Source organism: Micromonospora sp. Utrum1, from assembly GCF_057197805.1.
Genome location: NZ_CM170071.1, coordinates 3,202,713 through 3,317,546, shown reverse-complemented (window position 1 = coordinate 3,317,546; position 114,834 = coordinate 3,202,713). Strand labels below are relative to the sequence as shown.

The window sequence follows — 114,834 nt, the reverse complement described above, 5'->3', positions numbered from 1 at the left end:
GCGCCGGAGCCGATCGGCTCGCTGCTCCGGGACGCGGCGCGGTTCTCGCTGGCCATCCACGGCGCGGCCTTGCTGTACAACCTGCTCGTCGCCGAACGGTACGAGAAGGCCGGCCTGACCGAACGCGAGGCGCCGGTCGCCTGGTACCAGAGCGCGCTGCAGGAGTGGAACGAGCGGGTGACGGCGGAGCACGACCTAAAGGGCTGGGACCGGTCGAGCATGTGGCTCCGGCTCGAGCTTCAGAATCCGCGGATCGTCGGGAACGCCGCCGCACGCCGGTTCATCGACCGGTGGCTCGACGCGGTCACCAGCGGCGCCGCCGGCGACGCCGCCACCGACCAGAGTCTGCGCAACCTGGTGGGCGAACGGGAACGGTCGGTGAAGAAGGGCCAGTCGCGGCTGGTCAACGACAAGCTGCTGCGCACCTGGAGCGGCTCGTCGGGCAGCCGGCAACTGGTGTACCGGTGGCCGCAGGTGCGCCGGATCCTCGCCGACATCCACGACGGCTGCGCCGCCGACCTACCGGAGGCCGCCGATGCTCTCGCCTGATTCCCGCGCTCTTCTGCTCGACGCGCTGCGCCCGCCGGCGGGCGCGCGGCTGTCCCGCGCCGTGGCATTGACCTTCACCCTGGACCTGGAGAGTCTGCTGGTCACCCCGCTGGCATTCGCCGCGCACGGCCTGCGGGAGTCGTCCGATCCGATCGCGGTGATGAAGGGGGTGCGGCACAGCGCGGACCGCATCGACGTGTTCTGTCAGGCAGGGCAGATCACGGTGCCACCGACGAGCTCCGCGCTCCTGGCGTTCGTCGAGCCGATGGTGCATCAGGTGCGCCGGCCCAAGCCGGGTCACCTGTTCCACCCGAAACTGTGGGCGTTGCGCTTCCACGACGAGACGACCGGGGAGGCGTCACTGCGGCTGCTCGTGCTCAGCCGCAACCTGACCAAGGACCGCAGCTGGGACGTGTGCCTGCGCTTGGACGGTGCGATCGGCACCCGGATAGCCAGCAGCAACCGGCCCCTGTTCGAGCTGCTGCGCCAGGCGATGCGGCTGGCGGTCGCGCCGCTGCCGCCGCTTCGGCAGGCGGCGCTCGAGGCGCTGGGCGAGGACCTGCGCCGCGCCGAGTGGGAGTACCCCGAGGGCGCGCAGGAGATGTACTTCCATGCCCTTGGCGTGCCCGGCGCTCGGCCACCGGACTTCGACGGGACACGTCACCTGGTCATCTCGCCGTTCTGCACGCCCGGTGGTCTGGCGCGGTGCGCGTCGAGCGGCCGGCGGGCGGTGGTGAGCCGGCAAGAGACGCTCGACTGCCTGCCCGACGACAGTCTGGCCGGTTCCGAGGCGCTGGTGATCAATGCCCTGGCCGGTCTGCCCGTGGAGGGGGCGCCGTCCGGACAGTATGTCCTCACCGGGCTGCACGCGAAGGTGTACGTGGTGGAGAAGGGCCAGCGGGCGCGCTTCCTGCTCGGCTCAGCCAACGCCACCGACGCGGCGTTCGGCGGCAATGTGGAACTGCTGGTGGAACTGGTCGGTGGGCGCACCCTGTGGGGCATCGACGCTCTCCTCGGACCCAAAGCGGGATTCCGGGAGATCCTCGAACCCTACGAACGCCACGACGCCGCCGAACCGGAGCCGGAAGCGGTCGCCCTTCGCGATCTGATCCGCGACATCGCTGCCATCCCGCTGTCGGCCATCGTCACGCCGGAGGCCGACGGATACGGAATCCGGCTGGCGTCCGAGGATGCCCTACCCGACGCGCCGGGCGTGCGGACTACCGCGCAGCTGCACACCCGCCGCGGGGAGGCGGTGGTGCTTACGCCGGGACAGCCGATGGACGCGACGTTCAGCGGGCTTGCGCTGGTCGACATCACCCCGTTCGTCGTGGTCAGCGTGGAGGACAGCACCGGTCGGGAACAGACAGTGGTCCTCGCTGCTCTGGTCGGCGATCCCGCGCACCGGCTCGACCATGTCATCGCCGCGCAGATCGACTCGCCGGAGAAGTTCCTGAAGTTCCTGCTGCTCATGCTCGGCCTCGGCACCGAGGCTGTCGCCACCATCGGCGGCGAGGCCGGTGGACACGGCGCCTGGCGTTCTGGCGCAACCGGAATTCTCGAGCTGCTGCTCAACGCTCTCGTCGACCGGCCGGAGCAGCTCGACGACCTGGCCCGACTGGTTACCCGCATCGAAGCCGGCGGTAACGGCGAGCGTCTGCTGCCGCCCGGCTTTGTCCAGCTGTGGCGGGTCATCACGCAGGCGCGGGACACGATGACAGAGGCGGTGCCCTCGTGAAGCGGTACGACGCCGGCCCGGTCATGGCCGGATTGAAGGACTTCCAGCGCGCCAGCGTCGCCCATGTCATCGACCGGTACTTCGGCGCCGACCCGACCCGCCGGTTCCTGGTCGCCGACGAAACCGGGCTCGGCAAGAGCGTCGTCGCGCGAGGCGTCATCGCGCAGACCCTGCAGCGGCTGCAGGACGACGACAGCGTCGAGCGGGTCGACGTCATCTACGTCTGCTCCAACCAGGACGTCGCGCGGCAGAACATCGACCGGCTACGGGTCACCCCCGACGAGACGGTCACCCTCTCCAGCCGGCTTACCCTGCTCGCCAAGTACGCAGACCAGCTCAACGCCGCGACCGCCACCGTCGGCAAGCCGATCAACCTGGTCGCGTTCACCCCCGGCACCTCCTTCGACCAGGGCTGGCGGACCGGCACGGCGGAAGAACGGGCGCTGCTGTTTCTAATCTTGGAGCAGGCGAGCTCTTGGGACGGGTGGCGAGGACGGGCGGCGCTGCGAGCACTGCAGGCGGGCGTAGCGAATCCCGAACGGTTCAAGGAGCGGTGCGACCGGCTACGCGAACACCTGGGCGGGAAGCTCGACCGGACCATCACCAGGGAGTTTTTGCGTCAGGCCCGCCGCCGGGGCCTGCTCCACCAGTTCGAGGCGCTGCTCGACGGCATCGGCCGGCGCGCTGTCCTACCCGATGCGCTGCGGGAGACCGCCCGCAAGCTCACCGGCGACCTGCGTACGGCGCTGGCCACCGCCGGCGTCGAGGTTCTCGAACCCGACCTGATCATTCTCGACGAGTTCCAGCGGTTCCGCGAACTGCTCGACCCAGCCGGCGGCGAGGGCGCCGAACTCGCCCGACATTTGTTCAACTACCGGGCCGCCCGGGTGCTGCTGCTGTCGGCCACCCCGTACAAGCCGTTCACCTTCGCCGAGGAGGCCGCCGCCGGCGAGGACCACTACGCCGACTTCCGGCAGGTGCTGCGATTCCTCAGCGACGACGAGCCGTGGCACGCCGACGTGACCAAGGCGTTCGAGTCGTACCGGGAGGCGCTGGTGCGCGGCGAGCCCTGCGGCGACCTGCGTGACTGGCTGCGCAGCCTGCTGCTGCGGGTCATGTGCCGCACCGAACGGCCCATGCTGGGCCAGGACGGGATGCTGCGCGAACAGCTGAGCCTTGCCGACGATCTCGACGTCCCGGACGTGCGCAGCTACGTCGCGATGCGCAAGATCGCCCAGGCGGTAGGCGCCCCAATGACTGTCGAGTACTGGAAGTCCGCCCCATACTTCCTGAACTTTCTCGACGGCTACCAGCTGGGCGACAAGGTCCGCGCGGCGCTGGACGACCGTCCGCACCCGGAGGTGTCCGCGCTGCTGGCCTCCGCGCAGCTGCTGGACGCCGACGCGATCAGCCGCCGAGCACCGGTCGATCTCGGCAACAGTCGGCTGCGGCAGCTCGCCGCGGACACCGTCGACCGCGGCTGGTGGCAGCTGCTGTGGCTACCGCCGTCGCTGCCGTATCACGCGCTCGGTGAGCCGTTCGCGGCGGCGGCGCGGGAGGGCATCACCAAGCGGCTGCTGTTCTCCTCCTGGAACGCCACCCCCACCGCCGTGGCAGGACTGCTCAGCTACGAAGCCGAGCGTCGGCTGGGCCGCGCCGGCGAAGGGCACCGCCACCTCGACTACCGGATGGAGCACGGTCGTCCGGCGGCGATGAGCGCGCTCGCCCTGTTCTGGCCGCATCCCGCCCTGGCTGCCCTGTGCGACCCGCTCGACGTAGCCCGGCAACGGCCGGACGAGACCCCGACGCTCGCCGTCATCGAGCGGGAGGTCCGGGAGCGGCTACGCGCTCGCGTTGCCGCCCGGCCGGCAACGACCGAGGCTGGTCCGGCGGAGCCGTGGGAGCTGGTCTTCCGGTGGCCGGGCGGTGATGCCGGCGTCGAGGACGCCGCCGCGGCCTTGGGGGGAGCGTCCTCCGACGAGGAGGGGCCGGCCACGGGTCTGGACCGGCACGTGGCCCGCGCCCGCGAGCTGGCCGGCCAGGCCGGCTACCCGGCGGTGGGCCAGCCGGACGGGCTGCTCGACACTGTCGCGGCGATCGGCCTGCACGGCCCCGGCAACATCGCCTGGCGGGCGCTGTCGCGGCTGATCCACCCCGGCAGCGCCGTCACACCCGGCGGACATTGGCGCGCCGCCGCGCTGCTGGCCAATGGGCTGCGCTCTCTGTTCAACCGGCCCGAATCCGCGCAACTACTCGAGAGCCTCTCGATGGGCCAGGTCTATTGGCAGGCGGTGTTGCGGTACTGCGCTGCCGGCGGTCTGCAGGCCGTCCTCGACGAGCACCTGCACACGCTGCGCAGCACGGCGTCCGACACTCCGCTCAACGACGAAGAGCTGTGGAAACTCGCCGACGAGGCGCGCCAGGCGATCGCCAGCCGCCCGTCAACGTACGTCGCCTTCGACCCGCACCGCCCCCGGCAGCCGATCAGGCTGCCCGGCCGGTTCGCGCTGCGCTACGGCGGCCGCGGCGAGGAACAATCCCAAGTCGACCGCAAGGTCGCCGTACGCCGGGCCTTCAACAGCCCGTTCTGGCCATTCGTTGTCGCCACCACCAGCGCCGGCCAAGAGGGCATCGACTTCCACCAGTGGTGCTCGGCGGTCGTGCACTGGAACACCCCCGCCAACCCCGTGGACTTCGAGCAGCGTGAGGGCCGGGTGCACCGATTCGGCGGCCACGCCGTACGCCGCAACGTCGCCGCAGCGCACCGCGCGGACGCCCTGCGCTCCCCCGACCCGGACGTGTGGAAGGCCCTCTACGACGCGGCACGAGCGGTCTCCGGCGAGCTGGGAGACTTCGCGCCGTACTGGGTGTTCCCAGGGCCGGCGAAGATCGAACGACACGTCCTGCCGTACCCGCTCAGCCGCGACCAGGCGAAGCTCGACCGGCTCAAGGCCGACCTGGCGCGCTACCGGCTGGCGTTCGGCCAGCCGCGACAGGAGGACCTGCTGAACCTGCTGCGGCGAGGGGAGAGCGAGGCGGTGGGGGTTCCCGACGTTCTGGATCTGCGACCCGCGCCGGAACGAAGCCAGCCGTGACGAAAAGTGGCTCGGCTCATCATCCTCGCTACGCCAGCGGCGAGCGCCTGGCATAACGTTGGTAGGCGTGGTGGCCGCACGGCTGGTCAGCGGCGGAGGCGGCGGGAGCAGGGACCGTCGTGGTCAGCCCGGAGCAGGCAGCGCCGCCGGCTGGGCAGGAGCGCATCGCAGAAGACCCAGTGGCGCACGTTCTGGTCGTCCTCCGTCGAGACGGTGGTCCCGCCCGGCTCGGCCTGCGGCAGGACGAGCACCCAGCGGCCGAGCACCCGAGCCAGGCGCTGCGCGGCGGGCAGGTCGCTGGCGACAATCGGCAGGTGGATGACGTACCGCTGGGTCATCGGTCGTGTCCCCGGACGTCGCGGTCGCGGGCCTGGTCGGACTGCCACCGGCGCAGCGCGTCCTTGATGACGGCGGTCTCCCGGGCGCTGGCGGCCAGGGCGGCGTAGACGGCGGCCATGTCGCCGGCGACCGGTCGAGGAAGGTGTACACGTCGTCGGGGTCGAGGCCGCGACGTCCGAGCCCGACCGGCTTGAACCGGCGCTCGCGCACCTGCCAGGGCAGCAGACTGGTGTACCCGCCAGAGCGGCGCGGTCGCGGGCTCCTTCGTCCTACTAGACTTCCCCGCTACTAAAGGCGGTAGAGCAGCGCCTGAACCATCCGTCGTGTACAGCGAGTCGCTCACCGGGGCGCTCTACCTCGACAAGCCGGACGAGCTTCGGGCTTACGAGGATGTGTGGAAGGGTCTGGATGCGCTCGCCCTCGATCAGGCAGAATCGAGGGACATGATCAAGAGAATCATCGGGGAGATGCGCCATGGCTGACCTGACCGGCGCCGTCTGGCGCAAGAGCACCCGCAGCGGCGACAACGGTGGCAACTGCGTCGAGGTCGCCGACAACGTCGTGGGTTTGGTTGGCGTGCGCGACAGCAAGGACCCTACGGGTCCGACGTTGGCCTTCCCACCGCCGGCTTGGGCCGCCTTTGTCTCAGCCGTCAAGATCAGAGTTGTCACGCCCTGATCGACGAATTTCCTACGGGTAGCTCGTGCGTGTCAGGCGTCGCCCGCTACCGAGAAGCCTGCCGGTGCAACGTCCAACCCCGCTCGGTGAGGGCCCATCGGCCGCGTCCCGCCTTCTGCATCGGCAGCAGTAACCCCTCCCGAACCATCTCGCCGCGCTCGAATGACGTGCGGTTTTCCCAGTTGGCCTCGAAAGGTCGCTTGGGCGGCGAGCGCCAGTCGTCGTCAGTGAACTGGTCCTGGAACGCCTTCGCCATCGCTCGCAAAGCCGATCGCCGCTCCGCCGCTCCGCCCAGATCTCCTAGCGTCTGGATGAGCCAGAGGCGAAGCTGCGATTGTGGCGTCAGTGCCATGGAAACCTCCGCAATGAGGGGATACGCCGGCTCGGGCCGACGCGAGACGACAAGAGGAAACACTGGAAGCTTGCCCAAGCTACGGCCCTTCCCAGTCCGGAGGCAGCGTCGAGGCCCAGGGATGGCTTGGCGGCAAACCGACCCGAGGCTCTCCCGCACGCTCCCGGACCCAATGGGGAAGTAGCACCGGAACGGAGCTGGTTGAGTGTTCCAGCAGATCCCAACGGCCCTCGTAGCCCTTCCAGACCTCCGCGTTGATCCGGGCCTGCGCAAGCTTCGTGTTTCGGGTCCCGGGCTGCGCGTCTGGGTGGGTAAGCCAGTTGCGGTGAACAATCCACGTTGCTGCTGCCACGTGGAGCCGCGGAACGATGTAGCAGGTGGGGGCGTGCGTCAGGTCGCGCGTGAGAGCGATGAAGACGTACCACTCGTGGTCGAATGCTGGCGTGAAGTCCTTCGCTCCAGGCATCCACGAAACCTTGCCGGCTGGCGCGGCAGCCTTCACTTGAAGTTCGACCATACGGCGGGAGACGGTACTCACGGCGAGTATGTCCGTGCGCTCAAGTCCTTCCCGGGTGAGGGTTGCGACCCAGCCCTGACGAGCCAAGGCATAGCAGACGTAGTGCTCACCACTCGCCCCGGTCAACCTGCGGTCAACCACTCCGGTCCTCCCCGCGCTACCGGAACTGCCGCTGCTGGGCGATTCGGATCCGCTCGCGCCACTCGGCCGATAGATCGACGACCATTACGTCAACGTGGTGAGCCTTTAGCGCAGCCGCGTACCAGGTCCGCGCCTCGGGCCGGAAGGACCGTGCCGCCTGCTCATCACTGAAGCAGAGAATCAATCGGTGATGGCCGCCCAACTCCCTACCGACGTGAATGAGCTTGAGTGCGTCCGCCAAGACCTTCTGCTTCTGCCCGCCCTTAGGCGGCCCCTGGTGCGCCCAGGCTTCCACAAGAGTCGGCGGGGCATGGCTGACGCCATCTACGTCCACGTATTCGCCACCAGCAAGGTGAAGTCGCTTCGGGATGACCTCGTAGCCCAACAGATCAGCAAGCCCGTCCAGGATCGCCGTCTCTGCCTGCCGCTGCACTTTGCTGCTTCCGGCGGGAACCTCCGGGAGCGGCTCTTCGTCGCCACGAGTGGTATCACTGGTTCCCGCAGCGAGCGGGGCCACCGACGTCCCAATCCGCTGAGCCATCTCGACAAGGCGGTAGCGCCCGCCGCCGTCGCGAGTCAGGTCAGGGTAGCGGACAGCGTGATGGGCTGGAGCATCCACGCACATACGGGAGACGACGTGAGTCCGTATCGTGCTTTCCGCGAAGGTGCTTCCTCGCCCGATCAGCAGGCGTACGACTTCCTCCGCCGTGAAGCTGCCGTCGGCACTTCGGGCAGCCAGCTCATGGGCAGCCTCGAGCACCTCATCACGACAGGTTCGGGCCAGCATGCCGCCGACCGTATCTCCCGGTGCACCAACGGGTACACAGCCCGTAGCACGATCCTTCATGACCGCTACGCCTGATCTTCTACGTACGTACGGGTCTGCTTGAGCACCAGCTCGACGGCCTCAGGACGGGCGTCCGGTGGGTAGCCGTACCGGGCCAGCAGTCGCTTGACCTTGCTGCGCACCAAGGCTTGAGCCTGCTCCCGGATCCACCAGTCGATCGGAAGGTCCTGAAGTTCGCGGACCAGATCCTTTGCGATCTGTCCAAGCACGACGTCCCCGAGCAGTTCCGCTGCTGACCCGTTCTGCGCGACCGCGGTGTAGAAGGCATACTCGTCCTCGGTAAGGCCCATCTCGGCGGCCTTGCCGCGGTCTGCGGAGACCTCCTTGGCCAGCGCGACCAGCTCAGCGATGATCTCGGCAGCGGTCAGACCGCCGGAGGTGTAGCGCTGCATCGTCTTCAGCAGTTTGGCGGTGAACCCTTCCTGCGCAACAACGTTGTGGGGGTGGGCCGAACGGACCTCACGCTCGATCGCCCGACGCAGCGCCTCGATGGCCAGGTTGGGACGCTGGCTCTCGCGCAATCGGCGCATGAAGTCTTCGTCCAGGTGTGACAAATCCGGGCGCTGGATGCCGGCGGCCTCGTAGATGTCGACAACCTCGTCCACCGCGATCGCGCTCGCCGTCAGCTGCCGGATCGCCAGCTCGACGTCCGCCGCAGTCGCGAGCCCCCGCTCCGCCCGCTCCTCGGCCTTCAACTTGGCCAGATACAGGCGTACGGCTTCGAAGAACTCCAGGTCCGCACGTAACGGTCGAAGCTTGTCCTCACGCGGACAGTTGCTGTAGGCCCGAGCGATCTTCCGGGCGGTGTCGGCGTAGCGGTCGGCGAGGGTGGGCTTGCCCTCCTCCAGGTCTGGTTCCGGGCTGCGGAGGTAGTCCACGACGTCGAGCGCGGCGTGGTAGAAGGCACGCGGCCTGCCGGAGTCGCGCTTGGCCCTCCAGTTGATGCCATGAAGCTGACTGCCGATCACACCGTGCAGCTCAACCACCATGTCGACGGCCGCGCTGATGTCCTTTCCGATCGGCTTCTCGTCGATGTCGGTCCGGGTGTACTCGGCGAGCGCCTTGGTGAGGTCGTCGGCGATGCCGAGGAAGTCCACCACCAGACCGCTGGGCTTCTCGCCCCACCGACGATTGACTCGGGCGAGGGCCTGCATCAGGGCGGCGCCGCGCATTGGCTTGTCCAGGTACATGGTGTGCAGCGGCGGCGAGTCGAACCCGGTCAGCCATAGCGACTGGACGATCACCAGCTCCAGCGGGTCGTCGGCATCCGTGGCCCGACGCTGGATCTTCTTGATTGCGCCGGTCGAACGGACGTGGGTAGCGATCGGCTCCTGGTCCTTGGCGCTGCCGGTGTATACGGCCTTGATCAGGCCTTCGTCGTCGTCTTCTTGGTGCCACTCCGGGCGGATCGCGGTGATCTCCTTGTAAAGGTCAGCTGCGACCTTTCGGGAGTAACAGACGATCATGCCCTTGCCGGGTTTGCCGGTCAGCTTGACCATCTCGGTCCGACGGCGTTCCCAGTGCTCAACGATGTCTTGGGCGAGCGTCCGTACCCGATCGGCGTGGCCCACGACATCCTCATACTGCGCGAACGCCCGCCGGACGCGCTTGATCTCCTCCTCGTCGAGGTCAACCGTCAGGTCCTCGGCCTCCTCGTCCAACGCCACCGGGTTCACGCCCTCGGGGAGGTGCACCGGAATGTGTCGGTTCTCGTAGTAGACCCTCACCGTGGCGCCGTCACGGACGGCGCGGGTCAGGTCGTACACGTCGATGTAGTCGCCGAAGACCGCCCGGGTGTTCGCCTCGGCTCTGGAGATCGGCGTGCCGGTGAAGGCGATGAACGCCGCGTTGGGAAGCGCGTCGTGCAGGTTCTTGGCGTAGCCGTCGAGGAAGTCGTAGTGGCTGCGGTGCGCCTCGTCCACAACCACGAGCACGTTGCGCCGCTTGGACAGCAGGGGGAAGTCGATGTTCGCTTCCTTGTCCGCCTTGGAGCGGTTGAACTTCTGCAGCGTCGTAAAAATGATCCCGCCGGATGGCCGATCCAGCAGGCGCATCAACTGCTCCTTCGTGTCCGCCTGCACGGGTGTCTCAGGCAGCAGGTCACTGGCGGCGAAGGTGAGGAAGAGCTGGCTGTCCAAGTCGATCCGGTCAGTGAGCACCACGATCGTCGGGTTACGCAGCGCCGGCTCTTTCATCACCTTCGCGGTGTAGTACGCCATCTCCATGCTCTTGCCGGAGCCCTGGGTGTGCCACACGACGCCGATCTTGCCGTCGCCGCCCACCGCTGTGATCGTCTTGTCGACCGCCGTGTTGACCGCGAACATCTGGTGGGCCTTCGCCAGCCGTACCGTGTCGATCGCGCCACCCCGCTCTCGCGAGAAGGCGGTGAAGTTGACCAACAGGTCCAGGAAGAGCTTGGGGTCGAACGCTCCACCGATCAGAGTCTCCAGCGCTCGCCCGTCGCTGACGTCAACGGGCTCGCCACGCTCGTCAATGTCCCACGGCGCCATGTGCTCCCACGGCGTGAACAGTGTGCCGAACCGTGCGGTGATGCCGTCGCTGGCAACAGTGAAGACCGGCACAGCGAGGGCGGTCGCACCAAACTCACGCCTATAGGTCATGAGCTGGTCGTACGCCTCGCGGGTGCCGTCGGTCGCGCCAGCCTTCTTCAACTCGAACACCGCCAGCGGCAGACCGTTCACATACGCCACCACATCAAGCCGGCGTTTGCGGCGCGAATCCCTAATCGTCACCTGGTTGGCCGCCACCAGATCGTTGCCGTACGGATCGAGAAAGTCGATCACCCAGGCAGTGTCGGTGCGGTTCTCCCCTGATGCCGGATCGACGTACCCGACCTTCACCCCGCGCGTCAGCAGCGCGTGAAGGCGGTACCGCTCTGTAAAAGCGTCCGCCGAAGTCCGCATTTCGAACTCCGCCACTACCTCGTCCACAGCGTCCTGCGGCAACTGCGGATTGATCCGCGAGACCGCGTTGCGTAGCCGGCCGTAGAGAATCAGGTCGCCCCAAGACTTCCGCGCGCCATCGCCCTTGCGCGACGGCGCCAGTTCGGCGCCGGTCATGGGCTGCCACCACTCGCCAAGCTGATCCTTGACGTGATACTCCCACTCGGCCTCGGATTCGTCGTGCGGGAAGGCCGGGTCTCGCGATGACATCATCGCTACTCCATCGTTGCGGCTGTTCTGCGGGGTGAGATTCGTTGTAGTGCTATGCGCACGGAGAGTCAGGCAACTTCGGACACCAACTGCTCGGCGTCCTTGATTCGGAGTTCGCCAGAAATCAACCTTGGCAGGAGCGTGTCTCGGACCTGCGCTAGGACTCGAGATTCTCGGGCTGCCAGAAGTGCACGCCGCACCATCGGGCCAATTGTCGTATCAAACCGATCAAGACGGTCATCTGATGGGACGATCATCGGCAATCCTTTAGCGGCGGTAGAGTTAAGCCCTGGAACGGCGACGCCAGTACCTCGCATCCGCATCTCGTCAAGAATTGGATCGGAAGAAAGCCAGAAGTACCCATACTCCTGTGTGAGAGGACGCCGAAACCGGAGGCGGTAGACATGCTCGTTGATGCACATCTGCGAGAAGGGAAAACCTTCGCCAAATAGCGAGACGTGTGGCTCAAACTTTCCAGGACGACCGCCATCCTTGTAGAGCAGGACGTCCCGATCTTCGAGAACCCCACGCTTCATTGCTGAGAAGAAGTCGAGCGGGACGAACTTGACTTTGTCGAAGTCAAACGACGCGAGCCGGACAATGCTTTCGGCGCCTATGCTCGGCACGCCATCCAAATACGCTGCAACGCCGCCCCGCGGTCGGCTTCCTGACTCGAAGACTGAGGTCATCTCGCCCAACGTTGAAATCTTCCACGTATCCGGAAGGCCATGTCCAAATGTCAAATGCGCCAGGGCCTCAGCAAAGCAAGCCTTGAAGAGTGCCTTCCCGAGTTCGTCAACCTTTTGCATAATCCGCTCGTTGACCGCGATCTTGTCGTCGAGCGCACCAAGCAGCGATGCGATCGCTTTCTGTTCAGACAGCGGGGGCACAGAAATAGACGCACTTGCAATTATGCCCGTGCTTAGATTCTGCTGTGCAGCACCATTGGCAAGCGAGATCAGAGTATCGCGGCCGGCTAGGAGACTGTAGTAGAGGAAGCGATGATCTACCTTATCCGGATCAACGATGAGCGCGCAACATGCCTGATTGCACGCCATTGGCGCGCCAAGAATCGCGAGCTTCCCCGCTGTGGGGGAACCGTACATTGCCACGAGCACCGTGTTGGCCGGAAGGAGCTTTGCCGAGGACCGAGCCAATCCGGCTTCAGTAATATGTTCCTCAGCATCCCAAACAATCTCGTCGCGAATTTCCTGAGTCTTGAGCCACGGAATGCCGGAGGTCGAATAATAGGAGGATTCCTTGCGGCTAGGCGTTCCGCCGCTGGTGACCTTCACACAAAGGTTCCGAATCGGGACAGCGGGCCACTCAGCCAGACCCTTGATGAGGTGCATCAGAGCCTCTCAAGCTGTTGACGGACGATTGCCTCGAGACGGGCAGATTCGTCGAAATGCGCCAAGAGATCCTTCGTCAGACGCGCGATCCGTTGCTCGGTCGGCTCGTCGCCCCTGGTGTCGGCTTCCGCGGCGCCGACGTAACGGCTGGGCGTGAGGATGAAGTCATGCTCGCGGATCTCGTCCAAGGTGGCTGACTTGCAGAAGCCCGAAGCATCTGCGTACTCAATGGTTTTGTCAGTGCCGCGCCAGGAATGATAAGCGTCCGCGATGCGACGAAGGTCGTCGACGGTAAGGTCGCGTTCGGTACGGTTCACCATGACGCCCATGTTGCGGGCGTCGATGAAGAGCACCTGGTTGGTGCGGTTGGCGAGCCGCTTCGATCCCTGAGGGCTCTTGTCTCGGGATAGGAACCAGAGGCAGGCCGGGATCTGGGTGGAGCGGAAGAGCTGTCCGGGGAGCGCGACCATGCAGGCGACGAGGTCGCCTTCGACCATGGCGCGGCGGATATCTCCCTCGCCCGACTGCTTGCTGGACATGGAGCCGTTGGCGAGGACGATGCCGGCGCGGCCCTTCGGGGCGAGCTTGTGCGCCATGTGCTGGAGCCAGGCGTAGTTGGCGTTGCCGACCGGCGGGATGCCGTACTCCCAGCGGGGGTCCATGACAAGCCGGTCGCCGCCCCAGTCCGAGACGTTGAAGGGCGGATTGGCCATGACGACGTCGGCCCGCAGGTCGGGGTGCTGATCCTCATGGAAGCTGTCGGCCCACCTCGTACTGAGGTTGGCTTCAATGCCGTGGATGGCCAGGTTCATCTTCGCCAGCCGCCAGGTGTTCTGGTTGAGCTCCTGGCCGAAGACTGAAATGTCGAATGCTTTGCCGCCGTGCGTCTCGATGAACTTCTCGGCCTGCACGAACATGCCACCCGAGCCGCAGGCCGGGTCGTAGACCCGCTCGCCGGGCTGTGGTTCGAGGATCTCGACGATGAGCTTGACGATGCTCTTCGGGGTGAAGTATTCGCCGCCTCGTCGACCCTCGGCGAGCGCGAACTTCTCCAGGCAGTATTCGTACACCTCGCCGAGTACGTCGCGTGCGCTGCGGCGGTTGCCGTCGGCGTCGAACTGGTCGCGGAAGCGGAGCTTGTGGATGAGGTCGACTAGTTCGCCGAGGCGGCGCTCGTCGACGCCGCGCCCGTTGTAGAGGCCTTGCGGCAGGGCGCCCTTGAGATCGGGATTGGCGTCGCCGACAGCCTTCATCGCGCCATCGAGAAGCTGGCCGATGCTGGTCTGGCCGGCAGCCGTCTTGGCGCGATGTGCGAGAGACTCCCAGCGGGCGGCCTGCGGCACCCAGAAGACGCCGCGGCCCGCGTACTCGTCCTGGTCCTCCAGCAGTGCGGCGCGGTTCGCCTCGGGGATGCCCTCTGCTTCCAGCTCGGCTTCGATCTGCGCCCGCCGGTCGTCGAACGCGTCCGAGGTGTATTTGAGGAAGATGAGGCCGAGCACAAAGTGCTTGTACTCGGCGGCGTCCATGCTGCCGCGCAGCTTGTCGGCCGACTTCCAGAGAGTGTCTTTCAGGTCGGCCGACTGCGGCTCTGTCGGCTTGCGGGCGCGTGGGGGCACTGTCTTGTCTCCTCAGATGTTCGTGTTCGACGTGTTGGGCTTGAAGCGCAGGCTCATCGCCCCGTCGGCGACGCCGGCGGCGATCCGCTGACGGACCAGATCCAACGCCGCGGCCTGGTTTCGGGCTTGCTCTACCAGGTCGTTGAGCATCATGGACGCCTGATCGAGGTGGCCGTAGTCGACCGCGGTCAGCACGGGGATCTCCAACTGGTGCAGGGTGACGCTGCGCACGCGTGGACTGGTGCGTGCCGCGTTGCGCGCCGCGCCGAGCAGGGCCGCTAGCGCGTACGGCCCGATCCATGCCTGCTGAGGCTCGTCTCGGTACAGGGACGAGTGTTTGACGTAGCCGGGGATGCGCAAGCCCTGCACGGGGGTAAGCAGGACACTGCCGCCGATAGCGTCGACCATGACGCGAAGCTGGTCGCCGGCCATGACGACAACGTCGCCCGGTTCGGTGATCGCGGCTGCGGCGTACTGCCCGAGTGCCAGAACGTCGATGCGACGCTCGCCGACGCGCATCTCTCCGAGCAGCTCTTCGCGACCCAGAACCCGTTGTCCGCTGCGACCCAGGTCAGCATCGGGCATGCGATGGCCCGGCAGACGGATGAGCTGCCGGCCGCGTAGCAGCTCGCCGATCGTGCGGTACGTCATGCCCTGCGCGCGGGAGGTCACCCCGATCCGCTCCAGCGTGGTGATCGCGTCATCCGCGCCCATTTTGAAGGTTGCCGCCGCGGACTCACGTGCCCGCACCGCCGCCACCACGTGGTCCTCAGGTGCCGCCTTGGGTGCCAACAGATGTGACGGCAGGAGTGACCGCCTGCCCGCTAGGTCGGACAGGGGAATCGCCGTGCATGGCTCAGCTTCGCGCGACTCCCGCGACCCGCACACGAGCCGCGTTGTCTGTTCGATCCATGACCCGCCGTACTGGGACCGGACCTGGTCGGCGTCGCAGACAACGACGTCTCGCGTCGTGTCGCCCTCGTCGGGCGCCAGCACCAGCAGCACAAGGTCCGTGCCGCCGATGAAGCGGTGAATGTGACGGGGCAGTTGGATGATCGCGCGGACGCAACCTCGACGCACGAGTTGCTCGCGTACCCACGTCACCGGAAGCCGGCGTGATGTACCTGTGCGCGTCAGCGTCCATTCCGGCACGACGGCGAACCCAACGGCCTCGTCGCTGAGGCACTCCACCACCCGGGAGGCCCAGGACAGCGGGTGTTCCTCATGGTGGTCCTGCTCGCCGGGCTGGAACGGCGGGTCGACAAAGACAAGGTCCGAACCCGAGAGACTGCCCGTGTCCTGTCCGTCGGTGAGGACCGTGATCATCTGGTGGCCGTGGCAGAAGGACCTCAGACGCAGCCACCTTGCCGCCACCGGGTCTGCCTCGGCGCACCGGATCTCGCGTGGGCGACCGGCGCCCATCATGGTGGTGAGCATCTTCCCTGGGCCGGCCGCGAGATCAGCTACGGCAAGCTCGGTGAGATCTCCCAGCATCTCTTTCGCCAAGCGCAGGATCAGGTCGCAGATCTCGGCGGGGGTCTCAACCGGGCCACCGGACCAGCCACGACGACCAGCTGCGGAGAGCACCTCCTCGGCAGCGCCCGCCGCACCAAGCTCTGACACCAGACGCTCGACATCATCAAGCATCGACAACGCCGTTTGGCCGCGAGCGCCGACATGGCTGAGCAGGCCGACGAGATCGGGGTGCTCAACCTCGGCGCTGACGCACAGCTCCGCGAGGGTGGCGAGGTCGGCGGGCAGTGGGCGTTGGTGGGCCACTCGCAGCGCGATCAACTCGAGCGCGACATCGGCAAATGTGTCGGGATCGAGCTGGGCCTCATCAAGGTTGGCACCACGGTCCATGCTTGCCCGGAACCTGTCTCCGTAGGTGCTGGCCGTTGAGCCACCCTCCCGCGAAGCCGGCACCGGGCGACGGTCCAGCCACCGGGCCACTTCAGCCGAATCAAAGAGCGGCTGCCCAGGCGAACCGCCTACCGGGTCAGGAAAGTCAGGATGCCGGCGCCTCCAGTTGCTGACGCTTGGGCGGCGCACCTGGGCAAACCTGGCGATCTGCCCCAGCGTGACGGTCGACGACATTTGTCCCCACCTCCTCCCACCCGTCCGGTTGTCCGCGCCGCGACAGTACCGAGGGATGAGGATCTAGAGCAACCCGCACTCGGTGATAAGAGGGGTTATCTGACTCCGCCACTACGGACTTGATACCAGGGGTTCTCACGACGCGTTGTCGCCTGTCTGCCGGCTTGCCGCTCTTATGAGATGCGGCACCGGGCGGCCACCAGCGCCAGTCCTGGCCGACGCCATCAGACCCGTCAAGGAGACCAGAATGCGCAAGACCACCACCCTCGCCCTGCTCGCCACCGGCCTCGTCGCGTTGGGTTGCGGCTCCGGCACCACCGACAACGCCGGCAACTCCGGCAGCGGTGAAGGCGCCAAGGGCGACGACAAGCCCGCCAAGACCGCGAAGGTAGGCCAGCCCGCCCGGGACGGGAAGTTCGAGTTCACGGTCAAGTCGTCCAAGTGCGGCGTGGCCAAGGTTGGCAGCTCGATGCTCGGCGACAAGGCCCAGGGCCAGTTCTGCCTGATCACGGTCAACGTGAAGAACATCGGCAAGGAGTCGCAGCTGCTCGACGGCAGCAGCCAGAAGGCTTACACCGCCGACGGCACCCAGTACTCCACCGACACCGAGGCGGGCCTCTACGCCAACCAGGAGCAGAGCACCTTCTTCAACGAGATCAACCCCGGCAACCAGGTGACCGGCGTCCTGGTCTTCGACATCCCGAAGAACGTCAAGCTCACCAAGCTCGAGCTCCACGACTCCGCCTTCTCCGGCGGCGTCGACGTCGCCCTCAGCTGACCTCTCCCGCCAGGGGCGGGTCCCGCGAAGCCCCGCCCCCGGCGCACCCCTCCCCCGCACAACCGCCATCCCGATTCTCGCCGCGAGGAGATCGACATGCGCCGTGCGAACCAACCGACCACGCCCAGACCGGCCAGACGCCGTGCCGCTCGCAAGGACGCCACCCGGCCGCCGAACGACCCACCGACCCTCTTCGACCTGGACCTGCCCGAGCCACCGTCCGGCACCTACCCGACCTCGCTCTACCAGTTGGAGCGGATGCCGCCGACGGTCGAGGGGCTGCACGACGCGCTGGACCACCGCTACCTGCGCAAGCACGACTTCACGGTCGAGGAGCGCCTGGTCGCCGGCGCGCCGGCCCTGCTGGTGCACGGCACGGTGCCGCGCGAGCGCGCCGACTGGTGTGACGTGTTGGCTTCGCTGACCGGGGAGACGATCGACGTCGGATTTAGCAGCGGCGGCGCCGCGCTGCTCGTCGCGGTCGACGACCACATCTACGCGCTCGCCTACGGCACCGTCGGCCGGCACATGATCGACCTCGACCTTGCCAACGCTGGCTTCGGGATCGGCTTCGCGGTGCGTTCGCTCGCCCCGGACGAGATCAAGCGGGTACGCCGGCGGGTGTTCGGCACGACCGGCCGGGTCGACCGCAACATGGTGCCGGGCGGTCAGCACATCCGGATGTACGGGATCGACAAGTGGGGCGAGATCGTCGGGCAGGTCTGCGGTCGAGCGTTCAACCCGAACCTGACGGTCTGCCGGTCCACCCGCAAGGCCACCCCGGTCGAAGGCAGCGAGGCCCTGCGCATCCACCTCGGCGTCGAGCCGGAGAATCTGCTCGCCGACCTGCGGGAGATCAACCGCGTCTGCAAGCAGGAAGCTCCCTTCGAGGACCTGGAGTTCATCACCCAGATCCGTCCCGTGCCCGCCCGAGACCCGCGGCTGTCGGAGTTGGAACAGCAGCTGGACCGACTGCTCGCCTCACCCGAGCCAGACGAGATCGGTTTGGCCGTGCCGGGCCGGGTTCTCAACGAAGTCGAGCGGATCCAGTCGTACAAGATGCGGGTGCCCAAGTCCGGCCTCGGCGCGGCGCGCCTGTCGGAGCTCACGCTGGCCGACATCCTCACGCAGACCAATGGAGTGCCCGACGGCGAACGGTGGGCTTCCCTCTGCAACGGGCAGATCACCCTCTACGCCGACACGGCTGGAGCGGAGGAGATCGGTTCGACGGCCGCGTCGCGATGGATCACCGCCCAACTCCCGCACGGCGCGAGTCAGCTTCTGCTGCACGAGGGCGGCTGGTACGAGATCGGCGACAAGCACCGAGAGTTCCTCCGCGACGAGATCGAGCAGATCCTGGCCGGGCCGGCGAGCATCGCGCTGCCAGCGTGGACCGCCGACCTGCCGGAAGAAGCGGACTACAACGACCACGCCGCCACGGTATGCGGTCTGACACTGCTCGACCGGCGCCTGCTGCGGACAGGCCAGCACCACCGCGGCATCGAGGCCTGCGACCTGCTCGGGCCGGACGACGAGTTGATCCACGTCAAGCGAGCCAAGGGCAGCTCGCCGCTGAGCCATCTCTTTGCTCAGGGCGAGGTGTCGGTTGACGCGCTGCGGTACGAGGCTGACGCCCGAGCCGCGCTCGTCAAGATGGTCCGCCAGCAGCGACCGGCTCGCGCCATCGACCTGGACTTCCGTCCCCGCAAGGTCATCTACGCGATCGCACTCGGCTCCGGCAAGACGCTCACCGTCGACTCGCTCTTTACCTTCGCCCAGGTCGCGCTCTACCGGGCGGTGAAGTCCCTCCGCTACGAGGGCGTCGAGGTCGAGGTCGTCGGCATCCCGTCCACCTGATCCGTCCACGACATCAGCACCACCGTGTCATCCCCGCCGATCCGCAACCTCCATGCAGACAGAGGAGACCGTTATGTCCGACCCGACCCAGCCCACGCCGCCCCATCAGCCTGACAACCAGGCCGGCATGCCGCCACAGTCGGCGCCGACCTCGCCCGGTGCCCCCGCTCCCCCGTTCGCCGCCCAGCCGCAGAACGCCACGCTCGCCGGCCCGCCCAGCCCGACCATTCCCGCCAAGCGCCCCAACGCCCGGGCCTGGATCGTCGGCGGCATCGCCCTCGTCATCGCCCTTTGCTGCGGCGGGGTCGGGATCGCCGCGCTGAGCAACGGCGATGCCGAGCCGGCCGCCGATGCTGCGTCCTCGGCCGCGCCGAGCATCACGACGGCCGATCCGACCAGCGCGGCGCCCACGGCGTCGGCACCGACCACCGCGCCCGCGACGACGGCCCCCGCCCTTCCTCTTTACGACACGCCCACCAAGAACGGCTTCAAGCTCAAGGTCAAGATCCTGCGCAAGCAGTGCTTCGGCAGCGCCGGCTGCAACGTCACCTACCGGATCGACGTGACGTACACCGGCAGCGGGCTCGACCCGTCCAAGACGTACGAGGTGACCTATCAGGTGAAGGGTGCCGAGGATCCGATCATCAACACCTTCGAGGTAACCGGCGACTCCGCCTCTGTGCAGGAGGAGGAGATGGCGAGCACGAAGCGCTCCGGGGACAAGCTGACCGCCGCCGTCACTGACGTCGCCGAGTTCTGAAGGAGAAATCGTGCGTCCCGATGAGTTTCTCCGCGCCATGGACCTGCTCACCGCTCCCCTGCACGCCCGCGCGATGCCGCTGCGCCGCTACGTCCACCGCACCACCTGCTCGGACTGCCAGCGGATCGGCGACGCGGTCACGCTCGCGCTCACCGCGGCGAACTACGACGAGCTCGACTCGGCCGGCGGACTCCTGGACACCGCCGAGCGGCTCGCCGCCGCGCACGGCACGGCCTGCCGGCCGCAGCCGGACCAGCAGCGTGGTCGCGGCCGCGTCGGGCGCTGGGCGGCGGCGTCCGCGCCGGTCGTCGCCGCGACCGACGCCAGCTGGAAGGGCCGCGCCGGCGGCATCGCGTACGTGGTCAGCGACGGCCACTACGGCCTGCGCGGCCGGGGCACCGGCCGGCTCGACCCCACCGGCGCGTCCCGGGTCCTGATCAACGAGCTGCGCGCGGTCGACTTCCTGCTCTCGGCGTACGAGGAGGCGCCGGCGGGGATTACGGTGCTGCTGGACAGCACGGTCGCCTTGCGCTGGCTGCGCCGTTGGCAGGCCGGTGAGGTGTCGTCGATGCCGGCCGGCTACAGCCTGCGCCAGCGCCGGTGGGCCGACCGGCCGACACTGGTCCGGCTCGCCGAGATGGTGAGTCACCGGCCGGATCTGTCCTTCCAGCACGTGAAGGGGCACAGCGGGCACGCCCTCAACGAGGCCGCCGACGGCCTGTCGCACATGGCCCGTCGCCGGCTCGAGGAAACCTTCGACGTACGCCCACGGGCCCATGCCCTGGTCGACGCCTTCCTGCACGACTGGCACGCGGCCCTCCCCCACTGACCCGGCCCGCCGGTCGATCCGCCGGGCCTGCCGGCTGCTCCATTGCCGACACAGCACCACAGCGCACCAGCTTCCCTACCACCCACCGGGCGGGTCGACGAGTCGTCGGCCCGCGGACACCACGCGCCTGGAGGAGAAGACGATGACCTCTGTACGAGCCATCTGGGCCGGTCCGGGACTCCACCCGCACCAGCCGGTCGGGCTGCCGGCCGCCACGCCGACCCTCGGCTTGGCGGGTCGTCGCGGTAGTCGAAATGCCGTCGCCGGCCTGCTCAAGCAACCGGCCGCCCCCGACTTTCCTGTTGCGCTGCCGGCCTGAACGCCGATCACTTCAAAGACGGCAACTGCGGACCGTCGTCGCACCACCACCGCCAGCGAACCGGCCCGAGCCGGAACCATCCACCTTCCCTGCCCTCCCCGGAGGTCGCCTGATGAACCACACCGAACCCCTGGTCGAGCTGATCTTCGACCGGCTCGCCGCGGATCGCGTACCCGATGACACCGCCGAGGTGGCCCTCGCCGCACTCAGCGGCGAGGCCGACCTGGACGCAGCGCTCGCCGGCACGCCGACCGCGCTGGAGCCGCAGCGCACCGCGGCGGACGAGCCGCGGGAGCGGATCTGGCTCTCCTCGGTCACCGTCGCCGGTTTCCGCGGCGTCGGCCCCGAACGCACCCTCGCCATCGAGCCCGGCCCGGGGCTGACCGTGGTGGTGGGTCGCAATGGCTCCGGCAAGTCCAGCTTCGCCGAGGCGGTGGAACTTGCGCTGACCGGGGACAGCGCGCGCTGGGCGGACCGCAACAGCGTGTGGCGTACCGGGTGGCGCAACCTGCACGCCGGCGACCCGTGCCGGATCGCCGTCGAGCTGCGGGTCGACGGGGTGGCCACGCCCACCCGGGTGGTCCGCTCCTGGCCGTCCGAGGCGGAGCTGGGCGACGCCGAGGTGGCGGTCACCAGCGCACACGGCGCCCACCGGGACCTCACCGAGCTGGGGTTGGCCCGGCCGCTGGAGCTGTACCGGCCGTTCCTCACCGCCGCGGAGCTGGGCCGGCTCACCGCCGGCACGCAGAGCCAGCTCTTCGACGCCATCTCCGCGATCCTCGGCCTGGAGGCGATCACCGACGCCGACCGCCGCCTGATGACCGCCGCGCGCCCCGTCGACGCGGCCATCAAGGAGGTACGCGGACAGCGCGCCACCCTGACCGACACCCTCGCCGGGATCGACGACGACCGGGCCCGGCGCGCCGCCGCGCTGCTGCGCACCCGGGGCGCCCTCGACCTGACGGCACTGACCGCGATCCTCGACGAGCCGGAGGACCCGACCGCCGACGAAGCCGTGCTGCTCTGCCGGCAGCTGGTGGCGATGCAGGTGCCAGACGCCGACGAGGTGACCCGCCTGGCCGGGCAGCTGCGGGAGGCCGCCGCGACGGCGCGCCGGCACGACGGCGGCCGGTCGCGGGCGTCGCTGCGCAGCGCCGAGCTGCTCCGGCTGGCCGTCGAGCACCACGACGACCAGGGTGATGGGCCGTGCCCGGTCTGCGCGACCGGCCGCCTCGACGACAACTGGCGGATCAACGCGGCCGAGTCCCTGGCGGAGCTGCGCGACCGGACCCTCGCCGCCCAGGCCGCCGCGTCCCGGCTGACCGCGCTGCTGCAGCGGGCGCACTACCTGATCGACGACCTGGACGTGCCGACCGGTGACGCCGACGGGGTGCCGGTTGGCGACCTGCACGCGGCGGTGACGGCGCTGCGGTTGGCACCGGGTGGGCCGGAGGAGCTGGCCGACCATCTGACCGCGCGGTACCCGGCGGTGCTCGTGGTGGCGCAGGCCGCCCAGGCGTACGCGGAGGGCCTGCTCCGCGAGCGCGACACCGGCTGGCAGGCGGCGGCCGTCGAGCTGCGGGCCTGGGTCGCGTCGGCCGGGACGCTGCCGGAGCGGGAACGAGCCCTCGCACGGTTGAAGGCCGCGCGGGCGTGGCTGAAGGAGACCGGCGCGGAGCTGCGCAACCAGCGGGTGGCGCCCTTCGCCGAGCACTCGCAGCGGATCTGGGCGCAGCTGCGGCAGGAGAGCAACGTCGAGCTGGGCGCGATGACCCTGGCGGGCATGAACACCCGGCGGCGGGTGGTGATCCCGGTCAGCGTGGACGGCGCGGACAACGGCACCGCTCTCGGGGTGATGAGCCAGGGCGAGATGCACGCCCTCGGGTTGGCGACGTTCCTGCCGCGCGGCTGCGCGCCGGAGAGCCCGTTCCGGTTCATCGTGGTCGACGACCCGGTGCAGAGCATGGACCCGGCCAAGGTCGACGGGCTGGCCCGGGTACTCGCCGAGCTGGCCGAGCAGCGGCAGGTGGTCGTCTTCACCCACGACACCCGGCTGCCCGACGCCCTCGCCCGGCTCGACCTCGGTCGGTCCCGCATCGTGGAGGTGACCCGCGCGGAGCGGTCGGTGGTCACCCTGCGGCCCGGCTCCGACCCGGTGACCCGCTACCTGGACGACGCGTACGCGCTGGCCCGCACCGAGGAGATCGCCTCCGAGGTGCGCGGGCCGGTGGTGGCCGAGCTGTGCCGCTCGGCGATCGAGGCGGCCTGCCACCGGATCGTGTGGCGCCGGCGGGTTGCCCGGGGCGTGCCGCACGACGACATCGAGACGGCCGTCGTGGCCGCGTCGCGCAGGCTGACCACCACCGTCGCGCTGGCGCTGTTCGACGACGCCGACCGGGGCGGTGACGTGCTCGGCTATCTGAGTCGCCGGCACGGGTCGCGGGCGGTGGGCGCGTACAAGGCGTGCCGGGAGGGCGTGCACGGGGCGTACCTGTTCGACCTGCCCGTCCTGGTCGCGGACGCCCGCTACCTCGCGGCGGCGCTGCGGGTTCCCGACGCTGCCGTGCCCGGACCCCGCAACGGCGCTGAGGTCCGGTCGTGACCGCGCCGACGCCCCGGCACTGCCTGGCGGCGGCCGACCAGATGCTGCGCGGCACCGGCCCGCTCGGCGCGGCCGCGGTGACCGCCGGCTGGTGGCCGCGGGCGTGCGCCTGCCTGATCCGGCTCGCCCTCGAAGGCGGCATCGACGCCTACTGGCGGCGGACCCGCCCGGTGGTGGCGGCGTGCCGGCAGGGCCGGGCGAAGCAGCTGATGCTGCGCGGCCGCTTCGGGCCCGGCCCCGCCGTCGCCCGACGGGTCGCCTTCACGTGGGCGGCCCTGTCGGCCGCCGCCCACCACCACTGCTACGAGCTGGCGCCGACGGCCGCCGAGCTGCGTCGCCTGCACACCGAGGTGAGCGCCCTGCTCACCCACCTCGACGGAAGAACGGAACCGCACCGATGACCTACCCGCAGCCCGGCCTCGACCCCACCCGCCCGCAGCCGCCGCTGCCCGCCGGCCACGGTCCGTACCCGCCGGCGCCTGCCGTCCCCGCGCCCTACCCGCCGGTGTCCGCAGCTCCCATCGCCTACCCGCCGGTGTCGGTCATGCCCTATCAGGGCAGCGGCTACCCGCAGGGCCCGCAGCGGCCGATGGGGCAGCCCATCCTGACGTCGGGCATGGCCACGGCGTCGCTGGTGCTGGGGATTCTCGGTGTGCTCGGCGGCTGGTGCCTGTTCGGACTGCCCTGCGTCCTGGCCGTCATCCTCGGCCACCTGGCCCTGCGGGAGACCCGGGACGGCACCCGGTCGGGCCACGGCATGGCCGTCGCCGGCCTCGTCCTGGGCTACGTCTTTGTCGGTCCGATGATCCTCTTCACCCTCATGGTGTTCTTCGGCAGCTTCCTGACCGCGGCCACTCCCACGCCCTGAACCCCGGCCCTCAGCCCGACCGACATGGTGCCCACGAGGCGCCGGAGAGGCAGGAATGCATGTCCCAGGAGAATCGCCTCCACGCCGTACCGGACCGGTCCGACGAGCTGTCCCGCCGGGACGACGGCTACATCGTCACGGCCCGCTGGCGTACCGGTGCCGGGTCGGGCGAGATCAACGGACCCGACGAAGTTGTCATCCACGTCGCCGACGACGCGACGCCCGAGGTCCGGGCACGCGGCATCACCTCAGCGGTTCTGCACCGGGTAGGCCGCCAGGTCGACAACATGGTGGCCGAGTATCACGAGCTGCCGAGCGTCGGGGCGTACCAGGTGATGGTCCGCCGCTACATCGAGGACCGGCTCGCCGAGCTGGCCCAGGTACGGGGCGCGACCGCGCACGGCTACGAGTACGACCTCCTCGCGGTCCTGCAGGACCTGGCCGGTCGCGGGCACAGCGATCCACTCGGGGCACTCGCCACGGCAACCGGCAGGTCGCGGAAGGCCCTCGACCACCTGCTCGCCGTGGCCCGTCAGCGGCACGATCACGACGGGCGCCCGGCATGAGCGCGGGCCACACCGGTACGGGTACGCACGTGACCTTGTCCCGGCCGCGCCGCGCCTGGTCGGAGGTCTTCCGCCGCAGCCGCATCTCGCCCCACGTGTTCGTCGTCGCCGGGACTGCGGCAAAGGAGGTCGACCAGGTGGTGGCCCACCTCGGCCTGCCCCAGGCCTCCTCGAACAGCCTGTTCGACAACGCCCACTGGGCAACCCCGCTGCTCGACGGCGCCGTGGCGCGGCTACTCACCTATGGCCTGCCGCGCCTGCCCAGCGGCACCCGGGTGTACGGGCACCGGCCGCTGCGACTGCTCTGCCACCTCATGGACCTCCGGCCACCCGCCCGCGCGCTGACCGGCGAACGGCACGTGCCGGACATCGACCAGTTGCTGGCCGACCTCGACTGGCAGCGGCAGGCCGAACGCCAGGCGCTGCTCGTCCAGGCGCGTACGGCCATGGCCAACGACGCGCAGGAAGTGCTGACCGCGGTCAGGGTGTTCTTCGGAGACGAGGCGGCTGACGTGAGCGCCGTCGACATATCCGGATAGCTGCGTGTATCCCCGTCATTGGCTGGCAAGAACGCCGGCAGGAGCGTCGGCAAGGCGCTGGATGCTCCGGGTTGCCTTGGTCGGCCGCCTGCGCAGCGCCCATTCGACGACGGCCAGGTTGATCACCCAGCCGGCGAGCATCAGCAGCGCCCGGCCGATCCCGGTCGGCTGGCCGGCCAACAGCATCCAGGGCAGGTGGGTCAGGACCTGGGTGCCCGCGCCCAAACCAATGGCGTAGCCGCGTGCCATCCAGGCGCGGTGGCGGGGAATGTCCCGACGCCGGATGGCGGCGAAGCCGAGGACGATGCAGCAGAGCATGGCCGTGCCGAAGACGAGCCGCATCGGAGTCACCAGCACGTGGTCGACCGGCGGGCGGGGATAGAACAGCGCCATCCACAGGCCCGACAGAGCGGCCGCCAGACCGCAGGGGATCAGCAACCGTCCGACGAGACGGTGCCAGCCGGGCCGGCGGCGGCGGAAGCCGGGGGCGAACTGGAACGAGCCCAGGAGGCAGTACAAGCTGGCGCCGATGATGTGCGCCAGCACGGGTGCGGGCGATGCGAAGAACCGGGCGTTGTCCGGGGTGACCGTCGCACCGCCGGTGAGTTCGGCGGCCCGGGCGGCGCCCGCGATCACGGGAACGGCGCTGAGCATGATCAGGCCGGCGGGTACCAGCCACTCTCGTTTGGCCGAGGGGGTCATGGCACATCCCTTCATCTGCTGGTCATCCGTCCAGCCGGCCACATCGCCCCTGCCCGGAGGTGTACGGCGTACACCTAGTGGTGAGAGCAGGGTGTACGGCGTACACCGTCAAGAGGCGCTACCGTGTGGCGACCGCTTCAAGGGGAAGGCGACGGATGGTTCAGCAACTGGACGGCGCACGCCGGGCCCCCCTCAACCGGGACCGGGTGCTGCACGCCGCCGTCGCGCTCGCCGACCACAGCGGCGTCGACTCCGTGAGCATGCGCAACCTCGCCCAGGAGTTGGGCGTCGTACCGATGGCGCTCTACAAGCACGTGGCCAACAAGGAGGAACTCCTCGACGGCATGGTCGACGTCATCGTCGGCGAGATCGACCCGCCGGCCGACGGTACCGACTGGAAGTCGGCGATCCGGCAGCGCATCCTTTCGGCGCGACGTGCCCTCCTGCGCCACCCTTGGTCGTGGCGCGTCATCGAGTCCCGCCCGAAGCCCACTCTGGTCGTGCTGGACTACCTGAACTCGATCGTTGGCATGTTCCGGGCCGGGGGCTTCTCCGTCGACCTCACCCACCACGTGATGCACGCTCTCGGCAGCCGGGTGTGGGGGTTCACCCAGGAACTGTTTCCCGCCTCACCGCTGCCCGAGGACCCGGAGACGCAGGCGGCCGCGTTCCGCGAACTGGCCAGCAGGTATCCCCACATCGCCGAGATAGCAATGGCCGCCGCTCACGACCAGGGGTCCGTCGTCGGCCAGGGCTGTGACGACGAGTTCGAATTCGAGTTCGCGCTCGACCTGCTGCTCGACGGATTCGACAACCTCCACCGGCAGGAATGGACGTCCCGCGGCACCCGGTCCTGACCCGGCGACAGACACTCGCGCCCGCACGGGCTCAAGCGACCGCCGACCTGGGCGACGGCGTCAATGCCGTGGCCAGCGCGTGACCTCCGCGGCTGGCAGTGCCGGCGTCAGTGAAGCTGGAAAATTCGTCGATCGGCGCCTCGCCGGATCAGCTGCCCCCCGGGCCTCTCACCTCACCGGCAGCCTCGCCGCATGTCGACGGAGATCGTTTTTGAAACTCACTCCTGGAGCGAGGACAACGACCGTGGCATCGCCACCGGGTGGCTGCCCGGTCGGTTGTCCCCGCGAGGACGAGTGCTGGCAGCGGAGCTTGGTCAGCGCAGGCGAGACGACGGCATCGCCGCAGTGTTCGTCTCGGATCTGCGCCGGGCGGCGGAAACGGCGGACATCGCCTTCTCGGGAACTCAGATCCCGATCCTGCATGACTGGCGGCTGCGCGAATGTGACTACGGCGACCGCAACGGCATGCCCGCCGCCGAGCTGCACGAGCATCGGGATCGGTATCTCGATGAGCCCTACCCTGGTGGCGAAAGCTGGCGGCAGGCCGTACACCGGGTTGGTCGATTCCTCGATGACCGGTATCTGCGGTGGGCTGGCGAGCGTGTCCTGGTGATCGGACATGTCGCCACCCGATGGGCCCTCGACCACCAGATCGACGGGGTTCCGCTAGAGGATCTGATCAACGCCGACTTCGCCTGGCGTGAAGGCTGGGAGTACCGGATAGCCGACCCGCACGATCGGCAGGACAGGACGTAGTGCGGTGTCCACTGACGTTCACCGGGTTTGTTGTGGATCCTCGCCTTGGGGACTCCCCCGGTTGGCGGGGCGGGCCTCCGCGGGCCAACTGATCCTCGCGCCGCCCTTAGAGTTCCTAACAAAATGATCTCTGGGTTGCCGTCCCTTGTAGAGGGTGATCTACGATGTCGGGCCGTGAGGCGTGGTGAGCAGCCGCCGTGGATCGTGCCGGACGGGCTGCGGCAGCGCATCGAGCCGTTGCTGCCCAAACCTGTGCGCAACCCGCGGCACCCGGGGCGTAAGCGGATCCCGGACCGGCAGGTGCTGTGCGGGATCTTGTTCGTGCTGCACACGGGCATCCAGTGGGAGTTCCTGCCCCAGGAGCTGGGGTTCGGCTCCGGGATGACCTGCTGGCGGCGGCTGGAGGAGTGGAACCGGGCCGGGGTGTGGCAGCGTCTGCACGAGCTGCTGCTTGCTGAACTGCAGGCAGCCGGCAAGCTCGACTGGTCCCGCGCCGTGATCGACTCCTCGCATGTGCGGGCCGCCCGACGTGGCCCAAAAGCGGCCCGAGCCCGGTCGACCGCGCCCGCCCGGGCTCGAAGCACCACGTCCTGACCGAGGGCGCCGGCATCCCCCTGGCCGTGTCCCTGACCGGAGGCAACCGCCACGACGTCACCGAACTACTCCCGCTGATCGACAAGATCCCGCCCGTACGAGGCCGCCGCGGCCGGCCCCGCCAGCGCCCTGACCAGCTGTTCGCCGACCGCGCCTACGACCACGACAAGTACCGCAGAGCGGTACGCGCCAACGGCATCCGCCCGCGCATCGCCCGCCGCGGCCAGCCCCACGGCTCCGGTCTGGGAACGGTCCGGTGGGTCATCGAGCGCACGATCGCCTGGTACCACGGCATGAAACGGCTACGCATCCGCTGGGAACGCCGCGACGACATCCACGACGCCTTCCTCGCCCTCGCCACCTGCATCATCACGTACCGACACACCGTACGACTTTGTTAGGACCTCTTAGTGGGCCACGTCGGGACCGGCCGGCGCCGGGCAGGTGCCCGCCGGCTCGACGGTGCGTGACCATCTCCGGCAACACCACCGCTGCCGGGATGGTGGAACCGCTGCCCGGAACACGGTCGGCGATGATGGCGGCCGCGACGAGGTCGCGGTGTGCCAGGGGAAGGTCCGGGTCACTGCCCTCGCTGGGGACATCAAGACAGCGATCGCGGCGGCCGCCGGGAGGAGTCGCCGCCTCCATTGGCGTAGGCGCTTTGAAACTCACCTGTGAAGATCGGCTCGGATCTGCACAAACCGAACGGGCTCATCGTCGCCACCCCCGGCGGCTTGCCGACTGTGCTTGATCCACTGAGCTGATCTCAGCGACGCGAGAGTGCTGATTGATCCGACACGGGTGAAAGCGATGAAGCCAGACAGCGCTGGACGTGGGTGTGGGTCCATGGTTCGCGGCCACCGGCATCCCGACCGTCCTTTGTTCGGCACCGCTCCATCACATCGGTACGACGGCGAAACAGCCGAGGTGTTCGCCGGTCGGTTGCACACCGACGGTGGACCGGCGGGTTCGCCGCCCGAGGCCGAGGCCGCGGTACATGCGGTCGATCCGGCGCACGGTTCGGCGTGCACCGAATTCGATTGACGGCATGGTCAAGCGGGTTTTACGGTCGCGCCGATGCGCCCTGGAGAGATCGTCGTCGCCGTCGAGCAGGTACGCGCCCTGATCGACGAGCAGTTCCCCGAATGGTCGGACCTGCCGATCGTTGCGCAGCCGTTGAACGGCACCGACAACGCGCTGTTCCGGTTGGGCGATTCCCTGACGGCACGGCTGCCGCGGGCGCAGTGGGCGGTCGACCAGGTGGCGACCGACGCGACCTGGCTGCCGCGGCTGGCGCCGCATCTTCCGGTGCCGGTGCCGGTGCCGGTCGCGGTTGGCCGGCCGGGCGGGGACTATCCGTGGCCGTGGACGGTCGTCCCGTGGCTGGACGGGCGCAACCCGGAAGCCGGGCAGGACCTCGTCGGCCTCGCCGTCGACCTCGCCGGCTTCGTGCGCGCGATGATCGCGATCGACCCGATGGGCGGGCCGGTCAAGGAGGGGATTCAGCGCGGCGTACCTCTGGTGCAGCGGGACGAGCTGACCCGCCGGTCGATCGCGGCGCTGGGCGACCGGATCGACGGGCGGGCGGTGACCGCGGCGTGGGACGAGGCGATGGCGGCGGAGGAGTGGCCCGGACCGCCGGTATGGCTGCACGGTGATCTCCTGGAAGGCAACCTGCTGGTCGACCGGGGCAGGCTCACCGGGGTGATCGACTTCGGCGGTCTCGGCCGCGGCGACCCGGCGGTCGAGGTGCGGCCGGGCTGGAGCCTGTTCGATGCCCGCGCGCGGGCCGCCTACCGGGAGGCGCTCGGGTTCGACGAGGCGACCTGGGTGCGCGGGTGGGCCTGGATGCTGTCGGGCTCGCTCTACTGGCTGGCGGACCTGTGGGACTCGATCAGCGAGGACGACCGCGAGGACACGATCCGCTACATCGACTACATCGTGCGTCACCGCCACGACTGACCGGCGTTCTGTCGAGTCAACGGAACGCGCTTATTTTCCGGGTTCGCTGGTGCCTCGCGGCCCAGGCGGGCCCGGGCTCGGGCCATACGAATGGCGGCGGTCAAGGCCGTGATGTCGTAGGCGCCGTAGTGGCGGCGGCCGTTGATGAAGAACGTCGGGGTACCGGACACTCCGCTGCTGTCGGCCGAGTCGATGTCGCTTTCGATGCGGCCGGCGTGGGCGTGGCTTATCAGATCGTCGTGGAAGCGTTTCTGATTCAGACCGAGGTCGCCGGCGTATTTGACTAGATCGGTGATGTTCAGCTTGTCCTGGTGTTCGAGCAGCAGGTCGTGCATCTGCCAGAACTTGCCCTGAGCGGCGGCTGCTTCGGTGGCCTCGGCTGCCAGCCGGGCTTGCGGGTGCACGTCTGACAGAGGCAGGTGACGCCACACGTAACGCAGGTCGGCGTGGCCCAGCAACTCCCGGACGACTGGCTCGGCCTTCCCGCAGTACGGGCACTGGAAGTCGCCGTACTGCACCAGCGTTACCGACGCATCGGCTGGGCCGCGGACGTGGTCCCGCGTCTCGTCGACGTCTGGGATGAGGTCGACCAGCTCCGTCATCTCGCCGAAGAGCGCCCGGGTGCGCTTGTCACTGGGCAACATGTTGGTGACGCGGAACGCGATCCAGGTCAGCGCTGAGGATACGATCGCGGCGCTGAGCACCCCGACTTTGGCCTCGGCCAGTTGGTCGCCGGTGAAGGCCAGGCTGGCGATCAGCAGCGACACCGTGAAGCTGACACCGGCGATCGTGCCGCTGCCGAGCACGCCCGCCCAGCCCACGGCCGGACGGATACGGCCGCGTGAGATCCAGGTGAGCCCCGCCGAGGTGCCGATCACGGCGAGCGGCTTGCCGACGACATACGCGAGCAGCACTCCCCAGGTGACAGGTGACGCGAACGCCCGGGCCAGGAACGGACCGTCGATGCTGATGCCGGCGTTGGCCAAGCCGAACAGCGGCACGATGACGTAGCTGGACCAAGGGAGGTAGATGCGCTGAAGGCGGTCGTTGGGCGATAGCGTATTCGCGAGGCCGATCGAAGCCGAACGCGCGAGCTTGGGCGTCGGCTGCTCACGGAACGACCGGAACAGTCCGCTGACCTGCTCGAGCTCAGCTCGGCCGGGAGAGTAGGCGAACGCGGTCAACCCGATGGCCAGTCCGGCCACCACCGGGTCGACTCCGCTGACCAGCAGCGCGCCCCACATCACGATGGCGACCGGCACGTACGCTGAGCCCCGTCGGACGCCGGCTGCGCGGATGGCCAGCATGACCGCGAACGCCGCTACGGCCACCACGATGGGCATCATCTTGATGTCGTCGCTGTAGACCAGGGCGATGACGATGAGTGCGATCAAGTCGTCGACCACGAACACGGTGAGCAGGAAGATCCGGACCCGGTCGGGCACGCCCCGACCGAGCAGCGCCAGCAGACCCAACGCGAGGGCGGTGTCGGTCGACATGGCCACACCCCAGCCATGCGCGCCCGGCCCACCGTGGTTGATCGCCAGGAAGATCAGCACCGGGATCAGCATTCCGATCACGCCGGCCACGCTGGGCAGCACGAAACGTCGCCGGTCGCGTAGGTCGCCGAGGTCGAACTCGCGCCGCGTCTCAAGGCCGACGACCAGGAAGAACAGAGTCATCAAGCCGCTGTTGATCCAGGTGTGCAGGTCGCGGGAGAGCTCGAGGTGCCCGAGGCGCAGGGACAGTTGGGTGCGCCAGACGGCTTCGTAGGAGTCGAGGTCGATGTTGGCCCAGAGCAGTGCGGCGACGATGGCGGCCACGAGCACGCCGGCGCTGCCGGACTCAGTCCGCAGAAAGGCTTGCAGCGGTGGCGCTAGATTCCGCTTCCAGATCGTTCGGCCGCTCATCTTGGTTTCGGTCACACGTCACCTTCCGACGCGCTGGCCGGGCCAGCATGGATAGCTGGATCACGTGCCGCAACGCGGGCACGCGACCGCTCGGTTCAGTACTGATCGCGCTTGCCCCAGCTGTTGCGGAGGAAGCGACGAGGCCCGCCGATGTCCTGCAGGATGCGGGCGACTATCAGGTGAGTTCATGGTCGGGACGACCGCGCACATGATCGACGCGATGGTGAACCCGGCGATACCCACGAAAGGATTCGCGTGCGGCCGTAGCGGTCGCCGAGCGTGCAGGCCGGCAGGATCAGCGCGCGCCGGTCCTGCCCGAACTGAAAGGCAGCACCGAGCAGATCGGCGAGCTGATCGGCATTCTGGCCGACGCAGGGGCAGGCAACATTCTCCCGACGCCGCCGTACCTGATGCGCGGCGTCAAAGACCTGTTCTTCGCCTGGCTGCGCCGCCAGCATCCCGAACTGCTTCGCACGTACGCCGAGCTCTACGCGCACGGCTCGCGCACGCCACGTCATTACCGCGACCTCGTCAGGGCACGAGTGAACCAGGCATTGCAGCGCCACGGGCTGCCGATCTCCGGCGACACGACCTCCGATAAGTTCGCCCTGCTCGGCAGACGCTCCAGCATCACCGAGCCGACCGCACCGACTCTGCTCTGAGCTACCGGCACAAGTCACCGGCCGTCCACCAGGACCAGGACCTGCGCCGCATGCAATGCGCCGCATCGCGTTCAAGCTGTCGCGGTCGACGGACACGCTGCCGCCGCCTGGGGCGCAACGACAGCCGCCTGCTGCTCGGCCGTGATAGCCGAGCAGCAAGCGGCCTGAGTTCAGCGCGGCCCGACGAACTCGGTCTTCACGCTCCATGCGAACTGAATCAGCAGGGTCACCGGGGACCTCTCGGCAATCTCATGCATCACCTTCAGATCGTCGGGGTCAGGTTCTTCGCTCAGCGTGATCGTGCGCTGCAGGTAGCGCTGTGCGCCTTCCTGCTCGGGTTCGTGGTAGTCGATCTCGACGGTGATGTCACCGGCGGTGTCGTACTTGTAGTCGACATACTGCCGCAGCGTCTGAGCAGTGCACGACGCGAGCGCCATCAACAGGTACTCCGTCGGCGTCGGGCCTTCGCCGACTGCGCCGTTGTGCGGTTCATCGGCGACGAACGTGAAGCCGCGGGTGATCATGTCCGTGCGCCGGCGCTCATTGGCCGGAAGGACAGCTCGGGCGGATGCGACGATACGATCCCGATCGGTTTCCATCAGCCGCGCCTTCCTGTAGATCCTGGTAGTGACGGGTCCAGGTACGCGGATCCAGCAGCAGCCGAGCCGCAGTCTGAGCGAGGGCTGTGGCCGGGCGTAGTCACCCCGTGACCGAGTACCTCCGCAGGCTAGCCTCTGCGGACTGGATAGTCCAAATGATCGCTCGTCGCCAGAGCCGCTCGGCCCTTCGCGAACCATCACCCAGGGCATGTTAAGCTGCGGTCAGGACCAAGATCCCCCAGCTGAACTCGCTCAATCGCCAAATCCGAAGATGGACTCATCAGTCCGTTAAGGCTAGGATATGCCGCTGTTCACGCATCAGGGCGGCTACGCCCTCCCGCGACTGGGGGGACTCAAATCCGGACAACGTGAGGAACATCGGTGCTCAGTGATCCGCGGTCGCGGTACGAGGCGATCCAACGACGCGAGGAACGACTCGATGGCATCTTTCTCACCGCGGTGAAGACGGCCGGCACCTACTGCCGGCCATCATGTCGCGCCAGGACCTCGGCACGGAAACGTTCGACTTTCACCCGAGGGCGGCCAGCGCCCAGCTCGCTGGATACCGAGCCTGCACGCGTTGCTCCCCCGACGCAGCGCCCCCGGCCCGTCCGGCGCCTGGCCAGTCGGCGCTCGTCGGGCGTGCTGGAGCGCTCATCGAAGACGGCGCAGCGGGATCGCGGCGGGGTGAGACAGCACCGCGAGGCTCCCGGTCGGGGCATCGGATCGTGGTTCGACTGCTGTCGCACCTGCAGCCTCGCCCTCCGGGCTGCTCACACCGCCGTGACCGGCCTGATCACGATGAAAAGGGCTCAGTTAACGGGTCGGCTCGCCGGACGGCTGCGAGAGGAACGATTTGATGTGTTCCAGCGCCATGTCCAGCGCAACTTCCATGGGTGCGACGTTGTGCGCGGCGTTCGCCAGCAAGTAGCCGCCCTGCAGAGCCGCCATCAACCCCGTGGCCAACTTCTCCGGGTCGGCGTCCTGGCGCAGTGCACCGCTGTCCCGCATCCGGTGCAGGCCATCACTGATCAGCTTCTCCCATGCCGCAAACGTCTCCAACAGCATCGATCGAGCCTGCTCATCTTGATCGGACAGCTCGACCGCCATCGACCCGAGGCCGCACCCGTATTTGCCGTTGTTCAGCGAGTTGGCCTGGACCAGCGCGTTACGCCACCGGACCAGCCCTGAGAACGATCTCAGTCGTTCGAGGCCTCCGCGCTCGCGCTGAAGCACAAGCGCGCCTCGATATTTGACCAACGCACGCACGAGCTCCTGCTTGTCGGCGAAGTGGTGGTAAAGCTGAGACTTGCTGGTCTGGCTTGCCTCGCGGACGTCGTCAAGGGTCGTCGCGTTCACTCCGCGCACGAACATCAGCCGGTTCGCCGCCTCGAGGATCCGCTCTCGGGTCGCAATGCCCCGTTGACTGATCCTCCGCCGATTCGTCGGCGCAGCCACCTGCTCGTCGCTCATCGCTCAAGTGTATCCAGCGCGCCAGATAATCCCTGCTGAATGGGACTCTGGAGTCCATTGGGCGTCATGTCGCATTCGAGTGATAGTGAACGACGAGCGCATGGGCTGCCAGTTGGCTGACCGGCTGCTATGTCCGCGAGATCATCGGTGGGACGAGCCATTCTCGGACTATTTAGTCCTCGTTATGTCAAAACTACCGCTCAGGGGTTGCTCGGCGATGCGTCGTGAGCGGCGCGCCGGAGGTCAGCGTGTGGCAACGCTCGTTGACATGCGCTTGCACGTCACACGCATCACTCGCAGCTGATCCCGGCCTGTCCCCGAGGCCACCGAGAAGCAGCTGGGTGTCCTTCCGAGCATGCCTCGCGCCCTGTCCGCCAGCGCGGCCGTACTGAACGGTTGGGATGATCTTCAGGGCTCCCTTAGCCGCACTCTCGACGCCACGACCCGGCACGGTATCGCTCATGTTGTCACCGACACCTCGGCCCGGGCCGGCGCGCGGACCCGGAGTCCGCGCGCCGGAGGTGTCAGGCCGTCGCCCGCTTCGGGAGCTTCCACCCGGGGCGGGGGAAGTGGCAGGTGTAACCGTTGGGGTAGGTCTGCAGGTAGTTCTGGTGCTCGGGCTCGGCCTCCCAGAAGTCGCCTGCCGGGGTGACCTCGGTGACGACCTTGCCGGGCCACAGGCCCGAGGCGTCGACGTCGGCGATCGTGTCCTCGGCGACCCGCTTCTGCTCGTCGCTGGTGTAGAAGATCGCCGAGCGGTAGCTGGTGCCGATGTCGTTGCCCTGGCGGTTCTTCGTCGAGGGGTCGTGGATCTGGAAGAAGAACTCGAGCAGCGCGCGGAAGTCGGTCTTCTCGGTGTCGTAGACGACCTCGATGGACTCCGCATGGGTTCCGTGGTTGCGGTAGGTGGCGTTCGGGACGTCGCCGCCGCTGTAGCCGACGCGCGTGGACACGACGCCGGGCTGGCGGCGGAACAGCTCCTCCATCCCCCAGAAGCAGCCGCCGGCGAGGATCGCCTTCTCGGTGGTCACGTCGTCTCCTTACTTGTCGTCGGTGTCACTCGTGAACAGGGTGCGGTATTCGCCGTACCCTGCGTTCTCCAGGTCGTCGAGGTGGATGAACCTCAACGACGCGGAGTTGATGCAGTAGCGCAATCCACCCTTGTCGGGGGGACCGTCGTTGAAGACGTGGCCGAGGTGGCTGTTGCCGTGCAGCGAGCGGGCCTCCGTCCGGATCATCCCGTGGCTGAGGTCTTCGCGCTCGACGACGTTCGTCTTGGCGATCGGCTTGGTGAAGCTCGGCCAGCCGGAGTTGCTGTCGTACTTGTCGACCGATGCGAACAGCGGCTCGCCGGAGACGACGTCGACGTAGATGCCGGGCTCGTGGTTGTCCCAGTAGGCGTTGGCGAACGGGCGCTCGGTGCCGTCCTGCTGGGTCACGCGGTACTGCTCCGGGTCGAGCCTCGAAACGGCTTCCGGGTTCTTGTGCTGGGTGTGCTGGGGCACAGCTCTCCCTTCCCGCCTTCGACGCGAAGCTGGGGAACCAGGTGACACGCACCTGGACGCGCAAATGTACAGACACCTTACGGGCCGGTTGTGTTCCCGCAGCCCCACACCTTCATGGACCATCAAGTCCGAGCAGATGTCCGGACGTAGCTGGCCAGGTGCCGCTGTTACGGTGTATAACCTGGGTAAGCCACCGCCACAGTAGCAGCCGCTTGGCCTCAAGAGTGGACTTGACCGACCAGTTGCACGGCGACTAGGTTCGGGGCGTCCGGCTGGGTGCCTCCGCTAGCGACGAACTGTCCGCGTGCCCACCGGTGCCGGGTTCTACGAACGTCGCGCCACTCCCGGCAACCGGGTGTTGCCAACACAAATCGCGATTCGGCGGAAAGAAGACACCGAGGCCTGGCGCCGCTCATGCTGGTAAATCGAAACTCGCACCTCGTGACCGTGCAAACGAGGACTGGATACAGGGAGACGCCGGATGAAGGCGATTGCGGTGACGGACGAGGCCGCGGGAACGGCCGGGATGACGCGGGTGGAGCGGCCTGAGCCGGAACCGGCGCTGAACGAGGTCGTCGTTCAGGTTCATGCGTCGGGATTCGTCCCGACTGAGCTGGCGTGGCCCTCGACCTGGACCGATCGCCTCGGCCGTGACCGGACGCCGTCGATCCCGGGGCACGAGCTGGCCGGAGTGGTCACCGCTCTCGGGTATGGCACGACGGGACTGTCGGTGGGACAGCGGGTGTTCGGCCTCACGGACTGGAATCGCGATGGCACCCTGGCGGAGTATGTGGCCGTCGAGGCACGCAACCTCGCGCCGCTGCCCGGCGACGTCGACTTCACTGTGGGCGCGAGCCTGCCGATCTCGGGCCTGACGGCGTGGCAGGGACTGTTCGACCACGGCCGCCTTCAGGCGGGGCAGAGCGTCCTCGTGCACGGCGCGGCCGGCGCAGTCGGGACGATGGTGACGCAGCTCGCACGCGAGGCCGGCGCCTACGTCATCGGCACCGGACGCACTGCCGACCGTGAAAAGGCGCTCGACTTCGGCGCGCAGGAGTTCGTCGACCTCGCCAACGACGTCCTCGAAGACGTCGGCAGAGTCGATCTGGTTTTCGATGTCATCGGCGGCGACATCGGGAAGCGGTCCGCAAGCCTGATTCGAGCCGGAGGAACGCTGGTGTCCGTCGTCGGGCCGCCGGAGGCGCGGCCCGCGGACGGCCTGGCGGTCGACTTCGTCGTCGTGTCCGATCGCGCTCAACTGGGTGAGGTCGTCCGGCGGGTCCGCGACGGACGCCTACGGACGAACATCGGCAACGTCGCGACCCTCGACGACGCCGTCGCCGCCCTCAATCCGACCGAGCGGATCACCGGGAAGACGATCATCCGCGTTCGCTCGTAAGGGCCCGGCACACCCAGGCACGAGAACGACCCCCGCAGGAGCGAGAAGTACGTCGATGGTTGCGCCTTCACCTCCCGTCGACGACATGCGGCTGGGCGAGTACGACTACCGACACGACCCGGGAGTGAGCTGATGACCCTCAACGAGGGCACACCCCCAATGACCGACCCGACCGAGCCGACCCGCTACACCTTGGAGCACCCCGACGAGAAAGGCACTCTCAGCCAGGACCAGGCCGTCCTCATCGACGAGGTGATCGACCATCCCCACGCGCCCGCGTTCGACCTTCAAGTCGTCAACGACGAGAAACTCGGCATCTACGACGCCATCGTCGGGGACCGAGTGGTGGGCGGGCTGACCTACAACGTCGCCCGAGACGACCGACTCGAGCTGCTGGCCACCTCGGTGTTCCCCGAGTTCCGCAAACAGGGCATCGCCACCGAGCTGATCCGACGCGTCCTGGACGACGTGCGCGTGCAAGGCAAGACGGTCACCAACATGTGCCCGATCGTGCGCACCTTCATCAAGCACAACCCCGAGTACGCCGATCTCATCGATCCCGAGCACCCGGGAGCAACCCAGGGTCACCCCCACTCGTCCTGAACCCACCTACTAGCTCCCCTGAGAAGGCGTGACAATGACGATCAATCTCGAGGCCGAGGCGGCCACCCGGGAAGAGAACAACGCGGCGCTCATCGCTGCTCTGAACGAGACAAGTCTCAGCGATGTGGAATCCAGCTGGGAGCTCGATGTCATCAACGACGCGGAGCGCGGTCGCTGGATCGCCGCCCTCGGCGCCGAAGCGATCGCCGAGCTCCCGTACCGGTTCGTGGGCGGCCGTGTCGTGCTGCTGTCAACCTGGGTCGACCCCGCCTACCGACACCATCGGGTGGCCACGGAGCTCGTCGCTCGCGTGCTGGACGAGATCCGCGAGAGCGGGAAGAAGATCACCATCATCTGCCCGGTCGTGGGTAAGTTCATCGCCCGCAACCCGCAATACCTCGACCTCATCGACAAGGTTCATCCCGGCGCAGGCGCCTACCCCCGGCACGAACCCGCCGAAGCCGGCCACAACGAGGAGCTCACCGCGTTCGAGAACGACATGAGCTGACATCCTCCCCCGCGTCGGACGGCGGGGATTTCCTCCGCGCTGCACGCGCAACGCCCGGGCGCGTTCCTGCTTCACCGCGGCCAGCGGGAGTGTCGGGCCGATGACGGGTGTATGGCTTGCGCCCTGCTGCTCCGTTTCCGCTCTCCGGCGACCGCCGCTTTTGTAGGTTGGCGAAGGAAACGTGCCTCCGCTCCCCGAGGGGCGTGCTGAAGGAGGCAGACGCGTGAGGCCCAGCCCGCTCCCCCGGATCCTTCGCCGGCGCGGCGGGCCTGACTATCCGACGTTCCTGGAGCTCTTCTTCGACCTGGTCTACATCTTCATGCTCTCCAGGCTCTCGGCGGGGCTCGCCGAGGACCTCACCGTCCGGGGCGCCGCCCAGACCGCCGTCCTGTTGATGGCCGCCTGGTGGGTCTGGGTACTGACCGCGTGGCTCACCGATCTGTTCAACCCGCGGCTGCCGATCATCCAGGCCACGGTCCTGGCGGTCATGTTCGGCACCCTGCTGATGGCGGTCGCGGTGCCGTATGCCTTCGCCGACTACGGCTGGCTGCTCGTCGCGGCGTACTTCGGCATCCATCTCGTCCGGGACGCCGTCCTCATCCCCAGTACCCGAGTGAACCGCCCGATCCAGGCCCGGAGCATCCGAGTGTTCTTCTGGTTCGGCGTCACGGCGCTGCCATGGGTGGCCGGGGCGTTCGTGCACGGAACGGCCCGGCTGCTGCTCTGGTCGGTCGCGGTGGCGGTCGACCTCGGGTCGGCCCGGTTGGGCTGGCCGACGCCGAAACTCGGTCGCACCGAACTGGCCAGTCAGATCTTCACCGGCGCCCACCTGTCCGAGCGGCATCGAGAAATCTTCATCATCTCCCTCGGCGAGCTGGTCCTGAGCGGCGGCATCGGGCTGGCCGGCAGTGACTTTCAGGCCGGCCGGGTGGCCACGAGTTTCGTCGGGTTCGCCGGCGCTGTCGTGCTCTTTCAGCTCTACTTCCACCGGGTGCGGCAGCTGCTGGCACCGCCCGCCGTCACCGTGGTGGAGCGGGTCCGGCCCGGCACCTCCACCTCGTACAGCCACCTGGTGATGGTGGCCGGGGTGCTGGTGCTGTCCACCAGCGTCTCGCTGGTCAACGACCAGCCGTTCGGTGCGGCACCGGCCGCCTGGATCGCCGCCATCCTGGGCGGGCCGGCGCTGTTCCTGCTCGGGAGCTGTCTGTTCGACGCCGTGGTCACCGGACGGGTCCTCTGGTCCCGGGCGCTGGGGATCGTGGTGCTGTGCGCCATCGGCCCCGCGATGACGCTGCTTCCGCCGCTGGCCATCCTGGCCGTGGCGAATCTGATCCTGCTGCTCATCCTGGCCTGGGAGTCGCTGCCCGCACACTCGCGGTCGATCCGGGTCACCGTGCCGACCGGGTGAGGATCACCCGAGCGCCGGTGGCGCCGGCGCGCGGGCGTGCCGGTGGGTGCTCACCAGGTTCGCCGCAGCGACCAGGGCCAGAATGCTCATGGCGAGCAGCGCGACCACGACCGGCGGCAGCAGGCCCGCGGCCGGCGCCGCGCCGGCCAGCAGGACCAACCCGGCCAGCCGCGACCGAGAGATCCGACCGAACACGGTGTAGTCCAGCACCCCGCGGCCGACCAGGAACAGCGCCGGTCCGCCGAGGATGACCGCAGCCCACGAGGGCGGCGTCTCCCCCAAAGGACGCATCACGACGAGCTGACTCGTGACCGCCATACCGCCGATGCCCCCCACCATGATCAGATGAGTGACCGCGGCGGACTGCGTGAGCAGCGACGGGTTCGCCGATCGCGCGATGGCCTCGGTCAGCAGCTCGCCGGCCCGGTAGATGTAGATCCGCCAGGTCAGCACCACGATCGTGAACACGACCAGGAGCGCCCACGCCCGGTCAATGGTGTAGTCGCTCAGGCTGAAGGTCCACCCGATGATGAAGATGGAAGCGCCGAGCGCGATGATGACGAACTGCCGGTACCGCTCCGCCACCCGCTCGCCGACCAGCCGCCACTCCTGCGGCTGCGACCGCCCGAGCTTCGGCAGCGGCCAGCCGAGGGAGGCGGCGACGTACTCCATGGCGACGGTCGCCCCCCAGAGCAGGAGGCGGGCGTGGCCGGCGGCCAGCGCGCCCCCGATCCAGCCGACGGCGGCGATCGTGTACCAGAAGAAGATCCGGCCGCTGCGACGCGGCTCGGCCGCGCTCGGCACGAGCAGGAGGTAGTAGGTGCTCGAACCGAGGTGGATCGCCAGGTACGTGATCGCGAAGAGCAGGCCGCGCCCGTCGTAGGCGTCGGGTGCCGCGGCCGCCAGCAGCAGGCTGCCGGCCGCCACCGCGATGAACTGCACCTGGACCGCGGGCCGCGTCAGGTCCAGGGTGTCGGCGGCCCACGTGGTCACCGCCCAGACCAGGGTGAACGCGAGCAGCAGGACCAGCGTCTGGCCGGCGCCGGTCCAGCTCACGTCGGCGGCGAGCGTCCTGGCCAGGGAGATCATCGCGAAGACGTACGTCAGGTCGAAGAAGAGTTCCAGGAACGCGGGGCGGCCGGGGTCCCGTGGGGTCGGAGCCGCCGTGTCGGCGCCGCCTTCGGTCACCATCGACGTCCTCCGGACCTCCGCACCGTCCTCGCCTGATGACACCCTACGGGCACCGGCCCGGCCGCAGGCCCGCCATCGGCGTCATAGCCCGCTACCGCGGGAGCTTCGGTCGTGACGGCCCGGTATCGGGTCAGCGGACTCAGGATTTCTGGTCTGGGGCGTCTCGGATCGCGAGTGCGGCCTGGACGAGCGCGGCGTGAGTCAGCGTCTGGGGATAGTTGCCGAGGTGGGCGCCGGTCGCGGGGTCCATCTCTTCGGCGTAGAGGCCGAGTGGGCTGGCGTACTCGAGCATGGTCTGGAACAGCTCGACGGCCTCGCGGCGGCGCCCGGTGCGGGCGAGGGCCTGGACCAGCCAGAACGAGCAGGGCAGGAACGCGCCTTCGGTGCCGGGGAGACCGTCACGTCCCGGCGAGTAGCGGTAGAGCAGCGGACCACCGGCGGAGAGCCGGGCCCGGATGGCGTCGATGGTGCCCTGCACCCGGGGCGATTCGATGCTGTCCATGTCCAGCAGCGGCAGGACGAGCATGGCCGCGTCGAGGTCCTGGGAGCCGTAGTTGCGGACGTAGCAGCCCGACGTGGGGTCGAAGCCCTGCCGCAGGACCTCGGCGGCGATCTTGTCCCGTGTTGTCGTCCAGCGTCGGCGTTGGCGGTCCGGCAGTGGGTGGGTGTCGGCGATGCGTAGGGCGCGGTCCAGGGCCAGCCAGCCCATGACTTTGGAATGGACGTGTTGGGCGGGCTTGCGGACCTCCCAGATGCCGGCGTCGGGCTCCTGCCAGCAACGGGCGACCACATCGGCGAAGCCGCGTACCGCCCGCCACGTCTCGCTGTAGAGGAGCTGTCCGGCCTGCGCGAACGCCCAGGCGGCGTCGATCACCCAGCCGTAGCCGTCGAGCTGGTGCTGATTGGCGGCGCCGTTGCCGATCCGTACCGGGACGCTGCCGAGGTAGCCGGGCCAGCCGGGCAGCTCCCGTTCCGCCGGCACGCGGCGGCCGTGCAGGGTGAGCAGTGCCGGCAGGCGTGGCCGTTGCAGCCGGCTGGCGTGCAGCAGCCAGGCGAGGAAACCGTGGGCCTCCTCGGGCTTGCCGACGGCGAGGAAGGCGCTGACGCCGATGCTGGCGTCACGGGGCCAGACGTAGCGGTAGTCCCAGTTCCGTATCCCGCCGGGATCCTCGGGTAACGACGTCGTGGGTGCGGCCACCGGAGCTTGCGAGGGCGAGTAGGTGAGCAGCCGCAGGGTCAGCAGGCTGCGTACGACGTGCTCGCGGAAGGGCAGCGACTCGTCGATTTCGGCGGCCCAGTCCCGCCATCGGTTCTCGTCCTCGCTGAGCAGATCCCAGGCCGCCTCCGGGTCGACGTGGATCAGGGGCTCGCGGTGGGCCACGGCCAGTACGAGGGTGACCGGTCGGCCGGGGCCGACCGTGATCGAGGTGGGCCGCCCGGGCTCGATGGCGAGCTCGGGTGTGCTGCCCAGCGAGACCGCGAGCGAACCCCAGTCACACACCAGGGCCTTGCGCCGGTGGTGAACTCGGGGCCGGCGGTGGCGTACGCCGAGGCGAGGGTCGAACTCCACGACGGCGTCGACTGCCGCCTCCTCGGCCGACAGCCGCCGCACGATCATTGTCGCCGGCAGCAGGCGGCCGCTGACCTCGGCCACCATGCCCTCGGTGAGGGTGAGGCGGCCGCCGCCCACCGCCCAGGTCGTCTGCAAGGTGGCGGTGTCCTGCCGGTAACGCCGTTCGACGACCGGGCCGGGCCGGGCGGGGCCGACCCGGAAGGTTCCTGCTTCCGCTCCCCCGACGAGCCGGCCGAACAGGGGCTCGGCGTCGAAGCGGGGCACGCAGAGCCAGTCGATCGCGCCGTCGCTCGCGACGAGGGCAGCGGTGCGGGTGTCACTGATCAGCCCGTAGTCGCTGATCGGAGCCGGGGGCCGAGGAGCAGCGGCGTCCGTCATGGAGCTTGCTCCCTCACGAGTCGCGCGTGCCCGGTCAATCGGCTTGGAGGAGTAGTCCGAGGACGATTCCGTAGATGACGTGGATGACAGCCGCGACCGTGGGGGTCTGGATGCCGTAGTTGACGGCGAACAGGCCGGGCGGCTCCAACACGGCCGTGCTGGTCAGGCCCGCCCGCTGGGAGGCCATCCGCGGGTGGACACCCGGAAGCAGCGGCAGGATCACCGTCAGCGCGATACCGACGTGCAGCGTCGCGAGCAGCGCCCCGATCCACCAGGTGGCCCGGTGCAGCAGGGCGAACGTGGCCGCGTAACCGAGGGCGAAGCCCTGACCGGCGCCGAGGTGCATGAAGAAACCGATGACCCGGGCCCGGTCGGGGTCCTCCGTGACCAGGGTCCCGAGTACCAGGGGAAGGTCGAGACGAGTGAGGCCGGCCAGTTGAGCAGTGATCAACGCCGCGGTGAGCGCCGCGGTGGCGACCAACCCGAACAGACCCCATCCCGCCCAGTCCATTTCAGCAATGGCCGGCGGCGCGCATGTTCCGGGTCGGCACGGCGAGCGTTCCGGCGCGGGCAGATGTTCTCGCTGTCATGGGTCCATCCTTCAGCTGGAAAAGTGAAGGCCCTACGGCTCTGATCGGGGGCGCGCACCTCACACCAGCGTGGGCCACCACGGCCGCCCCGGGCTTCACCATAAGCCACCCGCCCAGGCACGTTGGCCTGCTTGATGAGGTACGACCAGCGCCAAGCGCACCGATGCTTCGACGTGGAAGCCGAGCCCGATTCGCCATCCCGCCGGTTGACAACCTCGGCGTTCCTGGCCACCGCGCGGAATTGTTCATCCTCTATGTCACTCGTAGAGGTGAACGGTGGTCCGATCAAGCCCCACACGCGAATCAAAACGCCCGCGCTGGATGCTCGCCTCGCTGTTCGCGGTCGCGTTGGCTGTCTTGGTGACTCGAGACCCTCTACTACCCCCGGCTGTCCGCACCGGCGTCCTGTCGGGGTTGCGGGAGACCTACGACCGTGACGGGTGGGTTTCGACGTAGTAGGAGCTGACCGCCGGCTGGCCGGTGTAGTTGGGTCCAGCGCGGTCGTCGGCGCCGAGGTACGTGTAGGGCAGTGAAACGACGCCGGGCCCGTTCCGGCCGATTCGGCGGTGGCGGGTGTCGATGGTGAAGCCTGCCTCGCGGAGTGCGCTGGCGAGTTTCCGGCCGGCGGGCCGGCCATCGGCGAGGCGGATGCTGTCCAGGTCGAGATCGGCGCTGAACCGTCCGTCGTCAGTGAGCCAGCTGGCGACGTTGGTCAGCACCGCGAGCTTGTCGCCGAGGTAGTGCAGTCCGTGGACGCAGGTGATGAGGTCGAACCGACGCGGTGGCGACCAGGACGTGATGGACGAACAGGTCAGCTGCAGCGCCGCGCCCCGGACGGGGGTGGGGTCGAAGAAATCGACGAGATCCACGCCGACGATCGTCACGAGATGATCGAGGCCGTCCCGGGCGAGTGTGTCCGCGGCCTGCAGGAGGCAGCGGCCGGTCCCGCAACACAGGTCCAGCCAGCCGATCGTCGTCTGTGGGGACTGCCCGATCCGAGCCGTGATCCAGTGGAGTGGGTTGAACCCGAGTTCGCGCGTGTAGCTGTTCACACCGGCGAGTTGGCGTTCCCGGTTCATCGCCGAGTTGGCCACCACCGCGGACGATTCCAACGCCTCGTCATCGAGCAGGCGATCCGGCATGCTGAGCAGCCTGCCAGAGCCCCATCCGCTGTGGCCGACCAGGTGTTGGACAGCGTCGTCTCCTTCGAAGGCGTGTCATCCATCCGCCGACTGATCGAGCCGCTGACCCGGCGGCAACACGGGTCGCGAAACCTCGGTCGTCGGCCGTAGCATCGGTGGGCCGGGGCGGCTCCCACGTGCGCTTCCTTCTCCTTTCTTCGACTGAATGCAGCGTGCCGACTCTCCGCCCCGGCATCTGTCTGCCGCAGCGGCGCCGACCGCCGGCGCACCAGACCGGGAGGAGGACGCCGCTGATGGACGCGCTCGCGACGATCCTGCTGCGCCGGGCCGGCGCAGTGGCGCTGCCTGCGCCAGCCGCCGCGCCGCCCGCCGACGGCGACGCCTGGGTGGCCAACCTCGAGGCCGACCTGGCCGCCACGGGCTGGCTGCTCGACGCGGCGATCCGGCGGCGGTTCGCCCTGCTGGACCCGGTGACCAGGATGCGCTGGGCCGACTTCGTCTGCGCGGTCACCGCCGAACTGGTCGGCGCCGACCGGGAACAGGTGCCGCTGTTCCGCCGCTTCCCGGACACCCCGGACGACACGGACCGGCTCTACGTCGAGCGGCTCATCGTGCATCTGCTGCAGACCGAGGCAGCACCGTGCATCCTGTGCGGGGCCGAGGGCCGGGTCCACGCGCTGGACCCCTGCGGGCACCTGGTCTGCCCGGACTGCTTCGACGCCGACGCATACACCGCCTGCCCCATCTGCGGGCGGCGGCTGACCGCCGGCAACCCCTACCTGCCACTCGTGGCCGAAGCGGCGGCGCCGGCGTCGTCCACGGCACCGCCGGTGCGACTGCGCCGGCTCACCCTTGACCACTCTCCCACCAGCACCGCCGTCCGGCTCCGCGACGACCTGGTGGGGCGGCCCACGGCGCTCGGCGAGGCCGACCTGGCCGACCTGCGGACACTCGTCGCCGCGACCGCGCCGGACCGCCTCGACTGGCTGCCGGCGGTGGTGCCCGCCCGGGAGACCCTGGCAGTGGTGATCGCGGAGGCGCTGCACCACACGGCACTCACCGCCGCCCAGGAGCGGGTCCTCGCCGAGGCCCCCGCCCGCTGGGGCACGGCCACCGACGTGGCGCGCGCCCTGTGGGTGTACTCGGGTGGAGATCCCGGCCTTGTCCTGCCGCGGCGGCGCCGCGAGAACCCGCCGTCGGAGACGTACCGGCCGGTCGACGAGCCGGCTGTGACCGTCGGCGCGCCGCGGGTACGGGCGCTGCCCCGGCCACTGCGCCGCGCGGTGCTCGCCTTCGTCGGGTCCCTCGACCCGGTCACGGCGGCCGAGGACATGGCACGCCACCCCACCGTCTGGAAGCGGCTCGCCGAGCGGCTGCACCCCTTCGAGCGGGTCACCGCGTACCCGGACGCGGCGGTCGCGTTCGCCGCGCTGCGCGGCACCCGCGCCCCGGCCGGCGGCGCGCTGGGCACCGCGATGATCGCCGCCAGTGAGCGTGCGCCCGAGCGGCTGATCCTGTCCTGGCACGCCGACGGCACGGTGTCGGTACGGGTTCGCACCTTCGCCGCACTGGTCGAGCGGGCGGTGGCCGAAGGGGACGCGGCCGACGCCGCCGCCCTGCTCGTCCAGCGGCCCGGCGACCTGTGGCGGCGGCTCGACCATTTGCTGCGCCTGGCCGGCGACGACCCGGACGCGCAGCGCGTCGTGCTGGACGCCGCGCGGCAGGTCGCGCCCCGGGTGTCGCCGACCGTCCTCGCCGACGCGGCCGCCGCGCTGACCGGCCGCGACGCCACGGTCGCCGTCCTGGAGGCGGTGGAGGTGGCCGCCGACGCGTCGATGGCGGAGGTTGCGCAGGCTGTCGGGACCGGGCACGTCGGCACGTTCGGGGCCGCGCTGGGGCGCGCGCTGGGGCTGACACGGCGGCCGCCCGCGCCGGTGCGGGGCGCGGAGCGGGGTACGCCGCCGGAGCGGGGCACGCCGCGGCGCACGTTCTTCCCCAAGGGTGACGTGGTGCGGGCGTGGAGCGCGCCGGAACAGCGACGTCAGCTGCCCGCCGACGCGATCGCCGAGATCCGGGCGAGCGTCGACGCCGAACTTGTCGACCGGGCCGGTGGATTGGACCGGTTCGACGTGGCCGTGCTCGACGCCGCGCTGAGCCGGGTGCCCGCCCCGCGTCGCGAACGCGCGGGCTCCGCGCAGCTGACCGGTTGGCCGCGGGGCAGCGTCCGCCACCTACCCGATCTGGACGTGCTGCGGCTCTTCCTGCACTGGACCGACGGCGAGAAGTTCCGGGTCGACCTGGACCTGTCCTGCGCGTTCTACGACCAGGAGTGGATGCCACAGGGCCACTGTGACTACACCCGACTGCGGTTCAAGGGCCGCGCCGCGGTGCACTCCGGTGACCTGACGTCGGCACCGCCGCCGCTGGGCGCCACCGAGTTCCTCGACCTCGACCGGGCCGCGCTGCTGTCGGCGGAGGTGGAGTGGGCGGTGCCCGTGGTGTTCAGCTACAACGACGTTCCATTCGAGGCGCTGGACGCTGCGTTCGCCGGCTTCTCCCTGCCGGAGCGGGGTGGCCGGCAGTTCGACCCGGCCCGGGTCGTGCAGCGGTTCCACCTGCGCGGCGACGCCCGATCGCTCGCGCCGCTGGTGCTCAACGTACGCACCGGCGAGGTGATGTGGATCGACGCGAGCCTGTCGACCGCCGGGTACGGGCACAACGTCGGCGGGTACGGCGCGCGGCTCGGCCGGCTCGCCGCCGACCTGTGGGAACACTTCCGTGCCGACACCCGCCCGACCCTGCTGGACCTCGCCGCCTGGCACGCCTCTGCGCGGGCCGAGCGGATCGTCGTCGCGCACGCGGACGGCACCACCACGCAGGTGCCGGTCGGCGGCGCCGAGGCCGTGGCCGCGGTCCGTGCGGCAGCGAGCCGCGACACCGGGGACGGCGCGTCGCCGCGGCCCCAGGCCGCGAAGGCGTTCGTCGCGACGGTGGGTCAGGACCGGCTGACGGTGCTCTTCGACGGCGAGGTGGCTGAAGGCTCGGCCGCCCTACTGCTCGACGGGCCGGCTGGGACGCCGTGGACGCCGGTGTCCGCCGCGGACCTGGCCGCCGGACTGGTGCCGCGCTAGCCGTACTTTGGGGCGGTGGCTACCTTCGCGAGAATGTCGATCACGGCCCGTACGGTGCGGTTGCTCATGCCGGTGGCCGCGCTGCTGTTCCTGGGCCTCGCACTGCTGATCCGTGTCGTGGACGATGGAGCGCTGCGGCAGTACTCCGGCACCGCGCTGTACGCCTCGATGGTCTGGGCCGGGGTGCTGTTCCTGCGGCCCCGGATGACGCCGGTGCCGGCCGGGACGGTCGCCACCGTGTTCTGCTGGGTGGTGGAGTGCGCGCAGCTGACCGGGGTGCCGGCCGAACTGTCGGCGCGGAGCCTGGCGGCGAGGCTGGCGCTGGGTGTGCAGTTCGACCCCGTCGACCTGGCCTGGTACCCGGCCGGCGTGGCTCCCCTGGTGGTGCTGCACCACCTGGTGCGCGCTCGGGCCCGCCCGACGCCGCAACCGCCGCGCGACGTCGTCCCCCCACCAGCGGGCCGCCCAGTTGACACCCGCCCTTAGCTGCCATCGGGGTTGCTGACTACTTCGCGGGCGAGGCGTTGTTGAACGCCTTGCGCAGGGTCGCGCGGCTACCTGCGATGGTGGCGGGCCCGGTGGGTCGTACGCCTCTCACGTTGGCGCGGCGGGCGGGGTTGAGGCTGGCTTTCGCGGTAGCGATGTGGGCGTTGCCGTTTGACCTTGTCGGTGAGCTCGTCGATGTGGTGGGGCGGCCAGGCGCCGTCCGCCGCGCTATTCGGGGCACTCCCGGCCTGGCTCAAATTAATGCGCACCTTGGGTGATCGAGGCGACGGCGATAAGGAGAGGGCGGGATACCCTGCCTGCGGTGCCTCGAGGCGCGTGACCGGAGGAGTCGATGCTGGGATGACGGCAGGGCGACCGATGCCCACACAGGACGATGTGCTCGGGTACTTCAGCACGCTGTCGAACTGGGGGCGGTGGGGCGACGACGACGAGCTCGGGACTTTGAACCACATCACCGACGACGTCCGGCTGGCGGCGGCGCGGGCGGTGCGCCACGGCAGGAGCGTGTCGTGCGCATGGGAGGTTGCCGTACCGGATGACATGGAGCGGTCGACGACGACGTGCCCGTGCGCCGCCGACATGCCGGGTGCCGAGAACATGCCGTCCGGCTTCCACGCCGACCGGCGGTGGGGCTTTTCCTCTGAGCGGCTCGGCATCGCGTTCCACGGCAACACCGTCACCCACGTCGACTCGCCGTGCCACATCTTCTGGGACGGCATCATGTACAACGGGCGGTCGCACTCGATGGTGGATGCCGCAACGGGATCGGCGTGGGCGGCCGTCACGGCGGCGGCGAACGGGATCATCACGCGTGGTGTCCTGCTGGACATTGCGAGGGTCCGCGATGTGCCGTGGTTGGAACCGGGGCAGGGTGTGTTTCCCGCCGATCTCGAGGAGGCCGAGCGTCGCCAGGGTGTGCGGGTGCGATCCGGCGATGCGGTGCTCCTGCGGACCGGATATGGCCGCTTCCGGCACGAGGCCGGTGCGGCCAGCGGTTTCACGCAGGCCGGCTGGCACGCGTCCTGCCTGCCGTGGCTGCATGAACGGCAGGTCGCGCTGATCGGCGCTGACACCCCCCAGGACGTTCAGCCGTCGGGGTACGAAGACGTGTTGATGCCGGTTCACGCCGTGAGCCTGGTCGCGATGGGCTTGTGGCTGCTCGACAACTGCGACCTGGAGGTGTGCGCGACGACGGCGGCCGAGCTCGGCCAGTGGGACTTCCACCTCGCAGTCGCGCCGGTCCGCTTCGCCGGCACGTCCGGCAGCCCGGTCAACCCGATCGCCACATTCTGATCGCGGTTCACGAGGGGGTGAGATGCCATGAAGGACCCCCCCGCACCCGGAACACGCGTGGTCGGTGAGGACACGCCGTGCTGGTCGTCAGGATCCGTGCGGGTCCGGGTCACATACCAAGAACGTTGCGCGGGCGAGCGCCAACCACTGAGATCCCTCCTTCGCAACTCGTCCCCGTCGTCCGCCGGTCCCGGCGGGCACGCGGCTTCGGCTTCGGCTTCGGCTTCGGCTTCGGCTTCGGCTTCGGCTTCGGCTTCGGCGGAGCCTCCCGATCGTGGCTCCCGCGAGGACCTACATGCTGGATGTTTCAGGAAGCGTTCACTCGGGGCAGATATTCGTAACCGGCCATGACAACCAGGGAGGCCACGACTATGGCTAAGGGCGATATCGAGACGTACCCGCAGGACGGCCAGTGGAAGAATCGTCCGGAGGGCAACCAGCGCGCGAGCAGCGTCCACGACACCAAGGCGGAGGCGGAGGCCGCCGGCCGCGAGATGGCCAAGCAGCGCGACGCCGAGCACGTGATCAAGAAGCAGGACGGCACCATCGGCGAGAAGAACACCTACCCCCGCGGCCGCGACCCTCGAGAGATCCCCGGCTGAGCGCGTGCGCATAGCGAAGGCCGTCTCCCACCGCGGGAGACGGCCTTTGCCGGACGGGCGGAGCAGGGCCGTTTGTCGGAGGCGCCTGCGAAGATCCGGACACGAATGCCCGCCTCGTCGCGAGCCCGCTGCTCACCATCCGGTCTGGCTGACTCACCACAGTGCAGAGCCCGTAGACATCCGCGCACCGCTCGCGAGTCTGCAGATTGGATCGCCCGAAGTCGTTCCCGACCTGCACATGGCGCCTACGATGCCCGAAAGGAGGATCCTACCGGCGGCGAGACGGTGGTCGCCAATCCGTCAGGGCCAGGCTGAGGCGGTCTAGAAACCGTCAACTCCGACAAATCCTTTGCCGACCGCCCTGGTCGGGCTTCCCGCGAGCAAGCTTGACGCCGCGGACCTGCCGACCTGCTGCTCAATCCGCACTTTTCGGCAGAGTGCTGGCAGACAGGAACCCCCAGCGGGGGACGCTGCGCCACCGCCAGATCGCCGAGCGACCGTTCTTGGTTCGCCGATTCCCTTAGTAAAGCCCGGATTCCATCTGTTCGAAGACCAGTGACCACCAGCAGGAAGAATCGGCAAAGGCCGCTTCGTCCAGTGCGGACAAACTCCGCTTCAACTCCGAGACAGCGCTATCGATATCCCGATCCGTCATCTTCGCATATTGCCCCTGCAGGCGTCCCACTTGCCGCATAAATTCGACAAAAAGGGAAAGCGATGAATTGACGAAAGAGGTCGGCGCATCTGCGCGATCACGCACGGCATAGACCTTGCCAAGTCTCGCTTGCAGGCCTAAATAGGATCCCTTATCCCAGCCGATCCGATAAAGGTGGCCCAGGCCAGGCTCTTGCAGGAGTGGATTGACGGCCTCTTGAAGGTCCGCTTCAAAAAAAGGCTCCAGTGAAAGCGGCAGGCCCACTTCCGACAAGAGGGCTTTGTCACCATCACTGATGAGCCAGTGACGAGCGATATTAGCCGGAACTCGCACCGTCGCCTCTTCTTGCTGCCGTCCCGATTCGCCGGCGATCGACACTGACCCTCCAATCCAGCATTCACATAGCCAACAGCCAACCCATTGTAGGGCACCATGCCTCTAGATGGAAGAGTGAGGAGTGGTGACTCCGGCTGCGCGAAGTCACCACTCCAAACCCAACGAAGCTATCTAATCATTGAAGCTGGCTAGACCTCCCATGTACGGCCGTCGGAGTCGGCTGAGAACAAGTCGTCGATACCGCCCTTCAACGCATCGACTGCACTCCTCCGAGCCTCCTTGGCCGTGTCATCGAAGCCGCCCGGGTAGTCGTAGCTCCACGAGACCTCCGGGGGAGACTCACAGAACTCCCTCTCGATCATCTGCTTGCAGTACCCGCCCGGCATCGCATCATCAGGCTCCAGTTCGCTGTAAATCCTCTTAACCTGGCCCGGCTTGACTCCTTGGGCTTTGAGATCCTTCCAGACAAGCTGCTCGGCGTGGCCGACTCCTCGCTCGCTCACCCGCCAGTGAAGCTGCGTCTTGCCGTCTACCTCATATTCCCAAACCGAGATGTTGCCGCCCCGAATATTCTGGGTCTTTCGAACACCCTGAGCGTAGCGGCTAAGGGCGTTGCCACCATAAGCCACTCGTCCGACGGTCGTCTCGGCTCCAGCGATAAACGCCCCACGCGCCATTGCAGGGATCCGGAATAGAGCGGCCGGCCCAATACCGAGGGTTATCGATATGCTGGCCCCCACGGCATTCTCGAGCGCCTCTGCCCGCTCAATGTTTCCTTCTTCGCGGTACAGCTGTGCGTCCGTCGATGCTGCCGCGTCACCGAGGCCGAAGGGAAGCATAGAGCCCCAGCACAGCGCTTGGTGCTTCCACCCTTCGCCGCACATCGGTTCGTTGTCGAGCGGTCCGGGGGCGATGACATCGTGGCCGTCGTCCTCGATCATGCTGATGGGATTGCCACCGCCGAATCCGTAGCGGCTACCGGTCCAGGGATTAAGGCTCAGCCTCATGTCCCCGAGCGCTCCGTTGAAGCTGTCTCGTGACAGGAAGCGGTTCAGGCCTGGACTGTAGTTGCGAAATCCCATGTCGTAGGACTGGGAGTTGGCGTCCCACCTCTTCGAATTGAACCGGTACGGGTTGTACGCCTCCTTGGTGGGATCGGCCACGTCAGGCTTGTCGACGCCGGTGAATTGGGCTTCGTCGTTGCTGCCGTAGGCGGTGTAGCCATAGGTGGCCTTCGTATCGCCGGTGTCGTCGGTCAGTTGCTCGACGTCGGTGTGCTGGTCGTACCCGTAGTAGGCGTTCTCCTGAGTCCCGTCGCTGTTCTGGGTGATCTGGGAGAGCCGTTGTCCCCACGGTGAATACTGGTACGACTTGGTGAGCTTGCCGGCAACCTCTTCGTCCAGCACCTCGCTCGACAGGCCGAGGTAGTTGAACGTGGTGGTCTTCTCTTTTGCGTCACCAGCGTCAGTGGTCTTGGTGGCGGTTCGGTCCAGCGGGTCGTACGTGTACCTGGTCGTGGCGGTGCTGGTGCTGTTCTTCTTCCGGTTCTCGACGATGTGGTCGAAGCCGTCGTAGACGTTCCGTTCGATCACTGTTCCCACGGCAGTGACCGTGTCGAGACGGCCGAACGGATCGTAGTTGTAGGACGAGGTAACGCCGCCCCCGGTCGCGGTGAGAAGGCGGTTGCGGTCGTAGTTGAATGTCGTCGTGGCACCCTTGACGGTCTGGGTGACGACGTTGCTGTTGGCATCGTGGACATAGGTCTCGGTGCCGGCGCCGTCGCCGGTCTTGGTCAACGAGGCCAAGCGGTCGCGCGGATCGTACGTGTAGGTGCTGGTGGTGTTGAGGTACGCCGAGTGGTTGTCGGCGTTCATCTTCCGGGCCACATCCTGGGACCGGTTGCCGTTCAGGTCATAGGTATAGCTGTGCTCCGATACCACCGTCCCGTTGGGCTTCTTTTCCACTTGGGTTTTCAGTTGACCGTCAAGGTAGTAGGTGTAGTCGACGGTATTCCCGTTGCCCTTGACATCATGGAGCCGCTCACGCCGGTCGGTGTACGTGAAGGTGTTGACCTTCTTGTCGGGGTCCGTGGGGGACGTACCGTTCACCACCGTCGAGACCATGTCCCGCGGGTCGTAGTCGTAGCTGGCCCACTGCTTGTCGTGCTCCGTGGTCAGCGGCGCCGCGTTCTCGTTGTAGGTGAAATCGGTTCTGTTCTTTTCGTCTCCCGACTTGGTCTCGGTGACCGCTTGAACCTGGTTCAGCTCCGTGTAGTCCACAAGGTAGGTGTCGACCCGAGCGTGGGGAGACGAGTCGGTGATGGTTTTGAGGTTTCCGTTCGGGTCGTACCGGTAGGCGTATCTGGCCTTCTCGTCGTCGACCTCACCTGAGTTCTCGCGAACCAGCTTCACCGCGTCCGCGACGACCGTGCCGCTGGCCTGGTCAGCCAGCGACACCTTGTGCTTGTTACCTTCGCTGAAGCTGTAGGAGCCGAGGCTCACCCAGGTACCCGTGTTGGTGGTCTGGTTGACCGTCCGCGCCGTGTCGCCCCCGCCGTGGTTGATCGTGTACTTCGCGTCGACCGCAGCACCGGACACACTCGGGTAGCGAGCGAACACCTCGTATGTGCCCGCCTGCGGCACGTTCAGCTGCCAGGTGAAGGTGTTTTCACCGGTCCCCGCCGGGCGGGTGGCGTAGTTGTGGCCGTACTTGTCCTCCGCGGTCGTGGCTGCGGTCCAGGTGCCGGTGGCGCTGGTGTTGTTGAAGTCGGAGTTGTCGACCAACACCACGTGCCGGCCGACCGGCACGCCGCTGTCGGACCGGGACGCCAGCTTGCCGTCCGGGAAGTACGACCACGTCATCGTCCGGTTGGACGACCCCTCCTGCGGGTCTTCGCCTGCCGGCGTGAGCGTCCGCTCTGTCTGGGCGCCCAGCTTGTTGTAGTCGTACGACGTCAGAATGTCCCAAGGGTCGCGGCTGGTCTTCTTCCAGCCGTTGTCCCAGTAGGTGTAGACGGTGTTGTTGCGGACGGACTCACCGGTCGATGGCGGCATGCTGACGGTGGTCAGCCGGCCGACGTCGTCGTACTTGTAGGTGGTGACGTCCGCGGTCTTGTAGCGGACGTCGTTGCTGTCGTACGCGGTGCGCGTCTCCTTCACCCGGTCGAGCTCGTCGTAGACAGTCTCGGTGGTGAAGTCGTCCGGGTCGGAGGTGGCCGTGCCTCTGGGACTGATTACCTTGGTCTGGTTGCCGACCTCGTCGTACGTGTATTCCGTGATGCGGTAGGTGATGGTGCCGTTGTCGTTCTTGTGCGGCACCTTGACCTGCTTCGGCTTGCCCACCTGGTTCGAGATGATCTCGGTGGTGTTGCCAAGCTCATCGATCTTTGCCGTCACTACGCTGTCGCGGTCGTACCTGGTGGTGGTGAACTTGCCGAGCGCGTCCGTGACCTTGGTGATCCGGTGGGCCTTGTCGTACTCATACATCGTGGTGTAGTCGTCGGTCGCGCTGGATGCGTTCTTGCGGGCGTCGATTACCTTCCAAACGTTGCCGACGTCGTCGTACTCGTACGAGATTTTGTGTCCCTTGGCGTTCGTGACGCCCGTCAGCTGGTAGATCTCGTCGTAGTCGTTGGTGGTGACGTAGTCACCGTCCACCTCCGGGGTCAGGTTGCCGTTCGGCTCGGTGGTGGTCTTGAGGTTGCCGACCCTGTCGTAGGTGAAGGACGTCTTCCGCTGTGGGTCGTCCTCCTCGTCGACCGGCGCCAGCGTGTACTCCATCTGGTCGGCCTCGTCGTACTGGGCCAAGGTGACCGCACCGTTCGGCGCGTATGACTCCAGCACGTTGTCGTTCTCGTCATACCTCGGCGCTGGTGTGACGATGAAGTCGCTGGCGCTCTGGTCCTTCGGGACCCGGTTTTCGCGCGGGCGACCGAACGTGTCGTACTCCTGTGAGGTCACCTTCCCGTACGCATCGGTGACCGTCTTCACCTGGCCGCGCTCGTCGTAGGTGAAGGTCGTCAACTTTTGCTTGGCGTCAGTGATGGTCGTCGGGTAGCCGTTAGCGTCGAATGCGTCGTAGTGGGTCGTGAAGCCTCTGGCGTTCCTCGCCGTCCGGAGCTGGCCGAACTCGTCGTACGTATAGGAGGTCTTGTAGTCGTCCTGGTCCGACGTGCTGTTGCCTACCGGGTCGACCACCCACTCGAGGTCACCGGCGGCGGCGTAGCCGAACGTCCACTTCCGGCCCTCCGGGCTGGTCTTTTCAATCAGGTCGGCGACGTAGCCGTTGAGCTGGTACTGATAGGCCATCCGGGTCCCTGGCCAGCCGTTCCTGACGGCCTCGGCATCCTTGATCTCGGTCGGGTAACCCGTCTTGGCGTCGTAGGTCCAGGTCGAGGTGGCGCCGTTGTTTTCGACAAGCGTCCGAACGTTGTGGTCCCCGTCCCACTCAAGCGTGGTGGTCTGCTGCTTGGCGTTGGTGGTCTTCCTCGGCCGGCCGAAGCCATCCATCAGGTACGTGGTGGCGTGGTTCTCGGCATCGGTGACCGTCGTCTCGATGTCGTCGGTGGCGTCCGGGTCCCGATACGCGAACTGCGTGAGATTGAGCGTCCGGTCCTTGTACGACTTCGTGGTCCAGTGCCACTTCGGGTCGTCGCCGGCCTTCGGGTAGTTGTACACCACCTCCGTGGAGTGGTTCCGCGGGTCGGTGACCCTGACCAGCTTGACGTTCTTGTTGCCCTGCGTCATGTCGTAGGCGAACTGGAACGTCTTCTCCCCGCCCATCGAGCCGCTGGAGCCCGCGCCGTCGATCATCCGGCCGAGCAGACCTTTGTCCGTGTAGGCGAACGTGATCTTTCGCCCGGAGATGTCTGTGATCTGCGAGACGTGGTCGATGATCTTCGGGTTGGTCAGGTTGGTCCCAGCCTTCGGCAGCCAGTCCGTGTCGCCGATGTAGATGTAGTCCTGACCCTTGGCGTAGTAGTCAATGGTCAGGGTGGTCCGCCCGGCCGGGTCGGTGATGTAGCGGAGGAACTTGGTCGGCTTGTTGTTCGACCGGCGCTCCTCGTAGGTGAACACCATCTCGTTCTCGTTGTTGTCCACCACGCTGGTGAGGAAGCCCTCGCAGTCGTAGTAGAACCGCGTGCGGTCGGGCTTGGTCAGCAGCCAGGCCCGCCGCTCCTGGGTGTTGGGTTTGCAGTCGAGGCTGGTGACCTTCTGCAGGTAGAGGTGCACGCCCTTCGGGCTGATCCACTCCCCCGTCTGGTCGTTTCGGCTGAACCGGTGGCTGGTGCCGTCACCGTCGGTGAAGGTCACCTTCGTCGGGTTCGGGTTGGGGTGGAAGTCCAGGGGGGTGCCCAGGCGCATCATCGAGGACGCCTGCAGCGACCAGCCGTACCCGGCCACCGAATCGGAGGTGTCGAGGGAGTTGTAGGACATCCGGACAAAGGTCGACAGCCCGCGTGAGGGGTTGCTGAACGCGTTGTACGACCACACCGAGTTGCCGGCGAACAGGTTGTTCATCAGGGTGCCGCCGGCGCCGGTGTTCTTGCCCGCGTAGGAGTAGAACTTCTCCAGGCCGAGCTGGTCGGAGGTCGGCTCCTCGACCGCGACGTCCTGCGCCAGCGGGCCGATCCCGGTCAGCTTGGTGCCGTCCTTCTTGACCAGCTCCCACTTCAGCGTGTAGTTGTCGCGCCGGTTGCCGTCGGCGCTGGGTGCCGGGGCTTTCACCTGAGCCATGACGTCCACCGAGCTGGCACCGTCCGTCGCCGGGGAGCCGACGGGTGCGACGTCCGAGGGCAGAGCGGTCTGTAGCGAGGTCCCGGCGGTCGGGACGGGGTCGCCGTTGGGCAGGGCCCAGCTGTACGTGAGAACCCACTCGCTGGCGAGCCACTTCGTGGTTGTCGGATTCGCGAGGGTGACAGGGATGCTGTAGGTGCCGTCGGAGGTCATCACCGACGGGGTGGTCGGCGCGTAGTAGGTCTGGACGGCGTCGGGTTGGGTGTAGACGATCTGAAGCTGCGGCCGCAGCGCGTCGGTCGACGCCTCGCTGGACAGGAAGGTGGTGTTTTCCTTGAGGCGGCCACCCTCGTCCGCGTGCTTGACCAGCAGGCCGTTGTTCGCGGTGGTCCCGTTGATCCAGTTCTGGACCGTCGACGTGTTGAGGGTCCAGCGGCGCCACTTCGGCGGGTCATCGATGCCGAACGCGCCCAGGGAGCCCAGCTCGGTGGCGTTGTAGTCACCACCGGCGGTCCAGGTGTGCGTGGCGTCCTTGTTCGACCACGTCACGGTGGCGGGGTCGAACGCGCTGGTGAGCGCGTGCACCTTGTAGTTCGACTGCTGCGAGGTCCCAAAGACGGTGCCGGTGGACCACAGGTTCAGTGAGCTGGACAGTACTCGGGCGTTCGCTGGGATCGACGATGTGTCGAAACGCAGCAGCCCGCGGCTGTAGGTGTAGTCGACGGAGTTGTTGCCGACATTCAACTGGGTCTTGCCATCCAGGGTGTTCAGGTTCTTGCTGGGCAGCTTCGAGGAGATGGTGGCGTCGGCGCTGGCCGGAATGCTCTGCACCACCTGCCCCGACTTCGGCAGCTTGGCCGTCGCAGCGGTGGAGGCGATGATGGCCCCGCCGGTGGTCTTGACCGCCACCTGGTAGTAGTACGTCTGCCCGTAGGGGTCGGTGGAGCCGGCCGGGGTCGGCGTGGCGGTGGTGTCGGTGAACGACGTGGCGCCCTTGACCGGGGCGACCAGGGTGGCCGCGGTCGGCGTGAAGTTCGGGCTGGTCGACCGGTGCACCTGGTACTCGGCGAGGTCAGAGCCGGTGTAGGTCGACCAGTGCAGGGCGGCGCCTGTCGGGTACAGGGTCCGGGGGGTGTCCAGCACCACGCCTGGCTTGCCGTAGTTGATCGTCAGCTTCGGCATGTTCGCGGTCTCGCCGTTGTAGGCGTCCTCAGCGGCTTCGTAGCGGGGGCCGCCGTGGCCGAGTCGGTCCTCGTCGACCGCCTTGAGCATGAAGCCGAAGTTCTTGGTCGGGTCGTTGACCCACTTCTGCACCAGGGTGGTGGCCGGAAGGGTGTGCCAGACGTTGGCTTCCTTGGCCCGCATCAGGCCGCCGGACTTCGTCAGCCGGACCGCATCCACAATCACCGAGGTGCTGCTGCTGGTGTTGGCGTCGCTGAGCATCACCCGACCCGCGGTACCGGCCTTGAACGGGTATGTGCCCAGGCTTGCCCAGTCGGCGTTGGTGGGCAGCTTCTGGTTGATGGTTTTCTGCGTGGTGCCGCCGTCGTAGGTGACAGCGTATTGGGCCTTGTCCGTCCGGTCGGTTGCCGGGACGTAGTGGGTTTCGACCGTGTAGGTGCCGTCCTCGGGGATGTTGGGGATCCAGGTGTAGGTGTCCCCAGCGACGTCGTCCTTGTTGTAGAGGTAGGTCTTGTTGACGGCGTCGTTCGTCAGGTTGTTGGTCGAGGCGGGCCAGGCACCCTTGATCGCCACCTTGGCGGTGTTGGTATCGTCGACCATTTCCACGGTGGCGGCGCCGGCGCCCATGCTGGTGTTGATGTCATTCCAGGTGACCGTATCCTCGTTCCAGTCCTTGGTGACTTCCCGGGCCTCGAGGGGCACGTCGTAGGCGTCGGTGGTGTGGGTGGTGTCGTAGTACATCTGCAGCGATGCCGAGTCGATGGTGGTGTTCGCCGGGACCCCGCTCAGGTCGAACTTCACCAGGCTGCGCGCAGCGCCCGCGTTGCTGGTGCCCACCGACAGCCGCCACACCGAGCCGAAAGGCTGCTGCGGCGTGTCCTCGGTGACCATCGTGTCCTTGCCCGTGTTCGCGTCTGGCTGGATCTTGATGGTGGGGTCCACCGTCACCGGCCAGACCCGCTTCGGGTCGGCCAGCCAGTCCCTGTCGGCCGCCACGTCGATCGCCCACCGGCCGCCCTCGGCGCGCAGCGCCTGGGTCACCTTGGTGCTGTAGGCGTAGCCGTACGGCGAGGAGGCGTCGGCTTTGGAGTCGAACATGAAGGGCGCGGGCATTACCAGCAGCACGCGGTTGTCCCGCGGGGATCGGAACTCGACTGAGCCGTCCTTGCGCTGCGCCACCTTGAGGGTGCCCGCGTCCAGGGTGAATGTCATCGCGGAGGCGGCGGCCGCGCTGCGCAGCACCATTCGCTCCTTCAGCGCGGTCGCGGTCACCTCGTAAGACAGGTCGACGCCGTCGAAGATGCCGGCGTAGGTGACCGTGTCACCCTTCAGCGTCGGGTTGGCGGGCCGCGGCGCACCGGCTAGGCCGAGGGTCACCTGCTGGCCGTCCAGCTCGAACCGCGCCAGCTTCCCGGTGGTGCCGCCGAACCGGCTGGTGAAGGTGTTGCTGGTGTTCGCCGCAGCGAAGCCGCCCGCCTTCGACGGCGAGATGGTCGTGTTGATCGGCTGCCAAGCGTCCTTGGCGTCGCGGTAGAAGCGGGGGGCGGCCGACACCTCCGCTTGCAGCCGCCCGTCCGACATTGCGAACACCTGGGTGGTCGCCGTGCGGCGGCCAGTCAGTTCCTTCAGCCGCTTGGCCGGCTTCTTCACCACGCCCGGCTTCGGCTTCTGGTCCAGCCGCAGGCCCGCGATGACCTGCTCCGGCCGCGGCCGTCCGTCCCCGCCGTCGACAAGGTTCCGTGCGGCCCGGCCGAGCCGGTCCAGGAAGCTTTCGTCTTCCCCGGCGCTAGCCGTGCTGCGCCCTTCCGAAGCTTGCCGGCGAAGCGTCTCCATTCCGCCGAGCGTGGCCACCAAGGCCAGCACTAGGGCCAGGACCAGCGGCCCGCGTAGTCTCTGTCTCACCCGTCACCCTCCGCTTCAATGAAGACACGTTGGGTGGCACGCTAAGATCAGTTCGTATATAGCCGCCTATCGTTGTTGCACACTGGCGACGGCACGCGGTGTATCGGCAGAGCAGCCGACGTTGGCGCCCTCGGGTGCTACCTTCGCCCGATGATCCGTCTGCCAGGCGTTGCGCGGCTCCTCAGGACGAGCGCCGCCATCGCGGTACTGGGAACCTCCGCTGCACTGATCGCCCCCGCCGCAGCCCACGCCATCGCCAATGGGACTCCGGTCGCGGAAGGCCAGTACCTCTTCTCGACAAAACTCACCATGACCAACATCCCGCGCGCCGACGGGACGACCTACGACAGCGCCTGCTCGGGGGCCCTCGTCGCTCCTCAATGGATCATCACAGCGGGGCACTGCTTCCACAACGCCTCGGGGAGCCGGGTCAGCGGGCCGGTGCCCTACGCCACCACCGCTACCGTCGGTCGTGCTGACCTCACCGCCACCACTGGTTACCTCGTCGATGTCGTGGAGGTGCGGCAGGCGTCCCGCCACGATGTGGCACTTGCCAAGCTGGCCACCCCCATCACCGACATCAGCCCGTTGCCGGTCAGCACCACGACGCCACGAACCGGGAGCATCCTGCGGATGACCGGCTGGGGCGCCACCGGCTCAGTCAATCCCACACCGGTCGCTCATCTGCAGACCGGCCAGTTCAAGATCACGCGCGTTGCTGGCGACTCGGTCATGGTGGTCGGCTACGCCCCAGCCGCGAACACCAGCGCATGCGCCTACGACTCCGGCGCGCCGTACTTCGCCGAAAATGCGGACGGCAGCCAGACGCTGGTGTCCGTGGAGTCCGACGGTCCGGCGTGCCCACACTCCCAGGAGGAGACGACGTCCCGGGTCGATCGGATCGCCGACTGGATCCAGCAGACCACCGGCCTCAGCGGCACCGGACGAGTCGGCCCCGGCGGTAACGGCAGGTAACCAAAAAGCGGAAGCGCCATGTGCGATGGGCGTGTCTCGGTCGCCCGCGCACCCTCATCAGGGCTTCCCGGACGTCCGTCGAACCCGCATCGCCGGCTGCAAGATCGAACCGCAGAGATCACCCGGTCCACCGGAGGCGCAGGCGGGATGGCGGCGGTACCCAGCCTCACCCTGATCCAGTCAGCAGGGTCAGGGCCGGATTCCCCCGGACCGGCGGAGGCGCCGGCTCGGACGACGCTGCAGCCAGTTCCACGGCGTACTCCCGAACCAGCGGCGGTAGCCGATAGCCGCTGGGCCCGTCCCACGTGACCAGGTGCGCGTCGACCAGGTCCTCCAAGGCTCGGCGAACGCGTTGGGCGGAGACGCCGAGGTGCATCGCGGCTCGATTCACCATCCCCATAGCCTCCGGGCCGGCGGCGAGCAGTTCAAGGAGCCGACCGACCAGTTCATCCTCGGAACACACCAGGCGGACACCTGTTGCCAGACTTGCCCGCACCGACAGGTCGTCGTAGGTGAGCAGGTCCAGCCGTCCCCCACCATCAGCAAGCTGGCCGACCAAGGCAGCGACCGGAATGTCGGGCCACCTCGCCAGCTTCGAGCCGGCAATTCGCAACGCCAGCATCGATCCGGCGCAGAGGCAGATCAGCTGGTCGGTGGCGACCGGATCGGCGACCAGCCGGTCCGCGCTGACGAGTGCGGCGAGCAGCGCTCTCGCGCTCGTGGCACCGAGCGGCCGCAGGGCGACGCGTCCTACGCCGTTTAGGCTGCCCAAATACCGTAGGCCCACAGCAAGCAACGCGGGGCCGGGACCGGCGGGTAGCAGGGGCCGCACCTGGGCCGATCCAGCGACTCCATCAATGACCAGAAGGAGCCGACGTCCAACGGTGAGCGAGCGAAACCAGCCGGCTCGCTCGTCGGCATCATCCGGCACGTCTGCGGGCGCAACGCCCAGCGCACGCAGTACCCGGGCGAGCACCTCGCTCGAAGTCATTGAGGTTCGGTAACCGAGGTCTACGAAAACCTGCCCGTCGGGGAATTCACCAGCCACCGCGTGGGCAGCGTGCACAGCAAGCGCGGTCTTTCCGCTGCCCGGCGGGCCAGTGACAACCACAACGGCCGGGCCGTCGCCAGTCAACCCGGTGGCAATCTCCACGGTCTCCCTCCTACGCCCGACAAACGTCACCAGGTCCGCCGGAAGCTCGCGGGGCACTGGCCGGGCCACACCGCTGTTGAGTGCCGGCTCGACGACTGGCGTCGGCGACGCTGGCGGCCTGGTCGACGACTGGGTGAAAGAGATTTCCGGTGCGCGTTCCAAAATCGCGCGGTGCAAGGCGGCGAGCTCCTCGCCTGGCTCAATACCGAGCTGCTCGCCGATTGCGGCGCGGACGTGACGATAGGCCGTCAATGCCGCCGGTACGTCACCACAGCGGTACAGCGCAAGCATCAGCTGCCCCCACGCCCGCTCCCGCAGCGGATTGCCCGCCAGATGTTCTCGCAGCTCGCCAACCAGGTCCGCATGCTTCCCGGCCGACAGTCGGGCGTCAGCCAACTCCTCGACGACCTGAAGCCGCTGCTCCTCCAGGCTTGCCCAGCGGTTGTCCAGCGCAGTGCCGCGCGGAAGACCCTCACCCGCCGCGCCTCGCCAGCAGCCCAGAGCTGCGGTCAGCGCCGCGATGGCGCCAACGGGGTCTCGGTCGGCCAGCCGGCCACGGCCATCCTCGGCCAGCCGTTGAAATTCCACGACGTCCAGCTCATGCGGCTCAAGATGCAACTGGTACGCGTTCGGGCGAGCCACCAATCGGTGACCCAGCACCCGGCGTAGTCCTGCCGCATAAGAACGCAAATTCGCCGTCGCGGAGGCCGGTGGGGCATCGGCCCAGACCAGCTCGGACAAGCGGGTCAGGGAGACGGTCCGGTTCGCCGCCAACGCGAGTCCGGCGAACATCGCCCGCCGCTTCCCGGCACCTGGGGTGACGACCCGACCGTCAACCCTCAGCTCCACAGCGCCCAGAAGTCCTATCTCAACTTGCATCTCGCCGCTCCCCCGTTGAACGTTGAGAAAGCTCACGCTAGACGGGGTGTTCGGGGACAACAAGGCAGGTCGATGGCCGAAATACTGTGATGGTCATCAATTGGAAGAACGGCGTGTCCGTGTAACAGAAGAGCCCGCGAAGGCGCTGCCTGTGAAGCGCGTGGCGAGCTGCCAATGGAGTAATGGTCAAGTCATCAAGGTGGCTTGGGTCATGGTCATTCCTTTAGTCGTTGGGCCACGACCGACCCACTGTGGTGTCTAGGGTTGAACGCTGGGGTCAGAGCCCTCCCGGCCGGAGCGCGGTCCGCCTCCGTCCTGCCAACGGAAGCCACCATCGGCAAGCGGGCCGTCAACGGCCGTTTCACCAGCCGTAAGTCCGGCCCGGTGTCAGGCTGTCGGCTTCGCTGGGGCGCGCGCCTCAGCTCACCGCCTGCTTCACGGGCGCACCGATCCGCGCCTCCACCTCGGCTGTCACCTCGGTCAGGGCGAACGGTCCCCCACATCGTTCCCTCGTCCAACTTCGCCTGGTCGCTGAACCCGAGCGTCGCCTAACGCGTCTTGAACTTCTCCCCGCTCCGGAAGAAGCAGACGATCTTGCCGTCCAGCGCGTAGGCGGGCATCCCAGACCAGAGCTTTGGCGCCAGGACCGGGCGCTGGCTGCGATGACGGCATGGACGCGCTGGGCCATTATCACCACATCCAGATGGTCGCGGCCGAGCTGACCGGTCCGAGTCCCGCATTTCGGCGATTCTGGTGAGCACGTCCCGCGCCGCCTCCGCCGCCTTGCCCGCGCGCGAGCCGCGGCGCGACCGCTTCAGTTCCTGGCGTGGTCCTTCATCGCGGCCCGCTCCTCGTCTGTGAATCCCTCGTGCGTGCTGCCTTCGCCGACGTTGGAGCTCGGGAGCAAACGACCACGCTGGACGAACCCAGTGCACGTGCTGCGGCGACCGTAATCGCTCGGCCGAAACCGTGGCCGCGGTGTGCCGGGTGCACCCCATCGGCTCGATAAGCCCTAGCCTGCCTTCACCCGCCGACCACACCGTCACGGCCGCCACCGCCGCCCCCTGCGCATTACGAACGACCAGGCACCGCGCGTCGACACACGGCGCGCCTGCCGCCATCGTGTGCCAGCGCTCATCGGTGAAGGTCGAGGCGCTCCATGCCGTTGAGCAGCGGCACCCACAGCCGGATGTCACCGCTCGCCGTCCCGTCCGCCGGGCAGGAGGCCATGGAGGTGTAGACCCGCCCGCCAGTGTTCCCTCGATGGTGAGCACCTCGCCGCCGCCAGCGCCCGGCAGCTGCAGGGCAGCAACTCCCGCCGCTCGTGATCGACGACATACAGGTGCATCCCCGGTGGCGCGGAGACCACGGGCAGCGTCGGCGGCAAGCGCGGGCAGATCCCCACTCGCCGCGTGACGCACCCGCTGCACTCTCAGCAGCACGCTCGGGAAGCCCATGGACCGCCGCGAGACGTACGGACGACAGGAGTCGTGACGGTACCCGCAGCGACCGGGATGGGACGGCCGGAGCTCAGCCGGCGGTGGTCTGGTCGGCGAAATATTCGAGCACCGCGCGCACGTCGTGCGCGGTCCGGCCCGCCCCGTTTCCCAGATGATCGCCGCTCGCACCGGTGCCCGGCGGGACCGATGCGACCCGGGCCCGCGGCGGGGACCGCCCGGCCCCTCTCACTACGCCTGCTCACGAGGGGCCGCCATCACCCTTCTCAGCGTCTGCCGCTCGCCGTTACGTAATTACAGCCTACGATTCCACCAGCTCCGGTGAAGACGCGCCTGCGCCTTCAGCCGCCGATGCTCCGCGTGCTGCATCATCACGAGCGCCGGCACGAGGCCGAGCATGAGCGCAGGCAGCCCGGCAGGCGCAGCCCGGTTCTCGCGGAGGATCGCGAGCAGGCAGGTGAGGCCGGAGAAATAGATGATGGGGTTGTAGTACCGCATCAGGTCAGGCCCGAGCCCTTCGCAGTCCTGCAGCCAGGGCACGCCGAATCGGGTCCGGCTCGGCCATCCGGCGACGTGGGCGGTCACCGCGGCCAGGCCGAAGCCGTTCGCTGCGGCCAGCAGTCGATCCGCGGAGGGCGACGGACTGCCCGCGGTGCGCCAGACGCCGGTGGTGCACAATCCCCAGACCGTGGCCGCGCGGTACGGCCCGATCACCGAGGCCAGCGGCATACCGACACCGGCGGCCAACTCGAAGAACACGTGCGCGGCCAAGCCGCCGACCGCCGACCGGGTCAGCGGTCGACGAGGGGCCGTGGCCGTGGCGAACCGGTGCCGGAACGCCGATCCCCGAGATGTCCGAGCCACCGTCGGCCTCCTTCGGGTAATGAGGGCCAGACATCGTCCGGCGTTTGCGGGGCGCGCGGTCGGCTAGCTCCAGCCCATCATCTCGCCACCTCGCTGTCTCTGGGCATCATCCGGCCAGCACCGCGAATGGTCCGTACGCCAGGAACATATTTCGTATGGACCATCGGAGATGGAGAGCAGGGTGAATGCAACGGTGCCGTTCGAGGTACCCGACTCGCCCCTTGATCCAGCGGAGCTGATGTCGGTCGTGAAGGCTGTCGCGGGACGACCCGATCTGTGGGAAGACGGGCTGCGCCAGACCACATGGGAGAGGACGTGCAACGACGTTCACACCGGTGATCATCTCGGCGTCTGGGCGATCTCCTAGATGGCCCGACGAACATGACACCGGCTATCACGACCACCACGTCTCACGTGGCTCCGTCTTCGTGGCAGAGTTGATGATCAGGCACGAACCCCTGCGGCTGGAGGGTTCAGTCCGGCAGCAGTCGCCGGAGCACTCCCTTGCCGGTGGCTCCGATCCGGTACGACTGGACGAGGTACGAGCCGCAGGCGATGTTCGCGCCGGCGAGCACGGGCACCAGGTACTGGGTCAGCCGCTGCCGTCGCTGCCAGACGGCGATCTCGGACGGAGTCTGCGGCGTCGACAGCGTCGCGTCTCGTACCTCGACCTTGTCACCGCGTTGATGCGCCTCCTCGGCGAGCCGCCCGATCTTGCTTCCGCAGTACGCGGCGTAGGCGGTGGTTGCGGCGCCGGCGAGCGCCAGCCCGGCCTTGAGGGCGCCCACCGTCCCGAAGCCCTTCTGCAACGCCATGCGTCGCCCACCCACGCGGGCCAGTTGGGCGCCGGCGAGCAGGGTGGCGCCGATGCCGAGCCACTGCACGGGTCCGAAGCGACCCCACGCCGATTCGGCGACCCGGATGCGGTCGATGCCGTCCTGCAGATCGCTGCCCGCCTTGTTCACTCCGGCGACGCCCATCACGGTCCCGCCGAACCAGAGGGCAGACCCGATGTCGTGCACTGCCTGGGCGACGGCGTGGTTGTCGGTGGCGGTCATCGGCATTTCGGGCTCCTCAGCGGGAAGCTTCGTGCGTGTTCCAGCCATTGTTTGCTTCAGTCCGATTGAAGCATCTTCTCGGCCCGGCGCTGGCGACTTCACGGACAGGGACTCACATCCAGCACGTCGACTGGCACCAACCGCCGGGGGCGCGCTCACCGATCTGCCATCGAGGGGGACCCCGTCCGACATGCGGTGAGGGCAGGCCCGTGCGATACGGCGGACGGCGGCCCTGAGGACCGGTGAACCTGCGCCTGCGGGAAAGGCGATGTTCTGTGCCAGATCAGGTGACGGTGCCCGGGTACGGAGTGGTTCCGTGCCCCGTACCCGGGGCACCCCTGGCCTCGACACCGACGGCGCCGTCGCATTGGACCTACGCAGGCGTGGCTTGTAGGGCCCGGCCCCGTAGGTGCGGGTGGGGCCCGGGTCGGTGGGTTGATCAGTCCGCGAGCCTTGATCGCTGCCGAGTCTGCTGGTTGGCTGGCCGACATGACAGAGCTCGGACCCGCCGCCTGGCCGCCTGAGCCGATCCGGACCGAGAGGCTCGTGCTCCGTGGGTCCGAGGCCCGGGACCGTGCGGCGTTCATCGAGCTGCTGGCGTCGCCAGAGGTGCACACCTACCTCGGCGGCCCCCGCCCGCGTGACGAGCTCGAGCGCGAGATGCCCGGGGCGCCCGAGCGGTGGCCCGGGAGTTTCGTTGTTGATCTCGACGGGGCGATGATCGGCCAGATCCTGCTCAGGAGAGCAACCGGGCACCGCCGCCCGGCTGCCGTGGGGAAGGCCGATCTCGGTTACCTGTTCCTGCCGCGGGCGTGGGGATTCGGGTACGCCGCCGAGGCGTGCGCGGCGGCACTCGACTGGTTCGACGGCGTCCTCCCCGGCGAGCCGGTGGTGCTCACCACCCAAACCGCCAACGTCGCCTCGATGCGCCTCGCGGCAAAGCTGGGGTTCACCGAGGTAGAGCGGTTCCAGGCCTGGGACGCCGAGCAGTGGCTCGGCCTGCGGTCCCCGGTCACGCCGTCCGCTTGAGCCCGTGCTCGACAGCACTGCAGGACGAAGCCCAGCGCTGTTGAACTCTTGAACATCTCACCACGCGGACACGGCCGAACGCCTCCCGAAACGCTGTCGAAGCGCTGTCCGTTCTCATGGTCGAAGCCGGACGATTTGGGGCGCGGCGAGCCCCGAAACCATCGGCTCCGCGTTCGACTGGATGTTGCGCTTCATGGTGCACCCGCCAGAGCTGTGCTTGGCGCTGATCGAGGTGCGCATGCCCTCTGCGCGGCAGGCGGTCCACGAACTGGCGCCCATGCTCGGCTACCTGGACAGCGAGCTCCGTGACGTCGTGAATGGTCTAGTGCCGGGACCACGAACGCTCACGGTGTTGGCTGACACGCCGTCTGGCCTGTTGGTCGGACGGCGTCGTGGCGGTCAGGCTGTGTCGGTGGCAGATCTTGTAAGGGTGCGGCGGCTCATGTGATCAGGGCGCGGCGCGAACCGCCGAGACGAGCCCGCCCGCGCCCTCGTCCTGCTGGGGCGGGGTGAGCACAGGACGCCCGTAGGCCTCGGCGCGCTCACGCAGGGTGAAGGTCTCCGCCTCCCAGCCGAGGCCGTCTAGCCAGCCGACCGGGTCCTCCGGCATCTCCCAGACCCACATCGACGCTGCCGATCCCGAAGCGGCATCCCCGCGGAAGCGTTCGACCACACCGCGCGAGCCCAGTGTGAGGCCCATCCTGCTGCCTGCAGCGGACAGCGCGCCGACCCGTTCGAGCAGCGACTCCACTGCGTCCTCGGGTAGATAGATCAGCAGTCCCTCGGCGATCCACACCGTCGGCTGCGCCGGATCGTGCCCGGCCGCGGCAAGGGCGCCGGGCCAGTCCTCGCGTAGGTCGACCGGGACGGTGATCCGCTCGCAGCGCGGAACGGCACGCTCCTGACGCAGCACCGAGGCCTTGAAGCCAAGCGGTTCGGCCGTGTCGACCTCGAACAACCGCGTACCCGCAGGCCAGTCCATCCGGAAGGCCCTGCTGTCCATCCCGGCTCCGAGCAGCACGACCTGCCGGACGCCGGACGCGACCGCCCGATCCAGCAGGTCGTCCAGGAACTTCGTCCGGATGACGATCGAGAAGGCCACACCGAGCCAGCGGCGCCGCGCCGCCTCGTCCGCGCGCGGGGGCGGCGGCGTCCCGGGGCCTCTCCCGCCGGCCGTGGCGAAGGCCAGCGCCAGCGGGTCCCGGAACAGCGGCTGCTCGCGTGCCGTCTCCATTGCCCTCACCCGGGCCACGCCCACGGCTGTGGCCCACACCCCGGACGGCTCGATCGGTCCCGCCCCATGAGTCATGCGTTCAGCCTAGCTAGGCGGCGTGTCACCCAACACCGTGAACGTTCGTGGTCACAGCACTAGCGAGCAGCGATGGGTGCCGCCGCCGGCTTCCGGTTGGCGTTACCCTCGGAACCGAACGGGGTGCGCAGTCGGGTCATCGCAGCCGCACTCACGTCGACGGTAGGTGTGTGGTCGAAAGGCGCTTCTGCTCCCGGTGCTTCCCGGAATGGACTTGAGTTCTGCACGGTCACATCAGTCAACAGCTACTCCAGAGTTTGCGCGCCAGCGCGACTCACCCGCTCGCATCTGCAAGCCGGGTGCGGTAGATGAGCGGGATGGGTCTGGCCGCTCGTCGGGCAGCGTCGGAGCCGTTTCGCCCCGCCCGCCAAACCCTAACCCAGAACGACCACCCCGTACGGCTTGGGCCGGGGTGCGGGTGGAATGGTGAAGGACTCCGCCGTCAACCGCGACCCGCACCGCCCCGAGCAGCTCGTCCTCACCCACCGCCAAAGGCAGAAGAACCGGGCCGCCGCGTCTGCCCCAGATCACTGCGACATCGTGCTCGGGCCGACGAACCCGAACGAACCTGATTTCTGCGACCAGGACCTCCTATCCCCACCGGCCCTCCAGCGTGAAACCGGCCGGCGCACTGTTCGCGGCTGTGTGGCTGACCGGAACCGCTCCGCGGCGTCCGTCAACTGATCTACGGGCACCTCAGCGCGCTGATCGCGGCAGTTGGCGATGACCTGACTCCGGTACGGGTCGCGATCAGCCGCCAATGTCACGTCGTGATCGGCGGAAGTAGGAGACTGTCGTCGGAACTAGCGGCACCGCGCCGATAAAGAACTAGGTGTTGATCTCAAGGCCCACCCAGACCTCGGGTGAGCTCGGCCCCCTATTGCGGCGTCACCGATCTGACCTTCCCGGACAGGCGTAGGCTGGGGCCAACCGGGAATCGACGACATCCCACTCCTGAGGTGCCCGCCACGCCGGCTCCGCCCAAGAGGATGCCGTGTTCGTACCCGAACGCACCCGATCCGCAGCGGCCCGACCGACCGAGCCGTCGGAGCACCCCGGCCTCGTCCTCGCCATCGACCCGCTGCACGGGCCCGTCCGGCTACTTCTCAAACCCGAGATCTGGGACGGCAATCCAGTCTGCCCGACCATCGGCGGCCGGGTGCTGCGGTTGGGCTACTTCACCAGTCAGCCCGCCAGCCTGCTGACCGCCATCTGCCTCAGGAAGGATCGGGTCGACCTGCTGGCCGTCCCGCCGGACACCCCGGTCGACTTGGCCGAGGCGGCGATGCCGCGCGCCGCCACCGCAGACAACATGGTCCATGCTCCGCAGCTGCGCACCGTCGAAGCACACGATGTCCGGGGCGACGGCCGACCTCGCGGGCAGGCGCACCTGGGAGGGGGTGGCGGCCGTCTCCGCACCGCCCCCGGCGACCCTGCCGCGGTCGCTTCCGGCATAGCCGACGCTGGACCGGCCGGACACTCCGCGCCAAGGGAACCGGCGTCCGCGCCGACAGCACCTGCGCCGAGGCAGCGAAGGACCTGCAGTCTTCCCACCATCGCCATCGAGGAGCAGATCATGACAATCGCCCGGCACACGATCGTCTCCGTGCTGCGTCGGCGCGGCCAGCACACCAGAGCCGACTGGGTCGAGCGGGAGCTGCCGGAGGAGGTCGACACCACTCGGCACACCGGGCTGCTCGCGACCCTGCGACTCGACCCCGCCGAGCTCGGCGATTCCACAGCTCGGTGAGAGTGGCCCTGCTGGGACCGGTGGCCAGGCGGACGTCGCCGCGCCACCACGACCCGTGAGAACAGGTGACCGGCCTCCGGGCCGAGGGCTCGTCGCGCGGGGACGATCGTCGCCCAGCCCAACCGGCTCCTACCGGCACGACCCGGCCTGTCACGACCTCAGGCACACGGGAAGGCAACACGCGAGTGTCCTTGTTCGCCGCAGCGTTAAGCCGGGTCCACGCCCGGCGCATTAACCCGCACCATTCGTCGCCATCGCTCGAGCAGTAGTACCTACGGAGACCCCCCATGCGGTACCTCAGCGACGTCAACCTGCGCGCCGTACTCAACGTCCTCATCGGCCGGGCCGGTGGCACTGTAGAGATCAGCAACGAAGAACTGTACGACGCGATGCTGCCAGACCACAGCCACGGCGAACGCGTGCTCATCGAGGAGACAGGGACCGGCCTACGCCTAACCATCGTTGATCGTCCGTAGGCCGGCCCGCGAAATGTCAAAGCCGCCGGTTCCTCGGACCGCGCGTCGCCCGCTTCCCCGATCCTGGCCCCGCCAAGGGTAGATCAGGAGCAGCACCGTCAGTCCGGTTCCCGCATGAGGTACGCCCCTGCCGGCGACGCGTGAAGACTAAATTCTGGCCGTCCTCAGGGGTGGGCCTCCCCCGCACGCGGGATCAGCGCACGACGGCGTACCGCACATGAACCGCGTACGGCGCGTGGTGGGCCGAAAGGATCTTGAGGTCTATATCTTGGTCGAAGCCCTCGAAGAGCCGCTTCCCCCGGCCCAGGATGACCGGAGCGGTGGTGATGCCGAGCTCGTCGACCACCCCCGCCCTAAGCGCCTGCCGGATGACGTCAGCGCCCCCGCCAATGGCCACGCCGCTGTCGCCGGCCGCCCGCCGGGCCGCCGCCAGCGCCTCCTCGAACCCGTCGACCATGAGGAAACCGGTGCTCGGGTCGGGCTGGTCCGCCGTGCGGTGGGTGAGCACGACCATCGTGCCTCCAAACGGATTCCGGCCGCCCCAGGCCCCGGCGCTGTCGTACATGCCCCGGCCGCACAGGCCGGCGCTCGTCCCCTCGAGCAGCGCGTCGAAGTACGCACGGTCCTCGTCGGTCATGCCGGCGCCGGGCTCGCGCTCGGTCTCGTAGGTCCACGGGCCGCCCATCACCCAGTAGTGGAGCCGCTCGCCGCCGATGCCGAGCCCCTGCCCCTCACGATCGTCGGGACCGGTGACGTAGCCGTCCAGTGACACGGTGATGGCGGCCTTCACAGGGCCTCGCCGTTCCGTGGTGCTCATGATTCCTCCTGTGACGAGACATCGGACCCAGCAGGAACTGCCCGTCGGCGCTGGGCTCATCGGTCCGGTTCGTCGAGCTTGGGTTGGGTCGAGCTTGGGCTGTGCATTCTCGGCGCCATACCGCTCGGCTGACTGTGAGGCTGGCGGGGTCGGTCCGCAGGTGATGGGCTGATGGTCGGCAGCAGTGGGCGTGACTCTTCGTCTGACTGGCTTCGTGCCTTTCGCGGGACTTGTCCGCCTGCTGCTGCCGGCGCCGGCCCGGCGGGAGACGTTTGGCCTGATCAGGAGCTTGACCGCCAGTTAGCGGCTGGCGTGTCTCATCACAGTCCTGCCATCTCCGCACCGGACCGGACCCTTGCGTCCCCACGGTGAGGAGAGAACGCATGTCCATGCTGGCAGATCTGGTCGAGGTCGTCATCGGCGTCGACACGCACAAAGACACGCACACCGCCGCGGTGCTCGACACCCGCACCGGCGGGGTCCTCGCCAGGGCCACGGTGAACACCGACCCGGATGGCTATGCCGAGTTGGTGGCCCTGGCCGGGCAGCACTCGGGGCTGCGGGCCTGGGCGCTGGAGGGCTCCGGTGGTTACGGGGCCGGTCTGGCCCGGCACCTGGCCGACGCCGGGGAGTTGGTCGTGGAACTGGACCGGCCGGTGCGACCGGCGCGCCGAGCCGGGGCGAAGTCCGACCCGATCGACGCCGAACGCGCTGCCCGCGATGCACTCGCCCGCACCCGCCTGGCGCAGCCGAAGACCGGCCCCGAGCGGGCGGCGTTGCAGGCACGACTGACCGCCCGCCGCGCAGCCGTGGAAGCCAGCTCGGACGCCCAGCGGCAACTGCACGCGTTGGTGATCACCGCCCCCGAGGTGGTGCGGGCCCGCTTCCGCGGCCAGAGCACCCGCCTCATGCTCACCACCGCCACCCGGCTGCGCCCCACCACCAACGCCGATGTCGAGGTGTTCACCTGCCTGACCGTGTTGCGGGACCTCGCTCGCCGCGTCCGCTTCCTCGAAGCTGAAGCCACCGCACACGAGAAAGCGATCCGGGCGATCGTTCGCTCCTGGCGACCGGACCTGCTGCAGCTCACCGGCGTCGGACCGATCGTCGCCGCCACCGTGCTCACCGCCTGGTCCCACCCCGGGCGCTGCCGCAACGACGCCGCGTTCGCCATGCTCGCCGGAGCGGCCCCCATCCCCGCCTCATCCGGCAAGACCATCCGTTACCGACTCAACCGCAGCGGCGACCGCCAGCTCAACCGCGCCCTGCACACCGTCGTCCTGACCCGCCTCCAACGCGACGAACGCACCCGCGCCTACGCCGAGCGCCGCCGCGCCCAAGGCAAAACCGACCGCGAGATCAAACGCTGCCTCAAGCGTTACATCGCCCGAGACCTCTACCGACGCCTCGAAACCCCATCCCAACCACTTGACGCGGCATAGGAGCGTCCAGCGACTGGGCCGGGAACACCCTGGTTGCCGCTTCAGCCTGCCGGAGATCGTTCTCGGCCCGTACGGGCCTTCACCAACGGTGCAGCACAGCGGTCAGCTGGGCCAGAGCGACATGGGCGGCGTCGAACAGGGCGAGCTTCCGCGGGAAGTTGTGGATGAGCCCTTGGTACCGGACTGCCGTGACGGGAACGCCCGCCGCCAGCAGCCCGGCGGCATACCGTTCGCCCTCGGCGGACAACAGGTCGAGCTCGGCGGTGATGACCAGGGCGGGCGGCAGGCCGGTGAGGTCGGCCCGCAGGAGGTCCAGATCCGGCTGCGTACGGTCCACGCCCGGCGGGGCGAACGCATCCCAGAAGAACCGCATCTCCTCCCGGTCCAGGCCGTACTCGTCCAGCGCCGGATAGTCCGCCGCAGGGTCGATGACCGGGCAGATGAGAAGCTGTCCCGCGAGACGGGTCCCCGCATCCCGGGCGCGCCGGGCGGTCACCGCCGCAAGGTGCCCTCCCGAGGAGTCGCCGGCCACCGCTATCCGGCCCGGGTCGAGGCCGTGCCTCGCCGCCCCGGGTCCGCGCAGCCAGGTGAGCGCGCGCGCCATGTCGTCCACCGGGGCCGGGTACGGATGCTCGGGAGCGAGCCGGTAGTCCACGGAAAGAACCGCCCAGCCGGACTTGGCCGCCAGGTGCCGGCACAGCCCGTCGTGGGTGTTCACGCTGCCCATCACCCAGCCTCCGCCGTGCGCGTAGAGGACCACCGGCAGTGCGTCGTCGTCGCCGTCGCGGTAGAGGCGGGCGGGCACGCCGCCGGCGTCGACGGCCGCCACGGACCGGATCGCCGGTCCGCTGCCCACCTCGGCGGGAGTCGCCTGGACCATGCTGAGCCGTGCCGCCGGCAGGTTCGCCCGCGTGAGGGGGACACGCTGCTGGACTCGCATCGCCGCCCGCGCCTGCGGGTGGAGCCGAACGGAGTCCACCCGGTCAGTATCGCTCGACCCGGGGATGTCAGTGTTGCCGACACGGCGGTGCCGGATAGGCGAAGAGGCCGCTACGGTCTGGACCGTGGACAACCTTCTACCGGCACTGCCGGAGGACTGGGACCGCTGTCTTGCGGTGGCCGCACACCCTGACGACATCGAGTACGGCGCGGCCTCGGCGATCGCCCGCTGGACCGCGCAGCGCAAGCAGGTCACCTATCTGCTGGCCACCCGGGGCGAGGCGGGAATCGACGCGATGCACCCGGAGCAGGCCGGGCCGTTGCGCGAGCAGGAGGAGCGCGCCGGGGCCCGCGAGGTCGGCGTGAACGTCGTGGAGTTCCTCGACCACCGTGACGGCGTCGTCGAGTACGGTCTGGACTTGCGCCGCGATATTGTGCGGGCGATCCGCCGCCACCGGCCCGACGTCATCGTCTCGGGCGCGTTCACCGTCCGCATGGTGGGCGGTATGACCAACCAGGCCGACCACCGGGCAGTGGGACTGGCGACGCTCGACGCCGCCCGCGACGCCGGCAACCGGTGGGTTTTCCCGGAACTGGTGGACGAAGGGCTGCCACCCTGGGGTGGTGTGCGCTACGTCTGCTTCGCCGGCGCGGACCGCCCCACACACGGCGTGGATGTCACCGGTGAACCATTGCGGCGCGGCATCGCCTCGCTGGCCGCGCACGCCGAGTACACCAAGGGCCTGGGTGTGGCCGGACCTGAACCCGGGCCGTTCCTGACCTGGGCGGCCCGCCACGGCGGGCCGGCGCTGGGCGTGGAGGCGGCGGTACTGTTCGACGTTCACACCCTCACCCCCGAGGGCCCACCACCCTGGCTCTGAGCCCTGCCAGAATTCACTCCGGCCAACGTGGCGCGCGGTTGGGAGCCGGTCCGGCGGCGCGCCGATGACCACCACCGAGGTGGAGAATTGTCCCGGCTTCCCGGGCCAAAGCTGATGGGCAACCTCCCGCAAGCAGGCCAGCCGCTTCGGCGTCGAGGGCAGGAGCGGTCAGTGCGGCGCCCGCCCGCGCCATAGGACGTAGGTCGGCGAGCAGATGCGCAGGCATCCGCGGTCATCGTCCTCGTTCCACCGGCCTAGGGAGGTTGTTGGTGCAACGATGGAGGATGTGGGAACTGCGAAAACTGCTACAGCTGCCATCTCGCCGCTGGCCGGCGAACCGATCAAGCGTGCCGACGCTGAACGGCTTGCGGGAGTGCTCAAGGCGTTCGCCGACCCGGCCCGGCTGCGACTGCTCAGTCTGATCCAGTCCGCTCCGGAGGGCGAGGCGTCGGTGAGTGACCTCACCGCGCCGCTCGGGCTCTCCCAGCCGACGGTCAGTCATCACCTTCGGATCCTTACGGAGGCGGGTCTGCTCGAGCGCGAGAAGCGGGGCGTCTGGGCGTACTACCGCCTCGTTCCGTCCGCGATCGCCGCGATCGCCGACTCGCTGACGCCGCCCCGCAAGCGGGCGACGAAGAAGGCCCGCTGAGCGGCACCCATGACGGCCGACGCCGGTCGGGTCCGTTGCTGTGCTTCCGGCCGGCGGGCCGGCCACGTCCAGGAGCCGACCGCCATTGACTCTCGGCTGCCGCGCCAACGGGCACGCCCGGCCGGCACGGGCAGTCGCGGGCCTCTGCCCAACGGAGCCGGGCACAGCGCGTGATTCATGATCGGCTCGCTGATGACCGGTTGCAGGGAGAGTGCCGCTACCTGATGAAGGTCTGGTGGCAGCTATCGGTTCGCGGCACATGGTTCACCGCAGCTGGAGCAGCCCACGTTTGGCCATGAAGGCTCGCAACGTCTCGGCGTCCTCGGCGGACATCAGGCGACGTGGGATCACGGTCGCCGGCATCCGGTCGACGTACACGATCCAGAACTCAGGGGTGTCCATCACCTGGACGACCCCGTCCCAGGCGATGCCGCCGGACTCCGAGCCGCTGCGCATCATGATGTTGTCGTCGGTGATGTCGTAGGCGCCCTCGACGGCGTAGCGACCGGAGCGGCGCCGGGCCCGCCACCGCACCCACGGCGAGTACAGCATCGACAGCAGCCCAGCCACCACCAGCGCCAGGCACAGCGGCGAGATCCGGTCACCCCACGAAAACCCCCGCGAGACGGCGAAGCCGATCACCCCGACCGCCGCCAGCACCGCGCCGATATAGCCGTACTTGCGCAGCCGAACACTGCTGAGCGCGGCCGCCACGCGGCCCGGGTACGTGGGGTCGGCTGGGACGTCGAAGCGGATGTGCACGCCAGAACGATAGTGCGCTCAACCCGCTCCCGGGCAGCGTCTGACTCGCGCCCCGCTGGCCCGATCGTCGGGGGCCGCCCGCCGGCGGCAGATCCGGATGTCCGATCGAGCTGGATCGTGCTCAGCCGACCACTGGCCTGCGAGCGGTAGGTCATGGGTGGGGATGGCTGGTGATGCCGTCCAAGATCGTGGTCAGGTTGTGGTTGAAGGTTTCCTCGGCGTTGAGGTGGGCGCCGTCGATGACGAGCCGGGCGACGGTGGGATAGCGGCCTGTTTTGAGCATGCGTGTCAGGTAGGGCCCCAGGCTGGCCTGCCAGGCGGTCAGGTCGGTGCCGGTGGAACGGGCGGTGCGTCGCTCGGTGACCTCTCTGCGGAGCGCGCCGATGATGAAGGCGTTGAGGGCGCCCAGGGCCCGCTGGAGGTCGTCGATGTTGCGTACGCCGGGGGCCTGGCTGAGCGCCGCTGCGGTCGATTCGCCCACGGCGAGCGCATGCGGTCCCAGGTGTGGCCTTCCGCCGAGCAGGTCGGAGAACCACTCATGATCAAGGGCGGCGTCACGGGTCCGGTGGACGATGGCCAGTACCGTGGCGCGCCAGTCGGTGTGCTGGCCGGCCTCGGCGATCTGGGCATAGACGGCGTCGACCATCAGATCGAGCAGTTCGGATCTGTTGATCACGTAGTCGTAGAGCCGCATCGGACCGACACCGAGCTCTTTGGCGATCTTGCGAATCGACAGTCCGTCGAGGCCGTGCGCGTCGGCAAGGCGGATGGCCGTAGCGGCGATCTTCGCGCGGCTCAACGGCACCGGCGCCGCCCGCGGTTGAGGCTCGGGCCGTTCCCAAACGGGCAACACTCCGCTACCTACGGCGTATCCACCAATACAGTGTACGGTAATGGAGATGAAGATGCGAATCGCGATCGCCGGTGGCGGCCTCGGCGGCCTGACGCTGGCACGAATCCTGCACCGGCGCGGCATCGACGCGGTGGTGTACGAACGCGAGGCAAGCCGATCCGCGCGATCGCAGGGCGGAATGCTCGACCTGCACCCGGAGTCCGGGCAACAGGCCCTGGCCGAGGCGGGTCTCACCGGCCGGTTCCGGTCGGAGGCGCGGCCTGAGGGCGAGGAACATCGGATCCTCGACCCGGCCGGACGCACCCTCGTGCACCACAAGCCACATCCCGGCTCATTCTCCGGACGTCCTGAGATCGACCGCCGCACACTGCGTGATCTTCTGCTCGATTCGCTCCCGGGCGACGCGGTTGCGTGGCAACACCGGCTCGTCGCGGCGACACCACGCCCTGACGGGGGCTTCGGGCTGACGTTCTATGGCGGCCACAGAACCGACTGCGACATCCTCATCGGCGCGGACGGCGCACGCTCGGTCGTCCGGTCGCTGCTGACCGACGCAGACCTGTCCTACGTGGCCACTCTGGTGGAGCTGAGTATCAGCGACGCCGACCGCCGCCACCCGGATCTCGCTGAGCTGGTCGGCCCCGGGAACCTGTGGTGCGTCGGCGTGAACCAGATCCTTGCAGCGCAACGCCTCGGCGATGGCAGCATACGAGTCGGGATCTCCTTGCGCGCAGAGGATCGCGACATCGACACATACCGCAGTAAGCATGCGCTGCTGGACCTCTTCGAAGGCTGGGACTCAAGCCTCACCGCACTCATCGAAGCCGGCGACAGCGCGCCGACGCCTCGCAGGATCCAAGCGATGCCCAGCGGTACACGCTGGGCCAACCAGCCGGGAATCACCCTGATCGGCGACGCCGCGCACCTCATGCCGCCGGTCGGCGAGGGCGCCAATCAGGCCATGCTCGACGCGGCCGAACTCGCCGGCGAACTCGCCGCCAACTTCGCCGACCCGGACACGGCGATCCGGGCGTACGAAGAGGCGATGTTCACCAGGACTCACCCGATCGCCGAAATGTCCGCACGAGTCCAGGCGATGATGCTGTCCCCCACCGCAGCGGACGACATCACCCGATTCTTCACGGCGCGGACCACCGAGCCGGCAGCCGCAGATTGAGAACGCCCCGCCTGCCGGATCGTGCGCCGCCGGGCGGTGTCAGGCGGGTCAGTGCATTGGACGCCGGCCAGCAGACCCTCTTACCAGTACGCTTCGTCGTCCCACGGCTCGAAATCGATGAACTCCAGCGGATCGTCGAGCTTGTCCAGGCCAGGAAGTCCCTCGCTGGCGAAGCGTCCGCGCAGCCACTCCAGCAGTGTGTCCGTCAGGTTACCGGGCAGCGGCGGCCCCTGGTCGGCATGACGGGGAGAAATGATCAACCGCCAGCTGTCGGGGTCTCCCTCGGTCAGCCATCCAAGTTGGTCACCGTCGATGGAGCTCGCGAAGGGTAGGAAGCCCCCGGGCTCAGGCCAGACAGGCAGCGGGTGGTACTCGGGGAAGCCTGCGCGAAGGCTGCGGTACCCGTCCAGTACCTCGGCGGCGTGGTATGCGAACCCGCGGCCGTTGGTGCGCAACGGCGTGACGAAATTCAGCCACTTCGACCAGCACCCAGCCCCGTAGCGGTCCATCAGAGCCATGTACTCAGCGGGCAGCCGCGTGCCCAGCTCCTCGAACAGCTCCTCCCAGGTGCCGCCGCCAAGGTAGGGAACCTCGGGCGGGGGCACGAGAAGCCTCAGCGCCTCCAGCCCGGTGCCCTCAGTCAGCGCGGCCCGCCGCTGCGCCACGGGTACCACTTCGGGCCGGGGCACGGGTGGGGCCCATCGCGCGGCGTCGGTGAGGAAAGCAGTCCGCCGCGCGGTTGTCGGCAGCGGCCCGACCCTCCCGCCGCCGGGCAGCGGAAGCCCGGTGCGAACGGCTGCGGAGAGCGTGTCCAGCAATGGCATTTCGTAGCTGCGCCACGGATTGACGCCCTGGTAGACGGCATCCTGGTGGAAGACGACGACCGGCCACCGATCCGGATCTTCGGACACTCCCGTGTCCCAGAACAGATAGCTGGCCGACCGCGTCATCCCCCAGGCGAGCAGGCCACCAGGCGCAGGATGGAAAGCCGGCGGCTCATACGGCGGGGCCTCACGGGAGGAGATGCGACAGTGGCGGTGGGTGTCCCGCAGCCAGGTGGCGTAGTCGAAATGCCCCTCCTGGATACAGGGAGTGTGCAACCAGATGAACTCACCGATGTCGAGCGGCCCGTAGGCAGCAACCACTGACTTGTAGTCGCCGGGCAGGCGAAGACCGAGCCACGACTCCACCGCCGCCCAATCGACGGGGACAGGAACGGCCGACGGTCGGCCGAAAAACGCGCCAAAGGACGAGGGATCCACGAGCGGATTGTGGCATCGGCGGCAGCAGGATCGGACGGCCACCTTCCCGCCAAGACCGGCAGCGGCCCGTCGGACGCCGGACGGCCCAGCAACTGCGCAAGCGTGCGGAAGTCCCGGGGGGTGAATCTCGCCTACGGCGTGTTTCATAAGTGAGCGGCTGGTGCTGGGCGTTGTGAGCCATTGTTGTTGGTCGGCCCGTGGGGTTTTTGGGTCGGTGCAAGTGGTGGGCTGTTTGTCGGTGGTGTGTGGCATGGTGTGCTGCCGTGGCCCGTTTCACCACGTTCCGGTTCTGTCTGAATCCGACCGGCGAGCAGGAGATTGTGCTGCGTCGGCATGCGGGTGCGGCCCGGTTCGGCTACAACCAGTGCCTGCGGCTGGTCAAGGACGCTTTGGACGGCAAGCGCGGTGGGACGGTCGGCGAGGTGCCGTGGTCGGGCTTCGACCTGATCAACGCGTTCAACGGGTGGAAACGGTCGGGTGACGCGGGCCGGGTGATGGTCGCCGCCGGTGACGGCACCGTCACGGTGCAGGTGACCGGTCTGGCATGGCGGGGCGAGGTGTGTCAGCAGGTCTTTGAAGAAGCCGCGGTCGGTCTCGGCCGCGGCCTGTCCGCGTACACGGCATCGCGCACCGGCCACCGGCGGGGTCGGCGGGTCGGTTTTCCGAGGTTCAAGTCGAAGAAACGCGCACCGCTGTCGTTTCGCATCCGCAGCAGGACCTCTGCCGCAGGTCGGGCGGGTATCCGGGTCGGTGAGCACGTGCCGCGGACCGTGACCCTGCCTGGCATCGGCGCCCTGGCGGTACGGCAGGACACCCGCCGGGTGCGGCGCATGCTGGCCGAGGGGCGGGCGAAGGTGGTGTCCGCGACGGTCAGCCACCGGGCCGGCCGGTGGGCGGTGTCACTGACCTGCGACGCCGCCGACCTGCACGATGCCCGCCGCCACGAGCCGAACACCGGCGCCGCAGGGTGGGTGGGTGTCGACCGGGGCCTGTCGACGTTCGTCGCCGCAGCGCGCGCCGACGGCACGCAGGTCCTGCGGGTCGACGGCTGGCCACGGCCCGCCCGGGCCGCGGTGGCGCGCCAGCGCCGCCTGTCCCGGAAGGTCACCCGCAAACAGCGCGGCTCCAACAACCGTGCCAAGGCCGCGGCCCGGCTAGGCCGCCACCACGCCCGCCTGGCGTCGGCGGTCGCCGACGCGGCATGGGGCGAACTGGCCCGCCAACTGGCCTACAAGCAGCAGTGGCGCGCCGGCCAACTGGCCCTGGTCGACCGCTGGTACCCGTCGACCAAGACCTGTTCCGCATGCCGGACCGTGGCCCCCGCAATGCCTCTGCACCAGCGCACGTTCACCTGCCAGGCGTGCGGATATCAGGCCGATCGGGACCACAACGCCGCAGTCAACCTCGCTGTCTGGGCCGAGCAGCACCACGCCCAGGTCCGGGACCTCCCCGCAGGGGGCCCGGTCACCAACGCCGGCCGAGGGGAAGGCTCTGGCCCGCGCACACGCGCGGGCGAAACCAGCCCCGACGACGCAGGAACCGCACCCACCCCACCCGGGGCAAGGCGCGGACGCCCGAGAAGGGCGCTGTCTCACAACTCCACCGAGTTATGAAACAGGCCGTAGGTCAGGCCGCCCCATGCCGCTGTCACAAGGCGGTCAGCAGAGAGGACCGAGGGCTCACTACCGACCGTCGCCAACTTGGCCTGGCAGCGCACCGCGCGCGGCGACCGCGCGAACAGCGGCAGATGCGTAGACGTGACCTTGGTCGACGCCGGGCCGGAGTGTCGACCAAAGCAGGGCGAGCCCGAGCGGCGCGTCACCTTTCGGACAACCTCTGGCGGCGATCCGCCCGCCCTCCTTGGCCGGAGGTGCCGTTTCAGTACTTATCTGTGGAGGCCGGGACCCGCACCCCCGCGACGAGATGGCGGACGACCTCGGGATCACCGATGATGACGGCGCCGGCCGCTACGAGCCCGGCCAGGTCGTCGCTGCCGAAGGCCGCGAGGAGGGCATCCGTCGTGGTGACCAGGACGGCGTCCGGCTCGTCGGGCGGCTCGTGGGCGACCTCGGCGCCGGCCGACGTGAGGCGCACGCCGAACACCCCGGCGGGACCGTGGTCGCGTAGTTCGATCCGGAGCGTCGCCTCGGGCCGCTCCGACGTCGGCATGAAGAAGGTGCGGATGCTCAGCATGGCGCTGTCCGCGCTCACGAAGAGCTGTTCCGCGGTCGGCGGGGCGGCCAGCGCCCAGGTGCCCAGCGCGACCACGATCGGTTCGAGGCCGCGACCCCACGCGGTCAACTCGTAGACCCGCACATTGCCCGGCGGTGGCAGCTGCCGACGGCGTACGACGCCCGCGTCGGCCAGCTCGCGCAGCCGGTCGGACAGTGCGTTCGGGCTGGCGGTCGGGAGCGCCTGCTGGAGGTCGGTGAACCGTTTCGGCCCGAGCAGCAGCTCGCGCACCACGAGCAGCGACCACCGCTCCCCCACGATGTCGAGGCCGCGCGCGACTCCGCACGCCTGCCGATAACCCCGCTGGACCGGCACCGAACACCTCCCTCTCATACTTGCCCCATCCTAGCAGCCACTATTAGCCTCATAGCTCAAAGCACAAGGAGGAACCCATGACCACACCAGCGACACCCCCGCTCACCGACCGCGAGACCTGGCAGAAGCAACTCGACGAGCTCCGGCTCCGCGAGAAGGCGCACACCCGTGAGGGCGACGCCATCGCCGCGGCCCGCCGGCGGCTGCCGATGGTCGAGGTCGACCCGACCACCCATCTGGTCGGCGCCGACGGCCCGGTGCCCCTGCTCGACGTCTTCGAGGGCAGGACCCAGCTGTTCGCGTCCTACCACATGTGGCACACGGGCAGGCCGGCCGCCGACCAGTGCGAGGGCTGCACGTTCTTCACCGGCCAGGTGCTCGAGCTGTCCTACCTGCACTCGCGCGACGTCACGTTCGCGGTCTTCTGCCAGGGCCCGTTCGAGGAAACCTCGCGCTACCGCGACTTCATGGGCTGGCAGGCGCCCTGGTACTCGGTGCCCGCCGAGTCGCTCGACTCCCTCGCCGCCGGACGCGCGTTCGGGATGAAGGCGTGCTACCTGCGCCAGGGCGACCGGGTGTTCGAGACCTACTGGACCACCGGGCGGGGCGTCGAGGCGATGGCACCGTCGTACGGCCTGCTCGACATGACCGTCTACGGTCGCCAGGAGGACTGGGAGGACTCGCCGGAAGGCTGGCCGCAGCGCTTCCGGACCGACGGCGACCAGTTCCGGCTCGACGGCCGGCCAACCTCGCAGTGGTCGCGCCTCGCCGCCGGCCGTGACGACGACCTGGGCACCACCGCGCCCACCGGCGGCGAGCACCATTGCTGCCACTGAGGCTCGGTGCCTGCCGATCGGATGAAATAGCCCGCCGAGTGCGCCGATCTACCGAACCAAAGGCCCCGCATGTGCGCCGCATCGCTATCGGCCCCGGCCCGTCGGTAAGGGCGCGCGGATGCTCCGCCACCTATCGCGGGGGCACGGAGACCTCCCGCTTATGCGCGGGAGGTCTCTAATGATCGGCATTGCCCCTCTCCGATGGTTGCTGACGGTGACGTTCGCAGGGGCGGCCGTCTTTCACCTGCTCCGCTGCCTGCGCCCACCCGCTGCGTGGCTCTCTCCGGTCGCGGAGCACCGACTCTCCGAGATGTTGCACCTGGTCATGGGCCTATCGATGATCGTGATGATCTGGCCGTGGGGCGCGACAGTCCCGGCAGTTGCCTGGATTGTCATCTTCATGATGTCGACGGGGTGGTTCGTGGTGCCAGCGGTGCGGACGTCGCGACGTCGTGCGGTCCCGGTGTTCTTCGCCACCGCGACAGGGACCATGGTGTGGATGGGTGCCTCGATACCGAGGCACGCCTCCGCCGGCGCTCACGGCGGCATGGACATGGCCGGGATGGGTCATGCGCCGGTCGGGTGTGCCGGATGGGTCAGTGCGCTGCTCGGGGGCTACCTGGTGCTCGCCGCATTCTGGTGGGTTGGCCGCGGGATGCGCATCGGTGGTCTGTCCGCGGCGACGAGGGACGCGGTGGCGTGTCCGCTGGACTGGTCGGCGCTGTGCCACGGGGTGATGAGCGCGGGTATGGGCATCGCCCTACTGGCGATGGCGTGAACGACGGGCGCCAGGCGGGACGCTCGTCGGCGCAGGTTAGATCGGACATCCGCTCTTCGGCATGTGCGCGCATGCCTGCGCCTCCGCTAATCGGCAGGCCCCTTCTCCACCGGGTGGCGGCGTTGTTGGTCGGTGCGGGTCGCGTCAGCGGGTACCCACGTACTCGGTGGCGGGCTGGCGGCCCGTAGCGCAGGATGACCTGGTGGCACCACCCGAGATGATTCTCTCCGATCTTCGTGAAGCGTGGAGTTTTGCGCTGGCCGGCAGGCTTCTGGGCCTGTACCTGCACGGCTCGCTGGTAGCCGGCGACTTCGCCGCAGACCGCAGTGATCTTGATCTGCTCGCGGTACTCGACGGCGACCCGGACGAGAGCCTCCTGGCCGTGCTCGCCGGACTGCACGCGGACCTTGACCGGCGGCACCCGCAGTGGGCCGGCAGGATCGAGGTGGAATACGTATCCCTGGACGCCGCGCGCCACGCAGCGCACGGCGATGCCCGCCGGGACCACGTTATCGCCCGGGTCAGCCCCGGGGAATCCTTGCACCTGCTACCCGCCACCACCCACCGCGTCGTGACCTGGTCCGCCGTCCACGAGCACGGCCGCAGCCTGCTGGGACCCCCGCCCGACATGCTGCTACCCGCCGTCGACCCCAACCTCGTCCGCTCGGCCCTGCTGGACCACGTCCGCGACTGGCCGACCTGGGTGATCCAGATGACCACCCCCGGAGCCCAGTCCTACGCTGTGCTCACCCTCTGCCGGGCCTTCCAACGCCTCCGGAACGGCCGGCAACTGTCCAAGCGGCAGGCCGCCGACCAGACCATCACCGCCTACCCTCGATGGGCGGACCTCATCATCTGGGCACGTGGCTGGTGGTACAACTCCGGCCAGGACACCGACCCCGGCAGCGCCGATCACGTCCGGGCATTCGTGCACGAGCTAAGCACCACCATCCTGGCCTCGGAACGCGACACGCACGCGCTAAGCACGTGACGGCTGGGGGAGCGCCCAGCCACCCATCGCAGCCCAGCCTGCTGCCCTGCCGTTCTTCGCGCTGCCCGACCTGGCCCGGCCCGCCGGCCTTCGTGCGCCAGGGCTGCTCCCGTGACGCGCCGTGCTGCCGGTCAGCACGCGCGATCGGCGGCAGATGTGCGCATCCGATGAAGTAGCGAGATCATCTCCTCCTGGCGTTGTTTATTGAAATCGGGACTGCTTGAGAGGACGCCGAAGCCATGCTGCGGAGGCGTTGCGGCAGCGGTTGGCCGCCGTGAGAATCGATCGCTACTGTGCATCGGTGGCCCGTGCACAGCTCACCGCCGAGTTGGTGGTTGACGGTCGTATTCCGCAGGCATTGGCGCTGTCGCCGGACGGCAAGTGGGTCGCCTACGTGGTCACCCCGGTCGGGCGGGCCGGTGATCACCCGGTCAGCGAACTCTGGATCGCTGCCGCCGACGGAACCGGGTCGCCGCGACGATTGACCTCGGGTGAGGCGCACGATTCGGCGCCGCGGTGGGCCGCGAATTCGCTGTTGATCTACTTTCTCTCCGACCGGGCCGAGCGTGGCACGACGCAACTGCACCGGCTGGGGCTCGTCGACGGTGTCGTGCAGGCGGTCACGTCCTGGACCGGTGGGGTGTCCGGTCACCTCCCGCTGGCCGATCCGGACCGTGTCGTGGTGATCGCAGCCGATGAACCGTCCGCTGAGGACGAACGCCGGGACAGGGAGCGTGACGACGCTCGGGTGTGGGGCGAACGCCTACGCCCGGACCGGCTGCGGCTGCTCGACGTACGGAGCCGCGAGGTCCGGACACCGGATACGTTCAGCGATCGCCATGTCGTCGAGGTGGCCCAGCGGCCCGACGATGGAATGCTGGCGGTACTGACCTGGTCGACCCCCGACGTGGACCCGGGCCTGGTGGAGCCCGGTCTGCACCTGCTCGACCCGGACAGCGGCGTGACGCGAGACCTCGGCCCGGCTGCGGCCGACGCGTCGTCCGTCGTCTGGTGGCCCGCCGACGACGGCTGGCACCTGGCCTATGTCGCGAAGACCCCGCCAGCTCTGGTGGGCGGACACGCGGTTCTCGATGTCGCCGTACCGGTGAGCGGGCCGGTGGGCGAGCACCGCAGTCTGACCGCCGGCACGACCGTCTGCCCGAGCAACCTGGTCCAGGTCGACACCGGTCCCCCGCTGGCGCTGGTCGCCGACGGGCTCGATACCGCGATCCACCGGCTCGATCCGGCCGGGCCCACCCTCGTCGAGGTGTCCCGGGTCGACGGCCTCCCGACGTCGTTGACCACGAACCGGCACGGTGACGCCGTCGCGGCGGTGGTCAGCACCTCCTACGAGCCCGGAAACGTCCACGCCGGCCCCACTTGCGGGCCGCTGACGAGGCTGACCGACCTCAGGCCCGAACTCCGCAACATCCGGTGGGGTGTCCAGGAACGCCTGTCGTACGAGGCATCCGACGGGCTGACGCTGGACGGCCTGCTGATCCTGCCCGCCGGCCGGTCCCACAAGGATGGGCCCTTTCCACTGGTAACACTGGTTCACGGCGGCCCGTACGACCGGCACGCCGACCGGCTCCAGCTTGGCTGGCACCCGTCAGGCCAGTGGCTGGCGACCGCCGGCTACGCCGTGTTTCTGCCGAACCCGCGCGGCGGCCAAGGGCACGGCCACGACTTCGCGGTATGCGTCGCCGGTGCAGTCGGCCTCGATGAGTGGACCGATATCTGCGCCGGCATCGACCTGCTCATCGCCGACGGCGTCGCCGACCCCGACCGGCTGGGCATCGGCGGCTGGAGCCACGGCGGGTTCATGGCCGCATGGGCGGTCGGGCAGACCGACCGGTTCAAGGCCGCCGTGATGGGCGCCGGAATCAGCGACTGGGGAATGCTCGCCGCAACCGGAGACCAGGGGCCGTTCGAGTCCGCCCTCGGCGGCAGCAGCGGCTGGGAAGGAACAGGTCCACACCGCCACGACCGGCTCAGCCCGATCTCGTACGCCTCCAAGGTCCGCACGCCGGTGCTGATCCTCCACGGCGAGAACGACACCAACGTTCCGGTAGCACAGGCGGAGTTCTTCCACCGCGCGCTACGCAGGTTCGGAGTCGAGCACAAGTACGTCGTCTATCCCCGAGAGAACCACTCGATCCGCGAACGCAACCACCAGCTCGACGTACTCCGCCGCACCCGCGCATGGTTCGACCGGTGGCTCGGATGACCCAACGTCCGACCGCCACGACCGTTACGACCGATGCGGCTGACCGCGGCAGATCCGAGAGCGCAGGCGACCTGCGACATGGGCGGGCGCTCTCGGAAGTGCTGCAAGTCGATGGGTCACGTCCAACGACGCGACGTCACGGATGCCGGGCGGCTATGACCCGAACTTCTTCCATTGCCCTTCGGAAACCACCTCGACCGAGCCGTCGACGACCTTGATGGCCGTCTGTTCATCGATGGCGTAGGCCGGGACACCGACTTCGGCGGCCCACCGCTCTGCGTCGGCCAGGGTGTTCGTTGGGAAAGCGTCCAGGTGCGGGAAAATCGAAAAGTCGACGACTCCCAGGGTGCGGTCGTCCGGCGCGGACGGCCACTCAACGAAGTACGTTCCGATCCGGGGCGTCATCACCATGCTTCCAGCACTCACTCCCACCCAGACCGTGTCGGGCAGCGATGGCAGCAGATCGGCCAGCCCGGACTCCCGCATCCAGTGGCACAGGTACGTCGCGTCGCCGCCGTCGACCAGGAGAACGTCGGCCTCCCGGACCCAGGGAACCCATCGCTCCGCGCCGATGGTGGGCAGTGCGGTGAGCTCGAGGACACCGAGCGACGCCCAACCCAGACCGGACAGGTACCGAAACACGGGCTCGGCGGCTACGGAACCCCGCACCGATCCCGGACCGCACATCGGGTGACCCCACTGTGCCGTCGGGACGCATAGGGCGTGGCACTCGGCGATCGGCTTGCCGAGGAGCTGCACGAGCGCCGAGTGGATGCTTGGGTTCGTGACGCCGCCTGACGTAAGCAAAAGCTTCAAGGTGCCTCCTTTATTCGCGCGCGGAGGGTGGATGTTCATGAAGACTCGGGACCGCGCTGGAACTCATCGAAGGTCGAGCAACCTCTCCAGAGGTCCCTCAGGTCACCGGGTCCGATTGCCCACCAATCCTCCACCCGGTCCAACCCGCACAGCACGTGCACCCGACCGACGCACGCAGAATGCGCATGTCGCGACGACCGCACTTCGGCAGAGTCGGACGTGCCCCGCTCGGCGAGCTGTCAACGCCTGACCAGCGGCAGAAGCGTGCACCCGCCCACGGGCTCAAAAGACGGCCGGAAAGTGAGGAACGAGTGGTCTGCGATGCGGTTCGGCCGAAGCAGCGTTTACCGGGCGTTCGACAGGCGCGACGCGGCGTTTTCAAGGTGAAGAGCCGGAGCGGTCACTCATATCCCATGGCCGGGATGACCTTGCCGAGTGCTTCTTCGATGAACTTGCGGGTTTCGTCGTCGAATTGGTTGTTGCGGTTCGTCAGCTTGTGCGACTGAAACGTTGAAGGGGTGGCGAAGTCGTCGACATCGAGCCGTTCGAACAGGGCCTTGCGCTGCCTGGGCCAGTCGGCCGCGAGATCTTCTGCCTTCACCTCGATGTATCGCCTGCCCGTCAGGTCGACCGTGTTCTTCCAGGTGAGCCACCGGTGGTAGACCGGCTTGAGGTAGGCGAGCGCGCCGTCGACGGTGGGCGGCGCCCATGGCTGGGCCAGGTGGGATGCGAGCACTGAGACCGGGTGACGCTTGATGTGCACGATGGTCGCTTCGGGGACCAGTTCCCAGAGGAACTCCATGCACAGCAGGTTGAACGGTGTCTTCTCGCACCAGGTCGGCTTGCCCGCGTCGGCGGCTGCTCCGCCGAACATGGTGTCGATCAAGCCCCGCAAGATTCCAAGCAGTTCGCCCCGGTCGCTGAAATACCTGGGGACTACCCGCCGGCGGCTCGGCGGCTCGAACGGCCCGGCAGGCCGGTCGGCGTTCCCGAAGCCTTCCGCGGGCGCCGGTTCGTCGAATGTGTACGCGATCAACTGCGGCCAGAGCTGTTGCACCGCGTCCCGGTAGCGCCGCTCACCGACCAGCTCGGGAACGGTTTTGCCGCGATCGTCGCGCCGGCCGGGCACTCGTACGGTGAGGAAGTCGCTCAGCCGGTGCAGGGCGTCCTCACCGAGGGTGGGGTCGTATCGATCGGTGAGCGCGTCGGCCAGGTCCCGCAGGCCACCCGGGTCGATGAGAAACCGGGTCTCCATGGGAATCCGATGGATAAGCGGATGTTCGCCGATGATGTCGGCGATCCGTGACGTCCCCGAACGACCCGTACCCGCGACGAATATCGGTGAGGGGGAAGGCATGGCCAGCAGTCAAACTCTCAGCCCGGCGTCTGTGCAAGCCATTTATCCCCCTCACCCGCCGTGACGGGCCGGACCCGCACCCGCCCCGCCCCGCCGAGTGCGTGCCGGACGGTCCCCTCCAACAAGCGAGCAACGAATTATCGAAGCTTCCCAACGCGCCGCATCCCTCACACACTGATGCACTGATCTCGGCAGATCGGCGCACACTCAGCGGTACATCAGGCATTGCGAGGGCTGTTGTAGGCCGTCGATCAGCCGTTGGGGCGTGACTCGATCGCCTGCAGCGACCACCTGTTGCCGTCAGGATCGCCGAAGTAGACGAAGTTGCCCCATGGCTGCACCTCGACCTCGCTGGCATCGACGCCGGCGTCGAGCAGTTGCCGGCGCGCCGCCTCGGCGTCGGCGACCACAACCTGGATTTCCTGTGTGCCGGGAGTCTTGTCGGTGATGCCCTCGCCGATCACGATGGAGCAGGCGGAGCCGGGTGGTGTCAGCTGGACGAACCGCAGGCCCTCGTGCACCCTGTGATCGTGGTCGGCGTTGAAGCCCACCTTCTGGTAGAAGGCCTTGGCCCGGTCGACATCGGTCACGGGAACGGGGATGAGTTCAATCTTCCAGTCCATGGTCCCACCGTAGGACGTGGGTACGACCTTCGGGCTCACCGCACCATCCGCGGCAGATGAGGATGTCGTCCGGACCGCGTCCTGCTGCCGTTTGATCCATGTATGCCGGTCGACGCGAGACGGCTGATAATTGTTCGGTCATGGCTGAGGATCAACTGAGCGCGATTCGGCGCAGACTTCCAGAAGGATCGCGGGTCCAAGAAACGGTCATCGGGTTTCCCGCGGGTGTCGGCCGAGCCGGTAGGACGGGGCAGGACATGGACCAAGGCACCCGCGACGAGATGCTCCGCCGCCTGGCTGAGGCAGTCGGATCGATCGCAGTCACACACCCGACGCGGGTTGCCATCGACGGACCGCCCGCCGCGGGCAAAACCACCCTCGCCGACGAGCTGGCCGTCGTCTTGCGCACACAGGGCCGCGACGTCATCCGCGCGACAATCGACGATTTTCTCTTCCCGCGGGCACAGCGCTACCCGCGCGGCGAGTACTCGGCCGAAGGCTGCTACTTCGACGCCCATGACCACGAAGCGCTGAACCGGGTTCTGCTCGATCCGCTCGGCCCGGGCGGAGATCGACGCTTCCAACACGCGGTCTACGACCGCACGGCGGATACCGCGCTGTCCCCGCCGGTCACGACTGCCCCCGCCGACGCCGTGCTGGTCTTCGACGGCGTCTTCCTCATGCGCCCGGAACTGATTGATCGGTGGGACCTGCGCATCTTCGTGTCGACCGCGCTCGAGAAGACCGTGGGTCGTGCCGTGGTCCGAGAGCGCCGGGTGTCATCTCGGGCCGAAGTCGAACGGCGCTGGCGCGAGCGTTACATCCCCTCTCAACAGTTCTACTTGGCTACGGTCCGCCCGACCGATCACGTCGACATCGTCGTGCACAACGACGAGCCCCAGCAGCCGGTCTGGACGGCCCAAACACACTGACCGCACTCAATTCGGCACGTGCGGACGAGAACCTGGGCCAACTCGGTGTGACGCTGCGTCGCGCACGGTCGGCGGCAGATGAGTGCGGTGGGACTGCTCGTAGCCGGTGGCGGCGGCGATGATCTACGCCGGCAGGGGCATGGCGGCCGCAGGCGCCGAGCGGCGGAGGTCCCCTGAAGAATTCTTCTGGCATAGCGTCGGATCCGGGGTGAGCCGTTCGTAGAACGAGTGGGAGGCGGCCGGAGGAGGCCGCTGGGACAAGGAGTGATGGGATGAGGCGGTACTTGATCTCGTTCGATGCAGGCGCGATGGACCACATCCCCGACGAGGAGATACCCGACGTGGGCAAGGCCGCGCACGCGGTGGTCCAGGAGGCCGTGAACGCCGGCGTGTGGGTGTTCGGAACCGGGCTGGAAAGCCAGAGGGCGAGCGTCGTGGCCACGGACGGGATGGTCACCGACGGCCCTTACCCGGAGACCAAGGAGGTCATTGGCGGGTTTGTGGTCGTCGACGTGGCCTCGCGCGAGGAGGCGCTGGCGTGGGCTGCCAAGTTCGCGGTCGCTTGCCGCTGTGCGCAGGAGGTCCGGGAGCTCATGCCCGATCTCGAAATAGACGAGATGCTCCGCCAGGCGGACAGGTGACGGTGACATCCTGACGACGTCTGATCGAGGGAGACCCGCAGCCTGAGAGCAATAGCTGCGTGGCCGGTTGACGACGCGGGTCTGCGCATCGACCTGAACTGGAGACGCGGGGCGGTGACCCGGGGATCGGGCGTGGGGCGAAGCCCGTCCTCGGGCCTGGCCCGATCCCCGCAACCACTGATCCCCCAGTGGCGACAGCCAGGCTCATCGCGGCGAGTGTGCCCACTCATCGGCACGACCGCGCGTTGAGCGCCACCGCGTCTCCGCCCCATACCTGTCATGCCCGGTCGGCGGCAGTTGAGGGCGTTTCGGGCGCAGTCCTTCGATGGTGGGTATGCGCTCGGCGGCCAGGGCCCAACTCAGCTCGGTGTAAAGAATTCTGGACACGGCGTCAAGCATGAGTTACCTTCACCGTGTCGAAGATTTTGTACATCAAGGAGCGGGTCATGGCACACCGAGAGAAGCGCGCGTGGATCATGTTGGTCGTCGCCGTGGTGGCGTATGCGATCTACGTGACGATCGTCGTGGGCCGCACGGGCGGGCGGCCTCTGGCCGACGTTCCCTACGCCGCGGCGCTGTTATGGACCGTGGGCGCGTCGATCGTGGCGAACATCGTGGCCGAGATAGCGATCGGCATGGTGAGCCCGAAGGCGGCGCGCGTGGCCGACGCTCGGGACCGGCAGATCGGCCAGCTCGGCGACCACGTCGGCCAGTCGTTCCTCGTGGCCGGCGCGGTCGCGGCGATGCTGATGGCAATGGCCGGGTGGGACCGGTTCTGGATCGCCAACGTGATCTATCTGGCGTTCGTGCTGTCGGCGGTCCTGGGCTCGGTCGCGAAGATCGGCATGTACCACGGGCGGCTGCCGCAGTGGTGAAGCCGACCCGCGTGACCAACTCGATCCGGGCGCTGCGCTTCGCGCACGGCGAGATGACCCAGGCCGAACTCGCCGACCGTATCGGCATGACCCGGCAGACCGTGATCGCCATCGAGCAGGGCCGGTACTCACCCTCCCTGGAGACTGCCTTCCTCATCGCGCAGGTCTTCGGCGTGCGGCTCGACGACGTGTTCCAGTACCCCGACACCCCCGAGCGGGAGACACCATGAAAGCCATCGTCCAGGACGCGTACGGCTCGGCCGACGTGCTGCAGTTGCGCGACATCGACCAGCCGCCGGCCGGCGACGACGGGGTGCTCGTGCGGGTCCGCGCCGCCGGTGTGGACCCCGGCGTGTGGCACCTCATGACCGGCCACCCGTACCTGGTGCGCGCGTTCGGGTTCGGCCTGCGCCGACCCAAGGTGCCGGTGCGCGGCGTCGACCTCGCCGGCGTGGTGGAGGCCGTCGGCGCGGCGGTGACCGACCTGCACCCCGGCGACGAGGTCTACGGTGTCTGCGAGAGCGGCTCGTACGCCGAGTACGCCACCGCGCGCCGCCAGCGGCTGGCGCACAAGCCGGCGAACACCACGTTCGAGCAGGCCGCGGTCGCGCCCATCTCCGGCGTGACGGCGCTGCAGGCGGTGCGCGACTGCGCCGGCGTCCAGCCGGAGCAGCAGGTGATGGTGATCGGCGCCGCGGGCGGCGTCGGAAGCTTCGCCGTGCAGATCGCCAAGGCGTACGGCGCCACCGTGACCGGTGTGTGCAGCGCCGGAAAGGCCGACCTCGTCCGGTCCCTCGGCGCCGACGACGTCATCGACTACACCCGCGACGAGATCGACCGCAACGGCGCCCGCTACGACGTCCTCATCGACACCGCCGGCAACCGGCCGCTGCGGCTGTTACGGCGCGCGCTCACGCCCCGCGGAACGCTGGTCCTGGTCGGCGGAGAGAACGGCGGCGGTCCGCTGCTCGCCGGCTTCGACCGGGCGATGCTGCGCGCACCGCTGCTGTCGATGGTCACCCGCCAGCGGCTGCGCAACCTGATGGCCAAGGTAGGCGCCGCAGACCTGGATGAGCTGCGCCGACACATCGAGTCCGGCGCCGTCACGCCGGTCATCGACCGCACCTACCCCCTCAGCGCTGCGCCCGACGCGATTCGGCACGTCGCCGCGGGCCACGCGAGGGGAAAGATCGTCGTCACCGTGTAGATACCCGCCGCCTGTCATCGGTGGCGCCGCGCACCTCATTGCCGCCGCTCGGCGAGGGCGCCAATCAGGCCATGCTCGACGCCGCCGAACTCGCCGGCGAACTCGCCGCCAACCCCGCCGACCCGGACTCGGCGATCCGGGCGTACGAAGAGGCGATGTTCACCAGGACTCACCCGATCGCCGAAATGTCCGCACGAGTCCAGGCGATGATGCTGTCCCCCACCGCAGCGGACGACATCACCCGATTCTTCACGGCGCGGCCCACCGAGCCGGTACCTGCAGATCGAGAACGCGCTGCGCAGCCAGCCTCGCCCTTGTAGACGCCGTGGCTGATCATTGAGCGGTGATGAACACCGCCGCGCTGCTGGCCGACCCCGGTGCGTTCTCGTTGGCCGTTCCGCCGCTGTTTGCCGCGCTGGCTCCGGCGCGAAGCATCCTCATCGCCGGAGCGGGCGGGGGGTTCGACGTGTACGCCGGCCTGCCCTTGGCGTTCGCCCTGTGGCGCGGCGGTGCACAGGTACACCTGGCCAGCCTGTCCTTCTCCGAGCTCGAGTTGATCGACCGCGACGCGTGGGTAGCGGAGCACGTCGCGGCGGTGCAGCCGGACACCACCAGCCCGGACTGGTACTTCCCCGAACGGACGCTCGCCCGGTGGCTGGCGGATCAGGAACTGCCGTCGACCGTCTACGCCTTTCCGCCGCTCGGCGTCCAGCCGTTACGGGCGGCCTGCCGGTACCTCGTCGAACAACTCAACATCGATGCGGTGGTGCTGGTCGATGGCGGCACCGACGTCCTGCTGCGCGGCGACGAAAAGCGATCTCGGCACCCCGGTGGAGGACATCACCAGCCTGGCCGCCGTGGCCGCGCTGGACGTGCCGGTCAAGCTGGTGACCAGCCTCGGCTTCGGCATCGACGCCTACGACGGCGTCAACCACGCCCAGGTGCTGGAGAACCTCGCCGCACTCGACCGCGACGGCGGCTACCTCGGTGCCCTGTCCATCCCCGGTTCCAGCCGGGAAGCGGCGCTGTACCGCGACGCTGTCGCCGACGCCCAGGCCGCCACCCCGGACCGGCCGAGCATCGTCCAAGGACAGATCGCCGCCGCCACCAGCGGCGCGTTCGGAGACGTGCGGTTCACCCGACGCACCGGCGGAGGCGACCTGTTCGTCAACCCGCTGATGGCGATCTACTTCACCGTCGACCTCGACAACTCGCCGCCCGATGCCTCTACCTCGACCGCATCGAGAACACCATCGGCAGGCGACAGGTCATCACACGCATCCAAGCGTTCCGCGACGAACTCCTCAACGCACGCATCCCCCACGCGTTTCCCCACTGAACGCCCGGACGGCGGCAGATCCGTGCATCTGTCACGGCCAGGGATGAGACCGCAGAGACCGCGCCGGCGGACCGGACACAACCGGCGCCGATGTACCTCCCGCGTGTGGACCGCGTTCACCTTGCCCGCATCCTGTACGTGAGCGGCCCCGGCAGGTCAGCGGCCGGCCATAGGGTGCCGATCACGCATCCTGCGTCGGCTCGCAGGGAGCCTGCGGGCAGGCCGACCGTCTCGTCTGGCATTCTCGATATCCGCCGCCTGCCACCGGATCTGATGGCACCCTGAACGCACGGGTGCGGTCGCGAGCCCGGGAGAGGCGGCATCGGGATCACGGTGAACGGCCTCTGATGCGTACCGCGTTGATCGTGTTGGCCGCACTGGCGGCGGCCGTGGTCGTGGACCTGGTCTCCGGCGTGTTGATCCGCCGGGGCGCCCGTGGCCGCTACAAGTGGCTGCTGGAGCCGCTGCGGCACGCCTGCCGCCGCCCGGCGGCCGCGGTCCTGCTGGTCGGGGCGCTGTACTACGCGCTGCCGCCCGGACCGGCCGAGTGGCAGCGTTATCTGCGGCACGCCATCCTGCTGGTCCTGATCGCCCTCAGCGCGTGGCTGGTGATCAAGGCATTGAGCGTCGTCGAAGCGGTCGCGTTCAGCCGGCTGCCGAGCGACGTGGTCACCAGCCGGCGGATCCGGCGGGCCCGGACCCAGATCCGCCCCGTGCGGCGGCTCACCGTCGCCGTGGTTACGGTCGCCGCAATCGGCCTGATCCTCATGACCTTCCGGCCGGTACGCCTCTTCGGCATCTCCATTCTGACCTCGGCCGGGGTGGTCGGCGCGGTGATCGGCCTCTCCGCCCGAACCGCGCTCGGCAACGCGTTCGCCGGCATCCAGGTCGCCTTCGCCGACGGGATGCACGTCGGCGACGTGCTGGTGGTGGACGGCGAATGGGGCCGGGTCGAGGAGGTGAAGCTGACCAACGTGGTGATCCGGCTCTGGGACGAACGGGTACTCATCCTGCCGACCACGTACTTCACCGAGCGGCCGTTCCAGAACTGGACCAGGAACGAGTCGCGGGTGGTCGGCAAGATCCAGATCCATGTCGACCACACCGCCGACCTGGACGACCTGCGCCGGGAGGCACGCCGACTGGTCGAGTCCTCACCGCTGTGGGATCGAGACCAGTGGGTGCTCCAGATGGTCGACGCCACCCCGCAGACCGTGGTCATCCAAGTGCAGGCCTCGGCCGCGGACGGCGCCAGCGCCTGGGACCTGCGCTGCGACCTACGCGAGGGACTGATCCGCTACCTGCGCGACCAGCACCCCCAGTGGCTGCCCCGCACCCGCAGCCAGTACCAGCCCTGACCGGCGGGTCCGGGCGTAGCCGCCCGGGCGCCGATGAATGAATCGGCGCCCAACGGGCACTAGCTGGACCAGGCCGACAGGGACGCGAGGCGGCGATGGGCGTTGACCGGGACTGCACCCGGGGTGGGGACGACTTCGTCCGGGTCACCCGTAGCGTCCACGCTCCTATCGACCAGGTCCATCGAGTGGATGTACGTCCTGAACCCGGTGGACGCACCGGCCCGGGCGGTCATCAAGGAGGACCTGCTGCCGCTCGACACCGAGCGACTGAAGACGGCAATGAGCATCCTGAAGGACGACCTCGAGTGTTGACGACGGCGCCACGGACCCGCGCCGCGCCCGGGGAAGCGGCCGGGCCGGCTCCGGGAGTGTGGTGACCGGGCGCGGGTCCGTCGTCGTGGGTGTCGTGGCCGCCCCCGGGGCCGCGGCCGACCTGGCGCGGGAGGCCACCACGGAGCTCGCCGACCGGCTCCGCAACCGGGTCCCGGAGGTCGACTGGGCGGTACGCCTCCAGGTGGCGCGGCTCGTCGAAGGGCCGGCCGACCTCGGCCAGCTCATCGAGGCAGCCCGACGCCGGATGCTGGCCGAGGGCTGGAGTCTGGTCCTCTGCGTGACGGACCTGCCGTTGCAGACCGCGCGGCGGCCCGTGGTCGCGCACGCCAGCACCACCCACGGCGTCGCGGTCCTTTCCATGCCCGCGCTCGGCCCCGTCGCCGTGGCCCGGCGCATGGCCGAGGCCGGGGACCGGCTCCTCGCGGCACTGCTCGGCGATACCGACGCGGTCGGCGACCCGGCACGGGCCGGCTCGCGCCGCCGGCGCCTGGCCACCGGACGGCGGGCCCGGGAACTCGGCGCGCGCGTGAACCACCAGGCGTCCGGCATCGGCTTGCTGGCCGGGGTGATCGGCGGCAACCTGCGGCTGCTGCTCGGCATGCTCCGGGCGAACCGGCCGTGGCGGCTGGCCGTCCGGCTCTCCCGGCTGCTGGTCGGTGCCTTCGCGACCGCCGTCTTCGCCCTGGTGACCTCCGATATTTGGCAGTTGTCGGCGGCCTTGGGCAACCTGCGGCTCGCCCTGCTCGCGGCCGGCTCCGTCCTGGCGGTGGTGCTGACCATGGTGCTCGGCGCGCGCCTCTGGGAGCGGGTTCCGCGCGACCCGGGTGCCCGGGAGCAGGTCGTTCTCTTCAACGTGGTCACCGTGCTCACCGTGGTGATCGGCGTCCTCGCGCTGTACGTGGCGCTCGCCGCGCTGACCATCATCGGGGCGATCGCCCTCGTCCCCTGGGACCTGCTCGCTGAATCCACCGGCCGACCGGCCGGCGCCGCCCACCAGATCAAGCTGGGCTGGCTGGCCAGCTCGCTGGCGACGGTCGGCGGCGCGCTCGGCGCCGGTCTAGAGTCCGACTCGGCGGTACGGGAGGCGGCGTACCGCTATCAGCCCGACGCGCAGCTGACCGGCGAGCAGGGTGGGCCGGACCCGACCGGCGGGGCCGGACAGGGACCGGGCGGCGAGTCCGGGTCGCCGCGCAAAGACAGGTCTGAGCCGGAGCGGAACCACGAGGCCGGCTGACGGGCCTGGTCGGCGCTGTGATCAGAACCCGGTCGCGGCGTTGCCCTCGGCGGCGCGGATCGCCAGCAGGGCGATGTCGTCGGTGGGCTGGTCCGCGGTAAGGCTGGCCATCACGGTGGCGCAGACCACCGCAGGCCGGGACGGGGCGTGGGTGCGCGCCCAACGGAGTGACAAACCGCGCCGCACGCCGACGGACGGTGGCGCACGACGGCGGACTCCGACCGTGCCGTTCGCGACCCAGCGAACCGCCGCTGACCTGCTGCGGACGGTCGCCGAGCGGGAGCCGGATCCCAGCGCCGTGGCGCCGCTGCCCGCGGCCGACCCGGAGCTGCTGAACCTCGCAGTCCCCTGGTACTGGGGGCCGGCCCCTACGTGCTAATGCCGCTGGCCGACGGCGTCCTGGAGCTGGCCCCGCTGCTGTCCGGAGGCGGGCGCGGCACCCGGCTGCGCCCGACCACGACGGCCGTCGAAAGGGCCTCAGCGGCTATTTCCCCGGCGAGCGGCTGCGGGTCGAGCGCGACGCCGCAGGCGAGGTGAGCCACCTTGACCTCGGAACCTTCGTGCACGCCAGAATGATGATGCCCCCAACCCGCCCCCGGGCAGCGCCTGACTCGCGCCCCACTGGCCAGACCGTCGGGGGCCGCCCGTTGTCAGCGGCGATTGAGGACCTCCGGCGCCGCGCGCCGCATCGTCAGGCACGACGACACGGGTGACAGGAGATCCGGCACGGTTGCGTTGAACCTGGCTGCTCCGCTGCCGCGGCTGTCGCACGCCCGAGCATGCCGCGTGGCCGGTCGTGGGATCTGTCCAACCACAGGCGGCTACGTGCCGACGCGTACTGGCATACGCGCTGAGGCGTATGCCGAGAGCCGCGCTGCGCCGGATGGCACAACGTCTTCGCCCCGGCAGCATGGCTGATCGATTGACATTCCCCGCTGGCCACCGCCAGGGGACGGGGTCCAGCCAGACGGAAAGGGCGAATCGTGAAAGAGACGGTCAGGGAAGCGGGCAGCGGAGTCCGTGCGGGCCGCGGGATCGGCAGACTTTGGGGCTGGTGGGGCATCGTATTCGTCGTCGCCTTCGTCGCCAGCATCGCCGCCGGCAGCGTCTTGAATGCGGGAGAGAGCCTTTATCTGCCAGAGGCATCGGTAACGCAGTTGCGGGACTTCTACAGCGCCAACGGCACCGCGGTGCTCGCCCAGTCGGCGTTGCAGGTCCTAGCGGCGATCGCCCTGTACCGGTTCGGATACCGACTGCGCGCCGCGCTGCGACCTGGCGGTACTCGTGCGGCCGCCGGTGTGGGTTGGGGCAGTGCACTCGCCGCTGCGGCGCTGCTGGCCTCGGTCGTGTGCTCGCTGGCCCTGATGGAGGTCGTTACGGTGGCCGGTGACACGGTCATCGCCGGACTCGGCAAGGCGACGCTCGTACTCGGCGGTCCGATACACCTCTTGGGCTCCGGCATATTGATCACCGCGGCCTCGGCGGCCGCGTGGCGTTCCGACCGGCGGCCGCGATGGGTGTTCGGCTACGGCAGGTTCGGCGGCCCACTGGTGGGGGCGTCCGCCCTCTCGATCGTGCTGCCACCGCTGGTCCGGCCAGAACCGGCGTTCCGACTCCTCGCGGCCGTTTGGCTCGTCGGCCTGGGCATCGGGGTCTTGCGTGGCCGTCTCGCCGACATCCGCGTCAGCCAGCCGTCGCCTCGTACCGGGGGCCAGGCATAACACGGACCACCTCCGGCCTGACTCGAGCAGCATGGCCCCGACGATGCCAGCGCGGTCGATGGTGACCAGCGAGCCGTCGGTAAAGGCGAACAGCACACCCTCGGACACCAGGGCCGCGGCGCAGACAACGCCGTACGGTAACCTCCCTGACAACACCTTGACTCAGGTCGATGACCGCGACGCGGGCGTCCTCGACGAGCCACAGAGCCTCGCCGTGGAGGATCGGCGTTCGTGGGCGGAGATCATGCTCGTGGTGCGGCAGATCCGCGCACCTGATCTCGGTGAGCAACGGTCATCCCCGGATGCCTCCTCGAATGTCATCGAGGCTCTCTCTTGTGACCGAGAAGGTGCGCGAGTTGCTCCGTCGTGGATGAGGGCTTCGCCCCGGCAACGGGCGCGTCGTACATGACTCCTCGGAGTCGGTCGGGGATGGCGGCTGCAGCGTAGGAGAGGCAGCGATCGGCAATGCCGTTCAGTGCATCGCTCGGCTGGCCGGTGGCCACGGCCAAGTCCCATCCATGCGTGATCGTCTCGACGGTGAAGCCGCGTGCCGCTTCCGCAGCCGTACAGGGCCCCCAAGGCGCGACGACCCCGTCAGAAGCCGCCAGCGGCGACCACGCCTCTCGGATCGAGGCCGCCAACGTTGCATACGTGGAGGCGAGTTCCGCATCCGGAACGCTGGTGATCACGTGCGGGATGCCCCGTGTCGGGATGCCCCGGGCGGTGCCGAGTCCACGGTGTGCGGTGCCGATGAGGTGACCCAGCAGGCCTCGAACATCGAAATCTTCGCAGGGAGTGCGGGCTTCGAGGTGCTCACTCCGCACCTGTGTCATCAGCTGGGTTACCCAGCCGAGAGCATCGAAGTAGTCCTGCCGTTGCCGCACCATGGTCACGCGATCACGATAGTGCCGATCATCAGGACGGAGGCATCCGCTATTCGGCACGTCCGGACGTTGGGCGCCTGCGCAGCGGTCATCGTCCGTGACGCCCGGTCGGCGGCAAATGAGTGCGTCGTGGACCCCCAACGGCCACGGAAATTGGAGAGGTGGTGACCTCGCCTCATCGGTCCGCCGTCGCCGCCCGGCCCGCGTTGCGCCGTCGGCGGCAGGGGCGGCGCGCCAGCGCGCTGCGGCCTGCCATTGCGGCGATCCTCTGCCATCGCCGTCTGCGCGTGCTCGACCGCCGACGAGCCCAGGGGCCGACGGCCCGGAGATGGGCTGGCTCGCGCTACTCCCTATGCGGTTACCCGGCAGAACATCAGCCCGAGCAGGGTAGCCAACAACCCAACGACCACGTTTTCCGCTGGTCAACGTCCACTCCTGCGCCGAGGTCGAGCGCAGCAGCCGACCTACGGGCCCAGTCGCAGACTGCGGACAGCCGACTTTGCCTCACCGGTTGGAGGAGATGGGGACGCACGGCGTTGGGCATCACGAGGCCCGGCGACGCCGCGCCCGTCAGTTGTCGGAGTCCCAGTGCTCGTCGCCGACCGCATCGTCGGCGAACTTTCGAATCCTTTCGGCCAACACGGCCTGATGCTCTGGATCGAGTTGCTGAAAGACGGCCTCCAGCTCGTCGGTCCCAATTTTCTCAAAGTTCACCTGGTCGACGATGATGTCCTGCCTATCGGCCTCGGACATATCTTCCCAGCGCACCGGGTCCGGATTGGGCTCCGGGGGCTTGCTCACCGGATACTCCGGCCGCACTGTCGTGCCGTCGGGACCCGGCTCGGCGAGAGGTTTGAAGCCCTCCTCAAGCCACTCCTCCGCTTCTTCCTCGTCCACGTACACGAGGCCCCCATCGCAGTCGGAGCAACCGTCCCCATCGCAATAGGTGCACGCGAACACATACTCACCCGGTACTAGCGACATCCACCCGTCCGCGGGTTGCGCTGCGGCTTGGGCAGCAACGGCTCGATGCGCTGCCACAGCCCGTCCGGCACGACCCACGGCGGCTGCTCACCACGCCTCACGGCCGAACACTGTAGATCCTGCTCCATAAGGGAGCGAAGTCCCTAGATCATTTTGTTAGGACCTCTTAGGTACGCGAAATGTGCAGGGGCTGCGACGTGGAGGCCCCGGACGCGAGACGATGGCAGACTGCTGGTTCTCCTCTGCCGACACGCTGAGTGACCGCTGAACGTGGGCCGCCGGCCGGATCGGCGGCAGATGCGGACGTTCTAGATTGTGAAGCTCTCGGGCGCACCTTCGCCCACGCGGCCATCCACGGCCTCACGCAGGATGTCTGCGTGGCCTGTGTGTCGCGCGTACTCCTCGATCATGTCCAACAACATGTCGCGGACGGTCGGAGTACGCCCGTCCGGCCAGGTAAAGGACGCCGGTCCGTCGAGTCCACGTTTCCCGACGACCTCAGCAACCAATTCGCGCGACCGCTCGACAGCGTCTCGCCATGTTCGGTAGAGGTCATCGGGAGCGTCCAGGCTTCCAGTACGCCATTCCCAGTCAGGGTCAGCGTCGAAGTCCACTGCGTCCCAGGGCGCTCCGTACTCCTGGCCGGCAAGCTTGACAGCGAGCCAGTCTGCTTCGACCAGCGCCACATGCTTGATCAGACCACCAAGCGTCATCGCACTGGCAGCCGTCGTCGTGCGCAGGCCGTTCTCGTCCAGGCCTGAGGTCTTCCAGGCAAAGGTCCGCCGGTTGCGTTCGAGAACTGACAGCAGAGCCTCGACCTCAGTCCGAGCCGCCGGCACGTTGAGCTGTGAAGCCGTTTCGGTCATTGACGGAGCATAGCCACGACCACGGTTACCGCTCATCGGCGCGTCCGGATGCAGGCACCCTGCGATCCGGTTACCTTCCGTGACGAGCGCTTCGCGGCAGATGCGCGCGTCCGGGGAGAACTACCTGTGGGCGAGATCCACGACCTTTGGCCCGTCCACTCCCATGACAATGGATCGAATGACGTTGTCATGACGCCCTTCGTGCAGCCAGTGGCCAAGCGCAATCTTCGCCGTCGGCGGCATGTCCAGATCGTCGACTCCGATCGAGTGATCAAACCATACGAGGTCCCCTTCGGAGCAGGTTTGAGGCCGCGCTACGCCGTCCTTAAGTCGGGCCGTGAAGTAGTACGTGCTGCGAACCTCGCGACCGGTGTCTCGTAGCGCGATGTACCGCAGCGAGAGGTCAGTGACATCCTCCGGCGCCAGGCCCACTTCCTCATGCATCTCCCGTAGCACCGCGGAGGTGGGTTCGCCTATCTCGGACGGTTCGACGTGACCCCCGATACCCACCCAAGAATCAGAGATGGCACGAGATCCTCGCCTGTAGAGCAGCAGTACCCGGTCGTCGTGGACGAGGAACAGTGACGTCATCACACGACTGGTGCGCAGCGGCATGGACGGCAGGCTATTACCCGCTGTCGCCGCCTGTAGCGACCTCCGCTCGTCGGCATGTCCGGAAGCTGGGCGGCCCAAGTCGCTCTGACGCTCCGTAGCGGGCTGCCCCCGGCCGATGCGGGCGTTGTGGGTTCAGCCGGTGCGCTCGGCCAGCGAGCTGACCGCACTCGTTGCGGCCACCGGCAGCACCCTGCAGGAGCTCAACGGCATCGGCCCGTCCGGCGCCGCCCGACTGATCGGCGACATCGGTGACGTCAGCCGGTTCGCCAGGCGTGGGCACTTCGCCTCCTGGAACGGCACCGCACCTCTGGATGCCTCGTCCGGTGACCAGAAACGCCACCGGCTGTCCGGGCCGGGAACCGGCGCATCAATCGCGTCCTGCACATCATGGCCATCGTCCAGTTGCGCCACGACACCAAGGGGCGTGCGTATTACCGGCGCAAACTCGCCGCGGGCAAGACTCCGATGGAAGCCATGCGCTGCCTGAAACGACGCCTATCCGACGTCGTCTACAAGCAGATGATCAAGGACCCACGCCACCACTTCCCTGCGGTGACGGGCGGACAGGCCGGGTGGCCGGGCGAACGGTCGCGACGAACAGGGCCAGGGCGACGGCCTGAATGCCGGCCACGACGATGACCAGGGCGGTGATGGAGTAGTCGTAGAGGGCGCCGGTGAGCAGCCCACCGACCAGCGTCGCCCCGCCCAACCCGGCGGCGAAGATCCCGTAGGCCGTGCCCCGCCGGGCAGCGGGGACGATGTCCGCGATGGCGGCACGCATGGTGGATTCCTGGATGCCGAGCACGGCGCCCCAGGCCAGGACCCCGGCGACCGCGGTCGCCGAGGTGGTGGTGAAGGCGGCCAGCGGGATCAGGGCTGTCAGCAGGGGTACGGCGGCCAGCACTCGGAAGCCGGCCCGGTCGTACACCCACCCGGAGGCCAGCGCAGCGAGCGCGTCGACGCCCATTGCGGCGGCGTACACGACCGGGACCACCACCACCGGTACGACGTGCCGGGTGGCGAGGTGAAAGCTGAGCACGCCGAAGGTGGCGTAGCCTGCCGTGGTCAGCACCGTGAAGGCCAGATACGTCCAGAACACGCGGGGCAGCCGGGCGCCCGGCGGGGCGGGCGCCGCACCGGGTGGGGGGCCCGGTTCGAAGCGACCCGGATCGGGCACGCCGGCGCGCAGCCACAACAGCAGGAGCAGCACCGCCACAGCCGGCACGGCCAGGGCCAGAAACGCGGGCCGGTAGTGGTGGGCGGTGGCAGCCAGCACGGCGGCGACCAGCAACGGCCCGGCAACCGCCCCGGCCTGATCGAGCGCCTCGTGGACGGCGAAGCCCTTGCCACGACCCACCGCCGAGGCGGCGTGGGAGAGCATGACATCCCGCGCCGGGCCACGGATCGCCTTACCGGCACGCTCCGCGACGAACAGCAATGCAGCCAGCCACAACGCGCTTGTCAGCCCGAGCGCGGGCACCGCCACCAGGGTCAGGACGTAGCCGACCAGGACCAGCGGCCAGTAGGCCCGGGTCCGGTCGGCGAGGGGTCCGGTGCCCAGCCGTCCGGCCAGGGCGAACGCCTCCCCGACGCCGGTGACCAGGCCGACGAGGGCCGCGGATGCGCCGAGGGTGGCCAGGTAGGGGCCGATGACCGAGCGGGCGCCCTCGTACACGACGTCCGACAGCAGGCTGACAACACCGAACACGGTCACGAACCGCCACGGCGTCCACCTGATTGTCGGCGCGGTGATTTTCACCCATGCAGTCTGGCCTACCGGCATGCGGGCCCGGTGCGGATCAGCACGGGCGGAGCGGAGCGTTTGCCCGCGTATACCTCGGGCAATCGCGCGGCGGAGCACCGACCACGGGGAGGCGCAGGTAATGAAGATTCACGACCCGGCCAGTCAGGCGATGCAGAAGGACTACGACGTCACCGACATCGAGCGCCTGATGGGCAAACGGGACTGGAAGAACTACGACGACGTGATCAAGTGGCTGAAGAAGGAGGGTGATGAGGACCGGCGGTTCACCCCGGGCGAGGTTCAGCACATGATCGACGACTTCTCCCGGGCGCGGGACAAGGGCATCGACTTCTCGCAGGAGCCCGAGCAGCTCTACAAGAAGCTGAAGAGCACCCGATAGGGCTTGCGGGGACGCATCGGTCTAGAGCCAGGGGGCGTACGGGCATGCGGGGCAGCGTCGCGGTAAAGCCGAAGGTGACCGGCGGCGAGTCGGTGGGGCTGGCCGACGTGGTCTGGGACAACGCCCGGCGGAAACCGGACACGGTGCAGTTTCTGCGCCCGAACCCGGACGTCCAGTCGTGGCCCGCGCAGCAGTCCGCCGTCGGCGACGCGGGTGCGGTGACCTGCCGACAGTTCCGCGACGACGTGGTGGCGTTGGCGCGAGGGCTCATCGCCGCGGGGGTCGAGCCGGGTGCCCGGGTGGCGTTGATGAGCCGCACCCGCTACGAGTGGACCCTGGTCGACTACGCGGCGTGGACGATCGGCGCGGTGACCGTTCCGGTGTACGACACCGCGAGCGCCGAACAGCTGGCCTGGATCCTGGCCGACTCCGGCGCGGTGGCGTGCGTGGTGGAGACAGCTGAACACGCCGCGATGCTGAGCGGCGTGCGGGACAGGCTGCCCGGGCTGGGGCAGGTGTGGCAGATCGACGCCGGTGACCTGACACAGGTGGCGGGCCGGGGCCGGGCCGTCGACGACGAGCAGGTGGAGGCCCGCCGTGGGGCGGTGTCGGGCGGGGACGTGGCGACGATCGTCTATACCAGCGGGACGACGGGCCGGCCGAAGGGCTGCGTGCTGACGCACCGCAACATCGGCCTCGACGTCGGCAACGCGGTCGCGGCCCTGCCGGAGTTGTTCCATGAGAGGGCGTCGACGGTGCTCTTCTTGCCGTTGGCGCACGCGTTCGCCCGGATGATCCAGGTGGGGATGGTGCAGACCCGGGCGACGATGGTGCACAGCGCCAGCATGAGCGGCGTGATGGGTCAGCTACGTCGATACCGGCCGACGTTCGTCCTCGCGGTGCCGCGAGTGTTCGAGCGGATGTACAACCGGGCGCAGCAGAAGGCCATCGAGAGCCACCAGGGTCGCCTCTTCACCATGGCGGACCAGGTGGCGGTGCGGTACAGCCGGGCGCTCGACCGCCCGGCCGGCCCCGGCCCGATGCTCCGGCTGGCGCGGCGGGTCTTCGACCTGCTGGTCTACCGGAAGCTGCGGGCGGCGCTCGGCGGCCGGTGCACCGTCGCGATCGTCGGCGGCGCCCCGCTCGGTGAGCGGCTCGGCCACTTCTTCCGCGGCGCCGGCCTGACGGCGCTGGAGGGATACGGGTTGACCGAGACGTCTCCGGCGCTGGCGGCGAACCGGCCCTCGGCGATGCGGATCGGCACGGTCGGCCGGCCACTACCGGGCGTGGAGTTGGCGATCGCCGACGACGGCGAGGTCCTCGTCCGCGGCGAGGTCGTGTTCCAGGGTTACTGGAACAACCCGTCGGCCACCCGCGCGGCGTTCACCGCCGACGGCTGGTTTCGCACCGGCGACCTCGGCAGCCTCGACGAGGACGGCTATCTGCGGATCACCGGACGCACCAAGGAGATCCTCGTGACCGCGGCTGGCAAGCACATCGTGCCCGCACCGATGGAGGATCGGGTACGCGCGGACCTGCTGGTCAGCAACTGCATGCTCGTCGGCAACGCCAAGCCGTACGCCGCCGCTCTGATCACCATCGACCCGCAGGCGTGGTCGCGGTGGCGAACCGCTCACGGCCACCCGCACGCATCGGTGGCCGACCTGCGCGACGACCCCGCCCTGCGCGGCGAGATCCAGGCTGCCATCGACCGAGCGAACAGCCCGGTCTCCAAGGCGGAGGCGATCAAGACCTTCCGCATCCTGCCCGACGACTTCACCGAGGCCAACGGTGAGCTCACCCCCACCTTGAAAATCAGACGGGAAGTGGTGGAGCAGCACCGCGCCGCCGAGATCGAAGCCCTCTACGCCGGCCACTAGATGCTGTCTTCAAAGGACTCCTTATCAGCCCGCCTCGGCAGCACACCTGGCCGATCTGGGAGCCGATCTGCTGTTACGCACGCCGTCCATCGAGCCGGATTGTCCACGACTCCACACTGTCAACCTGTAGATGCGTTTCGCTCCACGGATCGCGGGCGAGGGCAGCGCGGACGAGGTCTTCAGACTCGGCGTCGACGACGAGCACCACCCTATGCTCGTCTGCCAGCGGCCCGCCTAGGACGACGGAGCCCGTATTCACCAGTTCGTCCATGAACGCCGCGTGCGCGGGCCAGTCGGACTGCTCTTGCATGGGCCGTGACGGGTCCCATTGAGGGCCGGATCGGCGAAGCAGGACGAGGAACGTGGCCACGCCACGGACATTACTGCACGGGCAACTTCGCCGGGCCCCGCAAAATCAGCCGCCACCGCCAGGGACACTCAGGTGCCCTTCGCTCCGTCGATGGCTTGTCGCAGCACGTCGGCGTGCCCGTTGTGGCGGGCGTACTCAGCGATCATTTGCAGGTACACGTAGCGCAGCGACGCCACGTCCTCGTCCGGAAAGGCAAAGGTGTCGTCCATCGAAGCCGTGGCCACAGCCTTGCGGGCGAGTTCTGTCTCCTCGATCAGAAGGGCATAGTCGGATTGGGCGCTCGCCGGGTCGATGCCCTCGAAGTCGGCGTCGCGCGAACCCGCCGTAGAGTAGAGCGTCTCCAACGGTTCGCCGCGAAAGAGCGTCCGAAACCATGTGCGCTCCACTTTGGCCATGTGCCGGAGCAGGCCGAGGAGCGAAAGATTCGTGAAGGCCAATGGCGTCCGCGCCAGCTGTTCGGCGTCAAGGCCGGCGCACTTGTGAAGCAGCGTGGCGCGATGCCAGTCGAGAAGATTCCGAAGGTGATCGGCCTCCGGTGCGATGAGGATGTCACTGGGACGGCTCACCTCAGGGGCAGTCCAAGTCATCCGACAATGATGCCACGTGCCGAGGCCCCAGCAGCATGTGGTGCGCCCGCACGATCGAGGAGTTCATGCTGATCGTCCACCTGCGCCAGCGACTTCTGGCGGCCCGTCTGCCGAATCGGGATACGGGCACCGGCTGGTCCCAGGGGGTGCCCGTATGTACCGGGCGTTGGAGGAGAAGCTCCTGGTGGACGCAGGGTCGGCGAACCGAGTGATGTGGCGGAGACCTACCTGTACCTGATGCGGAATCGGCACAGCACCGGCACGATCACCGCCGATGGTGGGGAGACCCTGACCTGAGCGCCTAGGGCGTGTCCTGCCGATCTTGTAGGGGTTGGTCGTTGACGATGTGCCGGTGGTGCGTCGTGGTGAGCTGACCGATGAGGCGTGGGCGGTGATCGCGCCGTTGCTGCCCGAGCCGGGTGGTGCGCGGGGGCGGTGGCGGGATCACCGTCAGGTCATCAACGGGATTCTGTGGAAGCTGCGTACGGGTGCTCCGTGGCGTGACCTGCCGGAACGGTTCGGGCCGTGGAAGACCTGCCGCGAACGGCTGCGTCGGTGGACGGCCGACGGGACGTGGGATCGGATCCTCGCGGCGGCGCAGGTGCACGACGACGGGACACCGGTGCAGTGGACGATCAGCATCGACTCGTCGATCGTGCGGGCGCACCAGCATGCCGCTGGCGCGCGCAAAAGGGGGCTCCCCGACCAGTGCGGCGACGCCTGGTGCGCAAGATGGCGAGGCCATCGGCCGGTCCCGAGGCGGGCTGAGCACGAAGATCCACCTCGCCGTCGACGGACGTGGCCGGCCGTTGTCGATTCTGCTCACCCCAGGTCAGGCCGGCGACAACCCCCAGCTGCTGGCGCTGCTGGACGCGATCTGCGTCAACGAGCCGGGACCGGGCCGACCCCGCAAACGCCCCGACGTACTGATCGCCGACAAGGGCTACGCCCAGGACTCCATCCGCCGCGCTTTGCGGCACCGCGGGATCCGGCATGTCATCCGGAACGTTCGGACCAGGTCGCCCGTCGGGCCGCCAAGGGCAGCGCCGGCGGGCGGCCACCCGCCTTCGACCGGGCGGTCTACAGGAAGCGCAACGTGGTGGAACCTGCTTCAACCGCCTCAAGCAGTGGCGAGACCTGGCCACCCGCTACGCCAAACGCGCATCCCTCTACCGGGCCAGCCTCGTCCTCATCGCCGCCATCATCTGGCTTTCATGATCGACAGAAAACCTAGTTGCTGCGTTTGCTGGCGCGGAGGGCAGCCTGCTCCACTCGCTGGCGGTAGTCCAGCCACCATGACTCGTCGGCGGGGGGCAGGTTGTCGTTGTTGGGCAGCAGCCCGGCCGCGCCGTCGATGAGTTCGCGCACGATGTCAGCGTGGCCTGCGTGCCGTTGTGTTTCCGCGATGACGTGGACCAGGACGTGGTGCAACGTGACCGCTGCATCGCCCCACCACGGCACGCGGCCGACCTCATCCAGTGCAAGGGCTTCAATGGTGGTGTCGGCGTGGGCGATCGCGCGACGGTACAGTGCGACGATCTCTTCGTGGGTCTCATCCGCGGTCGCCCACATGTCGGCATTGATCTCCGCTCCGCCGCCGACGTACGGCAGCTCCTGCTCGAACGGCCGGCCGAACACGACGCCGAAGTAGAGGATCTCCATGGCCGCCGAGTGCTTCACCAGACCGAGCAAGTTGGTTGCGGTTCGGGTCAACGGACGCCGAATATCGTATTCGCTGAGCCCGTCGAGCTTCCACAGCAGCGCGTCGCGGCCGCCCTTCAAGTAACTGTGCAGGTCTGCCTCCATCGCGGCACTATGGCATCCGGTTGGGTGTCGGCGCTGCCCCGGACGATCCACGGAGCTCATGATCGGCAGGACACGCCCTAGATGATTGAGTCCGAAGTTCGGGCTGGTCAGTGGTCGTATGCGATGAGTGATCGTTTCCTGGGTGCGCCGGTGTTGGTGTTGTGCCAGATGCAGGTGGCCATCGCGAGCAGACGCTGGCCGACGCGGGCGTAGATGCCGGCCCGGCGGCGGGCTCCGTGTTGTTCGAGACTGAGCTGGCCTTTGAGGGTGTCGAAGATCGCCTCGATCCACTGGCGCATGCGCAGCAGACGTTGTTCGGTGCAGCTCGGTGTCGAGTCCCGGGTGCCCTTGCGGGCGGGGCGCAGCAGGTGGACACCGAGGTCGTCGAGGAACGCCTCGAACGTCTGACCGGCGAAGCCCCGGTCGGCCAGGATCACCTGCCCGGACTGGACAAGGTGGTGGTCGACTTGCAGCAGGGCGGCCAGGACGTCGCGTTCGTCGAGTTTCGGGTTGGCCAGGCACCAGGTCACCGGCATGCCCTCGACGGTGGTGACCAGATACAGGCGCATGCCCCAGAAGTAGCGGGAGTGGGAGGCGCAGTAGCCGTAGCCGGCGTCGCCTGCCAGGTCGGAGCGTTTCGCGGTCTCGCGAGAGGCTCCGCAGGGCACGGGCGTGGAATCGACCAGCCGCAGGATCGGTACCCCGGTCGGGGTGTTCTCGGCCAGGTGTCGGATCGCTGCGGCGATCAGCGGACCGGCGGCTCGTAGCCGCTTGCCGTATCCGGACTGGTCGGGGATGTAGGGGAACAGGTGACGCAGGTGCTTACGGGCGTAGCGGATCCAGTGCCGCTCACGGGGGAAGTCGAGCAGGACCTGCGCGATGGCCAGGCACAGCAGTTCGGCGTCGGACAGCAGCGGCGGGCGACCGATCCGGCGACGGCCGATGACGTGATCGTCGAGGAACACGTAGAGTGCGGTCAGAAGGGTATCGAGGTCTGTCTTCACAAACTGACATCGATACCCTTCGCCGTGTCCAAGTCAAGCTGCCCAGCCACACAGCTCAGACTTCGGACTCAATCATCTAGTCACCGCGGACCTGGTGACTCGTTGGACGAGGAAGATCACCGACGCGGGTAGGGGTTCCGTGGTCGTCGGCGGTAGCAGGCTTCGGTGACCGGCGGCGGGGAGTCCCGGCTCGTCCGCGGGGAAGAAGCCAGCTCCCAGCGGGCCACCTTCCTGGAACTCTTCTTCGACCTGGCCTTCGTCTTCGCGCTCAGCCGGGTGTCCCAACGGTTGATCAGCCAGCTCGACGCGGACCGGTCCGGCCTGCTGTTCGCTGTGGCCTAGGCGCTGTTGCTTCTTCTGGCCACCTGGTTGGTCTGGTCGTTCACCGCGTTGACGACCAGCCGGCCGGACCCGGATCGGCCGGCGATCCAGTTCGTGGTCGTGCTCGGCATGTTGGCTGCCCTGGTGATGGCGATCGCGATGCCCAGGGCGTTCGCGGAACAGGGGATCCTGTTCGCCGGGGCGTACGTGGTGGTCCAGCTCGGCCGGCCGGTGTTCCTCCGGGTGGTCAACCCCTCGGAGTGGTTCATCTCCAACCGGTTGATCTTCTGGCTCGGAATGGGCGCGGTGCCGTGGCTGCTCGGCGGCCTCGTCGCGTCGCCATGGCTACGCGCGGCGCTCTGGACCCGGGCCGTCGCGCTCGACTACACCGGGCTGATGTTGGGTTGGCTCACACCGAGGCTCGGTCGGTGGCGGCTGCCCGACCGGTCGCTCGCCGGCGAGCACCTGGCGGAGCGGTACCAGCAGTTCCTGCTCATCGCCCTGGGCGAGTCGATCCTGGTGCTCGGCGTGGCCTTCGGCGGCACCAGGCTGGACCTCGACCAGACGGCCGCATTCCTGCTCTCGTTCGGGACCACCGTGCTGCTCTGGGGGGTCTACTTCTACCGGGCCGGCCGGCTGTTGGCGGCCGCGATCACCAACGCCGGCCGACCGGGCCGGCTCGGCCCGGCCCTGTCACACATCCACTTTTTCATGATCGCCGGCATCGTGCTGACCTCGGTCGGGCTGGAACTGTTCATCAACCACCCACTCGGAGAGACCCCACCCGTCTGGCTCACCGCCATCCTCGGCGGACCCGCGCTGTTCCTCGCCGGGAACGCCCTGTTCGTGTACCAGCTCTTCCATCGAATCGCCTGGTCCCGGGTCGGCGGACTGGCCGCCCTCGTACTGCTGCTGCCGGCCGCGGTCGGCCTGCCACCGCTCGCGGTCGGCGCCACGGCCGCCGCGGTGCTGGCGGGGGTCGCCGGTGTCGACGCGCGCCTGTCCCGCGGCCGGGCGGCCGGAGCGCCGGCACCCACGGGTTGAGCTCCCGGTGTGGCACCCGGATGTGGTGTGATCTCAAGCCATGAAGGTCAGGGTCGTCGGTGCCGGGGTCGTGGGCTTGACCAGTGCGCTCCGCCTGGCGCAGGCCGGCCATGAGGTCAACGTGGTCGCCGCGGAGACGGGTAGCGGCACGACGTCGTCGGTCGCCGCGGCACTCTGGTACCCCTACCGCGCATACCCAGAGGCGGACGTGACCCGATGGTCGGCGACCACCTACCGGATGCTGCGCGGCCTGACCGCCGATCCGTCCGCCGGCGTCCGGATGCGGCTCGGGCGGGAGCTGTTCCGCCGGCACACCGCCGACCCGTGGTGGCGGGGCGCCGTTCCCGAGCTGGGTCGCGTTGGCGTCGAGCGGCTGCCCGCCGGCTACGTCGACGGTTACGAACTGAGCGTCCCGGTGGTGGACATGGCGGTGCATCTGCCGTGGCTGCTCGGCCAGGTGGAGACGGCGGGAGTCGCCGTCCGGATCCGGCACGTGGACGATCTGGCCGAGGCGTTCGACGGCGTGGACGCCGTGGTGAACTGCACCGGGCTGGGATCCAGGAAGCTGGTCCACGACGAGACCCTCACACCGGTGCGCGGCCAGGTGCTCGTCGTCGCACAGGTCGGCCTGACCGAATGGCTGCTCGACCAGACCGATCCCGAGCACCTGGTCTACGTCGTACCCAGGAGCGACACCGTGCTGCTCGGTGGCACCGCCGAGGAACGCGACGAGGACGTGACCGTCCGGCCGGGAACGACCGCCGACATCCTGAGACGGTGCGTCCGGCTCGTACCCGCGCTCGACCGGGCCCGCATCCTCGACCACCGCGTGGGCCTGCGTCCGGGACGCCCGACCGTACGGCTAGAGACCGAGCTCACCGGCCGCGGTCCGGTCGTCCACTGCTACGGGCACGGTGGCGCCGGAGTCACGCTGTCCTACGGCTGCGCCGAGGACGTCGCCGCACTCGTGTCAGGACTGTCGTGACCGCCGCACGGCCAACGGATACGTCGAGGTCCGGGAGGCTGGCGACGAGACCGTACGATGTCAGGGCGTGACCCCCGACGAGATCCTCGCCGCGTTGGCGTTCGTCCCCGAGGTTCGCGAGACGTTCCTCCAGAACCGGATGACGATCCACGTTCCGGCGCTCGGCGACAGCGTCCACCTCGTCGCCGACGACGTGCGGCGGGTCCGGCGGATCTACGCGCCCGACGGCGCGCCGGCGCTCGAGTTCGCGATCGGCGCCGGTGCGGAGCTGTGGCCGCTCATCATCACCGGGACCGACGTGGTGTTCCAGCCGGTGAGCCCGGACACCATCCTGGACACCCGGATGCGGTACGCCGTCGCCCAGATGCCGCCGCTCGTCGCCTACACGGAGATGCTGCGGGAGGCCGAAGCGCAGGGCCGGCGGGTGCAGTCCGGGCACATCGACTACGACACGCTCGCGGGCACGTTCCTGCTCGTGCGCTGTTTCATCCTGGGCGCGGCCCGGTTCGGGCTGCGGCCGGTGGCCGCGGTCGGCTGGTGGGACCGCGGTTGGCGGCGCGTCGGGGACGGCGTGTTCCTGCCGCCGTGGCGCGTGGATCCGCTGTGGGACGGCCTGCTGGCCGAGGCCGCACAGCTGCCCGACCTGCCCTCGACCCTGACCGCGGTTCGCGACGAGCGCCCCGACGCGGCCCGCATCGAGGTGGCCGACTTCGCGCGCCTGGAGCCCGGCCTGAGGGTGGTCGGGCTGGACGACGAGTTCGTCGCGGCCTGGAGGCGCTGGATGCCGATCACCCCGGCGACGTTCCACGCCACGCTCACCCGCGGCGTGCCCGACGCGACCGCCGATGTGGCGCTCTACCCGGACGGCGGTGGCAGCATCAACCTGTGGGTCCCGCTGGGCGACAGCCACCGGGCGTTCCTGCAGACCTCGTTCGTCCTCGCCGACGGCGACATCGCCGTCGACGAGATCCGGATTCCCGACGGGGTGGGCGGTGGCCTGTTCCAGCGCCTGATGTTCAACACGGAGCGG

At 68.6% G+C, this 114,834-nt stretch carries 99 protein-coding genes and 7 pseudogenes (2 of these 106 running past the window's edge); 64 read left to right on the top strand and 42 right to left on the bottom strand.

Features of this window, described 5'->3' with window-relative positions; all coding sequences use genetic code 11:
• The 3 genes in view from AC0OLQ_RS15740 to AC0OLQ_RS15730 are tightly spaced (each overlapping or abutting the next) and all read left to right on the top strand, a layout consistent with a single transcriptional unit that may run on beyond the window.
• Positions 1-549: the final stretch of a DUF6361 family protein gene (locus AC0OLQ_RS15740; protein ID WP_484531945.1), read on the top strand. Its footprint begins 687 nt before the window's first position; the window shows 549 of its 1,236 coding nt (coding positions 688-1,236); its start codon lies off the left edge, out of view; its stop codon occupies positions 547-549.
• Entirely contained in the window at positions 536-2,287 is a 1,752-nt protein-coding gene (locus tag AC0OLQ_RS15735) for a phospholipase D family protein (protein ID WP_484531944.1), read from the top strand. Before AC0OLQ_RS15740 ends, AC0OLQ_RS15735 begins: the two co-directional genes overlap by 14 nt.
• Positions 2,284-5,382, top strand: coding sequence for a helicase-related protein (locus AC0OLQ_RS15730; protein WP_484531943.1), 3,099 nt, complete (start codon positions 2,284-2,286; stop codon positions 5,380-5,382). The genes AC0OLQ_RS15735 and AC0OLQ_RS15730 overlap by 4 nt, the downstream gene beginning before the upstream one ends.
• Before the next feature lie 86 nt (positions 5,383-5,468).
• Here the strand turns inward: AC0OLQ_RS15730 and AC0OLQ_RS15725 are convergent, their stop codons facing one another.
• Complete coding sequence (locus AC0OLQ_RS15725; protein WP_484531942.1) at positions 5,469-5,720, bottom strand: hypothetical protein; 252 nt, start codon at positions 5,718-5,720, stop codon at positions 5,469-5,471.
• Positions 5,717-5,946, bottom strand: a pseudogene (locus AC0OLQ_RS15720) (DivIVA domain-containing protein). Before AC0OLQ_RS15720 ends, AC0OLQ_RS15725 begins: the two are co-directional and overlap by 4 nt.
• Before the next feature lie 65 nt (positions 5,947-6,011).
• On the opposite strand from AC0OLQ_RS15720, the pseudogene AC0OLQ_RS15715 reads away from it, so the two are divergent.
• Positions 6,012-6,203 (top strand): annotated as a pseudogene (locus tag AC0OLQ_RS15715) (Scr1 family TA system antitoxin-like transcriptional regulator); the annotation flags it as partial.
• On the top strand, positions 6,196-6,399 hold the full coding sequence (locus tag AC0OLQ_RS15710) for a DUF397 domain-containing protein (RefSeq protein WP_484531941.1): 204 nt from the start codon (positions 6,196-6,198) through the stop codon (positions 6,397-6,399). The pseudogene AC0OLQ_RS15715 and the gene AC0OLQ_RS15710, both read left to right, overlap by 8 nt.
• A gap of 46 nt (positions 6,400-6,445) precedes the next feature.
• Here the strand turns inward: AC0OLQ_RS15710 and AC0OLQ_RS15705 are convergent, their stop codons facing one another.
• The 6 genes from AC0OLQ_RS15705 to AC0OLQ_RS15680 form a co-directional block, all read right to left on the bottom strand.
• Positions 6,446-6,751 carry a winged helix-turn-helix domain-containing protein gene (locus tag AC0OLQ_RS15705; RefSeq protein ID WP_484531940.1) on the bottom strand — a complete coding sequence of 102 codons (306 nt, stop codon included), beginning with the start codon at positions 6,749-6,751 and terminating at the stop codon, positions 6,446-6,448.
• A gap of 674 nt (positions 6,752-7,425) precedes the next feature.
• A complete protein-coding gene (locus AC0OLQ_RS15700) occupies positions 7,426-8,196 on the bottom strand; it encodes a DUF7669 domain-containing protein (protein ID WP_484531939.1) in 771 nt (256 codons plus the stop codon).
• A 65-nt stretch (positions 8,197-8,261) separates the two neighbouring features.
• Entirely contained in the window at positions 8,262-11,432 is a 3,171-nt protein-coding gene (locus AC0OLQ_RS15695; protein WP_484531938.1) for a type I restriction endonuclease subunit R, read from the bottom strand.
• Positions 11,433-11,497: 65 nt separating this feature from the next.
• Positions 11,498-12,781: a restriction endonuclease subunit S gene (locus AC0OLQ_RS15690; protein ID WP_484531937.1), complete on the bottom strand. Its 1,284-nt coding sequence runs from the start codon at positions 12,779-12,781 to the stop codon at positions 11,498-11,500.
• Positions 12,781-14,397, bottom strand: coding sequence for a class I SAM-dependent DNA methyltransferase (locus AC0OLQ_RS15685; protein ID WP_484531936.1), 1,617 nt, complete (start codon positions 14,395-14,397; stop codon positions 12,781-12,783). The genes AC0OLQ_RS15690 and AC0OLQ_RS15685 overlap by 1 nt, the downstream gene beginning before the upstream one ends.
• Before the next feature lie 12 nt (positions 14,398-14,409).
• Positions 14,410-16,494 (bottom strand): hypothetical protein, encoded by a 2,085-nt coding sequence (locus AC0OLQ_RS15680; protein ID WP_484531935.1) that lies wholly within the window; start codon positions 16,492-16,494, stop codon positions 14,410-14,412.
• Positions 16,495-16,741: 247 nt separating this feature from the next.
• On the opposite strand from AC0OLQ_RS15680, the gene AC0OLQ_RS15675 reads away from it, so the two are divergent.
• From AC0OLQ_RS15675 to AC0OLQ_RS15630, 10 genes are all read left to right on the top strand, one after another.
• On the top strand, positions 16,742-17,272 hold the full coding sequence (locus AC0OLQ_RS15675; protein ID WP_484531934.1) for a DUF4352 domain-containing protein: 531 nt from the start codon (positions 16,742-16,744) through the stop codon (positions 17,270-17,272).
• A gap of 96 nt (positions 17,273-17,368) precedes the next feature.
• Complete coding sequence (locus AC0OLQ_RS15670) at positions 17,369-19,129, top strand: DUF6119 family protein (RefSeq protein WP_484531933.1); 1,761 nt, start codon at positions 17,369-17,371, stop codon at positions 19,127-19,129.
• Between the two features lie 73 nt (positions 19,130-19,202).
• Positions 19,203-19,889: a hypothetical protein gene (locus tag AC0OLQ_RS15665; RefSeq protein WP_484531932.1), complete on the top strand. Its 687-nt coding sequence runs from the start codon at positions 19,203-19,205 to the stop codon at positions 19,887-19,889.
• Positions 19,890-19,899: 10 nt separating this feature from the next.
• Positions 19,900-20,718 (top strand): RNase H family protein, encoded by an 819-nt coding sequence (locus AC0OLQ_RS15660; protein WP_484531931.1) that lies wholly within the window; start codon positions 19,900-19,902, stop codon positions 20,716-20,718.
• Positions 20,719-20,860: 142 nt separating this feature from the next.
• A complete protein-coding gene (locus AC0OLQ_RS15655; protein ID WP_484531930.1) occupies positions 20,861-21,037 on the top strand; it encodes a hypothetical protein in 177 nt (58 codons plus the stop codon).
• Positions 21,038-21,149: 112 nt separating this feature from the next.
• Entirely contained in the window at positions 21,150-23,639 is a 2,490-nt protein-coding gene (locus AC0OLQ_RS15650) for an AAA family ATPase (RefSeq protein WP_484531929.1), read from the top strand.
• Entirely contained in the window at positions 23,636-24,040 is a 405-nt protein-coding gene (locus AC0OLQ_RS15645; protein WP_154226444.1) for a hypothetical protein, read from the top strand. The genes AC0OLQ_RS15650 and AC0OLQ_RS15645 overlap by 4 nt, the downstream gene beginning before the upstream one ends.
• Entirely contained in the window at positions 24,037-24,507 is a 471-nt protein-coding gene (locus AC0OLQ_RS15640) for a DUF4190 domain-containing protein (protein WP_484531928.1), read from the top strand. Before AC0OLQ_RS15645 ends, AC0OLQ_RS15640 begins: the two co-directional genes overlap by 4 nt.
• A gap of 59 nt (positions 24,508-24,566) precedes the next feature.
• Entirely contained in the window at positions 24,567-25,073 is a 507-nt protein-coding gene (locus AC0OLQ_RS15635) for a hypothetical protein (protein WP_484531927.1), read from the top strand.
• A gap of 29 nt (positions 25,074-25,102) precedes the next feature.
• On the top strand, positions 25,103-25,612 hold the full coding sequence (locus AC0OLQ_RS15630; protein WP_484531926.1) for a hypothetical protein: 510 nt from the start codon (positions 25,103-25,105) through the stop codon (positions 25,610-25,612).
• Positions 25,613-25,627: 15 nt separating this feature from the next.
• Here the strand turns inward: AC0OLQ_RS15630 and AC0OLQ_RS15625 are convergent, their stop codons facing one another.
• Positions 25,628-26,314: a DUF2306 domain-containing protein gene (locus tag AC0OLQ_RS15625; protein WP_484531925.1), complete on the bottom strand. Its 687-nt coding sequence runs from the start codon at positions 26,312-26,314 to the stop codon at positions 25,628-25,630.
• Positions 26,315-26,469: 155 nt separating this feature from the next.
• Here AC0OLQ_RS15625 and AC0OLQ_RS15620 point away from each other — a divergent pair, with 155 nt between their 5' ends.
• From AC0OLQ_RS15620 to AC0OLQ_RS15605, 4 genes are all read left to right on the top strand, one after another.
• The gene (locus tag AC0OLQ_RS15620; RefSeq protein ID WP_484531924.1) at positions 26,470-27,171 is read left to right on the top strand and encodes a TetR/AcrR family transcriptional regulator; all 702 of its coding nucleotides are present in this window, start codon (positions 26,470-26,472) and stop codon (positions 27,169-27,171) included.
• 192 nt (positions 27,172-27,363) lie between these two features.
• Complete coding sequence (locus AC0OLQ_RS15615) at positions 27,364-27,927, top strand: histidine phosphatase family protein (protein WP_484531923.1); 564 nt, start codon at positions 27,364-27,366, stop codon at positions 27,925-27,927.
• 201 nt (positions 27,928-28,128) lie between these two features.
• Positions 28,129-28,922, top strand: a protein-coding gene (locus tag AC0OLQ_RS15610) for an IS5 family transposase (protein WP_484532356.1) whose coding sequence is annotated in 2 segments (ribosomal slippage) — positions 28,129-28,462 and positions 28,462-28,922 — 795 coding nt in all. Because the reading frame shifts where the segments join, the coding sequence is not laid out codon by codon here.
• A 676-nt stretch (positions 28,923-29,598) separates the two neighbouring features.
• Complete coding sequence (locus AC0OLQ_RS15605; protein ID WP_484531922.1) at positions 29,599-30,483, top strand: aminoglycoside phosphotransferase family protein; 885 nt, start codon at positions 29,599-29,601, stop codon at positions 30,481-30,483.
• On the opposite strand, the gene nhaA is transcribed toward AC0OLQ_RS15605, so the two are convergent.
• Positions 30,468-32,393 (bottom strand): Na+/H+ antiporter NhaA, encoded by a 1,926-nt coding sequence (gene nhaA / locus AC0OLQ_RS15600; protein WP_484532355.1) that lies wholly within the window; start codon positions 32,391-32,393, stop codon positions 30,468-30,470. The two genes, AC0OLQ_RS15605 and nhaA, sit on opposite strands and share 16 nt — an antisense overlap.
• Positions 32,394-32,803: 410 nt before the next feature.
• Here nhaA and AC0OLQ_RS15595 point away from each other — a divergent pair, with 410 nt between their 5' ends.
• A complete protein-coding gene (locus AC0OLQ_RS15595) occupies positions 32,804-33,055 on the top strand; it encodes a hypothetical protein (RefSeq protein WP_484531921.1) in 252 nt (83 codons plus the stop codon).
• A gap of 170 nt (positions 33,056-33,225) precedes the next feature.
• Here AC0OLQ_RS15595 and AC0OLQ_RS15590 read toward each other — a convergent pair whose 3' ends face one another.
• Entirely contained in the window at positions 33,226-33,654 is a 429-nt protein-coding gene (locus tag AC0OLQ_RS15590) for an OsmC family protein (RefSeq protein ID WP_484531920.1), read from the bottom strand.
• 381 nt (positions 33,655-34,035) lie between these two features.
• Here AC0OLQ_RS15590 and AC0OLQ_RS15585 point away from each other — a divergent pair.
• A pseudogene (locus AC0OLQ_RS15585) lies at positions 34,036-34,514 on the top strand (Ada metal-binding domain-containing protein).
• Here the strand turns inward: AC0OLQ_RS15585 and AC0OLQ_RS15580 are convergent.
• From AC0OLQ_RS15580 to msrB, 3 genes are all read right to left on the bottom strand, one after another.
• Positions 34,471-35,127, bottom strand: coding sequence for a TetR/AcrR family transcriptional regulator (locus AC0OLQ_RS15580; protein WP_357333348.1), 657 nt, complete (start codon positions 35,125-35,127; stop codon positions 34,471-34,473). The pseudogene AC0OLQ_RS15585 and the gene AC0OLQ_RS15580 sit on opposite strands and share 44 nt — an antisense overlap.
• A gap of 524 nt (positions 35,128-35,651) precedes the next feature.
• The gene (msrA, locus tag AC0OLQ_RS15575; RefSeq protein WP_091343884.1) at positions 35,652-36,158 is read right to left on the bottom strand and encodes a peptide-methionine (S)-S-oxide reductase MsrA; all 507 of its coding nucleotides are present in this window, start codon (positions 36,156-36,158) and stop codon (positions 35,652-35,654) included.
• Between the two features lie 9 nt (positions 36,159-36,167).
• Entirely contained in the window at positions 36,168-36,632 is a 465-nt protein-coding gene (gene msrB, locus AC0OLQ_RS15570; RefSeq protein ID WP_484531919.1) for a peptide-methionine (R)-S-oxide reductase MsrB, read from the bottom strand.
• A 481-nt stretch (positions 36,633-37,113) separates the two neighbouring features.
• Between msrB and AC0OLQ_RS15565 the strand changes: the two genes are divergently transcribed.
• From AC0OLQ_RS15565 to AC0OLQ_RS15550, 4 genes are all read left to right on the top strand, one after another.
• The gene (locus AC0OLQ_RS15565) at positions 37,114-38,031 is read left to right on the top strand and encodes an NADP-dependent oxidoreductase (protein WP_484531918.1); all 918 of its coding nucleotides are present in this window, start codon (positions 37,114-37,116) and stop codon (positions 38,029-38,031) included.
• A 159-nt stretch (positions 38,032-38,190) separates the two neighbouring features.
• Positions 38,191-38,634, top strand: a complete 444-nt coding sequence (locus tag AC0OLQ_RS15560) for a GNAT family N-acetyltransferase (RefSeq protein WP_484531917.1) — start codon at positions 38,191-38,193, stop codon at positions 38,632-38,634.
• Between the two features lie 34 nt (positions 38,635-38,668).
• Entirely contained in the window at positions 38,669-39,142 is a 474-nt protein-coding gene (locus tag AC0OLQ_RS15555) for a GNAT family N-acetyltransferase (protein ID WP_484531916.1), read from the top strand.
• Between the two features lie 223 nt (positions 39,143-39,365).
• Positions 39,366-40,550 (top strand): low temperature requirement protein A, encoded by a 1,185-nt coding sequence (locus AC0OLQ_RS15550; RefSeq protein ID WP_484531915.1) that lies wholly within the window; start codon positions 39,366-39,368, stop codon positions 40,548-40,550.
• 3 nt (positions 40,551-40,553) lie between these two features.
• Here AC0OLQ_RS15550 and AC0OLQ_RS15545 read toward each other — a convergent pair whose 3' ends face one another.
• The 4 genes from AC0OLQ_RS15545 to AC0OLQ_RS15530 form a co-directional block, all read right to left on the bottom strand.
• Positions 40,554-41,741, bottom strand: coding sequence for a low temperature requirement protein A (locus tag AC0OLQ_RS15545; RefSeq protein WP_484531914.1), 1,188 nt, complete (start codon positions 41,739-41,741; stop codon positions 40,554-40,556).
• A gap of 139 nt (positions 41,742-41,880) precedes the next feature.
• The gene (locus AC0OLQ_RS15540; protein ID WP_484531913.1) at positions 41,881-43,692 is read right to left on the bottom strand and encodes a glycoside hydrolase family 15 protein; all 1,812 of its coding nucleotides are present in this window, start codon (positions 43,690-43,692) and stop codon (positions 41,881-41,883) included.
• 34 nt (positions 43,693-43,726) lie between these two features.
• Positions 43,727-44,203 carry a hypothetical protein gene (locus AC0OLQ_RS15535; protein WP_484531912.1) on the bottom strand — a complete coding sequence of 159 codons (477 nt, stop codon included), beginning with the start codon at positions 44,201-44,203 and terminating at the stop codon, positions 43,727-43,729.
• A 504-nt stretch (positions 44,204-44,707) separates the two neighbouring features.
• A complete protein-coding gene (locus AC0OLQ_RS15530; protein WP_484531911.1) occupies positions 44,708-45,424 on the bottom strand; it encodes a class I SAM-dependent methyltransferase in 717 nt (238 codons plus the stop codon).
• Between the two features lie 293 nt (positions 45,425-45,717).
• Between AC0OLQ_RS15530 and AC0OLQ_RS15525 the strand changes: the two genes are divergently transcribed.
• The 4 genes from AC0OLQ_RS15525 to AC0OLQ_RS15510 all read left to right on the top strand — a co-directional run bounded on the left by AC0OLQ_RS15525 (position 45,718) and on the right by AC0OLQ_RS15510 (position 50,957).
• A complete protein-coding gene (locus AC0OLQ_RS15525; protein ID WP_484531910.1) occupies positions 45,718-48,555 on the top strand; it encodes an MXAN_6230/SCO0854 family RING domain-containing protein in 2,838 nt (945 codons plus the stop codon).
• A gap of 33 nt (positions 48,556-48,588) precedes the next feature.
• The gene (locus AC0OLQ_RS15520) at positions 48,589-49,041 is read left to right on the top strand and encodes a ribosomal maturation YjgA family protein (protein ID WP_484531909.1); all 453 of its coding nucleotides are present in this window, start codon (positions 48,589-48,591) and stop codon (positions 49,039-49,041) included.
• Positions 49,042-49,419: 378 nt separating this feature from the next.
• Positions 49,420-50,355: a cyclase family protein gene (locus tag AC0OLQ_RS15515; protein ID WP_484531908.1), complete on the top strand. Its 936-nt coding sequence runs from the start codon at positions 49,420-49,422 to the stop codon at positions 50,353-50,355.
• Positions 50,356-50,726: 371 nt separating this feature from the next.
• A complete protein-coding gene (locus AC0OLQ_RS15510; protein ID WP_484531907.1) occupies positions 50,727-50,957 on the top strand; it encodes a DUF2188 domain-containing protein in 231 nt (76 codons plus the stop codon).
• A gap of 520 nt (positions 50,958-51,477) precedes the next feature.
• Here the strand turns inward: AC0OLQ_RS15510 and AC0OLQ_RS15505 are convergent.
• Both AC0OLQ_RS15505 and AC0OLQ_RS15500 read right to left on the bottom strand, forming a co-directional pair.
• Positions 51,478-51,990 carry an SUKH-4 family immunity protein gene (locus AC0OLQ_RS15505; RefSeq protein WP_484531906.1) on the bottom strand — a complete coding sequence of 171 codons (513 nt, stop codon included), beginning with the start codon at positions 51,988-51,990 and terminating at the stop codon, positions 51,478-51,480.
• Positions 51,991-52,136: 146 nt separating this feature from the next.
• Positions 52,137-60,698 carry a golvesin C-terminal-like domain-containing protein gene (locus AC0OLQ_RS15500; protein ID WP_484531905.1) on the bottom strand — a complete coding sequence of 2,854 codons (8,562 nt, stop codon included), beginning with the start codon at positions 60,696-60,698 and terminating at the stop codon, positions 52,137-52,139.
• A 219-nt stretch (positions 60,699-60,917) separates the two neighbouring features.
• Here AC0OLQ_RS15500 and AC0OLQ_RS15495 point away from each other — a divergent pair, with 219 nt between their 5' ends.
• Positions 60,918-61,742: a S1 family peptidase gene (locus AC0OLQ_RS15495; RefSeq protein WP_484531904.1), complete on the top strand. Its 825-nt coding sequence runs from the start codon at positions 60,918-60,920 to the stop codon at positions 61,740-61,742.
• A gap of 166 nt (positions 61,743-61,908) precedes the next feature.
• On the opposite strand, the gene AC0OLQ_RS15490 is transcribed toward AC0OLQ_RS15495, so the two are convergent.
• From AC0OLQ_RS15490 to AC0OLQ_RS15480, 3 genes are all read right to left on the bottom strand, one after another.
• Entirely contained in the window at positions 61,909-63,810 is a 1,902-nt protein-coding gene (locus tag AC0OLQ_RS15490; RefSeq protein ID WP_484531903.1) for an AfsR/SARP family transcriptional regulator, read from the bottom strand.
• 1,715 nt (positions 63,811-65,525) lie between these two features.
• Positions 65,526-66,002, bottom strand: coding sequence for a hypothetical protein (locus AC0OLQ_RS15485; RefSeq protein ID WP_484531902.1), 477 nt, complete (start codon positions 66,000-66,002; stop codon positions 65,526-65,528).
• Positions 66,003-66,568: 566 nt separating this feature from the next.
• Positions 66,569-67,159 carry a hypothetical protein gene (locus tag AC0OLQ_RS15480; protein ID WP_484531901.1) on the bottom strand — a complete coding sequence of 197 codons (591 nt, stop codon included), beginning with the start codon at positions 67,157-67,159 and terminating at the stop codon, positions 66,569-66,571.
• A gap of 447 nt (positions 67,160-67,606) precedes the next feature.
• Here AC0OLQ_RS15480 and AC0OLQ_RS15475 point away from each other — a divergent pair, with 447 nt between their 5' ends.
• Positions 67,607-68,182, top strand: a complete 576-nt coding sequence (locus AC0OLQ_RS15475) for a GNAT family N-acetyltransferase (RefSeq protein WP_484531900.1) — start codon at positions 67,607-67,609, stop codon at positions 68,180-68,182.
• Positions 68,183-68,630: 448 nt separating this feature from the next.
• Here the strand turns inward: AC0OLQ_RS15475 and AC0OLQ_RS15470 are convergent, their stop codons facing one another.
• A complete protein-coding gene (locus tag AC0OLQ_RS15470) occupies positions 68,631-69,491 on the bottom strand; it encodes a class I SAM-dependent methyltransferase (protein WP_484531899.1) in 861 nt (286 codons plus the stop codon).
• Between the two features lie 423 nt (positions 69,492-69,914).
• On the opposite strand from AC0OLQ_RS15470, the gene AC0OLQ_RS15465 reads away from it, so the two are divergent.
• The 4 genes and pseudogenes from AC0OLQ_RS15465 to AC0OLQ_RS15450 all read left to right on the top strand — a co-directional run bounded on the left by AC0OLQ_RS15465 (position 69,915) and on the right by AC0OLQ_RS15450 (position 71,717).
• Positions 69,915-70,175, top strand: a complete 261-nt coding sequence (locus tag AC0OLQ_RS15465; protein WP_484531898.1) for a hypothetical protein — start codon at positions 69,915-69,917, stop codon at positions 70,173-70,175.
• 310 nt (positions 70,176-70,485) lie between these two features.
• A pseudogene (locus AC0OLQ_RS15460) lies at positions 70,486-70,776 on the top strand (DUF5994 family protein); the annotation flags it as partial.
• Between the two features lie 291 nt (positions 70,777-71,067).
• Positions 71,068-71,241: a hypothetical protein gene (locus tag AC0OLQ_RS15455; RefSeq protein WP_484532354.1), complete on the top strand. Its 174-nt coding sequence runs from the start codon at positions 71,068-71,070 to the stop codon at positions 71,239-71,241.
• A 287-nt stretch (positions 71,242-71,528) separates the two neighbouring features.
• The gene (locus tag AC0OLQ_RS15450; RefSeq protein ID WP_484531897.1) at positions 71,529-71,717 is read left to right on the top strand and encodes a hypothetical protein; all 189 of its coding nucleotides are present in this window, start codon (positions 71,529-71,531) and stop codon (positions 71,715-71,717) included.
• A 193-nt stretch (positions 71,718-71,910) separates the two neighbouring features.
• Here the strand turns inward: AC0OLQ_RS15450 and AC0OLQ_RS15445 are convergent, their stop codons facing one another.
• Positions 71,911-72,534 carry a dihydrofolate reductase family protein gene (locus AC0OLQ_RS15445; RefSeq protein ID WP_484531896.1) on the bottom strand — a complete coding sequence of 208 codons (624 nt, stop codon included), beginning with the start codon at positions 72,532-72,534 and terminating at the stop codon, positions 71,911-71,913.
• Between the two features lie 383 nt (positions 72,535-72,917).
• Here AC0OLQ_RS15445 and AC0OLQ_RS15440 point away from each other — a divergent pair, with 383 nt between their 5' ends.
• Positions 72,918-73,976, top strand: a complete 1,059-nt coding sequence (locus AC0OLQ_RS15440) for an IS110 family RNA-guided transposase (protein ID WP_484531895.1) — start codon at positions 72,918-72,920, stop codon at positions 73,974-73,976.
• A gap of 79 nt (positions 73,977-74,055) precedes the next feature.
• On the opposite strand, the gene AC0OLQ_RS15435 is transcribed toward AC0OLQ_RS15440, so the two are convergent.
• Positions 74,056-74,955, bottom strand: a complete 900-nt coding sequence (locus tag AC0OLQ_RS15435) for an alpha/beta hydrolase (RefSeq protein WP_484531894.1) — start codon at positions 74,953-74,955, stop codon at positions 74,056-74,058.
• Positions 74,956-75,040: 85 nt separating this feature from the next.
• Here AC0OLQ_RS15435 and AC0OLQ_RS15430 point away from each other — a divergent pair, with 85 nt between their 5' ends.
• Positions 75,041-75,796, top strand: coding sequence for a PIG-L deacetylase family protein (locus AC0OLQ_RS15430; protein WP_357345521.1), 756 nt, complete (start codon positions 75,041-75,043; stop codon positions 75,794-75,796).
• 277 nt (positions 75,797-76,073) lie between these two features.
• On the top strand, positions 76,074-76,445 hold the full coding sequence (locus AC0OLQ_RS15425; RefSeq protein ID WP_484531893.1) for an ArsR/SmtB family transcription factor: 372 nt from the start codon (positions 76,074-76,076) through the stop codon (positions 76,443-76,445).
• Positions 76,446-76,709: 264 nt separating this feature from the next.
• Here the strand turns inward: AC0OLQ_RS15425 and AC0OLQ_RS15420 are convergent, their stop codons facing one another.
• Together AC0OLQ_RS15420 and AC0OLQ_RS15415 are read right to left on the bottom strand one after the other, a co-directional pair.
• A complete protein-coding gene (locus AC0OLQ_RS15420; RefSeq protein ID WP_484531892.1) occupies positions 76,710-77,207 on the bottom strand; it encodes a YcxB family protein in 498 nt (165 codons plus the stop codon).
• 151 nt (positions 77,208-77,358) lie between these two features.
• A complete protein-coding gene (locus tag AC0OLQ_RS15415) occupies positions 77,359-78,012 on the bottom strand; it encodes a TetR/AcrR family transcriptional regulator (protein ID WP_484531891.1) in 654 nt (217 codons plus the stop codon).
• A gap of 88 nt (positions 78,013-78,100) precedes the next feature.
• Between AC0OLQ_RS15415 and AC0OLQ_RS15410 the strand changes: the two genes are divergently transcribed.
• On the top strand, positions 78,101-79,237 hold the full coding sequence (locus tag AC0OLQ_RS15410) for an FAD-dependent oxidoreductase (RefSeq protein WP_484531890.1): 1,137 nt from the start codon (positions 78,101-78,103) through the stop codon (positions 79,235-79,237).
• Between the two features lie 80 nt (positions 79,238-79,317).
• Here the strand turns inward: AC0OLQ_RS15410 and AC0OLQ_RS15405 are convergent, their stop codons facing one another.
• On the bottom strand, positions 79,318-80,499 hold the full coding sequence (locus tag AC0OLQ_RS15405; protein WP_484531889.1) for an SMI1/KNR4 family protein: 1,182 nt from the start codon (positions 80,497-80,499) through the stop codon (positions 79,318-79,320).
• A 263-nt stretch (positions 80,500-80,762) separates the two neighbouring features.
• On the opposite strand from AC0OLQ_RS15405, the gene AC0OLQ_RS15400 reads away from it, so the two are divergent.
• Complete coding sequence (locus tag AC0OLQ_RS15400; protein WP_484531888.1) at positions 80,763-82,112, top strand: RNA-guided endonuclease InsQ/TnpB family protein; 1,350 nt, start codon at positions 80,763-80,765, stop codon at positions 82,110-82,112.
• 265 nt (positions 82,113-82,377) lie between these two features.
• Here AC0OLQ_RS15400 and AC0OLQ_RS15395 read toward each other — a convergent pair whose 3' ends face one another.
• Positions 82,378-83,046 carry a winged helix-turn-helix transcriptional regulator gene (locus AC0OLQ_RS15395; RefSeq protein WP_484531887.1) on the bottom strand — a complete coding sequence of 223 codons (669 nt, stop codon included), beginning with the start codon at positions 83,044-83,046 and terminating at the stop codon, positions 82,378-82,380.
• 77 nt (positions 83,047-83,123) lie between these two features.
• Here AC0OLQ_RS15395 and AC0OLQ_RS15390 point away from each other — a divergent pair, with 77 nt between their 5' ends.
• The 4 genes from AC0OLQ_RS15390 (at position 83,124) to AC0OLQ_RS15375 (ending at position 87,878) form a co-directional block, all read left to right on the top strand.
• Positions 83,124-83,882: a DUF899 family protein gene (locus AC0OLQ_RS15390; RefSeq protein WP_484531886.1), complete on the top strand. Its 759-nt coding sequence runs from the start codon at positions 83,124-83,126 to the stop codon at positions 83,880-83,882.
• A gap of 178 nt (positions 83,883-84,060) precedes the next feature.
• Entirely contained in the window at positions 84,061-84,660 is a 600-nt protein-coding gene (locus AC0OLQ_RS15385) for a DUF5134 domain-containing protein (protein ID WP_484531885.1), read from the top strand.
• Positions 84,661-84,862: 202 nt separating this feature from the next.
• On the top strand, positions 84,863-85,651 hold the full coding sequence (locus AC0OLQ_RS15380) for an aminoglycoside adenylyltransferase domain-containing protein (protein WP_484531884.1): 789 nt from the start codon (positions 84,863-84,865) through the stop codon (positions 85,649-85,651).
• A 253-nt stretch (positions 85,652-85,904) separates the two neighbouring features.
• Positions 85,905-87,878, top strand: coding sequence for a S9 family peptidase (locus AC0OLQ_RS15375; protein WP_484531883.1), 1,974 nt, complete (start codon positions 85,905-85,907; stop codon positions 87,876-87,878).
• 153 nt (positions 87,879-88,031) lie between these two features.
• Here AC0OLQ_RS15375 and AC0OLQ_RS15370 read toward each other — a convergent pair whose 3' ends face one another.
• The 3 genes from AC0OLQ_RS15370 to AC0OLQ_RS15360 all read right to left on the bottom strand — a co-directional run bounded on the left by AC0OLQ_RS15370 (position 88,032) and on the right by AC0OLQ_RS15360 (position 90,674).
• Positions 88,032-88,694, bottom strand: coding sequence for a Type 1 glutamine amidotransferase-like domain-containing protein (locus AC0OLQ_RS15370; protein ID WP_484531882.1), 663 nt, complete (start codon positions 88,692-88,694; stop codon positions 88,032-88,034).
• Between the two features lie 400 nt (positions 88,695-89,094).
• Positions 89,095-90,051: a sulfotransferase family protein gene (locus tag AC0OLQ_RS15365; protein ID WP_484531881.1), complete on the bottom strand. Its 957-nt coding sequence runs from the start codon at positions 90,049-90,051 to the stop codon at positions 89,095-89,097.
• Positions 90,052-90,302: 251 nt separating this feature from the next.
• Entirely contained in the window at positions 90,303-90,674 is a 372-nt protein-coding gene (locus tag AC0OLQ_RS15360; RefSeq protein WP_425879542.1) for a VOC family protein, read from the bottom strand.
• Positions 90,675-90,931: 257 nt separating this feature from the next.
• Here AC0OLQ_RS15360 and AC0OLQ_RS15355 point away from each other — a divergent pair, with 257 nt between their 5' ends.
• The 13 genes and pseudogenes from AC0OLQ_RS15355 (at position 90,932) to AC0OLQ_RS15295 (ending at position 100,314) form a co-directional block, all read left to right on the top strand.
• Entirely contained in the window at positions 90,932-91,606 is a 675-nt protein-coding gene (locus AC0OLQ_RS15355; RefSeq protein ID WP_484531880.1) for a cytidylate kinase family protein, read from the top strand.
• 272 nt (positions 91,607-91,878) lie between these two features.
• Positions 91,879-92,247 (top strand): YciI family protein, encoded by a 369-nt coding sequence (locus AC0OLQ_RS15350; RefSeq protein ID WP_484531879.1) that lies wholly within the window; start codon positions 91,879-91,881, stop codon positions 92,245-92,247.
• A 446-nt stretch (positions 92,248-92,693) separates the two neighbouring features.
• The gene (locus AC0OLQ_RS15345) at positions 92,694-93,122 is read left to right on the top strand and encodes a hypothetical protein (protein ID WP_484531878.1); all 429 of its coding nucleotides are present in this window, start codon (positions 92,694-92,696) and stop codon (positions 93,120-93,122) included.
• Positions 93,116-93,352, top strand: a complete 237-nt coding sequence (locus AC0OLQ_RS15340; protein WP_484531877.1) for a helix-turn-helix transcriptional regulator — start codon at positions 93,116-93,118, stop codon at positions 93,350-93,352. The genes AC0OLQ_RS15345 and AC0OLQ_RS15340 overlap by 7 nt, the downstream gene beginning before the upstream one ends.
• The gene (locus tag AC0OLQ_RS15335; RefSeq protein ID WP_484531876.1) at positions 93,349-94,329 is read left to right on the top strand and encodes an NAD(P)-dependent alcohol dehydrogenase; all 981 of its coding nucleotides are present in this window, start codon (positions 93,349-93,351) and stop codon (positions 94,327-94,329) included. The genes AC0OLQ_RS15340 and AC0OLQ_RS15335 overlap by 4 nt, the downstream gene beginning before the upstream one ends.
• 20 nt (positions 94,330-94,349) lie before the next feature.
• Entirely contained in the window at positions 94,350-94,649 is a 300-nt protein-coding gene (locus AC0OLQ_RS15330; RefSeq protein WP_484531875.1) for a hypothetical protein, read from the top strand.
• A gap of 456 nt (positions 94,650-95,105) precedes the next feature.
• Entirely contained in the window at positions 95,106-95,810 is a 705-nt protein-coding gene (locus AC0OLQ_RS15325) for a hypothetical protein (protein WP_484531874.1), read from the top strand.
• Positions 95,811-96,015: 205 nt separating this feature from the next.
• Positions 96,016-97,026 (top strand): mechanosensitive ion channel family protein, encoded by a 1,011-nt coding sequence (locus AC0OLQ_RS15320; protein ID WP_484531873.1) that lies wholly within the window; start codon positions 96,016-96,018, stop codon positions 97,024-97,026.
• A 189-nt stretch (positions 97,027-97,215) separates the two neighbouring features.
• Positions 97,216-97,338 (top strand): hypothetical protein, encoded by a 123-nt coding sequence (locus AC0OLQ_RS15315; protein ID WP_484531872.1) that lies wholly within the window; start codon positions 97,216-97,218, stop codon positions 97,336-97,338.
• Positions 97,339-97,423: 85 nt separating this feature from the next.
• The gene (locus tag AC0OLQ_RS15310; RefSeq protein ID WP_484531871.1) at positions 97,424-98,593 is read left to right on the top strand and encodes a hypothetical protein; all 1,170 of its coding nucleotides are present in this window, start codon (positions 97,424-97,426) and stop codon (positions 98,591-98,593) included.
• A gap of 223 nt (positions 98,594-98,816) precedes the next feature.
• Positions 98,817-98,972, top strand: coding sequence for a hypothetical protein (locus AC0OLQ_RS15305; protein ID WP_484531870.1), 156 nt, complete (start codon positions 98,817-98,819; stop codon positions 98,970-98,972).
• 52 nt (positions 98,973-99,024) lie between these two features.
• A pseudogene (locus AC0OLQ_RS15300) lies at positions 99,025-99,306 on the top strand (DUF7586 domain-containing protein); the annotation flags it as partial.
• 270 nt (positions 99,307-99,576) lie between these two features.
• Complete coding sequence (locus AC0OLQ_RS15295) at positions 99,577-100,314, top strand: hypothetical protein (RefSeq protein ID WP_484531869.1); 738 nt, start codon at positions 99,577-99,579, stop codon at positions 100,312-100,314.
• 317 nt (positions 100,315-100,631) lie between these two features.
• On the opposite strand, the gene AC0OLQ_RS15290 is transcribed toward AC0OLQ_RS15295, so the two are convergent.
• From AC0OLQ_RS15290 to AC0OLQ_RS15275, 4 genes are all read right to left on the bottom strand, one after another.
• A complete protein-coding gene (locus AC0OLQ_RS15290; RefSeq protein WP_484532353.1) occupies positions 100,632-101,201 on the bottom strand; it encodes a TIGR03086 family metal-binding protein in 570 nt (189 codons plus the stop codon).
• 567 nt (positions 101,202-101,768) lie between these two features.
• On the bottom strand, positions 101,769-102,101 hold the full coding sequence (locus tag AC0OLQ_RS15285; RefSeq protein ID WP_484531868.1) for a hypothetical protein: 333 nt from the start codon (positions 102,099-102,101) through the stop codon (positions 101,769-101,771).
• Between the two features lie 389 nt (positions 102,102-102,490).
• On the bottom strand, positions 102,491-103,048 hold the full coding sequence (locus AC0OLQ_RS15280; protein WP_484531867.1) for a DinB family protein: 558 nt from the start codon (positions 103,046-103,048) through the stop codon (positions 102,491-102,493).
• A 120-nt stretch (positions 103,049-103,168) separates the two neighbouring features.
• Positions 103,169-103,663 (bottom strand): NUDIX domain-containing protein, encoded by a 495-nt coding sequence (locus AC0OLQ_RS15275; RefSeq protein ID WP_484531866.1) that lies wholly within the window; start codon positions 103,661-103,663, stop codon positions 103,169-103,171.
• Positions 103,664-103,778: 115 nt separating this feature from the next.
• Here AC0OLQ_RS15275 and AC0OLQ_RS15270 point away from each other — a divergent pair, with 115 nt between their 5' ends.
• Positions 103,779-104,150, top strand: coding sequence for a transposase (locus tag AC0OLQ_RS15270; protein WP_484531865.1), 372 nt, complete (start codon positions 103,779-103,781; stop codon positions 104,148-104,150).
• Positions 104,151-104,186: 36 nt separating this feature from the next.
• On the opposite strand, the gene AC0OLQ_RS15265 is transcribed toward AC0OLQ_RS15270, so the two are convergent.
• Positions 104,187-105,422: an MFS transporter gene (locus tag AC0OLQ_RS15265; protein ID WP_484531864.1), complete on the bottom strand. Its 1,236-nt coding sequence runs from the start codon at positions 105,420-105,422 to the stop codon at positions 104,187-104,189.
• A gap of 124 nt (positions 105,423-105,546) precedes the next feature.
• On the opposite strand from AC0OLQ_RS15265, the gene AC0OLQ_RS15260 reads away from it, so the two are divergent.
• Positions 105,547-105,807: a hypothetical protein gene (locus AC0OLQ_RS15260; protein ID WP_357343495.1), complete on the top strand. Its 261-nt coding sequence runs from the start codon at positions 105,547-105,549 to the stop codon at positions 105,805-105,807.
• Between the two features lie 44 nt (positions 105,808-105,851).
• On the top strand, positions 105,852-107,687 hold the full coding sequence (locus tag AC0OLQ_RS15255; RefSeq protein ID WP_484531863.1) for an AMP-dependent synthetase/ligase: 1,836 nt from the start codon (positions 105,852-105,854) through the stop codon (positions 107,685-107,687).
• Between the two features lie 73 nt (positions 107,688-107,760).
• Here AC0OLQ_RS15255 and AC0OLQ_RS15250 read toward each other — a convergent pair whose 3' ends face one another.
• Positions 107,761-108,057 carry a YciI family protein gene (locus AC0OLQ_RS15250; protein ID WP_484531862.1) on the bottom strand — a complete coding sequence of 99 codons (297 nt, stop codon included), beginning with the start codon at positions 108,055-108,057 and terminating at the stop codon, positions 107,761-107,763.
• A gap of 68 nt (positions 108,058-108,125) precedes the next feature.
• On the bottom strand, positions 108,126-108,644 hold the full coding sequence (locus AC0OLQ_RS15245; protein ID WP_484531861.1) for a DinB family protein: 519 nt from the start codon (positions 108,642-108,644) through the stop codon (positions 108,126-108,128).
• A gap of 355 nt (positions 108,645-108,999) precedes the next feature.
• Between AC0OLQ_RS15245 and AC0OLQ_RS15240 the strand changes: the two are divergent.
• A pseudogene (locus AC0OLQ_RS15240) lies at positions 109,000-109,862 on the top strand (IS5 family transposase).
• A 12-nt stretch (positions 109,863-109,874) separates the two neighbouring features.
• Here the strand turns inward: AC0OLQ_RS15240 and AC0OLQ_RS15235 are convergent.
• A complete protein-coding gene (locus AC0OLQ_RS15235; RefSeq protein WP_484531860.1) occupies positions 109,875-110,450 on the bottom strand; it encodes a DinB family protein in 576 nt (191 codons plus the stop codon).
• A 107-nt stretch (positions 110,451-110,557) separates the two neighbouring features.
• Positions 110,558-111,454 (bottom strand): IS982 family transposase, encoded by an 897-nt coding sequence (locus AC0OLQ_RS15230; protein ID WP_484531132.1) that lies wholly within the window; start codon positions 111,452-111,454, stop codon positions 110,558-110,560.
• A gap of 165 nt (positions 111,455-111,619) precedes the next feature.
• On the opposite strand from AC0OLQ_RS15230, the pseudogene AC0OLQ_RS15225 reads away from it, so the two are divergent.
• The 3 genes and pseudogenes from AC0OLQ_RS15225 to AC0OLQ_RS15215 all read left to right on the top strand — a co-directional run.
• Positions 111,620-112,819 (top strand): annotated as a pseudogene (locus AC0OLQ_RS15225) (low temperature requirement protein A).
• 40 nt (positions 112,820-112,859) lie between these two features.
• On the top strand, positions 112,860-113,804 hold the full coding sequence (locus tag AC0OLQ_RS15220) for an FAD-dependent oxidoreductase (protein ID WP_484531859.1): 945 nt from the start codon (positions 112,860-112,862) through the stop codon (positions 113,802-113,804).
• 67 nt (positions 113,805-113,871) lie between these two features.
• Positions 113,872-114,834, top strand: the 5' portion of a protein-coding gene (locus tag AC0OLQ_RS15215) for a hypothetical protein (protein ID WP_484531858.1). 129 nt of this gene lie beyond the right edge of the window; only the first 963 of its 1,092 coding nucleotides appear in the window; it begins with the start codon at positions 113,872-113,874; its stop codon lies off the right edge, out of view.

Excerpts from the sequence above, each read along its gene's own strand:
- AC0OLQ_RS15345 (WP_484531878.1), top strand. The coding sequence starts at position 92,694 with ATGGCACACCGAGAGAAGCGCGCGTGGATCATGTTGGTCGTCGCCGTG.
- AC0OLQ_RS15270 (WP_484531865.1), top strand. The coding sequence starts at position 103,779 with ATGCGGGCGTTGTGGGTTCAGCCGGTGCGCTCGGCCAGCGAGCTGACC.
- AC0OLQ_RS15690 (WP_484531937.1), bottom strand. The coding sequence starts at position 12,781 with ATGCACCTCATCAAGGGTCTGGCTGAGTGGCCCGCTGTCCCGATTCGG.
- AC0OLQ_RS15220 (WP_484531859.1), top strand. The coding sequence starts at position 112,860 with ATGAAGGTCAGGGTCGTCGGTGCCGGGGTCGTGGGCTTGACCAGTGCG.
- AC0OLQ_RS15320 (WP_484531873.1), top strand. The coding sequence starts at position 96,016 with ATGCGTACCGCGTTGATCGTGTTGGCCGCACTGGCGGCGGCCGTGGTC.
- AC0OLQ_RS15525 (WP_484531910.1), top strand. The coding sequence starts at position 45,718 with ATGGACGCGCTCGCGACGATCCTGCTGCGCCGGGCCGGCGCAGTGGCG.
- AC0OLQ_RS15700 (WP_484531939.1), bottom strand. The coding sequence starts at position 8,196 with ATGCTGGCCCGAACCTGTCGTGATGAGGTGCTCGAGGCTGCCCATGAG.
- AC0OLQ_RS15480 (WP_484531901.1), bottom strand. The coding sequence starts at position 67,159 with ATGCCGATGACCGCCACCGACAACCACGCCGTCGCCCAGGCAGTGCAC.
- AC0OLQ_RS15710 (WP_484531941.1), top strand. The coding sequence starts at position 6,196 with ATGGCTGACCTGACCGGCGCCGTCTGGCGCAAGAGCACCCGCAGCGGC.
- AC0OLQ_RS15235 (WP_484531860.1), bottom strand. The coding sequence starts at position 110,450 with ATGGAGGCAGACCTGCACAGTTACTTGAAGGGCGGCCGCGACGCGCTG.
- AC0OLQ_RS15545 (WP_484531914.1), bottom strand. The coding sequence starts at position 41,741 with ATGGTGACCGAAGGCGGCGCCGACACGGCGGCTCCGACCCCACGGGAC.
- AC0OLQ_RS15640 (WP_484531928.1), top strand. The coding sequence starts at position 24,037 with ATGACCTACCCGCAGCCCGGCCTCGACCCCACCCGCCCGCAGCCGCCG.
- AC0OLQ_RS15450 (WP_484531897.1), top strand. The coding sequence starts at position 71,529 with ATGCGGTACCTCAGCGACGTCAACCTGCGCGCCGTACTCAACGTCCTC.
- AC0OLQ_RS15365 (WP_484531881.1), bottom strand. The coding sequence starts at position 90,051 with ATGCCTTCCCCCTCACCGATATTCGTCGCGGGTACGGGTCGTTCGGGG.
- AC0OLQ_RS15515 (WP_484531908.1), top strand. The coding sequence starts at position 49,420 with ATGCCCACACAGGACGATGTGCTCGGGTACTTCAGCACGCTGTCGAAC.
- AC0OLQ_RS15355 (WP_484531880.1), top strand. The coding sequence starts at position 90,932 with ATGGACCAAGGCACCCGCGACGAGATGCTCCGCCGCCTGGCTGAGGCA.
- AC0OLQ_RS15260 (WP_357343495.1), top strand. The coding sequence starts at position 105,547 with ATGAAGATTCACGACCCGGCCAGTCAGGCGATGCAGAAGGACTACGAC.
- AC0OLQ_RS15665 (WP_484531932.1), top strand. The coding sequence starts at position 19,203 with ATGTCCGACCCGACCCAGCCCACGCCGCCCCATCAGCCTGACAACCAG.
- AC0OLQ_RS15350 (WP_484531879.1), top strand. The coding sequence starts at position 91,879 with ATGAGGCGGTACTTGATCTCGTTCGATGCAGGCGCGATGGACCACATC.
- AC0OLQ_RS15735 (WP_484531944.1), top strand. The coding sequence starts at position 536 with ATGCTCTCGCCTGATTCCCGCGCTCTTCTGCTCGACGCGCTGCGCCCG.
- AC0OLQ_RS15725 (WP_484531942.1), bottom strand. The coding sequence starts at position 5,720 with ATGACCCAGCGGTACGTCATCCACCTGCCGATTGTCGCCAGCGACCTG.
- AC0OLQ_RS15455 (WP_484532354.1), top strand. The coding sequence starts at position 71,068 with ATGACAATCGCCCGGCACACGATCGTCTCCGTGCTGCGTCGGCGCGGC.
- AC0OLQ_RS15620 (WP_484531924.1), top strand. The coding sequence starts at position 26,470 with ATGGTTCAGCAACTGGACGGCGCACGCCGGGCCCCCCTCAACCGGGAC.
- AC0OLQ_RS15555 (WP_484531916.1), top strand. The coding sequence starts at position 38,669 with ATGACGATCAATCTCGAGGCCGAGGCGGCCACCCGGGAAGAGAACAAC.
- AC0OLQ_RS15510 (WP_484531907.1), top strand. The coding sequence starts at position 50,727 with ATGGCTAAGGGCGATATCGAGACGTACCCGCAGGACGGCCAGTGGAAG.
- AC0OLQ_RS15470 (WP_484531899.1), bottom strand. The coding sequence starts at position 69,491 with ATGACTCATGGGGCGGGACCGATCGAGCCGTCCGGGGTGTGGGCCACA.
- AC0OLQ_RS15275 (WP_484531866.1), bottom strand. The coding sequence starts at position 103,663 with ATGCCGCTGCGCACCAGTCGTGTGATGACGTCACTGTTCCTCGTCCAC.
- AC0OLQ_RS15530 (WP_484531911.1), bottom strand. The coding sequence starts at position 45,424 with ATGCCGGATCGCCTGCTCGATGACGAGGCGTTGGAATCGTCCGCGGTG.
- AC0OLQ_RS15390 (WP_484531886.1), top strand. The coding sequence starts at position 83,124 with ATGACCACACCAGCGACACCCCCGCTCACCGACCGCGAGACCTGGCAG.
- AC0OLQ_RS15675 (WP_484531934.1), top strand. The coding sequence starts at position 16,742 with ATGCGCAAGACCACCACCCTCGCCCTGCTCGCCACCGGCCTCGTCGCG.
- AC0OLQ_RS15635 (WP_484531927.1), top strand. The coding sequence starts at position 24,567 with ATGTCCCAGGAGAATCGCCTCCACGCCGTACCGGACCGGTCCGACGAG.
- AC0OLQ_RS15495 (WP_484531904.1), top strand. The coding sequence starts at position 60,918 with ATGATCCGTCTGCCAGGCGTTGCGCGGCTCCTCAGGACGAGCGCCGCC.
- AC0OLQ_RS15625 (WP_484531925.1), bottom strand. The coding sequence starts at position 26,314 with ATGACCCCCTCGGCCAAACGAGAGTGGCTGGTACCCGCCGGCCTGATC.
- AC0OLQ_RS15590 (WP_484531920.1), bottom strand. The coding sequence starts at position 33,654 with ATGGAAACCGATCGGGATCGTATCGTCGCATCCGCCCGAGCTGTCCTT.
- AC0OLQ_RS15445 (WP_484531896.1), bottom strand. The coding sequence starts at position 72,534 with ATGAGCACCACGGAACGGCGAGGCCCTGTGAAGGCCGCCATCACCGTG.
- AC0OLQ_RS15560 (WP_484531917.1), top strand. The coding sequence starts at position 38,191 with ATGACCGACCCGACCGAGCCGACCCGCTACACCTTGGAGCACCCCGAC.
- nhaA (WP_484532355.1), bottom strand. The coding sequence starts at position 32,393 with ATGAGCGGCCGAACGATCTGGAAGCGGAATCTAGCGCCACCGCTGCAA.
- AC0OLQ_RS15540 (WP_484531913.1), bottom strand. The coding sequence starts at position 43,692 with ATGACGGACGCCGCTGCTCCTCGGCCCCCGGCTCCGATCAGCGACTAC.
- AC0OLQ_RS15595 (WP_484531921.1), top strand. The coding sequence starts at position 32,804 with ATGCGCGGCGTCAAAGACCTGTTCTTCGCCTGGCTGCGCCGCCAGCAT.
- AC0OLQ_RS15280 (WP_484531867.1), bottom strand. The coding sequence starts at position 103,048 with ATGACCGAAACGGCTTCACAGCTCAACGTGCCGGCGGCTCGGACTGAG.
- AC0OLQ_RS15245 (WP_484531861.1), bottom strand. The coding sequence starts at position 108,644 with ATGACTTGGACTGCCCCTGAGGTGAGCCGTCCCAGTGACATCCTCATC.
- AC0OLQ_RS15615 (WP_484531923.1), top strand. The coding sequence starts at position 27,364 with ATGTCGACGGAGATCGTTTTTGAAACTCACTCCTGGAGCGAGGACAAC.
- AC0OLQ_RS15535 (WP_484531912.1), bottom strand. The coding sequence starts at position 44,203 with ATGGACTGGGCGGGATGGGGTCTGTTCGGGTTGGTCGCCACCGCGGCG.
- AC0OLQ_RS15580 (WP_357333348.1), bottom strand. The coding sequence starts at position 35,127 with ATGAGCGACGAGCAGGTGGCTGCGCCGACGAATCGGCGGAGGATCAGT.
- AC0OLQ_RS15465 (WP_484531898.1), top strand. The coding sequence starts at position 69,915 with ATGGTGAAGGACTCCGCCGTCAACCGCGACCCGCACCGCCCCGAGCAG.
- AC0OLQ_RS15655 (WP_484531930.1), top strand. The coding sequence starts at position 20,861 with ATGACCTCTGTACGAGCCATCTGGGCCGGTCCGGGACTCCACCCGCAC.
- AC0OLQ_RS15670 (WP_484531933.1), top strand. The coding sequence starts at position 17,369 with ATGCGCCGTGCGAACCAACCGACCACGCCCAGACCGGCCAGACGCCGT.
- AC0OLQ_RS15695 (WP_484531938.1), bottom strand. The coding sequence starts at position 11,432 with ATGATGTCATCGCGAGACCCGGCCTTCCCGCACGACGAATCCGAGGCC.
- AC0OLQ_RS15705 (WP_484531940.1), bottom strand. The coding sequence starts at position 6,751 with ATGGCACTGACGCCACAATCGCAGCTTCGCCTCTGGCTCATCCAGACG.
- AC0OLQ_RS15290 (WP_484532353.1), bottom strand. The coding sequence starts at position 101,201 with ATGGTGCGGCAACGGCAGGACTACTTCGATGCTCTCGGCTGGGTAACC.
- AC0OLQ_RS15500 (WP_484531905.1), bottom strand. The coding sequence starts at position 60,698 with ATGGAGACGCTTCGCCGGCAAGCTTCGGAAGGGCGCAGCACGGCTAGC.
- AC0OLQ_RS15325 (WP_484531874.1), top strand. The coding sequence starts at position 95,106 with ATGGCGGCACCGACGTCCTGCTGCGCGGCGACGAAAAGCGATCTCGGC.
- AC0OLQ_RS15425 (WP_484531893.1), top strand. The coding sequence starts at position 76,074 with ATGGAGGATGTGGGAACTGCGAAAACTGCTACAGCTGCCATCTCGCCG.
- AC0OLQ_RS15335 (WP_484531876.1), top strand. The coding sequence starts at position 93,349 with ATGAAAGCCATCGTCCAGGACGCGTACGGCTCGGCCGACGTGCTGCAG.
- AC0OLQ_RS15255 (WP_484531863.1), top strand. The coding sequence starts at position 105,852 with ATGCGGGGCAGCGTCGCGGTAAAGCCGAAGGTGACCGGCGGCGAGTCG.
- AC0OLQ_RS15605 (WP_484531922.1), top strand. The coding sequence starts at position 29,599 with ATGCGCCCTGGAGAGATCGTCGTCGCCGTCGAGCAGGTACGCGCCCTG.
- AC0OLQ_RS15650 (WP_484531929.1), top strand. The coding sequence starts at position 21,150 with ATGAACCACACCGAACCCCTGGTCGAGCTGATCTTCGACCGGCTCGCC.
- AC0OLQ_RS15360 (WP_425879542.1), bottom strand. The coding sequence starts at position 90,674 with ATGGACTGGAAGATTGAACTCATCCCCGTTCCCGTGACCGATGTCGAC.
- AC0OLQ_RS15565 (WP_484531918.1), top strand. The coding sequence starts at position 37,114 with ATGAAGGCGATTGCGGTGACGGACGAGGCCGCGGGAACGGCCGGGATG.
- AC0OLQ_RS15520 (WP_484531909.1), top strand. The coding sequence starts at position 48,589 with ATGTCGATCACGGCCCGTACGGTGCGGTTGCTCATGCCGGTGGCCGCG.
- AC0OLQ_RS15315 (WP_484531872.1), top strand. The coding sequence starts at position 97,216 with ATGTACGTCCTGAACCCGGTGGACGCACCGGCCCGGGCGGTCATCAAG.
- AC0OLQ_RS15410 (WP_484531890.1), top strand. The coding sequence starts at position 78,101 with ATGGAGATGAAGATGCGAATCGCGATCGCCGGTGGCGGCCTCGGCGGC.
- AC0OLQ_RS15385 (WP_484531885.1), top strand. The coding sequence starts at position 84,061 with ATGATCGGCATTGCCCCTCTCCGATGGTTGCTGACGGTGACGTTCGCA.
- AC0OLQ_RS15440 (WP_484531895.1), top strand. The coding sequence starts at position 72,918 with ATGTCCATGCTGGCAGATCTGGTCGAGGTCGTCATCGGCGTCGACACG.
- AC0OLQ_RS15680 (WP_484531935.1), bottom strand. The coding sequence starts at position 16,494 with ATGTCGTCGACCGTCACGCTGGGGCAGATCGCCAGGTTTGCCCAGGTG.